Below are 113159 nucleotides of genomic sequence, written 5' to 3'. Positions count from 1 at the left end.
GGCTGAATATCCTCAGGACATGTATGACCTATTAAAAGAGTTGGGACTGTTCACATTGCCGTTCCCCGAAGAATATGGCGGAACAGAAGATAGCATTTCCTGCTGCCTGGCGATCGAGGAGCTTGGCCGGATTTGCTATAACACGGCTTATCTTTTGTTGGTTCAGTGGCTGCCTTTTGGTGCCATTCTTGCCGGCGGCAGTAAAGAGCAGAAAGAGAAGTATCTTCCTGGCCTGGCGTCGGGTGATTTGCGAGGCTGTTTCTCAACAACAGAGCCGCAAAGTGGGTCTGACGTTGCGGGCATTAAAACTCGTGCGGTTCCAAAAGATGGTGGCTATGTCATTAACGGCCAGAAAATCTGGTGTACGAATGCGGAAGTATCTGACTTTGTCGTTGTTGCGGCGAAGGTTGGTGACGCGCATGGGACTGGTAACATCAATATGTTTATCGTTGACCGGGGAACACCAGGTTTCGAGGTTGGCAAAAAAGAGGATAAAATGGGGGCACGGGGTGTGCCGTCAAATCCGCTCTTTTTTAATGATTGCTTTGTGCCCGAAAGTGCCCGATTGGGTCCAGAGGGTAAGGGTTTCAAAATCGTCATGGAGGCCTTCAACAAATCCCGCCCTTATATTGGGGCGCGAGCCGTTGGTCTTGCTCAAGGTGCGATTGATCATACAAAAGCTTTCATTCGGGAGCGCCGGGCCTTTGGTCAGGCCATTTCGGATTTTCAGGGCGTGCGCTGGATGATTGCGGATATGGAAACTCAAACCGAGGCTTCCCGCCTTATGGTCTATAAAGCCGCTGCAATGGTGAATGATGGTATTCGCGGCAATGACCTTGCTGGCATGGCGGCGATGTCCAAGTTGTTTGCAACGGATACAGCAATGACGGTTGCTGAAAATGCCGTTCAGCTTTTTGGTGCGGCGGGCATTTCATCCGAATATCCAATCGGTCGGTATTTCCGGGATGCCAAGGTATTGAAGATTGTTGAAGGCACAAACCAGATCCAGCGGAACATCATCGGCCGACTGGCTTTCGCAGATTAAGGGAGTTTTGACCATGGAAACTGTTGGATTAGGACTTTTCTTCGAGGATTTGCCACTCGGCCGTCAATTTCAAACCATTGGTCGCACTGTGACAGAAGCGGATATCGTCAATTTCATCAACGCAACCGGAATGCAGGAAGTGTTGTTTATGAACACAGAATACCTGGAGAAACATTCCGATATTCGGGGGCGTGTGGCTCCTGGTGCGCTTGTCTATTCTTTTGCAGAAGGGCTGCTTGTGCAATCAACCATGCAATATACCGGGCTCGCATTTCTGAATATGGAACTGGACGTTAAAGGTCCTGTTTTTGCCGGGGATACGATCCATGTTGAGTGTGAGGTGATTGAATCGCGAAAAAGCAATAGTCGCAAGGGGCGAGGGCTTGTCCGGACGCGGAACAAAATCACCAAGCAGGATGGCACCGTCGCAATCGAGTATACCCCACTTCGCATGGTGAAGTGTCGCGACGAAGACTAGATCAGCCCAAACAGTATGAAGATTGGCCAGTATCTTTATGAATAGATACTGGCTTTTTTATTGCAATAGAAGCTTGATCGAAAGCTCAGTCTTTATGGATCAGCTTTTCCACAGCTTTTGCAAATTCCTGCGGCGCTTCCTGAGGTATGTTGTGACCAACTCCGGCTAGAATATGCCGTTCATATGGGCCTGTGAAATGAGCCTTTGCTGTATCTATATCTGTGGGAGGGTCGACCGTATCGTCTGCGCCTTGTAGGATGATGGATGGAACAGTGATGAGCGGTTGGCGAGCGAGTTTTTCTTCTATATCAGCAAATTTTGGGTCTCCCGCTATATTCGCAAATCGATGGCGGTAGGAATGGACAACGACGTCAACAAAATCGCCATTTTCAAAAGACGCGGCTGTTTCCTCATATGTCTTGTCGTCAAATTCCCAACTAGGCGACCATAACTTCCATATGAATTTGCAGAGTTCTTTTCGATTGTCTCTGAGCGCATTGCGACCCCGATCCAAATGAAAATAATACTGATACCAATACCGAACTTCGTCTTCAGGGTTAATTGGCTTCGCGGAGTTTTTAATATCCTGGATATTATAGCCTGCACCGCCACTGACCAGACCGCTGACACGATCAGGCCATAGCGCTGATACTATACAGGCTGCGCGTCCGCCCCAGTCATAGCCAGCGACAACTGCATCTGAAAGTGAAAGTGCGTCCATCAGGGCGAGTAAGTCGGATCCAAGTGCCGCTTGCTCACCAGAGCGAGGAATGTCTGGTGACAGAAATTCAGTTGCGCCATAACCGCGAAGATAAGGTGTGATTGTCCGGATGCCGCGCCCGTTAAGGATCCTTGAGACTTCATTATAGCTACATATGTCATAGGGGAAGCCATGCAGCAGAATTGCGACAGGGGCTTCAGAAGGGCCTGAATCGCGATAAGCGACATTAAGGCAACCCGCCTTTATATGGTTAAGTTCCGTTGTCATAAAACTCCCCGGACAGAATGGTTGAGTGGGTTCTCAACATTATCTTTTAAGGGCAGGGGAGGTAAAGGCTGAGATCAAATCAATGGATCGGATCGAGACACAAAGTAACATAGTATTCGGAAGAAAGGTTGCTGGGCTTCTCGGTTTACCAGGGGAGGCTTTTTGTCTTGGAGACGTGTAATGATCTAAGCAGTAGTGATCCCATCAATAACAGCTTGGATCCTGAGAAAGCCCAGCAGAGTAATCAAGGAAGAAAACATAAGGTTGGGGGTTTTAGACGCACACCCTGCACTGACTAGTTCCCCCTTATTGTTCTTCTTGAAAATGAAACTAACATTCATGAATGAATGTATCAAGAGGAATTTTGACTTTTTGTCATTTTTTTTCAAAATTGATGGCTATTGAAATGGAATTGGAAATCTGTAGGATGATTTTGTTTATTAAATAACAAAAACAACGGTAAACAACGCTCGAGAGATAACGGGTGGAATGACAACTGAGGGATATCGAGTATGGGAGCGCAGGCACCTCAGCGCAGAACACAACAACAACGGCGCGAGGAAACTCGATCTAAACTGATTCTGGCTGCATTTGAGTTGATCAGGGACAAGGGCGCCTCCAAATTCACGACAGCAGAAGTTGCAGAAATGGCCGGGTTGACCCGTGGTGCCGTCCAATATCACTTTTCCAGTCCCTATGAGTTGTTGCGCGAAGTCGTGATCAAGGTCGTGGATGACATGACTGCCCAACTTGATCACAAGGGTTTACAGACTGTTGAACGCCTTGAGAGGCTGGAGCAAATTGTCGATATTTATTGGGACGGGTATAAAAGTGACACTTACGCCGTTTTCATGGAACTCGCCGTTAACGGCCGACTGAACCCCGAAATGTCAGACTCCATCCGCGAAGCGCTTTCAACGTTGGAGATCAAAAGGGATGCCCAGTGGTTGAAGCTTATTCACGATTTTGACGCTGAAGATGCTGAGAAAATCTCCTGGAGAGCGTCTCTTCTTGTCATTTTGAGGGGACTTGCGCTTCGCAAGATGTTTGCTGAGACCGAAGAAGACGTGGAGCGTCTCTTTAGGGTTGTGAAGGCAAACTACATTCAGAGCATTCTCATCCGTGTTGGCTTGATTGAGATTAAGCCGGTTTTAGATCAGGATTAAACTGAACTCGTTTCTAGGCCGTTTTTTGCAGAGCACTCTCGCATGAAGGCAGTGACAGAATACAGGTTGTACCGGTCTCACCATCGCTCTGAATTTCCAATAACCCATCCTGGATTTGCGCCATTTTTAAAGACAGGGCAAGACCAAGTCCGGTTCCCTCGTTTCCGCGGTGCTGCCACCGTTCGGCACGGTTAAAGATTTCAAAGACAGACTTGAGGTGTTCCTGAGGAATGCCGGGCCCCTGATCAGTTACAATGACTCTGATATAATCAGATTGTTCCTGGTCTATCTTGATTGTAATCGTTGTTTCTCTGGGAGAGAAGGTGATCGCATTGACGATTAATTTGCTTAGGATGTGATGCGTTGCGTTGGCATCGAAAAAGGCCATGATCTTTTCATCATTTTCCGGAATATGCCGGAACTGAATAGATTTTGCGTGCGCTTTTGGTAAATGCAGGCTGACACATTGATCAATGACTTCGCGCAGAACGCCGGGTTTTGAGTTGGCGATATATTCTCCGGACTTGATCCGTGCAATATCCAATAATGTATCAATGATCTTGAGGAGTTTGCGTCCTGAATCTGAGATCATGCGGGCAAATTCACGTTGCTCTTCGCGTGAGGAAACCTTTCCTTCCATCAACAGGTCAGATAGGCCAATAATTGCATTTAGGGGTGTCCGAAACTCATGGCTGGTGTTGCGCAGGAAATTGGTTTTCGATTTTTCAGCCTCAATCGTTGCGTCTTTCTGCTCCAGATAATCTATTGTTCGAATTTCAAGGTCGCGGGACTGAGAGGCTAGCAGGTCACTTTGCTTGGAGACACGATTTTCCAGCTCCTGCTTCTCTTTCACGAGCTGGTATTGTGTCAGCAGAGCTCTTGACCACATAATGATGCCATTGATGATAATTAAAACACCAATTGCGCGAATGACATCTGCGATGATATAGTAATTGGCAAGTTGTTCTAAGGTAAAGTGCCCATTAAACAGGGCTGGGGTAACACAAATAATTGCGACCACCGATCCGATTGTCAGCGCGGTAAATCCCATAATCAGAATTGGCATTCCGCGATCGGTTGACGGAAACCACTTTGATTTCCGGATGAAATAAAGGGTAATGCTTAAAAACAGAAGCGCCCAAACACTGTTGATTATAAATCTGACTTCATCCATGGCTGCAATCTTTGAAAAAATAACAAATTAGCGGCTTTTCTTCATATTTGACTAAAACCTGTCTTAAGTCAGATTAACTCGAGAATATTACTAAAACGTTGATGTAAAGGAGCTGAATGAGCGAAATAAGATTGAAAACTGCACTTATCTCCCAGGCAAAATCCTGTCGGATGTTGGGATCAGAGTTTAGTGCCACATTGTTCGAGGTCGTTGCGGCACATTTGCCGATGGAGGGGCGTGTCTGGCAAAGGATGATCCACTGGGATGGAGACTTAAGTTCTCAAAGCCATTCGGTGCCTTTGCGACTAGCTGGTGCATTGCACGCGTTGGTTCTTTTTGAAAAAGCACCAGGCCTAGCAGCCGTTTATCCGCCGCATCATCTTGACTTGCCGAAGGAAGCGTTATGGAAAGCCGTGGTGGAAGCCATTTCTCAAAATGAAGATTTTGTCGATCATTGGCTTGATAGTGCCCCCCAAACAAATGAAATACGGCGCTCTGCAATTTTGCTGCCTGGATTTATGGAGACATGCAAGCGAACCGGATTGCAACGCTTTAAAATCTCAGAGCTCGGGGCCAGTGCCGGTCTTAATCAGATTTGGGATCAGTTTCACTATGATTTTGCGGGCCGGAGCTGGGGCGATTCAAACAGCAAAGTCAGTCTTGAGCCAGAAGTTAAAGGCATATTGCCGCCTCTTTGTGACGTAGAGGTGGTAGATCGCGCAGCTGTAGATCTGAAGCCCGTCAATTTAGAATCCAAGGAGGAACGACTGCGCTTGATGTCTTACATTTGGCCAGATCAACAGGACCGGATGGAAAGAACTGCGGCGGGCATAGAGATGCTTTTATCTACAGAGGATCTTAAACCGGTTTATCAGGGAGACGCAATTGAGTGGTTGGAGGATCGTTTGAGAGACCCAGTCGATGGGACTGTGCATGTGATTTATAATACAATAGCCTGGCAATATTTCCCAAACGAGAGACAACAAGCCGGGCGAGCCCTGCTTGAAAGAGCCGGGAACCAAGCGAGTGAAACTGCACCTCTGGCCTGGTTGAGCTTCGAAGCTGATGGTGAGGAGCCAGGAGCTGCTTTGAGCTTAACCCTTTGGCCAGGCGGTGAAACAGTTAAGCTGGCAAGAGGCGATTACCATGGAAGGTGGATTAACTGGTTAATTTAGTTTTAAGTGGTTTGATATGAGATCTATTCGTTGGATTAGGGCTTTGTCTTCATAGGGGACCGCTTTTCCCTGTCCCCAGACGGGGCCTGGCCAGGCCGGGTCACTTTGGTTCCTGGCGATGATATGGATATGGAGTTGGGGAACCAGGTTGCCTAGCATACCCACATTGATTTTATCAGCCTGAAATAATGATTTCACCTTATCGCTTAAGGCCCGGATTGCGTCAGCAACATCGTCGTAATCTGAAGCAGTCAATTCATGTAATTCTGTAAGTCCCTGCCGCATCGGAACCAGAATGAGCCAAGGGTAACGCGCATCTTTCATTAAGAGAAGCTTGCTGATGCCATAAGTGCCGAGAGTAACCGTATCGTTGGCCAGTTGTGGATGGAGGTTAAACAACAGACTTTCCTTTCCCTGCATTCTTGGTCATCCTTGACCCCTTATATGGGTATAGGGTGGTAGCGGGTTCTGGCAAGTGAATTCAGGTGAGGATGAAATGACAAAATTAAAGTTGGGGCTGAAGAGAAGTAGAGCATTTATTGGGGTTTTGCTGATCCTGTTTATGGGCGTTGGCATTGGGCGGGCGGAGGAGGTTCGCCTGACATTTCTGCATACGAACGATATGGGAGAAATCTCCGGAAAAAGTGGGTTTGGTGGGTTTCCAGAACTATCGACACTGATCCAGATGGAACGGGAGCGCAGCCCAAACAGTTTGACCACATTTGGAGGAGATCTCATTTCGCCGTCACTCATGTCCGGGCTTTCTCATGGCGTTGAGATGATTGAGATGCTCAACCTCCTGAAGGTGGATGTCGCCGTTATCGGGAATCATGAGTTTGACTTTGGACCTGATGTTACACGGGATCGGTTGAAGGAAGCCAAATTTCCCTGGCTCGCCAGCAACGTTTCCGTCGCGGCGGGCGTTGAGGCACTTGGGAACCAGGAGATGATGATCCAGGATATGGGCGGGTTTAAGGTCGGTGTTTTCGGACTAACAACACCTGATACTGTTTACCTTTCATCACCTGGAAAGGCGGTCGCGTTTGAAGACATAATCCCTGCGGCTGAGCGGATGGTTGCCAAGCTGAAAGCAGAAGGGGCGGATATTGTCATTGCTTTAACGCATATGGCGCTATCGGATGACCTTCGTTTGGCTGAGGAAGTTGACGGGATTGATGTGCTTCTCGGTGGGCACGATCATAAGGCTTTTGCAACCAAAGAGAAGAACACGGTTATCCTGCAGGCAGGATCTGATCTCAGATATCTCGGGGTTGTGGATCTTCTGGTTGAGAGAAAAGAAAAACGCGGCAAACCATACCTGTCTATTGTCCCCAGTTGGAAGTTAATCGCAACAACTTCGATAAACCCAGATGCAGACGTAGGTTCTGTTGTGGCGAGCTATCAAAAAGAGTTGGATGCAAAATTGGAGATTCCGGTCGGTCCAACCGAGATTGATCTGGATACACGTCGGACGACAGTTCGGACCAAAAGTACCGATTTTGGCGTGCTGATTGCTCATGCCATGAAAGAAGAAGTGGATGCAGATATTGGCTTCACCAATGGCGGGGGTATTCGGGGTGATCGTGAATATGCGGCGGGGACCGTTCTGACCCGCAAGGATATTCTGACAGAACTGCCATTCGGTAATGTCACGGTGAAGTTGGAGATTTCCGGAAAAGCCCTCAAAGATCTGGTTGAGCATAGTGTTTCCAAGGTAGAGGAGGGAGCCGGCCGGTTCGGGCAATTCTCCGGTCTTGAATATAGCTATGATGTGTCCAAACCATCAGGGTCAAGAGTGACCTCCGTTCAGGTGGCAGGCAAGCAAATCGATCCAGCGGCAACCTATACAATTGCAACCAACGACTATGTTGCTGGCGGCGGCGATGGGTATGCCATGCTGAAAGCCTCAAAGGTCCTCATTGACAAAGCCGCAGGTGAGTTAATGGCAAGCACCGTTATGAATTTCATTGAGAAAAAAGGTGGTGTGAAACCTGGCTTTGCAAACTAGCCTTTGCAAAGCGTGACCTTGAGGGTATCCTCCGTTTCAAAAATAAAGATAACGGAGGATACCATGAGTTCAGCGTCCATTCAGAATGCGGAAAATTCCAGCCCTTATGATCTGGAAGCTGGTTTTGTCGCCTATCCACTCTTGTTTCAGCAATCCGCCACGGAAGCCCCTGAATTGGAGGTACTGCAGGTCGAAGGCGCAGGCGTTACTTGGGCCGAACTTATTCTGGATGTTAATAAAGTCGCGAACTTCTTGACGAGCCGGGGCCTTGGTCGTGGTGACAAGATTGCAATTCTTGCCAGAAGTAGCCGGGAATATGTCACTGTTTATCTGGGAGGATTGCAGGCAGGCGTTTGTATTGTGCCCCTCTCTGGGATGGCGTCTAGTGAACAGCTGGCGGGCATGATAGAGGACAGCGGCTCCAAACTTCTTTTTGCCTCGAGCTCAACTTTGGATCTGATCGAACCTTTCATGGGCAAACTGAATGGGTTGGCGAAAGATGCCTATATTGCTTTTGATTTTGATAAAGAGGGTTGGGCTAGTTTCAAAGATGTCATCGAGCCGATGCCTACAGATGTCCATGTTGCGGATATTCAGCCAGAGGACGCCTTTAACCTGATATACAGTTCCGGCACAACTGGCGTTCCCAAGGGGATCGAGCAGAGCCATTATATGCGCTATCAGCATGTGCTACGCTTCAGTCAGATGGGTCTGGAGAAGGGGGCGACGACTATGATCGCGACGGCTCTTTACTCAAATACCACGCTGGTTGCCATGCTGCCGACCTTGGCTCTTGGCGGGCGCGTTGTGTTGATGCCTAAGTTCAATGTGGAAGAATATTTGCGGTTGGCTGAACAAGAGAAAGCCACTCATACAATGCTGGTTCCAGTTCAATATCAACGGATCCTGGCGTATGAAAAGTTCGATGACTATGATCTCAGTCATTGCCAGCTAAAGCTTTCTACAAGTGCGCCGCTACGTGAGCACGTGAAGCGGGATGCGCTTGAGCGTTGGCCCGGTAAGCTGATTGAGGTTTATGGCCTGACAGAAGGGGGGATTGGGACTGTCCTCAACGCAACAGAAAATCCTGATAAGCTGGCCTCTGTTGGGCAGCCCGGGATGGGAGCGGAAGTCCTGATCATTAATGAAGAGGGTGAAGTTTTGCCCCAGGGTGAAATTGGAGAGATTGTCGGACGGTCTGATGCCATGATGACCGGTTACCATAATCGTCAGGATTTAACCGATGAAATGATCTGGAAACATCCTGATGGACGGATCTTCTTCCGAAGTGGAGATATGGGTCGGCTGGATGAGGATGGATTTCTATATCTGTTGGACCGAAAGAAAGACATGATCCTTTCAGGTGGTTTCAACATCTACGCCGCTGATATTGAAGCGGAATTAATCCGTCATCCTGAGGTGACCGATGTGGCTGTTATCGCGATTCCGAGTGAGGAATGGGGAGAAACACCTTTGGGGCTGGTCGTGCTTGCTCCAAATGCAAAATCAAGTGAGGATGATATCCAGGTTTGGGTCAATGAGCGGCTTGGTAAAACACAGCGGGTGTCCGGAATTGTGACCCGAGACGATTTACCCCGTAGTACAATTGGCAAGATCCTCAAACGAGAACTCAGAGATGAGTATATTAAACAATCAGTTAGCTAAATAGTGTTGGTTTTTTAATTTACACATGGTTAATAATTATCTGACATTATCCACAGGATATATTAAGAAAAGGATGGATCACAACGCGTGACACTTAAAAGGTGCGGAAGTAATGGGCGCTGATGCTGGCGAAGTAAAGGAACAACCAGCAGCCAAGGTTCCTTTGAAGGAACGGCTAAAGCTTTGGTGGGAAGGTTACGAGCTTCAGGAAAAACGGAAGCTTGTCGTAACCGAGGCTGAAGACTTGCCCATTGAAGATGATGGGCCACCAACCGTTCATGGCTGGTCCTTAAGTCGCCGCAAATCCGTTGTCACTTTATTTGGCGATGGGATGACCCGCTGTGTTCCAGATACAACCAAGCAAAAGCTGACAAACCCACTCGGCATCAACAAAACACTGAGTGTTGTGGAGCTTGGCTCTGGTCTCGGCGGCTTTGCCCATTGGGTGAATGAAAAGTTTGAAGCCTATGTGGATGGCTATGAAGAAGATCAGGACCTGGTCAATGCTTCAAATGAAATGACCAAGATGGCGGGGAATTCCCGTTTTCTGAGATTCCATAAATGTGATTTTGAAGAATTTGACCCGAAACCAAAATCTGCAAATGTAGCTTACGCATCTGAAGCGCTGTTCACAGTAAAGAATAAAGCCGCCTGTTTTGCCCGGATTCACTCAATGATGAAGAATGAAGGGCAATTCATGATGTCTGACTATATGGTGGAAGGGGTTTCTCTTGATCATCCAGCTCTTCTGGAATGGTATGAAATGGAGCCCAAAAAACCACATTTGTTAGAAGTCCAGGAAGCGCGGACACTGTTGACCAAAGCTGGGTTTGAGGTGAGCATCGCCGAAGATACCACAGATGAATACAGGGCGAATGTGTTGAAAGCATTTGCTGAATATGCCCAGAAAACAAGCGCTGGTGCCAAAAGTGGTCACTTGCATGATTGGGTGTTGAAAGAGGGTGAGCTGTGGACCGCCCGAGTGAAAGCTATGGAAAGTGGTGCGCTTAAAGTCTTTAGGATTTACGCGCGCGTACCACCGGAAATCGTCTAGAAATTTCAATAAAATTCGACTGATGTGAAAAATGGCAATGTTTCTGCCTTTTCCGCATTGACATATGAAGGATCGGTGAGTATGTTCCGGCCTTCAAATTCAGAACAGATTTTTGGGACCTGTGTCATGAAAGTAATTAACTCGCTGAAATCTGCGAAAAAGCGTCATCGCGATTGCCGCGTAGTTCGTCGTAAAGGACGTGTCTACGTGATTAACAAAACAAACCCACGTTTCAAGGCACGTCAGGGCTAAGCTCCGATTGACCTTGGAAAACAAGGAAGCCCGGTTTCCGGGTTTCTGGATGGTGAAAAAAGCCGCTCTGTACCGCAGTAGCGGTTTTTTTGTGCCTGAAAGGTCCCTATAATAGTGAGTCTGAGCAATAGGGAGGATTCTCCATGGTAATGATGCCGAAACCGGATGAAGATGTTCTAGCCAAGCGGGGATATCTGGTTGAGCAACTTCGTGAACTGGTTCGCAACCCAGAAGCAGTCATTGATGAGGAAGCAGGACTTAGGGCTTTTGAATGTGATGGGTTAAGTGCCTACCGTCAATTGCCAATGATTGCCGTGCTTCCTGAAACCAAAGAAGAGATTGCGGAGATCCTTAAATTTTGCGCTGCCGAAGGCGTCAATGTGGTGCCGCGCGGTGCTGGAACGTCCTTGTCTGGAGGTGCGCTACCACTGGCAGATGGTGTGCTGTTGGGCCTCGGCAAGTTTAATAAAATTCTTGAGCTCGATTATGATAACCGCTGTGCCGTCGTGCAGCCGGGTGTGACCAATCTGGCGATTACAGAAGCTGTGAAAAGCGATGGCTTTTATTATGCGCCTGATCCATCCAGTCAAATTGCCTGTACTATCGGGGGCAATATTGCAGAAAATTCCGGCGGTGTTCATTGCCTGAAATACGGCCTGACCACCAATAATGTGCTGGGTGTCGAGATGGTAACCATGGATGGTGAGATTATCCGTCTTGGGGGTAAGCATCTGGATGCGGAAGGCTATGATCTTCTGGGGATCGTGACCGGATCTGAAGGGCTTCTCGGTGTGATCACCGAAGTCACCGTTCGAATTTTGAAAAGTCCGGAATTTGTCACCGCGCAATTAATTGGTTTTCCCTCTAGCGAGCAGGCTGGTGAATGCGTGGGCCAGATCATCGGGGCCGGTATTATTCCTGCCGGTATGGAGATGATGGATCGCTATGCCATTCACGCTGCCGAAGAATTCTGTCACGCCGGGTATCCATTGGATGTGGAGGCGCTCCTTATCGTTGAGCTGGATGGTCCAGAAGTGGAAATTGAGTATAACAACGAGAAGATAGGTAAGATCGCAAAAGAATGCGGCGCTACGGTTATTAAGCAAAGTCAGAGTGAAGAAGAACGCATGACCTTCTGGGCGGGACGAAAAGCTGCGTTTCCCGCTGTAGGCCGAATTTCGCCAGATTACATGTGTATGGACGGTACAATTCCCCGCGGGCAGCTACCTTATGTCTTGAAGCGGATGAACGAGCTCTCCGCCCATTATGGGCTCCGGGTAGCGAACGTTTTTCACGCTGGGGACGGAAATTTGCATCCGCTGATCCTGTTTGATGCCAATGAGCCAGGCGAGTTGGAAAAATGCGAACAGTTCGGTGCTGATATTCTCAAGCTGTGTGTTGAGGTTGGTGGTGTGCTGACTGGCGAACATGGGGTTGGCATTGAGAAGCGCGACCTGATGGGAGAGATGTTCTCTGAGGATGATCTGAAGCAGCAGCAGCGATTGAAATGTGCTTTCGATCCAGATGGACGACTTAATCCCGGCAAAGTCTTTCCGGTTCTGCATCGTTGTGCTGAACTTGGCAAAATGCATGTGCATGAAGGCCAAATTCCTTTCCCAGATATTCCCAGGTTCTAAGACATGTCGTTATTTGAAGTTTCCTCAGATGCCCAGGTTCTGGAACTCCTGGAATGGGCGAGCGCCGAAAAGACCCCACTTAAAATCGAGGGGTCTGGCAGCAAGAATGAGCTTGGCCTGCCTGTTGAGGCAGAACATACCCTGTCCCTAAAAGGTCTCAAGGATATTAAAATGTATGAGCCAGGTGAACTGGTCATGCAGGCAGGCGCGGGAGCTGCCTTGTCGGATATTGAGGCTGAACTCCTGGCCAACAACCAGCGGCTGGCGTTTTCCCCACCGGACTTGGGGCCGCTTTATGGCAAGGAAGCGGGGCTATCCACACTTGGTGGCGTGTTTAATGCTAACCTGTCCGGATCTTCACGGAACCGTGCAGGCGCTGCGCGAGATCACTTGTTGGGCGTACAAGGCGTTACCGGTCGTGGTCAGGCCTTCCAAACCGGTAGCCGGGTCATGAAAAATGTGACCGGATATGATCTCTGTAAATTGGTTGCGGGATCTTACGGAACCGTAACCGTCTGCACAGATTTTACCTTCAAGGTTTTGCCAAACCCGGAAAAGGTACGAACGATCCTGATTTATGGGCAAGGGACAGGTGCTGCGGTGCTGACCATGCGAGATGCGATGTCCTCAGTACATGAAGTCGTTTCGACCGCTTATATTCCAGCCAACATGACGAAGGCTTATGATCTGGATTATGTGAGTGATCAGGATCAGCCAATTACGGCCTTGCTGATTGAAGGTGCGCCGCCCTCCGTCGCTCATCGCAATGATGCCTTGAAAGAAATGTTCAAGGAAGCCGGCGAGATTGAGGAACTGCATGGCATGCGATCCCGGAAATTCTGGTCGGCAACAGCCAGCGTAACACCATTTGCAGCTGATCAACAAAGATTAGTCTGGCGTGTCTCCTTGCCGCCGTCTGATACTGCGGAATATCTATTCCGATTAGGACAATCTATTCCTGATCTCATATATTATTTGGACTGGGCTGGGGGGCTTATCTGGCTTTCTGTTCCAGCTGACACACCGCTTGCCGGGGCAGAAGTCATTCGTGGTGAAATTCGAAATGGTGGTCATGCGACTTTGATGCGGGCACCAGAAGACTTAAGACTCAAAGCAGGTGTGTTCCAGCCGTTGGATCCCATAAAAATGCGAATTACCGAGAAAATCCGCGAAGGGTTTGATCCCTATCGGATCCTCAATCCAGGTCGCATGTATCCGGTGAGTGGGGGAGATGCCTGATGAAGACCGATTTTTCCCTTGCCCAACTGGCCGACCCAAAATTCCAGGAATCCAATGATATCCTGAGGAAGTGTGTGCATTGTGGGTTCTGCACGGCGACCTGCCCGACATATACCGAACTGGGAGACGAGCGGGATAGTCCCCGTGGGCGTATCTATCTCATTCAGCAAATGCTGCAAAATGAGGCGCCTGCACCTGAAGAAACGGTGACCCACCTGGATCGGTGCTTATCCTGTTTCTCCTGCATGACAACCTGTCCCTCAGGCGTGGACTATATGCATCTGCTGGATCATGCGAGAGCCTATGTAGATGAGACATATGATCGCCCACTCATTGACCGGCTGCTGCGAAAAATGCTGAGCGTCTTATTGGTGCGGCCAAATATGTTTCGCCTGTCTCTGTTTGCTGCGGGTTTTGCAAAGCCGTTCAAATCGGTTTTTTCAGGACGGCTTCGGGCTATGCTCGAAATGGCGCCAAGCCGGTTGCCTTCCAGATCCCTTCTCGATGAAACGCCTAAGCATAAAGCGATCGGTGGCTCATCAAATGGCCGGGTGATCTTGATGACGGGGTGTGCGCAGAAGGTTCTCTCCCCCGATATCAATGATGCGACGATCCGCTTGCTAACCCGTCATGGGATAGAAGTGGTTATTCCCGAAAGCGCAGGTTGCTGTGGGGCGTTGCCTTTGCATATGGGGCAAGAGGATCCCGCCAAGGCGCTGGCCCGAAAAAATGTCGAAGCTTGGTCAGCGGAAATAGAGGCTGGCAAGCTGGATGCAGTTATCATCAATACCTCTGGCTGCGGGACGACTGTGAAGGATTACGGACACCTTTTCCAACACGATGAGCCCGAAGTCGCCAAGAAGGCAGAGCAATTGTCAAAACTTGCAAAAGATGTGACTGAGTACTTGATGGATTTGGAGCTCGAAACATCGAATTTCAGCTCGGACTTGGTCGTTGCTTATCATTCCGCCTGTTCCCTTCAGCATGGCCAGAAGGTTATTCAACCCCCTAAAATGCTTCTGGAAAAAGCCGGTTTTACTGTAAAAACCCTACCCGAAGCACATATTTGCTGCGGATCCGCTGGCACTTACAACCTGTTGCAACCAGAACTTTCCAAGCGCTTGAAAGAACGGAAAGTCCGCAATATCCGATCCGTAAAACCGGACCTGGTTTCTGCCGGTAATATCGGCTGTATTGAGCAGATTGCCTCCGGCATGGATCTGCCAGTGGTTCATACTGTGCAGCTTCTGGATTGGGCAAGTGGTGGCCCAAAACCAGAAAAACTGGAGAATTAAAGCTTTATATTTTCATAAAACCCGAATTCGCGTCGTTAAACCCTATAGTTGAGTATTGGTGTAGGAGATTGCGATGCGCGTGGTTGTTTGTTTTATGGGTTTGGCTTTGGCGTACTTTTGGGTGGCTTCACAAAGTTATGCTGCGACGCTTCTTATTAAAGATAATACCTTAGTCAAGATTACGGGGCTTCAAGCCGGTGACAAATTCTATGATGTAGAGTTTGTTGATGGTTCCTGTGTTGAGTTGTTTGATGGCTGTGATGAGGAAAGTGATTTTCTTAGCTTGCCAAATGATCAGCTTGAAAATCTCACAACAGCCTTATCTGATCAAATTTCTAGTTTTTTGGAGTGGTGCGTTGATTTTGGGATTAATGGTGTCGATACAGGCGGGAATATAACCTTTATTATGCCGCAGGGGCCTTCAGATGATCCAGCGCAAGTAAATGCTCAAACTGCAACTTATTCATCTGCCACGGCTATTTGGTCATATATCGTTGGAACGCATTATAGCAATACATCCAGTACCAATGCGGATGGCAGTATTGTTTACATCATCACCTCAGAAAATGGCGATATCGACATGCCAGCGGTTCCACTTCCGCCAGCATTGTTGCTGTTTTTTGGGGCTGGAATGGTATTATTGCGATTTGTGAAAGTTAAAGCACGAAACGCTTAATTTAGTCCAGATTGAGGGTTTTTTCGCCGACCCAGGCAATGCGGAGGATGTTTGTGGAGCCAGGCGTACCGAAAGGAACGCCCGCCATGATGACGATCCGCTCCCCAGGTCTGGCGAAGCCTTCCTTGAAGCAGATGTTGCAGGCTTTTTCGACCATGTCGGCAAAGTTTGCAGCATCTTCCGTATGGACGCAATGCAAGCCCCAGACAATGGCCAGTCTACGCGCAGTTGGCAACGATGGCGTAAGTGCGAGTATTGGTGTCGTGCCCCGCTCCCGCGCGGCGCGAAGGGCAGTGGAGCCTGACGTTGTATAAGTAACGATGGAGGTCGCATTGATTGTTCGGGCAACTTGGGAGGCTGCCGCACTGATCGCATCGGCAGTCGTTGCTTCTAGTATGCCATGCTGGTTATCCATCCGTTTCTGGTAATTGACGTCAAGTTCGGTCTCTTCGGCAATGTTACTCATGGTCGAGACGGCTTCATAAGGATATTCACCCGCTGCACTTTCAGCAGACAGCATCACCGCATCAGCCCCGTCGTAGATCGCGTTGGCGACGTCGGTAACCTCCGCCCGGGTTGGCACGGGAGAGGTAATCATGCTTTCCAGCATTTGGGTCGCAACGACAACCGGTTTTCCGGCCTCCCTTGCGACACTGATGATGTTTTTTTGAATGGACGGGACCTTTTGTAGAGGGATTTCTACGCCCAGATCCCCGCGTGCAACCATGATTGCATCTGCCAGTTCGATAATGCCATCCAGTTCATCTACAGCTGCGGGTTTTTCGATTTTGGCCATAACCCCGGCCCGGCCTGAGACAATTTTTTTGATTTCGGCGACATCTTCAGGGCGCTGCACGAAACTGAGGGCAACCCAGTCAACACCAAGTTCTAGTGCAAAATCCAGATCCCGACGGTCCTTTTCCGTCAGCGCACTCATTTTCACAATGGCGTTTGGAATATTGACCCCTTTGCGATCCGATAATTTCCCGCCAACCATAACTTCACAATCAGCAGTTTCAGGAGAGGCTTTGAGGACTTTCAGCCGGAGTTTGCCGTCATCAAGAAGGAGTTCAGTACCAACCTCTAGTGACTCCATGACTTTGGGGTGAGGGAGGGAAACGCGGGTTTTGTCGCCGGGCTTATCTTGCAAATCGAGCGTGAACTTATCGCCATCTTCCAGCTTGATTGGGCCATCCGCAAAAGTGCCGATCCGGATTTTTGGGCCTTGCAGATCGGCAAGTATCCCGATGGGGCGACCTTGTTTTTCTTCTAGTGCCCGTATGGTGTCATACCTGGCTTTGTGATCTGCATGCTCACCGTGGCTGAAATTCAGGCGAAAGACGTCGACCCCAGCTAGGTGTAGTTTCTCCACCATCTCAGGGGAGGAGCTAGCAGGGCCTAGTGTGGCGAGAATTTTGGTTTTTCGTTGGCGGCGCATGGTTTGATCACAAGTCCTTTTGTTCCAGCGTATGGGTAGGGTAACCAGACTATCTGACTGTAATATTTAGTATATCTAGTGTTTTTCCTCAAAAAGTTTCTCAATTTTCGAGATTGTTAGGAAATAATTAATACTAAAAAGTCACAAACTTATTTCCATGAAAAGTGGATTTCCAGATAGACAGATTCGGTGGTACTTCCGTGTTGGACTGAAGCGGCAGCTTGTTCGGTTGCTCTATGCAGGTGCCGATGGCATTGGGTTTTGCGTCGCCCTCATCCGCTTTCAATTTATTCCTTGGATGAGACTAAGTCTGCATCGATGGAAGAAAAAGTCGAGCGAAGCTTTTCAGATCGACCGGGCCGAACCAAACGTTTCTGCAGGACCGTTCAAACGGGATCATAAACCTTCCATACCGGCCCGAAAGGCGGCTGAGTATCTGGAGGATCTGCGCCTTCGGAGTGAGCAAACTGGTAAAAAATACACCTACAGCTGGGCGGTGACCCGCTTGTCCGAGTTGGAAGCGTCCGGAATTGCTGATCCGGTTGCCTATTTCAATAATGAGATGACAGATTGGTGGCTTGCACCAGATGGCATGATGGAACAAGACGCAGATTTCCTCGGGATCGCGATGGCGATTGAAGAGCGCTGGCACCAGTAACATCAATTAGAATTCCAGATCGAAATTGCCTGCTTTTCAGGGGTAGTGATTATCGCCTATATTGAGTTCTTTGAACCGATCCCAGTAAGCCAGATCCGTAAACCTGAAATGCCTGACTCTTTTTATACGTTAAACGAACACAGCAAATCGCCAATCTTTCTGATTGCAGATCATGCCAGCCGTCACATCCCAGAGGACTACAAAAACCTTGGGATTGAGGACGTATCCTTGCTGCGCCGGCATGTGGCTTGGGATATCGGGATTGAGGATGTCACGAAGAGATTGGCTGAAAAACTGGATTGCCCAGCTATCTTTTCCTGTTTTTCTCGCCTTTTGATTGATGCCAATCGTTATCCCGATGATCCATCGTCTACGCCCTATGTAAGTGATGGTGTTGTGGTCCCTGCCAATAAGGATGTATCGGAGGTCGAGCGTTCGAGGCGGATAGAGACTTATTTTCAGCCTTACCATGACCAAATTACCAAAATGCTGGATGATCTGTTAAACCTGACAGAGACACCAATAGTTATCTCCATGCATAGTTTTACGCCGATCATGAATGATTTCGAACGACCTTGGCATATCGGGGTTCTGTGGGATCAGGATGGTCGGATCGCGCTTCCCATGCTCGAAATTTTGAAAAAAAATGCGGCTTTGGTTGTTGGTGATAATGAACCTTACTCAGCGCGTGAGCCTCTCGGTTACACGATGAACGAACATGGTACCAAGCGCGATATTCCGCATGTTGTCATTGAGATCAGGCAGGATCTTATCGATACACATCATGGGGCTGAGCAATGGGCCAATCTCATTGCGGACCTTCTTCGGCAAATTGAAAAAAGACTTCTCGGGGACGCTGCTTAAGATGTCGATCAAGGAACCTACATTTACGATCGGGATTGAGGAAGAATATCTTCTGGTGGATCCAGAGACACGGGATCTTGCAATTGATCCACCTTCAGCCATCCTGGAAGAATGTGAGAGGCGTCTCCCACATCATCAGGTGACGCCTGAATTCTTAAGATCCCAGATCGAAATTGGGACATGCGTTTGTCATAACGTGGGGGAGGCGCGCGAAGCCTTAAGTGAGCTTCGCTCTACGGTTTCTGATGTGGCGCAAAAGCATGGCCTTGGATTGATGGCTGCCTCCACTCATCCGTTTGCAGATTGGCACCTTCTCAAGCATACAGCCAAAGAGCGCTATGATGTGATTGCCCGGGATTTGCAGGCTGTTGTCAGGCGATTGATGATCTGCGGGATGCATGTTCATTGCGCGGTTGAGGAGCCGGAACTTAGGATTGATCTGATGAACCAGATCTCATACTTCCTGCCGCATCTCTTGGCGCTCAGTACATCTTCTCCTTTTTGGCGGGGTGAGGTGAGTGGCCTGAAATCCTATCGGTTAAGTGTGTTCGATAGTTTGCCCAGAACCGGGATCCCCGATCGGTTTGAAAGTTTTGGTGAATATGAGCGTCTGATCAATGTGATGGTTGAGGCCGGAGCCATCGAAGAGGGGTCAAAGATTTGGTGGGATTTGCGCCCCTCTGGCAAGTTTCCAACTTTGGAAATGCGGATGACCGACGTCTGCACGCTGATGGAGGATGCCCTTTGTATCGCAGCGATCTATTCCAGTTTGCTTCGCATGCTTTATCGGCTTCGCCGGAATAATCAGCGCTGGCGGATTTATCCTCGAACTCTGGTGGCAGAAAACCGATGGCTCGCGCAGCGATTTGGTGTTGAGGGGAAACTAATTGACCTTGGGATTATTGATCAGGTCCCAGTTTCAGACCTGATAGAAGAGATAATCGAACTTGTTCGAGAAGATGCGGAAGCGCTTGGGTGTCTTGATGAAGTCTTGCACGCTCGCACGATTATTTCCCGAGGAACATCGGCCGATCGGCAGCTGGCGACATTTAAGGCTTCACAGGATGCAGGTGAGGATCTGAAGACATCGCTTCAAAAAGTAGTTGATCAGGTCTTGCAGGAAACTATTTCCGGCTTAGGTTGAAAAGAACAAAATTAGGGAGAGTTGGAATGACAGATCAAACAGAATTAGAGCTTCAGGCTGCGGCGTTTCGGCGTTTGCGTGATCATCTTCAGGAACGAACCGACGTTCAGAATATCGATTTAATGAATTTGGCGGGGTTTTGCCGGAATTGTCTGTCCCGTTGGTATCAAGAGGCTGCGACCGATAAGGGCGTGGAATTGGATAAGGAAAGAGCCAGGGAGATCGTTTATGGTATGCCCTATTCGGAGTGGAAGGATAAATACCAGACTGAAGCCAGCGCCGGTCAATTGAAAGATTTTGAGCAAAACAGGCCTAAGGACTAAAAATATTCCAATCGGGGACTAGCGAAAGCATGCAAATATCGCTAAACCCTTCTGTACATAATTGAGCATCAAGTTAAAGAGGTGAGTAATGGCTGACGTTGGTGGCGTCGCAGCAGATCATTTGCGATCTTTTATCGAACGCATTGAGCGGCTCGAGGAAGATAAAAAGGCGATTGCAGATGATATCAAGGAAGTCTTTGCCGAAGCTAAAGGCACTGGTTTCGATGTAAAGGCCATGCGGGCTGTTCTGCGTCTTCGCAAGATGGACAAAGCCGATTATCAGGAGCAGGAGTATATGATCGATCTATACAAGCATGCGCTTGGAATGCTCGATGAGATGCCCTCTGAAGCGGATCAGGACTTGCCACCAGAAGGTGACTCTTTTTAAGAATTTATGGATTAACTGAATTGTTTCACCCGGACATTGCGCCGGGTGTTTCATTGAGAATGAGAGAGGATAAGAACCGTGTCCCTAGAACTTCCAGCAGGTGTAGTTTTTGGTGAAGAATACCAGAAACTGGTCAGTAACTGTAAGGCAGGCGGATTTGCGTTGCCAGCCGTAAATGTCGTGGGTACAGATAGTATCAATGCTGTGATGGAAGCGGCAGCCAAAAATGGCTCAGACGTAATCATTCAGCTGTCCAATGGTGGTGCAACCTTCTATGCGGGCAAGGGAATGCCTAATGGTGATGATGCCATGCTTTATGGCGCGGTTTCAGCTGCCCAGCACGTTCATTTGCTCGCCAAACATTACGGTATCTGCGCAGTCCTTCACACTGATCATGCCAACAGAAAGCTGATCCCATGGGTTGATCGTCTGTTTGATGCTGGTGCTGAATACAAAAAGAAAAATGGTATTCCGCTTTTCAGCTCTCACATGGTGGATCTGTCTGAAGAGTCTCTCGATGATAACTTGAACGAGTCTGCACGGCTTCTGAAGCGGGCTGTTGAGTTGGACATGAGCATTGAAATCGAGCTCGGTATTACAGGCGGTGAGGAAGATGGTGTCGGCAGCGATGTTGACAGCATGGACAACAGTAAACTCTACACTCAGCCAGAAGACGTTCTCGAAGCCTATGATCGTCTGAGCCCAATCGGACATTTCTCCATTGCGGCTTCCTTTGGTAACGTGCACGGCGTCTACAAGCCTGGTAACGTAAAGTTGCGCCCTGAAATCCTGAAAGCCTCTCAGGAACTGGTTTCCAAAACTCATAGTCTATCTGAGAAGCCTTTGGACCTCGTATTCCATGGTGGATCAGGCTCAGAGCCTCAAAAAATTACTGAGGCTATTGAATATGGTGTGTTCAAGATGAATATCGACACAGACACACAGTTTGCATTCGCTGAAGGTGTTGGTGCTTTCGCCAAGGAAAATATGGTTGCCTTCGAGCATCAGATCCACCCAGAGACGGAAGAGCCGCTTAAGAAACTTTACGATCCACGCAAATGGCTGCGGATGGGTGAAGAGAAGATGGTTGAGCGTTTGGGGCAAGCTTTCCGTGAGCTTGGTTCAACTGGGAAATCAGTCGCGAAATAAGACTAACTTTCAGAGTCGTTTCGATAAGCCGGGCGGATATTTCGCCCGGCTTTTTCTGTGCCCGAAATGGATCAAAATCTATCCAGATTTTTACATTTCGTTAATCTTTTATTTAAGCTTTTAGCCGTATTTTAAGGCATCAAATAGGGAACGTTCCGAGTAACGTTCCATCCTGTGCCCCCACAAATGCGGAGATATAGTCATGAGTCAGAAGACTGAAGGAATTGCAAAACGTCAGGCGATACTTGCTCGTGCCCAGTATGAAGATATGTTGTGTTTCTTCGACTATAAGCATCTACCGGAAGGACTGCAGGCCATTAGTAAGCCGTTCAACAAACTGGCCCATTCACTGGTCGAGCAGCTTCCAGATCATTCTCAGAAAATGGTCGCGCTTCAGAAATTATTGGAAGCAAAAGATGCAGCGGTTCGCATCGCGGTTGCTAAAACAAAGCCGCAACGGGAAAGGATCCAGAATCTGATTATCGAAAATCATCGAAACGGCCTCTCTGCATCGGAAATTCATGCGAAAGTCCAAGAAGCATTCCCGAATTCCAAAATCACGGAAGAAGTTATCAAGGAATTTGCACTGACATTGGAAGCTGAAGTCTAAACCAACAGAGTTATCTAAAGATTTGAAAGGCGGTCCAGTAATCTGGGCCGCTTTTTTGTATGTGGCTTGAGTTTTTCCGGTTTATCTGACGAGCTGCAAATGGTAACTCAGGTCATTCTGTAAATGAGGGACTAAAATGACCAGAGACGTTAAATCAGTTGCCGTGCTTGGCGGCGGTACTATGGGGCTTGGAATTGCTGCGGCGTCAGCAGATGCCGGAGCAGATGTTCTGCTTTTGGATGTCACGCTGGAGGCTGCAGAAGCTTCTCTGGATCGGATGATCAATATTCGTCCACCAGCCTTTGAAAACCCTGAATCCGCCAAACGGATCAAGCTTGGTAGTTTCAATGATGACCTTGAACGGATTGCTGACTATGACTGGATTTGTGAAGCGATTATCGAAGATCTAGCCACAAAACGGGAATTGTTTGCAAAGCTGGAGCCACTTCGCCGGGATGGGTCGGTTGTGTCCACCAATACTTCAGGTATTCCTCTCAAGGATATTGCGGCCGATATGCCAGAACGGTTGCAGAAGGATATTGTTGTAACCCATTTTTTCAACCCGGTAAAAATCATGCGCTTGATGGAGCTGATCCCGGGGGAGAAGACAACTCCGGATGTTACTGAGGCGCTGGCGCGTTTTTGTGGTGAGAAACTCGGCAAGGGTGTCGTTTATGCAAAGGACACCGTGAACTTCATCGGCAATCGGATAGGCTGCTTCTTTATGCTGTCAGGCTTGCACAAAGCTAAGGCTGCCCTTGAAGCCGGTATGCCAATGGAAAAGGTGGACGCGCTGTTGAGTAAGCCGGTTGGATTGCCGCCAACCGGCCTTTATGGTCTGATCGACCTTATTGGTTTGGACATCATGGATCTGGTGGGAAAGAACCTTAAAGTAAATCTTCCTCAGGGTGATGTGGGGCTTGCCTATACGAGTTTTCCGCCCGTGGAACAGGCTATGCTGGAGCGGGGACAGCTCGGTCGGAAAGCTAAGGGAGGCTTTTATCGCCTTAACATTGCTGAAGATGGAGCGAAGACCAAAGAGATCTTTGATCTGACAAGCGAAAGCTGGCGCCCACAAGAGACAGTTGAGCTTTCACCTATTCATCAGGCGCCTGAAACTGTTTTCTTCGCCGATGATGCGGAAGGACAGCTTGTTTGGGACATCATGGGCGGAACACTCCTCTATGCAGCAGATCTCATCCCGGAAATCGCGGACGATGTAGTCAATATTGATCGTGCCATGCGCTGGGGATTTGGTTGGGCGAAAGGTCCGTTTGAGCTGCTGGACCAATTAGGAACTGACAAGGTCATTGCCAAATTGGATGCAGAGGGCAAAGAGCTGCCAGTAATGCTGAAAGTTCTCAAAGACGCCGGAGCAACAAGCTTTTATTCTGAGGATGGCTCCAAATATATGTCCCGCGATGGAAAATGGGAGACAGTTCCTTCTGAGTAGGATTTGAAATATATTTTGCACTTATTAAGTGTAGGGGGCTGTGTGAGACATTGCGCAGCCCTTTTTTACTGGGAACCATGCGACAGATTTCAGCAGATAAAACAGGATTTGCATCCCTCACCATTGTGGAGCTTCTCTTGCAGGAGCTGATCCTTAAGGACATTCTGGATGATCGGGATGTGAAGCGACTTTTGAAAGCTGCGGCTAAGCGTCATGAAAAATCAGCGAACGGCAGCCCCGATAAGATTGAGCTTAATATGGAAACAGCTACTCTTATTCGTCTCCTGCTGGAAGGGCTTCAACCAGCACTTAAGAAAGCCAAGAAAAAACGGAAAAGCATGGAGAAAGTGGCGCTAAATCAGACGTCAGCTTGAGGATTTTTCTCAATTAGTTTTTCCGGCCTGGTAGGGCGGAGAACTAAATTGCCGCCGCAATTGGGGCAGATATGTTTGTGGGTATCTGTCGTGCAAGGTCTGCAAAAAGTGCATTCGAATGTGCAGATGTAGGCTTCTGCCTCCCCATTGATGAGAGGGGCGTCACAAGTTTCACAAGTCTTTTTGAGTTTTAGCATGATGGCGTTCTCCCAACTTAAGAGATGCCTATTTATGCCTTCAGAAACGAGAGCCAATTAATCCTGCGCTGCAGGACCAATTGGCATCTCATGAAGTAACTTGCTTATTCAGCTGCTTTTAGAACATCCGTTGGATTGTTGAACAACTGCATCAGATGCTCATGCTCAGCGTAATATTGCTCAAGCGCTTTTTCCTTCACATGACCATATCCCCGAACCTTCATGGGAAGTTCGAGCAGTTCAAGCGCAACGGCCCGGTTCTGGTCATTTAGATGTTCGGTCACGTAAGCCAATGTTCCCTTAAAGTGGGTGATCAGTTTACGTTCAGCTTTTCGTTCCTCGGTATAACCGAAGGGATCAAAAGCAGTGCCCCGCAAGAACTTCAGCTTTGCAAGCTTAGCAAAGGCTTTGCCGACCCAGGGACCATATTCTGCTTTTTTAAGGTGACCCGTTTCCGGATCTTTCTTGGCAAACAAAGGTGGAGCCAAATGATATTTGACAGTGTAGTCACCAGACATCATGCGACCAATCCGATCTTTGAAACCGGTTTCAGCGTGCAGGCGAGCAACTTCATACTCATCTTTGTAGGCCATAAGTTTGAAGAGTGATTTCACCGCAGCTTTGGTCAGGTCTTCATCCTTAGTCAGACGAACAGTGTCAATGACTTTGGTGTATGCATCCGCATAAGCGCTATTTTGGTAGTCTGTCAAAAACTCAGCCCTGCGGGAGATCATGGTTTCGAGATCTTCTGTAGGCTGCAGGATATCAACAGGCCCTTTGAGCTTATCAACTTCTGCCAGAACCTTATCTGGGTCATGTGCCATCAGGCGGCCCCAGGCAAAGGCAAGTTTATTAGCGTCAATTGCAACGCCATTTAATTCAATAGCTCGTTCCAGTGCCTCCCGGGTGAGGGGGACAAAGCCTTTTTGGAAGGCATAACCCAGCATAAAGAGATTGGTGGCAATTGCGTCACCCATGAGGGTCGTTGCGATTTCACTGGCTTCAACCAGGTGGCAGGCGTCCTTACCAACCGCATCCTCAATATGGGCGAGGGTGTCGGCAACCGGGAACGGAGCGTCCGGGTTTAGCGTGAAGTCCATTGTTGGCGCGGGATGAGAATTCACCACCGCCTTGGCGATACCCACATCCAATTTGGCAAGGGAATCGTACGAGGCGGCTACCACCATGTCGCACCCGATCAGCAGATCGGCACGGCCTGCTGGAATTCGAACGGCGCTGATATCTTCGGGCCTTGGCGCAATATGAATGTGACTTGTTACCGCGCCGCCTTTTTGGGCCAGGCCAGCCTGATCCAAGACTGTAACCCCTTTGCCTTCCAGATGCGCTGCCATGCTCATCAGGGCGCCAATGGTGACAACGCCAGTCCCGCCAATTCCGGTAACCAGAATACGGTAGGGATGAACGACTTCCTTGATTGTTGGCAGGGGAACATCAGATGCAGGATCTGCCTTGTCGCTTTTCTCTGGTTTCCGAAGTTCGCCGCCTTCAATCGTCACAAAACTTGGACAAAATCCTTTAATGCAAGAGAAGTCTTTGTTGCAGCTGGACTGGTTGATTGTCCGCTTGCGGCCAAATTCAGTTTCCAGCGGTTCCACCGAGATACAGTTTGATTTGACTGAGCAGTCACCGCAGCCTTCACAAACCAGATCATTGATCATGACCCGTTTGGCAGGATCAGGAAATTTGCCCCGTTTGCGACGGCGGCGTTTCTCAGATGCGCAGGTTTGATCATAAAGAAGAATAGTAACGCCAGGAAGTTCCCGCATTTCCTTCTGGATTTTGTCCAGGTCATCGCGGTGATCAAAGGTCGTTCCTTTTGGCCATTCAATGTTGGATGGGTATTTATCCGGCTCATCTGAAACAACCTTGATTGTTTTGACGCCTTCACCGGCAACCTGTTGCGCAATTTGCCAAGGAGTTAGCTGGTCATCCAAGGGCTGACCACCTGTCATAGCAACCGCATCGTTGTACAGGATTTTATAGGTGATGTTGGCTTTGGCGGCAATTGCCTGCCGAATAGCTAAAAGACCGGAATGGTGATAAGTCCCATCACCCAGATTAGCAAAAATATGCTTTTCATCCGTGAAATGTTGCTGTCCAACCCATGGAACACCTTCACCACCCATTTGGGTGAATTCATTGGTATTCCGATCCATCCAGGTCACCATGAAGTGACACCCGATACCGGCAACAGCACGGCTCCCTTCTGGAACAACGGTTGAGGTGTTGTGGGGGCAGCCTGAGCAGTAGAAAGGTGTCCGAGTGATCTTGGCTGGTGACTGATTGAGCTGTTGCTCTTTTCGGTCCAAAAAGGCCAAGCGGTTTTCGATATGCTCGGATGTGTAAAACCGGCGAATACGGGCAGCGATTACGCGGGCAACCATAGCCGGTGTCAATTCACCAGAGGAGGGGAAAACACTCTTTTTCTCATCGTCGAATTTACCGATGATCCTTGGGCGAACAGACGTTTGCCAGTTATAGAGCTGCTCTTTCATCTGGTTTTCGACAAGAGCACGTTTTTCTTCAATGACTAGAACTTCTTCAAGACCCTCAGCAAAGTTGCGAACCCCTTCAGGGTCCAATGGCCAAGGCATACCGACCTTGTAAACGCTCAGACCGATATCCGCAGCCATTTCATCGGTGATCCCAAGATCCCGAAGTGCCTGACGTACATCCAGATAGGCCTTGCCGGTCGTGACGATCCCGAAACGGCGCTTTGGGCTATCCATTGTAATTTTGTCGAGTTTGTTGATCCGCGCAAATTCACGGGCAGCATAGATTTTGTGCTGGTTGAGGCGCACTTCCTGATCGAAGCGGTTGTCATGGGAGCGGATATTGAGGCCACCGAGTGGCAATTCCAGATCTGGGATTTGGATATTAACCCGGTTTGGATCCACATAAACGGAAGCACCGCCTTCAATCGTTTCAGAAATACATTTGAAGCCAACCCAAAGACCCGAGTAGCGGGACATCGCGATACCGATTAGCCCGTAATCTAGAACTTCCTGAACATTGGCTGGATGCAGCACTGGCATCATCCAACCCATAAAGCCATGTTCACTTTGGTGGGCAACAGTTGATGATACGATGCCGTGATCATCGCCAGCGAGTGCTAGAACGCCACCGTATTTCGATGTTCCGTTGGAGTTTGCATGGCGAAAAACGTCGCCTGTTCTGTCAACGCCTGGGCCTTTGCCATACCAGAGGCTAAAGACACCGTCATATTTGGCACCTTTGTACATATTTAGCTGCTGACTGCCCCAAACGGCTGTCGCGGCTAGGTCTTCATTGATACCAGGTTCAAAATGGATATCGTTTTCTTTGAGTAGGGGGCGAACTTTCCAAAGGGCTTGGTCATATCCACCAAGAGGGGAGCCGCGATAACCCGAAATAAAGCCTGCTGTATTAAGTCCAGCCGCTCGATCACGCGCTTTTTGGACAAGGGGAAGACGGACCAGAGCTTGAATTCCGGTTAGAAATACACGCCCTTGTTCGAGTGTATATTTGTCGTCGAGCGTTACGTCAGCAAGCTTCATACTTATTACTCCCTAGCTCATGCAAATTTGCATTTATTAATATAAGAAATGTAGCAGCCTTTTCAATAAAGGTCAATAATGCTGACATATAGAAAGAATGTTTCGTGGAGTGTTTTTTAACTTTTTTCCTGTCTATTAAATTTTGAGTTGGTTTAGAGTGCCAAACAAATCAAAGGGATGAAGGGTATATGACATATCTGGTTACTGGGGCAGCCGGCTTTGTCGGCATGTATGTCGCCAAACAGCTTTTGGAAGCAGGTGAGACCGTCTTCGGGATTGACTGTCTGACCGATTATTATGATGTTTCTCTGAAAGAAGAACGCCTCAAAGAGCTTGATAAATTTGAGAAATTTTCCTTTGAAAAGATAGATATTGCGGATCAGGCAGAATTATCGGCATCTTTAGCGGATAAGAGAATCGAGTATGTCATTCATCTAGCTGCACAGGCTGGGGTTCGGTATAGCCTTCAAAATCCTCACTCCTATATTCAATCCAATCTGGTTGGATTTCTGAATATCCTGGAATATTGTCGTCACAACCCTGATCTTAAACACTTGCTCTATGCGAGTTCCAGCTCGGTTTATGGTGGGAATAAAGAGCTTCCATATTCTGTATCGCAATCAGTTGATAAGCCCGTTTCTCTCTATGCGGCGACAAAAAAGTCTAACGAATTGATGGCGCATAGTTACAGCCATCTCTACCGTTTTCCCTCGACTGGACTTCGCTTTTTTACGGTATATGGACCATGGGGCCGGCCGGATATGGCCTATTGGATGTTTACTGAATCCATGTTGGCTGGAAAGCCTATCAAAATCTTCAATAATGGAGATATGAAAAGGGACTTTACCTACATTGATGATATTGTCAGCGGTATCATGAAGCTGGTAAAAGCAATTCCAGAAGATGGCGGAGAGGGGCATCCCCCTTATGCGGTCTACAATATCGGAAATAACCGACCAGAACCTTTGATGGAATTGGTCGATATTCTAGAAAAATCCCTTGGCGTTAAGGCCGAATTGGAGCTTTTGCCAATGCAAAAAGGGGATGTGAAAGAAACATATGCCGATATTGAGCCTCTTCGCAAAGCTGTTGGTTATGAACCTGTTACCCGGCTCCAAACCGGGATCCCGAAATTCGTTGACTGGTATCGGGAGTATTTTGAAAGAACATAAAGAAAATGTCAGAAGCATTTGATATCACTCAGATACAAAATATCATCGATATCGCCATCCCCCATTGCAGCGATATCGGTGTGCAAGTGGAATCATTGAGCAATGATTCTGTTGTGATGAAGTTACCTTACGATGAGCGATTTGTTGGAAACCCTGTTACGGGGGTTCTTCATGGCGGAATAGTGACCACTTTGATTGATACGACCTCAGGGATGTGTATCTACGCCAAACTCCAGAAATATATCCCTATCGCAACATTGGATCTCAGGATCGACTATCTAAAATCCGCTGAACCAGGAAAAGATGTTCTTGCAGAAGCAACCTGCTATCGACTAACCCGGCAGATAGGATTTGTGCGGGCAGTTGCCTATCACGACAATCCTGATGATCCCATTGCGAATAGTGTGAGTACGTTCATGCTTCATAGCAGCGCCAGTATGCCTCTTGATCGGGTCTCTACAGAAGAAGGAGGCAATTCATGACCGAGTCATCAAGCGAAGAGTTTTTGCAAAAAATCTTGAAAGCCAAAGAAGAAAAAAATTGGTCGGCGATCGCTGATCTCATTCCTTATTTCAACTATTTAGGGATGGAAGTCCTGGACCGCGAAAACGAACTAATTTGCCGAATTCCCCAAAATAAGAAATTTACGGGCAATCCAACGCTTCCAGCCATTCATGGTGGCGTCGTCGGAGCGTTTCTGGAAAGTACGGCTCTTGTTCATCTGCTAGTAACTCAAGAAATTACCCAGCTCCCGAAAATCATCACTTTCACGATCGACTATCTTCGCTCGGCCAAGGTGGATGAGTGTTTTGCTGAAGCTGTGATTACCAAACCTGGCCGTCGTGTTGCGAATATGCGGGTTAGAGCCTGGCAAAAGGATCGAAGCAAACCGATTGCTACAGCCAACGCAAATTTCCTTGTCAGTTAGACATTGGAACTTATGTGTAAACTGCTGATCAATTCAAATTGGAGTAAATCAAAAATATGTCCGAAGCTGCTTTAAGCAATCTGCCTGAATGGGATCTTACAGACCTTTATCCGTCTCGGAATTCGCCTGAGTTGGAGAGTGATCTGACGTCGGCTGCTGAAGAGGCAAAGGCCTTTGCGGCTGATTATCAAGGTAAGCTCTCTAATTTGGATGCGGACGCTTTTCTTGAAGCCTTAAAAGCATACGAGGAGCTGGAGGAGAAGCTCGGACGCATCATGTCATTTGCGTATCTTGTCTATGCTGGAGACATGACAGACCCGGATATCGGTAAGTTTTTCCAGAATATGCAGGAGAAAATCAGTATGATTTCAACTGATCTTCTGTTCTTTACCTTGGAACTTAACCGCATAGAGGATTCTCAGATCTCGAATTTCTATAAAAATTCGGAATTGAAGCGTTATCAGCCATGGATTGATAACGTGCGATCGATGAAACCCTACCAGCTGGATGATGCGCTAGAAAAGCTGTTGCACGAGAAAAGCGTGTCTGGTCGCAGTGCCTGGGTACGTTTGTTCGATGAAACAATGGCAGGCCTTAAGTTTGAGCTTGATGGCAAAAGCATGGCATCGCAGGAGGTGCTACACCTTCTGTCTGCTAAAGATGGGGAAACCCGAAAGAAAGCAGCCAAATGCCTTGGTAAAGTGTTTGGCGAGAATGTACGTCTTTTCGCATTGATTACCAATACCCTGGCGAAAGACAAGGCTATAGAAGATGATTGGCGTAAAGCCGACAGTCCCATGACAATGCGTCACCTGTCTAATCAGGTGGAAGCAGAAGTCGTGGACGCTTTGGCCGAAGCTGTTCGCAAGTCCTATCCGAAGCTGTCTCATCGTTATTATGCCTTGAAAGCCAAATGGATGGGACAGGATAAGCTGGATTATTGGGACAGGAACGCGCCATTGCCCGAGGATGATGACCGCTTGATTACCTGGGATGAAGCTCGGGATACGGTGTTGGATGCCTACGGTAGATTCTCTCCTGAACTCGCCAAACTGGGACAGGAGTTTTTTGATAAACCCTGGATCGATGCCTCAGTTCGCCCTGGAAAATCCCCCGGGGCCTTTGCTCATCCAACTGTTCCAAGTGCGCATCCTTATCTGCTGGTTAATTATCAGGGCAAGGTGCGGGATGTGATGACCTTGGCCCACGAGTTAGGGCACGGGGTGCATCAGGTTCTGGCTGCCCCTCAGGGTGCGCTGCTAGCCGATACGCCGTTGACACTGGCCGAGACCGCAAGTGTGTTTGGGGAGCAACTAACCTTCCGAGCGCTTTTGGATAAAGAAACTGATCCTGCGAAAAAGCGGGTGATGCTGGCGAGCAAAGTTGAGGATATGATTAATACTGTAATCCGCCAGATCGCTTTCTATGAATTCGAAGTTCGGCTTCATACAGCCCGCAAAGAGGAGGAATTATCTCCCGATCAGATTGGGGAAATTTGGATGGAGGTCCAGCGGGAAAGTCTGGGCCCAGCTATTCGTTTGCATGATGAATACCAATATTTCTGGACCTATATTCCTCACTTCATTCATTCACCATTTTACGTATATGCCTATGCCTTTGGGGATTGTCTGGTGAACGCGCTTTACGCAGTTTACCAGAATGCAGAGAGTGGATTTCAGGAGAAGTATTTTGAGATGCTGAAAGCTGGCGGGACGTTACGCCATAAAGAGCTTCTCGCTCCGTTTGGGCTCGATGCCAGTGATCCGGCCTTCTGGCAAAAAGGACTTGGCGTTATTGAAGAGTTCATTGACGAGTTGGAAGCTTTGAGCTGATCTGAACTGATTTTCAAAGAAACCTTTCAACTTTTTCGGTGATTTGACCATCAGCCTGCTTGCAGAAATGCAGCAGGCTGTTTTCGTTAATTTCAATCCAGCTGGTACTTTCTTTATCTAAAGGCTCACTGACAACCAAAACCGAGGTTGGGTCGTTATTCCTGTAAAAAAGTGACGGGGCCTGCGCGTCACTTGCCCATTTTAGTGTCCAGAGTTGTTCTCCATTTGATATGGCAAATGTTGCCCGAAACGGTTCCTCGATTCCCTCAGAGCGGCGGATTTCCTCTACGATAGATACCGTGTCGCGCAGAGCTTCCTTTGGACATTTTTCAAGCCCTTTGGATGCCATGATCATGAACAGCATTTCGCTATCCGTGCTTCCTTGAAGGGCAGTGTAAGTAACATCGGTCAAATGTTCCTGCAGGCGGCGTTTGATTTGTGAAAAGCCCCCAATTTGACCGTTATGCATAAATAGCCATTTTCCATATCGAAAGGGATGGCAATTGACAAATATGTTAGGCGCGCCAGTAGAAGCCCTAACATGCGCAAAGAAAATGTGGCTAGTCACATGGCAGGAAAGTTCCCGTAAATTTGGATCTGACCAAGCAGGTCCGGGATTTCGATAGAGGCCTGGTTCGGGTAGGTGGCTATACCAGCCTAGACCGCCACCATCACCTTGAACACCTAACTTTGCTTTATGAGAGTGGAGCGCTTGGGCACTCAGGGAATGATCCCCTTCGTATACAAAGCTTTCGATGACACGGGGTGTTCCAAAATAAGCAAGCCAGCGACACATCGTTTTGTCCTAGAAAAGACGGTGAACTGTCCCCATTTTTAGCTGGAAATTATTTAAAAATTACCAAAAGCACACATTTTGTTGCCCGAAGTCCAAGTTTTGATATATTGCGATGCAGCGTAATACACCGATTAAAGTGGAGAGGAAACTATGTACGAACAGGGTAATATGAACGTTGAACAGCAGAAAGAGTCTTATAATGCTTTCGTTAAGCTGTTTACGTGGGGAACTATTATCTCTGCTGTGATTACAGCTTTCGTTGTTTATATCATCACTTGATATCGGGGAATTGTGCTGTCTGCGCTTTAGATAATTAAAGGGCAGACATTCGCAAATTGACGCAGCAGGGGGCGTCGATCACACCCACTTTAAATACAAATAAAAGAGGATCGATTATGAAAATCGCAATCCCCAAGGAGCGTCGGGCGCACGAGAAACGTGTGGCGGCATCTCCTGATACTGTAAAGAAGTATGTGGGTCTGGGAGTTGAAGTTGTTGTCGAGACAGGAGCCGGGTTACTGAGCTCTTTCTCTGATCAGGAATATACCGACGCCGGAGCCACCATTGCCGGGGATGCCGCAGCAGCCCTGAAAGATGCCGATGTTGTCCTGAAAGTTCAACGCCCCTTGACCGAGGCTGAGGGTGGACCGGATGAGCTCGCCTTGATGAAGAAAGGGGCCACATTGATTTCAATCTTGGCACCTATGCAGAACAAGGATCAGGTCGAAGCTTATGCCGCTGCCGGTATCGAGGCTCATGCCATGGAATTGGTTCCCCGCATCAGTAGGGCGCAATCCATGGACGTCTTGTCTTCCCAGTCCAACTTGGCCGGTTATAAAGCTGTTTTGGATGCGACTGCCGAATATGGCAAGGCTCTTCCAATGATGATGACAGCAGCGGGTACGATTGCCCCTGCGAAAGCTTTCATCATGGGCGTCGGTGTTGCCGGACTGCAGGCCATCGCGACCGCTCGCCGACTGGGTGCTGTTGTAACCGCGACTGATGTTCGTGCAGCTACGAAAGAACAGGTTGAAAGCCTTGGCGCCAAATTCATCATGGTCGAGTCTGAAGAGACCGGTGAAGGTGAAGGTGGCTATGCCAAGGAAATGTCCGACGAATACAAGAAAAAACAAGCTGAGCTTGTTTTTGAACATGTCAAGAAACAGGACATCGTTATTACAACGGCGTTGATCCCGGGGCGGGAAGCTCCCATTCTCATCACTGATGAGATGCTGGCCGTTATGAAGCCAGGCTCAGTGATTGTGGATCTTGCGGTTGAAGCCGGTGGTAATGTTACCCAGTCAAAGGCTGGTGAAGTTGTTGTGACTGACAAAGGTGTGAAGATTGTTGGCCATTACAATGTACCAAGCCGTTTGGCCAGTGATGCCTCCAGCCTCTATGCCAAGAACCTGCTTAATTATCTGACACCGATGATTAACAAGGAAACAGGCGCTTTAGAAATGAACTGGGAGGATGAAATTATCCTTGGAACCGGTTTGACACGGGACGGAAAAGTCGTTCATCCACTTTTGACAGAAGGAGGTAACTAATCATGGATATGGTCGATCCTACTGTTTTTCGGCTGGCGATCTTTGTTCTTGCAATTTTCGTTGGCTACTATGTGGTCTGGAGCGTAACACCAGCCCTGCATACCCCCTTGATGGCGGTTACGAATGCCATTTCATCTGTGATTATCGTCGGTGCGCTGATTGCTGCGGGCCCAGATGATCTGAACCTTGCCAAGATCTTCGGCTTTATTGCGATCGTTCTGGCGTCGGTAAATATCTTTGGTGGCTTTCTGGTAACCCAGCGAATGCTCGCCATGTATAAGAAAAAACAGAAATAGGGGGATAAGCCAGTGTCAGCTAACTTTACGGCGCTTGCCTATCTGGTATCCGCCATTCTTTTCATTCTTTCTTTGCGGGGCCTTTCCTCGCCGGAAAGTTCTCGCCGCGGTAATGTGATGGGCATGCTGGGCATGGCGATCGCGATCGTCGTGACTATCCTGAGCCCAAGCGTTCTGTCTTATGAGTGGATCATTGGCGGTATTGTAATTGGTGGCGCAATCGGTGCAGTAATTGCCCAACGCATTGCCATGACAGCCATGCCGCAGCTTGTTGCTGCTTTCCATTCCTTGGTCGGCCTGGCTGCAGTGCTTGTTGCAGCGGCAGCATTTTATAACCCAGAAGCCTACGGCATCATCGGGGAAAGTGGGCAGTTGACTGTCCTCTCCCGCGTTGAAATGGCTATTGGTATTGTTGTTGGTGCGATTACCTTCTCCGGCTCTGTGATCGCCTTTACCAAGCTACAGGGATTGGTTTCTGGAAATCCAGTTACTTTTCCGGGTCAGCATATGCTTAACCTTCTCATTGGTTTGGCAATTGTAGGCCTGATCATCTGGTTCTGCGTTGATCTAAATCCAGCTATCTTCTGGGGAATGACTGCGCTTGCCTTCATCATTGGTTTCCTGATCATCATTCCAATTGGTGGTGCAGATATGCCAGTGGTGGTGTCTATGCTGAACTCCTATTCAGGTTGGGCGGCTGCCGGTATCGGCTTCACTCTGGAAAATACGGCTCTGATCATTGTGGGTGCCCTGGTCGGCTCCTCCGGTGCGATCCTTTCCTACATCATGTGTAAGGCGATGAACCGCTCCTTCTTCAGCGTGATCCTGGGCGGCTTCGGCGGTGATGATGCCGCTGCCTCTTCTGGTCAGCAGGTCGACCGGCCATTCAAGGCAGGTTCTGCTGATGATGCGGCCTTTATCATGAAAAATGCTGGTAAGGTTATTATCGTTCCAGGATATGGTCTTGCAGTTGCTCAGGCTCAACATGCCCTTCGGGAAATGGTGGATGAGCTGAAGGCTGAAGGTGTTGATGTGAAATATGCTATTCACCCGGTTGCGGGTCGGATGCCTGGTCACATGAACGTCCTCTTGGCTGAAGCCCAGGTGCCTTATGATGAGGTCTTTGAGCTGGAGGAAATCAACTCTGACTTCTCAACAGCTGACGTAGCTCTTGTGGTGGGTGCGAACGACGTGACGAACCCAGCCGCGCGCGACGACCCATCCAGCCCGATTTACGGTATGCCGATCCTTGATGTGGATAAGGCCGGGACCGTTCTTTTCGTGAAGCGGTCCATGTCTTCCGGTTATGCCGGTATCGACAACGACTTGTTCTATAAGGACAACACAATGATGCTTCTGGCTGACGCCAAGAAGATGATCGAGGATATTATGAAAGCGATCTAATCGATCTCATAATCTAATCAGGAAAGCCGCGGCTCAAGATGTCGCGGCTTTTTTTGTGCCAGTGCCTTCTGGTTTATCTTTGCGCTGTGGGTTTCGCCCGCCTAGTACATAGCCTGCGATCCCGCTTAAGATGGCGACAACGCTTTCGCCGCTAACCAGCTGAAGGAGACCCAGAAAGGTAGCAGCCACGATGATCAGAATAATTGTGGCCAGTTTAGGGATCTCTGTCTGGGCAATGATGTTTGAGAGACTATCGCCACTGAGATTATGTCCCCGAAAGGTCACCCAACAAGCGATTGCGACTACGGCGCAGAAGATGCCAAAAGCGATCAGGCCATAATAGCAGATTTGAAGTATGAAATCCGGTGTAATGGTCATCAAAAAAAACTCCCCCATTAGTTTTATCTAATTTTATATAATAGGGAGGAGTGTAGGGATAACTAGCCTTTATTTGTTGGACAATAGCTTTCCTAGAAGCCCGCTTAGTTGTTCAGCTTCTTGATCAGTCAAGTATCCGCCCAGTTCAGCGTCCAGTGCTGTACCATATACAGACCACATTTGCCGACGGAGGTTTCTGCCTTCTTTCGTAATAAAGATTCTATAGCCGCGCCCATCTTCATCACTTTTTTGTCGACTGAGTAGGCCCGCATTTTCAAGTCGTTCGACAAGTCGTGAAACACCATACTGTTTTAGCAGTAGGCGTTGCTCCAGTTCAAATAAGCGAAGACCTTTGTCGTCAGCCTGTTCTGCTTCCCAGAGAACATCATACCAGTTCAAAGACGGAAACCCTTGCTCCTTCAGAGCGGTTTCGATCTTGGTCTGAAGTACCTGCGACGTTCGCATAAGGTGTGTCCAAGCCTGGACAATTTTAGGGTTCGTTGACGTCATAAATGAAATTTACATGCAAATGCATTGAAATTCAATTTGGAAATCTATATTTACATGCAAATGCATATAAATGGAGCAGCCAAATGACATATGAACTCATTAGCCATTCACTTTGCCCCTATGTTCAACGGGCAGCTATCGTACTTGAAGAGAAGAAAATACCTTTTGTCCGGCGATATGTGGACCTTTCAAACAAACCGCAATGGTTTTTGAAATTGTCTCCACTTGGAAAGGTTCCATTGCTTTTGGTGGATGATCAAGTGCTATTCGAAAGTCAGGTGATTGCCGATTATCTAGATGAGGTTACACCTGAAAGCTTGTACCCATCGGATCCACTTGAAAAGGCACGACATAAATCATGGATAGAATTTGGCTCAGCAACACTGAATGCCATAGGTGGCTTTTATTCAGCACCGGATCAACAAAGTTTTGAAGATAAAAGGACCGCCCTTCATAAACGGTTCTTACAGATCGATCAGCAGATCAAGGGGCCCTTTTTTGGTGGGGGGAGTTTTCAGCTTATTGACGGCGTCTGGGCGACTATTTTTAGGTATCTTGATGTGTTTGAAGAGATTGGTGATTTTCATCTTATGGAGGGTGCGAACAGGGTTTCCAACTGGCGAAATGTCGTCGCAAATCGCTCATCCGTGAAATCCGCCGTTTCACCAGAATATCCGCAGTTACTTCGAAAATTTCTGGAAAACAAAAACTCTTATATCAGTACTCTTATTCCTGCTTAAAAATACTACCCGCGGGTATATACGCTCGCGGGTAGCTTTATCTTCAAGCATGCTGGAAGCTGGATGTAGACAGCTTTTTCAGACCTACATATTTGCTGTAGGCAAATCCGGCGACAGCAATGGCCGCAAGGTCAATGAGGACTAGTCCCGCTGTGCTAAACAATTCAGCAAAGCCAATTGCAAGAATGGCTGATCCGATAATCCAGGCGATATCAGCTGCAAAATAGATTTTGGTGAAGATTGTTTTGGTTGTGAATTTTAGCGCCACAATCGCGATATCAAAGGAATACAGAACAAGCACAATTCCGAGTATGGTGAGGTAAAGCGGTTCCGTTAGCCCCATTAAAGTAGTTAGTGGGCTGCTTGCAAAGATGCAGATTAGTCCACTTGCGCAAGCAAAGCTCGCATCAGCGAGGAGTGCCTTTTTTAAAAAGTGAGTAGTGTTAGATGTCATTTCCGATTTCTCCTTCTCCTGGGTTATCAGAATGAGGAGATCATGGGCCTTTTAAGGTAAGGCACGCAATTACCCGGCAGGTAAGATTGATCGAAAGTCGTCTTTTCTAGTCACTTCAATTGGAGTGTGCTAATTTTTTTGTATGAAATTTTTGGCATATATATTGATCCTGTTGATGTCGGTGGTGGGGCTTTATCAGGAAAGTCGTGCCGATACCGCGAAGAAGCGGATTACTTGGTTTATATGGGATCTCCCGCCAGAGTTTGTCTCAAGTGGCCCGTATCAGGGGCAGGGTTATGCTGATAAATTTCTGCAATTTTTTATTCAACAGCTTCCTGAATATCAGCACAGTATTTTGGCTGTAAATGTACCAAGATGGAGCCTGCAGGCCCGTGTTCCTGGAACTTGCACAGCTCACCTTTGGGGCGGTTTTTATCCTGAACTGCTCGCTTATTCCAAAGCTTATACTTTTACGCCACCTCATATTTTAATTTTTAACAAGAAGTATGAGCAAAGGTTTGGCCCGCAAGGAACAGTGCTTTCTATTGAGGAGCTTCTCAAACAAAGGAACCTGAAATTATTACTGGTAAAAGTGGATTTTAATAAAGCAGCTAGCCAATCCAGATATCCTGTATTGTATCAATACCTTAAGCCACATTTAGGGGACCCTAATCTGGTTGAACATAGTATCCATCATAATTTCATAAATCTCGATATGCTTGAAAAGGGGCGTGGGGATTATACCATCGGTTACCCCTCTACAATAGCTTCCCAAAAACGAACGCTAGGAGTGGTCGGAGAGTTTATATCTTACCGGATCAAAGAGCATAATCTGTACAAGAAAGTCCACGTCGCCTGCTTCAATGATGCTTTTGGGCGGGAAGTGATTAAAAAGGTGGATCGCTCTCTGACAAAAGATGTGCTCTTAAAGTTTCTTGAGTATCACGAAGAATGGAACAACAAGGATCCCTATTTTCGACAGACGACGATCGATTATTTCATTAAAGGCCTCAATCTGCCAAATGTGATCGATTGGTGGGATAATTTGATGAGGTCATTGTCACAATTACCTCTGAAGTAATTTTTCTCCTCATAATTTGTGCTTATATTCGATTCAGCGCACAAACCGGAGACCCAGCATGGCAAATGTGGCCTACAAACAAAACTCATCAGATTTTGGAAGTCTGCTCAAGAAATGGCGAAAGGTAAAAGGCTTTAGTCAATTGGATTTGGCAATGGCCGCGGATAGTTCTGCCCGTCATATTAGTTTTATTGAGACCGGTAGGTCTCAGCCTAGCCGAGAGATGGTTCTTAGACTTGCTGTTGCCATGGAGGTGCCGTTGAGAGATCGTAATCGTCTGCTCAATGAGGCGGGCTATCGGTCGGCTTATACGGAACGGCCCTTGGAAGGAAAGGGGTTGGAGCAGATCAAGCGGGCACTTAGTTTCATTCTTGATAAGCAGGAGCCTTATCCCGCCCTAGTTATGAACCGGTGTTTCGATATTCTGATGATTAATCATACGGGTGCTAAGTTCGTGAGTGCCCTTGGATTGCAACTCGGTGGACAGAATGGCCCACCTAATATTTTGCGCATGAGTTTACATCCAGACGGTTTTCGAAATGTCGTCAAGGATTGGGAACAAAGTGCAGGTCACATGATCCACAGGGCATATCGACAATTAAGGGGGCAGGATGAAAATGATCGACTGGCGATCCTTCTGAAGGAAGTCTTGGCTTATCCTGGCGTGCCTGAGAGTTTTCAGGTTGAAGATCCGACTAAGGACGCGCTTCCCGTTCTTCCCATTGAGTTTATGTTGAATGGGTTGAACTTGTCCTGGATAACAACAGTGGCTAGTTTCGGGACACCTCAGGATGTGACAGCAGAGGAAGTTATGGTTGAATGTATGTTTCCCTCTGATGAACAGACCGACCGCTTCGCCAAAGCATTGTCAAACGGCAATGGCCAGGATCTCATTTAGTCGGTAAGGGGAATAGAAAAAAATAATTGTAAAACTGGGGGGAACAAAATGTCTAATCCATTGGAAAAGGCGGAGGTCGTCTCTATAGAGACCACAGATGGATGGGAGCTTAAAACGTATCATTTTGGTGCGAAGGGAGAGCTTCCCCCAAGATCAACGATTTTGGTATTACCGGCTATGGGCTCTCATGCCCGGCCCGCCCGTTATATGGCTGAATATCTTTCAAGTCAGGGACATGCCGTTTTGGCACTCGATCTCAGGGGGCATGGGCAAAGCTTGCCAAAGCCTACGCGGGGCGTTGATTACGGTTTTGATGATTTTCTGCAAAAAGATATTCCTGCTGCCCTTAGCTGGATGAAAGATCAATATCCGGATACACCCGTTTTTATTTTGGGGCATAGTTTAGGTGGAATACTGGGTGAAATATTTGGTGCTGAAAATGAGGGTGCGGTAAATGGGGTTATCACCCTAACCACATCAAATTTGAGCGCGCGGGTTCTTGGCCGAAAATCCCTTCTTCTCTTTGTTCCATTTCTCATGATTTCAAAGGTGCTGGGGTATCTTCCAGGGCAACATCTTGGCTGGGGAAATCCGATTTCCAAAACACAAGTAAAGGATTGGGCAGGTTGGGGTATCCGAAACCGGTTACATGGAACAGATGGCCGATTACTTGAACCTGTCTTGGCGAAGAGCCTGACCCCAATGCTCTGTATCGGATTTTCAGATGACCTGAAGCTGGCACCACCGCATACCACGGAAGCCTTCGCTGGATTATTTCCAGTTGGCCATACACAACATCGCACGATCACTCCAGAAGAAGCAGGTGCGCAAAAGCTTGGCCATATGGAGCATTTGAGAAATAGTCACTATGCATGGCAGCAGATATCTGACTGGATTAACGTCCAAAGCAAACCGTGACTGCAGAAAATTGGGCGCAAACACCAAAAGCCGCTTTCCGGCGAACCGGAGCGGCTTTGACATTTTTTACTGGAGGGCCGTAAGGCCTTAGCAGAAAAGCTTAGCTTAAGCTTCCCGCTGAGCGCGTTTACGAGCCAGCTTGCGAGCGCGACGAACGGCTTCAGCTTTCTGGCGGGCGCGTTTTTCAGATGGCTTCTCGTAAGCACCACGGAGTTTCAGCTCACGGAAGATGCCTTCCCGTTGCATTTTCTTTTTCAGGGCGCGAAGCGCTTGGTCGACATTGTTGTCGCGAACATGTACCTGCACAGCTAACAGTGCTCCTATCTAAGTCAAATGTGATTAATTCTGTTCACAAAGTGGCGCGTTAGTAACACGACCTCTTCCCCTTGTGAAGTGTTAACAGCTATATTTTATCAAACTATGCAAAGAAAATGCAAATTTGCACCTGTTAGAGAGTATGAAAACGTGGAAATTGTAGCAAAACCAATTCTGAAAATGGGAAATCCAAAGCTTCGTGGGCTTGCGAAGGAGGTGAAGATTCCTGTTCCTGATGAGATTCGCGATTTGGTTGAAGTGATGAAGCTGAGTATGGATGCAGCTGGAGGGGTTGGTTTGGCTGCGCCTCAAATTGGAGTTGACCAGAGAGTCGTGATCTTTGAAGTGCCGTCTGCCAGAATTGCTGAAGAGGATGGCCTTGAAGATGCCGGGGTTCCGCAAACAGTGTTGATTAATCCTGTGATCACGCCTCTGACTAAAGACATGGCGATCGGCTGGGAGGGTTGTCTTTCGGTTCCGGGGTTGCGTGGTCTGGTTCCCCGTTATACCCGTATAAATTATCGAGGCTACTCACTGGACGGAGAGCTGATCGATCGGGATGTGGAGGGATTTCATGCTCGCGTAGTTCAGCATGAAGTAGACCATTTGGATGGGATCCTATACCCTGAGCGGATGACGGATATGACTCAACTGGTTTATCAGTCAGAAATGCTCGAATATATGGAAAGCTTGGCTTAACACACGACGGGAGTAAGGCACGGAAATGACAGTCACACCTGACAAAGACACAATCCTGAATGCGGTTCTGGACCATGTGATGTTTGATGGCTGGTCAAGCAAAGCTATTTCCCATGCCGCTAAAGACCTAAATATTGATCCTTTCTTTATTGATGAGTTGTTTCCAAAAGGGCCGCTTGATCTAATCTGCTATTTTGTGGAGCGGGCTGATGATCAAATGGAAGAAGAGCTTGCCAGGCGTAATGTCCAGGACATGAAAATCAGGGAAAGAATAACGCTGGCAGTTCGTATTAGGCTTGAGCTTTATGCACCCTATAAAGAAGCAATTCGAAATGCACTGACGTTGCTTGCCTTGCCACAAAATGCCGCTCTGGCCCTTAAACTGACAAACGGTACAGTCAGCCGAATGTGGCATGCGACGGGAGATCGGTCTGCTGATTTTAGCTATTATACCAAGCGTCTCACCTTATCGGCTGTTTATGGTTCTACACTTTTATATTGGCTGGATGATCACTCAGAAGATCATCATAAAACCTGGGAATTTCTGGATCGGCGTATTGAAAATGTCATGCAGTTTGAAACCTGCAAGTTCAAGGCAAAATCGTTTTTTGCGAAAAAACCACAAGGCCCGGATTTTCCATCGCCAGCCCGGTTTTTCCGAAATTTGGGAGCGCGCTAGTTCTCGATAAAATCTCATAAAAAGCTCTAATGGCTGAATAATCAGGAAAGAATAATGCTGACAAATAAAATTATCCTGGTCACAGACGCAACACACTTTATTGGAAAACCGGGAATTTCAGCCTTGCTACGAGATGGGGCGACTGTTTATGCGCAGGACGCTTCATTTATTGAAAGTTCGGCTCGCACAGATTTTGAAAAACTTGTGCCGGGCGTTCACGCACTTGCTGCGCAAGAGCCATCGCAGGTTGTCGCCGAGGTTCTGGATAAAGCAGGGTGGTTGGATGTGCTCATCAACAATGATGCCTACCCGGCAGTGAAAGCCGCTGTCGAAGACGTTGATATGGACGAGTTTCGCAAAATGCTGGATGCCTTGCTTGTCAGGGGTATGGATTACGCGAAACAGGTCACTCCTCATATGAAATCTCAAGGAAGCGGTAAGATTATTTTTGTTTCGTCCGCTGCTCCTAAACACGGAATACCAAACTATTCGATGTATGTGGCCGCACGCGGTGGTGCGAACGCATTAGCGGTTACCTTGGCCAAGGAACTCGGCAAGTCTGGAATTCAGGTGAATGCACTGGCGCCCAATTTTATTGAAAGCCCGACCTATTTCCCAAAAGAGCTGATTGAAAACGAAGAGACCTTAAAGAAGATTACAAAGCCGATCCCTCTTGGGCGTCTTGGTAAGCCGGAAGAGGCTGGTGATTATCTAGCTTTTCTGGCGTCTGACCGGTCAAACTATATTACTGGTCAGGTCCTCTATCTTGCAGGGGGCTGGGCTTGAAGCCCAGGACTTTAAGCTTTCGGCTTAGTGTCTAGCGGAAACAGGCGTGTGACATGGCCCATTTTACGGCCCTCTCTCGCTTCAGCCTTACCATATAAATGCAGGCTCATTTCCGGATGATTCAGGATTTCCTGCCAGTGATCGATATCATGACCAATTAGGTTCCGCATAACGGCATTGGAGTGGCGTTCAGGTGAGGCAAGAGGGAGACCCGCTGCCGCCCGGATGCTTTGCTTGAACTGGCTCGTCACACAAGCTTCGATCGTCCAGTGGCCAGAATTATGCGGGCGAGGAGCAAGTTCATTGACCAGAACATCACCCTCATTGGTTACAAACATTTCAACAGCGATCAGACCCACAAGATCCAAGTTGTCAGCGATTTTGGCCGCAAGTTCAGTGGCATGCTTTGAAACAACCTTCATAATGTCTGCGGGCGCCAGCGTGATATCCAGTATGTGATTTTTGTGGCGGTTTTCGACAGGGACGTAGGTCTCAATATTGCCTTGAATATCACGAGCCACGATAACTGAAATTTCCAGGTCGAATGGGACAAAGCCTTCCAGGATTGATGGATGTCCATTGACGGCTTCCCATGCTTCATCAATCTGGGTGCCATTGGTGATTTTAAACTGCCCCTTGCCGTCATATCCAAATCGACGGGTTTTCAAGACAGCTGGAGTACCAATTCGCTCAATCGCTTTCCCGAGATCAGTCAGATTTTCTACATTGGCGAAAGGGGCCGTTGGAACGCCTAGACTATTGAGGAAGCTTTTCTCAATAAAGCGGTCCTGGCTGGTTTCCAGAACTTTACGCCCGGGACGGACAGGAACAATCTTTTCCAGAACCTTCAGAGTTTCGGAAGGGATGTTCTCAAACTCTAGGGTTACAACGTCTACGTCAGTTGCAAATTTCTTCAAGGCTTCAGTATCTGTGTACTCGGCAACTGTGGAATAAGTCGAGACTTGTGCGGCAGGTGCATCTGGGTCCTGTCCATATATATGGGTTTTATACCCAAGTTCTGCTGCCGCGAGCGCCATCATCCGGCCAAGCTGACCATCTCCCAGAATGCCAATGGTGTGTCCAGGTGCAATCGTTGTCATGAGCTTTCCTTATTCAGGCTGATCGACAGGTTCAATCGCAACGGCGTCTGTTTGCCTTTGGCGCCAGCTATCGATTGCAGTTGCTGTTTCAGGATTGGTCAGCGCTAAAATCTGTGCAGCAAAGAGGGCGGCGTTAATGGCACCTGCTTTGCCGATAGCAAGTGTCCCAACAGGAACGCCACCTGGCATCTGAACAATCGACAAAAGGCTATCCATCCCTTTTAGGGCCTTGCTTTCAATGGGAACACCAAGAACCGGGAGCGGGGTCATGGATGCAGCCATGCCCGGCAAATGCGCTGCGCCGCCTGCGCCCGCAATGATAACATTGATGCCACGACTTTTAGCCGATTTAGCATATTCGAAAAGGCGATCAGGTGTGCGATGGGCGGAGACTATTTTCTTCTCAAAAACAACGCCAAGTTCAGCCAGTGTATCTGCGGCATGTTTCATAATCGGCCAGTCGGATTGGCTGCCCATGATAATTCCGACTTGTGCCCCAGTTTCTGTCATCTTGTCCGTCCAATTATTTAACGAATTTACCCATTGCAGAATGAAGCCCGGATTATAGGCAGGGCGAAAATTTTGGCAAGGAAAGCCTCACAAAAGAGAATGTTCTGAATTTATTAACGATATATACAATTTTTGCATTTAGAAGAGAGGCAACTTACATAGAGTTTAGTTATTTTTATTGTAGCTGGATTAGTTAATGAAGATTGGGTCTACAGGGCGGCCAACAAGTAGCGCCCCGACAAGAAAAGCCACGGGTACTTCCTCTGCACAAGCAGCGGCGGCTTATGGTGGTGTTGCACCTGCACGAAATATTCAGGACACAACCGCCATTATGGGAATTCCGGAAGCTGAACTGACCCCCAAAGTCCGCGACGCGATTATGTCTTTGATGGCTGAAGTCGATCACCTTAGAAAATCGATTGAAGGTATTAATAAGCGGCTTGCAGAGGCCGAGAAGTTAGCGGACCAGGATCCATTGCTTCCCATCTACAATCGACGTGCTTTTGTTCGAGAAATGACCAGAACCCAGGCTCTGGTTGAACGTTATGGTGAAAAAGCCAGCTTGATTTACATCGATTTGAACGGCTTTAAAGGAATTAATGACAATTTTGGTCACCAGGCTGGGGATTATGTCCTAAGTGAGATGGCAGCGAGACTTGTCAAAAGTGTTCGGGAATCTGATGTTGTTGGTCGGCTTGGCGGTGACGAGTTTGGTTTGATCCTGTCTCAAGCCGGTCCAGAGCAGGCAATGGCGCTGGCCACGAGATTGCCGATAGAGCTGGAGAGAAATCCCATTTTTTGGGAAGGTCAAAAGATGGATGTAGGATTGGCCTACGGAATTGTGCCAGTGGAAGCTCATCTTCATCCTGAAGAAGTGCTGACCGATGCTGATAGCAAGATGTATAAGCAGAAGAGAGAAGCCAAATCAGGTGGCTGATTGGGTCGTTCTCTAGGCGATTATATCTGGCAGCAGCGCATTTTGCGTTACAAAGATCTGATCCTTTAAAATCAGCTTTCGTTTTTTCAGTCGTTGCAGTTGAAGACTATTGAAGTTGCCTGATTGCACAAGGGCATCAATGGCTGAATCCAAATCACGATGTTCATCTTGTAGTTCGACGAGACGTTGTCTCAGCACTTCCTGATCGTCTACCACTGTCATTCTGTTGCCAATCCGATATTCCGTATGGGGATGGACGTTATCCGTACATTCTTTCAGATTAAACGCCAAAGCAATTGTAACATTTTTTTGGAGGTCGGACTAGCTTTCTTCGCTGAAAACGATTTCTATAACTTCCAGAAGAAATCAGGAGAAGACACGGATATTGCATGAAAGAGCCATCTGAAATAGCCGGTTTTGACGAGTTTTGGCAATATTGCTTGCGCCTATATGACAGTGAAGGTGTCAAGGAGGCTGTACTTAAACTGCAAGATCAACTGGAGCTGGATGTTTGTGTCTTGTTGTTCGCATGCTGGTCAGCCAATCAATCTGCTGGTGGCTGGAATGTTGAGCAATTAAAAAGAATCAAATCGGTTATTCATAATTGGCAATATCCAGTCGTTTCTGAGATTAGGAAGGTTCGAACTTTTTTGAAGGAAAGTGAGCTGGCTTCTATCCCTCATTCAGTTTGCTCTGAGCTGAGAACTCAGCTTTTGCAGTTGGAGTTAGAAGCTGAGAAGGCGGAGCTGCATAGCCTCTTCTTGATTTTGGCTGAAACAGAAAGGGATGATACTGAAGTTGCGTCCTTGCAGTGTCAGGTCGTTGTGGCTGAAAAGAACATACTGGCTGCGCATGGTCTAGAACCGGATCATGGCTTGAAGCACATGCGGCCAGCATTCCAAGTCTTATTCGCCTCAGCGTTTGAGGTTTCCCAGGATGAGGTTGCGGGTATTTTCGAACGCCTCTGAATTTCTAGCCTTTTAGTCCCGACCAGCGAACTGAAAGCTCATTCTCAATCTGTAATAAATCGAGAACTCTACCAACAGAATGATTCACGATGTCGTCGATTGTTTTAGGGTTTGTATAAAACGCTGGAACAGGCGGCGCAATAACGGCACCTAAGTCAGACAAGGTCGCCAGGTTTCGCAGGTGCCCTGAATGAAGTGGTGTCTCCCGCAGCATTAAGATCAGCTTTCGCCGCTCTTTTAAAACGACATCTGCTGCTCTGGTTAACAGAGAGCTAGTCGTCCCCGTAGCGATTTCCGACATTGAACGAATGGAGCAGGGGGCAATGACCATGCCAGCGTTTTGAAAAGAGCCTGATGCAATCGCTGCACCAATATCTGCAGCCTTATACGATTCAGTTGCCAGTGCACGAAGCTCTGAAGAGCTCATACCTGTCTCGTGTGAAATTGTAATCTCTGCCGCTTTGCTAATAACGAGATGCGTTTCAATTTCCAGCATTTTACAGGCTTCTAAAAGCCTTATACCGTAGATTGCGCCAGAGGCTCCTGTAATGCCGATGATTAGTTTATTTTTTCCCATAGACCTTCTTTCGGCAGAAAAATGAATTAGAGGCAATCTTTCAAATGATTTTTGCTTCATAATTTTGTAATATAGAGTTTCATTCCTATATGAGGGAGTGAAGCTTTTTCTATTAAAGGAGAAAAAATATGAGCACAACTGAGTATGTCGCACAGCTAACGGAAAAGCATCACAGAATTGAGGAGGAAATCCAATCTGAAATGACACATCCATCAGCTGACCCCATGCATATTACTGAGCTCAAAAAAGAAAAACTCCGATTGAAAGAAAAAATACAGAGGTTGTCCTCATAGATAAAAATTAAATCCCTAATTGATTACGAGAATGCGCCGAGAGATTTCGGCGCATTTTTTATTGGCAGGATCGTTGCCGACTTCTTGATCAAATCAAAAGTGACTACTTAAATATGTGCTCTAACTTGATGAAAAACAGTGCAAATATAAGGCTCAATTTGTATGATTTTTTGCGTTGGTTTTGGAACGGGATTTTCCGCACTCGTCAAGTCATTTTTTTGTAATTTTTCCACTACAATTTGTTGACGGCCCCGTGATAGTCATACAATATGTAGTGGTTTTGTAGGGAAAAGCATATTTTCGAAAATCGTCTATATGTCGACGCTTTCGAACGTTTTTCGAGTTCATTTCACTACAGTTTCAAGTCAGGCAACCCAGGGGGATGACGCATGTTGGATACGGTCGATATGTTAACGGATGTTGTGCAGGTTAAAAACGGCGCAAGGGTTCATATTGACCATAGTCGGGATGAACTGCTGACAGACTTTGGAAAGGCCGTTTTGAAAGACCGCTACCTGCTGCCTGATGAAAGCTTTCAGGATCTGTTTGGCCGGGTTGCCAGTGCCTATGGTGAAGGCGATGAGCATGCACAGCGGATCTATGATTACATCAGCAATCTTTGGTTCATGCCTTCCACACCTGTCCTCAGTAATGGAGGAAGTACTCGTGGCTTGCCGATTTCCTGTTTCCTAAACGAGTCTGATGACAGTCTGCATAGTATTGTAGACCTTTGGACAGAAAACGTTTGGCTCGCTTCCAAAGGGGGTGGGATCGGAAGTTACTGGGGTAACTTGCGGTCAATCGGCGAGGGTGTTGGTGCAGTTGGCAAAACATCCGGTGTTGTACCGTTTATTCGGGTTATGGACAGTCTGACACTTGCGATTAGTCAGGGGTCCCTTCGTCGGGGATCGGCTGCTGTGTATCTGCCAATTAGCCACCCTGAGATTGAAGAGTTTATTGAGATCCGCCGCCCAACAGGTGGTGATCCGAACCGGAAAACACCAAATCTGCATCACGGTATTCTTGTTTCAGATGATTTTATGCGGGCTGTTGAACATGACGAAGAATGGGGGCTGACCAGCCCTAAAGATGGATCCGTTGTCCGTAAAGTAAGTGCCCGTAGCCTGTGGATCCGTTTGTTGACTGCCCGTGTTGAAACGGGTGAGCCATATATCATTTTCAATGACCGGGTAAACTCATTGGTGCCAGAGCATCACAAGTTGGCGGGCCTCAGCGTAAAAACCTCAAACCTTTGTGCAGAGATTACATTGCCCACTGGTAAGGATCATCTGGGTGTCGACCGGACCGCCGTTTGCTGCCTGTCGTCTCTTAATCTTGAAAATTACGACAAATGGGAGAAAGAGGAAGGCTTTATTGAGGATGTGATGTTGTTCCTTGATAACGTTCTTCAGGACTTCATTGATCGGGCGCCAGATGAAATGGAACGCGCGCGATATGCCGCCATGCGGGAGCGGAGCGTTGGTCTTGGCGTGATGGGTTTCCATTCCTTCCTGCAGGCCAAACGGGTTCCAATGGAAAGCGTAATGGCTAAAGTCTGGAATAACCGTATTTTCAGCCATATTAAAGAAAAGGCTGACGCGGCGTCTAAGTCCTTGGCGGATCTTCGGGGAGCGTGTCCTGATGCAGCCGATTATGGCTTCAACGAGCGGTTTTCGAATAAGACAGCTATTGCCCCGACAGCTTCCATTTCCATCATTTGCGGTGGCGCAAGCCCTGGAATTGAGCCTGCGGCTGCCAACAGCTATACACACAAAACCCTGTCCGGCTCATTCAATGTGCGAAACCCACATTTGAAGCGCTTGCTGGCGGAAAAAGACCAGGATAACGAAGATGTTTGGTCCTCCATCACTGTAAATGAAGGATCTGTACAGCACCTTGATTTCCTTGATGACCTGGAAAAAGATGTTTTCAAGACGGCTTTTGAACTTGACCAGCGGTGGATCATTGAGCTTGCAGCAGATCGCACGCCTATGATTGACCAGTCTCAATCTGTGAACGTGTTCTTGGCAGGTAATGTTCACAAGCGGGATCTGCATCAAATCCATTGGCAGGCATGGAAGCAAGGCATGAAGAGCCTTTATTATTGCCGTTCCAAGTCTGTTCAGCGGGCTGAAGTCGTTGCGACAAAGGAAAGCATTCCGGATAGCCTGAAAGATCTTGTAGATGGCAAAATGGCCAAGCCTAAACTGGATGTGGTCGGGGAGACGGCTGAAGCTGTTGACTACGAAGAATGCTTGGCCTGCCAGTAACCCAAATATCAATCTATAAAACTAGAAGTTAATACCGACATGTCTTTGCTGGATGCAAAACCGATCTATAAGCCGTTTTCCTATCCCTGGTGCTACGACGCCTGGTTGATGCAGCAACAGATCCATTGGTTGCCGGAAGAAGTTCCGCTCGCCGATGATGTGAAAGATTGGCATAAAACGCTATCAGATGATGAACGGCATCTGCTGACCCAGATCTTCCGGTTTTTCACCCAATCCGACATTGAGGTGAATAACTGCTACATGCGTCATTACACCCGGGTGTTCCAACCGACTGAGGTGCAAATGATGCTGGCCGCTTTTTCCAACATGGAAACGGTTCATATTGCGGCCTATTCCCATCTGCTTGATACCATCGGCATGCCAGAGACTGAGTACTCAGCCTTCCTCAAGTACAAGGAGATGAAGGACAAGTACGATTACATGCAGCAATTTAACGTGGATAATCTGCGTGAGGTTGCCAAGACTCTGGCTGTATTTGGTGCCTTTACAGAAGGCCTGCAACTTTTTGCCAGCTTTGCCATCTTGTTGAATTTTCCGCGGCATGGAAAAATGAAAGGGATGGGGCAGATTGTAACCTGGTCGGTTCGCGATGAAACCCTCCATTGCAATTCCATCATCAAGCTATTCAAGACTTTTGTGTCGGAAAATCCAGAAATCTGGACTGAGGATTTTGTTCAGGAGCTCTATAAAACATGCCGGGAAATTGTTTCCCACGAGGATGCGTTTATTGATCTGGCTTTCGGTCAGGGTGATATCGAGGGTCTGACAGCGGATGAAATCAAATCCTACATTCGCTATATTGCAGATCGTCGTCTAACCCAATTGTCGCTTGAGCCGATTTACCATATCGAGAAAAACCCGCTTCCTTGGCTGGATGCGATCCTGAACGCAGTAGAGCACACCAATTTCTTTGAAAACCGTGCGACCGAATATTCTAAAGCGGCAACGCAAGGATCCTGGGAAGAAGTTTGGTAGGATCTAAGCCTCTCTGTTCATAAAATTCTAAGGCCTGTAGGTGACCCTTCAGGCCTTTTTCTTTGTTCATTTCAACTATCATGCATGAATAAATGATTGACCTTACCCAAGGGTTCCTTTTTAGTATTGGGTAATGTTTCCCACCAAAATCAAAAACATAGGGAAGCATCCATAATAAAAATAAGAAAATAATAGGGAGCTAAATCTATGAATAACCCCATGGCTCTGGATGGGCATAATATTATCGTGACCGGTGCGGCCCAAGGTATTGGTGAGGCCGTTTCAAGACTAATTGTTGAGCTTGGCGGTAAGGCAATTCTTGTAGATATGCAGGCGGATAAGCTTGAGGCTTTGGCCAGTGATTTAGGTGCAGGGAATGCGGATATCCATGTGGGTTCGGTTGCAGAACCTGGATTTGTTCAGAAGATGGTTGATCAGTCTGTCGCGGCAAATGGGGCAGTTCATGGGTTGGTGAATAACGCTGGTATTGTGCGCGCTGCCATGGCGATTAAAATGCCGATCCAGACTTGGCAGGACGTGATTGATGTTAATCTTTCAGGTGTTTTTTACTGTCTGCAAGCCGTTGGCCGGCACATGTATGAGCGGGCAGAATCTGGTGACACAGCACCTTCTTCCATCGTCAATATTTCCTCAGACGCTGGTCGCCGCGGAACGATCGGCCAGATTAACTACGGTGCTGCAAAATCCGGTGTTCTGGGGCTGACGATGAGTGCGGCTCGCGAATGGGCGGCAAAGCAGGTGCGTGTGAACTCCATCTGTTTTGGCGTTGTGGAAACAGAAATGACGGAAACCATTCGGTCAGATAAATTCCGTGATGGAGTAATGGCGCAAATTCCGATGAAGCGTTTCTCCAATCCGGAAGAAGTATCCCAGCCGGTTTGCTTCCTGCTTTCTCAGGCATCCAGTTACATCACGGGTCAACATCTATCTGTCAATGGTGGGTATACCATCGGCGTCTAGACTTCCTGTGCCCCACATTGACCTTATCGATAGTCGTGCCAGGAGTAAGAGATGAGCATAGTTTTAAACGAGCAACAACAGCAAATTCGAGAGAGTATTCTCAGGATTTGTCAGCAGTTTGATGACGATTATTGGTTAGCCCGTGACACTGATGGCAAATTTCCGGAGGAATTTTGTCAGGCGATTGTTGATGAGGGCTATATGGGCATAGCCATGCCTGAAGAATATGGTGGCAGCGGCCTTGGGATTTCAGATGCCGCTGTTATGGCCCAAGCTATTACTGAGTCAGGAGCTGCGAACGCTGGTTTTGCAGCCCTGATTATCGGAATTTTCGGACTGAATCCCGTCGTTGTTTTCGGCACGGATGAGCAAAAGAAGAAATGGCTTCCCCCCGTGATTAAGCGGGAAGATGTAGCGTGTTTCGCAGTAACTGAGCCGAATACGGGATTGGATACAACACGGCTAAAAACGAAAGCAACACTTTCAGGTGACTATTATATTGTTAAGGGCCACAAGATCTGGACCTCAACAGCGCTTCGCGCCAACAAGATGCTATTGATTGCCCGCACCAAGCCAGAGGAAGAAACCAAACGGCCTATTGATGGCTTATCCCTTTTTTATACGGACCTAAATAGGGACTATGTGGATATTCGGCCAATCGAAAAGATGGGCCGAAAATGTGTTGATTCCAATGAAATGTTTATTGATGACTTGCCAATTCCCAAAGACCATTTAATCGGTGAGGAAGGCAAAGGGTTTCGATACCTGCTGCATGGACTGAATGCGGAAAGGATTCTGATTTCTGCCTCGATGGTGGGGCTTGGTCGTGCAGCGCTCGACAAGGCAGCGAAATATGCGCGCGAACGGGTTGTATTTGGGCGGCCTATTGGTCAGAACCAATCGATCCAACATCCTCTCGCAGAAAGTTGGGCAGAGCTGGAAGCGGCTAATCTGATGGCCTTCACTGCTGCGCGAATGTATGACGAAGGGCAGGAATGTGGACTGCAAGCCAATGCTGCTAAGTATCTGGCAGCGGAAGCGGCTTTCAAGGCATGTACAAATGCGGTCATGACCCATGGGGGAATGGGATATGCCAAGGAGTTCCACGTAGAGAGATATCTTCGGGAATGTCTGATCCACCGATTGGCGCCCATTAGCCCCCAATTATTGCTGAGCTATCTAGCGGAAAATGCGCTGGATCTGCCAAAGTCTTACTGAGAAGAATAATCCCCTCCCAATAACAAGAAAACAAGAGGAGTAAAATGACAAGATCTTGCAAAGCCTATATCGCGGGGGTGTATGAACATCCCACCCGCAAGGCGACAGATAAAACACTTACGCAGCTTCATGCTGAGGTGGCGATCGGCGCGTTGAAAGATGCCGGCCTGACCATGAAGGACGTGGACGGATATTTTTGTGACAGTACGGTGCCAGGTCTGGGCGGCCTTGTGATGGCGGAATATCTGGGATTGGATCTCAGCTATATTGATACGACAGAAACCGGTGGGTCTTCCTATCTGGTTCATGTTGGTCATGCCATGCGTGCCATTGCTGAAGGCAAATGTAACGTGGCACTGATTACCCTCGCAGGCCGGCCACGGGCGGAAGGGCTGACTTCCTTGCCCGCAAGGGATACAGGGAATGATGCACCTGAGCGGGGATTTGAACTTTCTTATGGGCCTGCTGTTACGAACCTCTACGCCATGGCGGCCATGCGCCACATGTATGAATTTGGCACGACCAGTGAACAGCTAGCCTGGATCAAGGTTGCAGCATCTCACCATGCACAGCATAACGAGCACGCGATGCTCCGTGATGTGGTAACCGTCGAGGATGTGGTGAATTCACCGCTGATTGCGGATCCCCTTCATCGATTGGATTGTTGTGTGATCAGTGATGGCGGCGGCGCCCTGGTGGTTGTTTCTCCTGAGATTGCAAAAACCCTGGGTGATCGGAACGTGAAGATCCTGGGACAAGGTGAAGCTGTTAAACATCTAAATGGTGGAAAAATTGATCTGACCTACACAGGGGCAGTGAAGTCTGGGCCGAGCGCTTTCTCAGAAGCCAACTTGAAGCCATCGGATATGGATTATGCCTCCATTTATGACAGCTTTACTATCACGGTTCTGGAAACCATTGAGGATCTTGGGTTCTGTGAAAAAGGGCAAGGCGGTAAATTTGTATCTGACGGGAACCTTATCTCTGGGGTCGGAAAACTTCCCTTCAATACGGACGGCGGCGGTCTTTGTAATAATCATCCAAGTAACCGCGGCGGTATGACAAAAGTGATTGAGGCTGTTCGTCAGCTTCGCGGGGAAGCTCACCCGGCTGTGCAAGTACCAAACTGTGAACTTGCTCTGGCCCATGGAACCGGCGGTCAGATTTCTCAACGCCACGGAAGTGCAACACTGATTTTGGGAAGGAATGACGCATGAGTAGAGAAGAAAGAGTTTATGCCGATCCCAGCATGAATATGGAAAATGAGGAATATTGGAAAGCGACTAAGCAAGGAAAACTGATCCTCAAAAAATGCGATGACTGCGGTGAAACCCATTTTTTCCCGCGCATCATTTGTCCACACTGTCAGAGCAGTAACACGAGCTGGTATGAAGCAAGCGGGAAGGGACGGATTTATTCCTATTCGGTCGTTCGGCGAGCACCTATTCCTTATGCCATTGCTTATGTCACTCTTGATGAAGGGGTGAGTATGCTAACCAACCTAGTGGACTGCGATTTTGATGATCTCGCTGTTGATAAAGAGGTTGAAGTGACATTTCGGGATACAGAAGGCGGCGAGAAACTACCGATGTTTCGCCCAGTATAACTCTGAATATCCGATCTAGGAATATGATGTAATTAAGATGCCGTCACTGGAGATCAGCTTCAGGGCGGCATAATGAATAGGAGACAAATAAGATGTCTGGACTTTATTTTGAGGAGTTTGAAGTCGGGATGGAGTTTCATCACGCCCTGACAAGAACTGTCACTGAGATGGACAATATCATGTTCAGTGCCATGACCCACAATCCTCAGCCGTTGCACTTGGATGAAGAATATTCAAAAGGCACCATGTATGGGCAGCGTATCGTCAATAGCCTTTTTACATTGGGATTGGTCATCGGCGTGACCGTTGCCGACACCACCCTTGGTACGACCCTTGGTAATCTTGGAATGACAGATATCCGGTTTAAGAACCCGGTTTTTCATGGTGATACAATTCGAACTATGACCCGCATCAAGGAAGTCAGGGAGAGCAAGTCGCGCCCGAATGAAGGGATCGTCACATTTGAACATATTGGCTATAATCAGCGGGATGAGGAGGTCTGCTACGTGGTCCGCACAGGTTTGATGAAGAAGAGGCCGGCATGATTATTCGCTCTTGGCTGTTCGTTCCCGGTGACAGTGAAAAGAAAATGGCGAAAGGACGCGAAAATGCTGCGGATGCCTTGATTTTGGACCTGGAAGACTCTGTCTCTGACGATCGGCAAGACATAGCCAGGGAACTGACGCTGGCATTCTTGAAGGCAAATCCCGATAGAAGTCGGCAACAGCTCTGGGTTCGGATCAATCCGTTGGACAGCGACCTATCGCTACCGGATCTCGCTGCGATTATGGGGGGAGCGCCCGATGGGATCGTCATTCCTAAGGTTAAAACGGCCGCCGATATCAACCGGTTAGCGGATTATATCCGGATCCTGGAAATTCGTGAAGGCGTGCCAGAAGGTCAAACCAAGATCCTCTCAGTGGCAACGGAAACCGCTGAGTCGCTCCTGACTTTTCCTACCTATTTGGAAAATGTCACGCCCAGGCTTTCTGCACTCACCTGGGGCGGGGAGGATTTGTCCGCAGCCCTTGGAGCCAGTTCCAACCGGAACCCGGCAACAGGTGGATATGATGATGTGTTTCTCTATGCAAAATCCATGTGCCTGGCGACGGCTCGTGCCGTTGATGCCCAACCTGTCGGCGTGGTCTATGTGGATTTTAGGGACCTGGAAGGACTGGAGGCTGAATGTCTTCGCGATCGCCAAAGCGGATTTATTGGCAAAGCCGCAATCCATCCTGCGCAGTCTGAAGTGATAAATCGGGCATTCACCCCATCCGATGAGGAAATCGAACATGCCCAGAAAGTGGTTCAGGTATTCGAGGATAACCCGGGGCTTGGAACTGTGGGGCTGGATGGGAAGATGCTGGATATGCCCCATCTTAAACAGGCTAGAAATACACTAGAACTTGCCAAGCAGATCGCAGATCGTGGCTAACGACTGAGGGTAAATTGAAGTGCTATATCAGGCGGGCCAAATTGGCTCGCCGTTTCTTTTGTTTGTCGAGTGCCTTGGAAAGAGTTGTTGTCTGGAAAATCCCGATCTGGTGAAATATACCGATGAGACAGGTCTTTCTTTTATTTTTTGCTGGTTTCCTGACCTTTTTGGCGCTGACCCCTTCGAGGGCGGAGGTGGATAAAGCTACTGAGGTGCTGGCCTTGTCGCTTGAGAAGGTTGGCAAGGTAGAGCCATTTCGCATCAATAATAGCGATCCGTCACACCAGTTGGACAAAGTGATACTCTCGGTCAAGAGTGACAGCATTAATCTTGAGTTGGAGGCGAAGGGCGGCTGCAATCCCGACCGCGTTGAAAGCAACATATCCATCAAGGGTTGGTATATCTCTTCGGTTCTGTTGGGGCTTGGTTCGTATAACGATAGTTATTGGAGCCAAAAGGTTTATCAAGGTGAGGACATTAGCAAGACAAGTTTTGAGGGAAAAACTCAGCTGAAAGTGGCTGGCAGCCTATTGGATGGAACCCCGCATCAACTGAAATTGCTGGAGAGGTTTAAGGATTTGCTGCTTCAAAAAGCGAAGAGTGAGAAGGCGCGCCTTAACTATCTCCAGAAAGATCAGGTGTTTCAATATCAACTGCCCTTTCGATTGGAAGTCATCTGCACAGAATTCGACCAAAATAAAACGACGAAACGCATTAAAACTCTCAGCCGTAGCAGCAAAGTTTTAATCAAGGAGTTGTCAGTTCCTGTTCGCTACCAAGCTGATCCAAATCTTAAAATTCGTAAAACGAAGCCACTGGCACTTCAAGGAAGTGAAACCGGTGCAATTTTTCCAAAATCATCGTTTTTAAAACTGGAAAAAGTTGAGATCCTTTCCGGCCCTCGTAATCTTCGGGGAGCCTGTCCAATGTCGGCCGATTTCAAGCTACAGATCATTGGCGAGGGTAGTGGATATATTCAACTCACAGCTAGAAGGAATAGAACCGTCCTTTATAAAGGCAAGGTCATGAAGATGGGGGCAGAACCTGTTGAGGTTAACTTGTCACTTCCAGTGAAGCGACCTCTAGATGCAAATGATTACGAGCAGTTCCTTCAAAAGGTTGAGTTTGAAGTATTAGCTAAGCCAGAAAGTCAGAAAAACTCTCAATTATTTCCGTTGCGAAAAAGACTGGATCCCTACCTCTGGCAGGCGAGCTGTATCGAGGTGATAAAGGTTGCACCGCAATCCTCAAAGTAAAATGTGATGTGTTCACAATTGGGGTAAGGAGTGTTTGCGAAGGGCTTGATTTTAAACTAGCCTGATAAAAAAAGGGCGCGTTCCGATAAAAAAGAAAAATGGGAGGTTACTTATGTCCACGCTGGAGTTTTTTTTCGATTGTTCAAGTCCCTGGACATATTTGGGATTTGAAGGCTTACAAGATCTGCTAACCCGGCACACGGATCTTGATGTTATTTACAAACCCATCCTGGTTGGCGGTGTGTTTAACGCAGTTAATCCATCTGTTTACGCAAGTCGGGAAAATCCTGTTCCAGCGAAACAGATATACTCTCGCAAAGATATGAAGGACTGGGCCGAATTAGTCGGTATCGAGATCGGTCAGCCACCCGTCTTCCCTGTAAATAGTGTTAAAGCCATGCGAGGTGCTTTCGTCGCGCTCGAAGAAGATTGTCTGGTCCCTTACGCGCGGGCAGTGTTTAAGCGCTATTGGACGGATCTTGCAGATATTTCTCAGGAAGAGATCCTCTCAGATATCGTGACGTCGGTTGGAATGGATAAAACAGCCTATTTTGAAAAGATCAACGACCAGACCTATAAAGACAAGTTGAAAGACACAACACAAGAGCTCATCGATCGTGGCGGGTTTGGGTCACCTACCCTTTATTTGGATCGCACGGATATGTATTTCGGGAATGATCGGTTGCAATTGATCGAGGCTAAATTGAACGGATCGCGCGGATGATAGATCTTTATTATTGGCCAACGCCAAACGGCTGGAAAATATCAATAGCGCTCGAAGAAATGGGCCTTGATTACAAGGTTATCCCAGTCAATATCGGTCGGGGTGACCAGTTCAAGGAAGAGTTCCTGAAGATTAGTCCCAACAATAGAATGCCTGCGATTGTTGATCATGATCCTGAGGACGGCGGTGAACCGATCTCAGTTTTTGAAACTGGCGCTATTCTTGTCTATCTGGCGGAAAAGACAGGCAAGTTTCTTCCTTCAGATATACGTGGCCGAAAAGAGGTCATGGAATGGTTGATGTGGCAGATGGGCGGGCTTGGGCCAATGTTGGGTCAAAACGGTCACTTCAAGTTTTATGCGCCGGAGACAATTCCTTACGCCCAGGAGCGCTATATGAACGAGGCCTTGCGTCTTTTTGGCGTACTTGATCGACGACTTGAGGGGCGAGACTTTGTGTGTGGGAGTTATTCGATCGCCGACATGGCCATCTGGCCTTGGGTCATAACTTACAAGCGCCAGGAAATAGATTTGAGTAAATTCCCAAACGTTCGTCGGTGGTACGACGCCTTGAAGGAGAGGCCTGCATTGAGGCGGGGCTATAAGGTAGGATCCGAGTTCGGAAAACCAACAGGAAAATGGGATGATGAAGCCCGCAAGTATCTTGCTGCACAGGCAACTGCGCCGAAATGATCTGATGTCTGGGGCTTGACAGATAAAATTTTATTAAAATTCAATTTTACTGTTGGAGTGACAGAAAATAAGGCCTAAGGTAAAGAGAAGCCGAATCGGTTCGAAGGGTTGAATTGGCTTCTCGTCGCGTTATTTGCGGTATTGTATTGTTGGTACAAGAAATGTCATCAGTAAGAAAATTTCCTTCATTAGAAGGAAAAATTATAGGGTCCGCCCCCAAGACAGAGAAGCTGTTACGGGCACTATCACAAATGCAGGCATGTCGTCATACCGGCAGTTATTATCAGACAGTTTTGTCTGAACTGTCAGCACTATATCCAGAGTTGGACTATTGCGCTTTCCTTGCCGTCTCGCCGGATACCGGAGGGATCACAGTTACCGCAAAGCAAGGCAAGGTGCCCAATGACCTGCCTAAATACCAGTACGCCCTTCTTAAACAGGCTTTGGAGGATAAATCCGTCATTTTTACGGATAATACTGCAGCTTTATGTCTTTCTAAGGGGGATAAAAAGCTCGGCGCGATTTTACTGAAATCTACCCGGAGCTGGGATGGAAAAGATTTCAAACTGCTCCGTCAGCTGGCTGTAAATATTACCAACGGCCTTGAAACCGTTTTGCTGCTGGAAGATGTCGATGAGAGTGCCTATCAGGATACCCTGACAATCTTGGGCAACCGAGGCAGCTTTAAAAAGCTTGTTCAAAAACAGATTGACCGGCGAGGCGCAGATCAGCAGTTTGCTGTCCTGCATTTTGTGCTGGATATGCTTGGAGAGTTAAATATTGCCCTCGGGTATTCCATTGGCGATGAAATGATTTGCCGTGCTGCCGAAGAATTGGTGAAACTTTTCCCCAACGCGATTGCTTTAGCACGGACGTCTGGTAACGGCTTTGGTGTTTGTGTGAAGATTGAAAATGAGGATGATTACCTCGCACTTCCACAGCTGATTTACAATATTTTCGATAAGAAACTCCCGGACGAGTTTGGCTTGCCTCACATGACGCCCGCTGTTGGATTGACCCGTTTTCCAATTGAGGGAATGACAGCTGACAAGCTTTGGAAGAACTCGGCCACTGCGCTCGCTAGTGCATTAAAGACAGGTGGTAAGAGTTATTGCTTCTATGATCGCCAGATTGAGGTGGAAATTCATGGGCGGATTACCCTCAACAAGGCGCTCCGCGAAGGAATGGCAAAGAAGCAGCTCTTTTTGAATTATCAGCCACAGATTTCATTAGAAACTGGCAAAATGGTTGGCGTTGAAGCTTTGCTCCGCTGGAAAACTGAAGCAGGCGAATATGTGCCGGCTGATACCTTCATTCCAATTGCTGAGGCATCTGGGTTACTGGGCCCAATTAGTGAGTGGGTTATCCGGGAAGCCTGCTTGCAGAGAATGCGCTGGACGGCTGAAGGGGTTCCCGAATTCCCAGTTGCTGTAAATATTTCGCTCAATGAATTTCAAAGCGAGGATTTCGTCAATCTGGTTCGCCGTATTTTGGAAGAGACCGGCTTGGAGCCGAGATTTCTGGATATCGAGCTGACAGAAAGCGTGATCATGGAAGATCGGGGTCAAACCAAGATCAACATGAACCTGTTGAAGGATATGGGTGTCAGCCTCTCTATTGATGATTTTGGAACCGGCTATTCTTCTCTGAGCTATCTCAGTCACTTGCCAGCCTCTGTTATCAAAATTGATAAAAGTTTCATCGACGGTATTCTAACCAATCAAAGCGATGCCGTGATTGCCAAGACCATCATTTCACTTGGCTATAACCTGGGGATGAAAATTCTGGCCGAAGGTGTTGAAAGCCAGGAGCAAATGGAATTCCTGAAAGAAGCCGGATGCCACGAGGCGCAGGGCTTTAATTTCTCCAAGGCTGTTACTCCCAGCTTGATACCAGGCCTTGCCGCAAAACAAGACTATCTCACGAGCCTGCATTGATCGATGATGGACTTATTGGTCAGGTAAGACTTTGCCAGGGTTCATGATGCCATCAGGGTCAAACACAGCTTTGATTTTTCGCATGATGTCGAGCTCTACAGCTGATTTGTAAAGCGGTAGGTCATTCTTTTTCAGGCGTCCAATTCCGTGTTCCGCGCTGATGCTACCGCGAAGCTCATTGGCGATGTCGTGAACGGCGCGGCTGATTTCTGACCACATTCCAAGATAGGCGTCTTTATCCATGCCCTCCGGTTGCAGGGGATTATAATGCAGGTTGCCGTCCCCCAGGTGTCCAAAGGTGACAGGCCGAAAGCCAGGTGCAATGGCAGCAACGGCTTTGTCCGCTTTTTCAATGAATTCTGGAATTTTTGCAATGGGCACAGAAATGTCATGCTTGATAGACCCGCCTTCCGGTTTCTGAGCAGCTGAGATTTCCTCCCGCAGCTGCCAAAGCTTATTCTGCTGCGTCAGGCTTTCAGGGACAATTGCATCCAGAATGATCCCATCCTCAAACCCTTTTTCCAAGATTTGTTCCATAAGTCCTTTAAGATCTTTGGTCGCGCTGGAGGAGAGTTCAATCAGTACTTGCCAGCCATAGCGGGCGGGCATGGGATCTGGAAAATCAGGGACATTCTTGACCACAAGATCAATGGCAATCCGCGGGATCAGCTCCAACGCAGTCACCTGATCGCCGCTCATGCCACGGGCAAGACCAAGCAACTTGATCGCAGCGGGGACATCTGTGACAGCCACCATGGCGATTTGCTGGTACTTGGGACGCGGATACATTTTCACGACAGCACCAGTGACAATGCCGAGGGTTCCTTCGCCGCCAATGAAAAGTTGCTTTAGGTCATAGCCTGTATTGTCTTTTCGTAAACTGGTCAGCCCATTCCAGATGTCCCCGTTCGGAAGAACGACCTCAAGGCCGAGTATCTGGTCCCGTGTATTCCCGTAATGAAGAACTTGAACACCACCTGCGTTTGTCGAGATGTTGCCACCGATCTGACAAGTGCCTTCTGAGCCGATCCGTAGGGGGAACATATGGTCTTCGTCTTCGGCAGCTTTTTGCAGGTCTGCCAGAATGCACCCTGCATCGACAGTTAAGGTGCTACCTGCGACATCAACTTCACGGATCTTGTTCATGCGTTTGAGAGATATGATGACCTCATCGCCGCCATCAAAGGGAATACCGCCGCCGACAAGGCTTGTGTTGCCGCCTTGCGGGACAATAGGAGTTTTGTGTTTTGCGCAGATTTTGACGATTTCAGCGACTTCTTCCGTTGTTTGCGGTAGGAGAATTGCAAGAGCTGTCCCTTCATACTTATCACGCCACTCGACAAGATAACCCTTCATATCCGCAGGGTCAGTCAGAACGGCTTTTTCGCCAACAACATCCTGAAATTCTTTTATGATTGTCATTTTCTATCCCCTTGGTGCTGCCGCGCGCTTTAGTCGATCATTGATTGCGACACCCAGTCCCGCGTTTGGAACTGATGCGACAGCAATTGTTTTAGCATTCGTTTTATCAAGTTGATGGAACATCGCAAAGAGGTTTGCGGTAGCTTCCTTCAAATCGCCCTTAGGGCTAAGGTTAAGGGTTTCAAAATCTTCGCTGCCGGGCCCAAATCCTAGAAAGGCTTCACCTTCATTTTTGGATTTGGCTTCAAGCCGAACCGGGCAGCTAGGCGCATAATGGCTGAGAAGCATACCGGGGCTTGTAATCTCACTATCTTTAGAGGCGACCGCAACTTCAGATCCGGTTGCCTTTTCCAGATCCTCACGCGTGATTCCACCTGGGCGGAGGAGGGTAATCTTTTCATCGGTTACCGCTATCACGGTACTCTCCACTCCAACCTCAGCAGGACCACCATCAAGGATCAGGCTCACTTTGTCACCTAAACCGTCGCGGACATGTTCTGCGGTTGTTGGGCTAATCTGGCCAGATGGATTTGCGCTTGGGGCGGCCACAGGACATTTGCACGCTGTCAGTAATTGGTGGGCAGTAGGATGGGCTGGAACCCGGATCGCCAAGGTTGGTAGGCCCGCGCTCGCCAATTTAGAAACCGGACAGGTGTCCCTTCTTGGCAACACCATGGTCAACGGGCCTGGCCAAAACATGTTGGCTATTTTTAAAGCCAGAGGGGAGAACTCAACCAGTTCCTTCGCTGCATCAATAGAGGGAACATGAACGATAAGCGGATTGAAGGACGGTCGGCCTTTTGCTTCAAAGATACTTGCAACCGCTACGTCATTTGTCGCATCTGCACCTAGCCCGTAAACCGTTTCAGTTGAGAAGGATACCAACTGCCCGGCGTTCAAGAGATCGGCAGCCTCCTGAATGGACTCAGGGGACGGTTTTTTGACGTTATCCGTTTCAGACATACATACCTTAGGAAAGCAAACTAGAAATCAGCCAAAAGCGGGCATAAATCACTTTTTTTTGGAAGCTGTAATATGGCATAACAGCTCCCATATCGATAAGCAAATTTTGAAAAGGAATTTGGAAATGGGCGAATATAGCGCACCACTCAAAGATATGAGCTTTGTTCTCAATCATGTCATCGGCGTAGATGAACTGGCAAAGATGGAAACATTTGCTCATGCAGAAAGTGATGTAGTGGCCGCCGTGTTGGAGGAAGCGTCAAAGCTGGCAGGGAATGTTCTCTCCCCACTGAATAAACCCGGTGATCTGGCAGGTACTTCTGTAAAGGACGGTGTCGTGACTTCACCGGACGGATGGGCAGATGCCTATGCTCAGTTTGCAGAAGGTGGCTGGAATGGTATCGCAGGTCCAGAAGCTTACGGTGGTGGCGGGATGCCACAGGCCGTTGCTTTGGCGACCGTTGAAATGTGGAATGCCTCCAATCTTGCATTTGCGCTCTGTCCTTTGTTGACACAAGGCGCGATCGAATCCTTGATCGCCCACGGAACGGATGAGCAGAAAGACAAGTATCTTGAGAAGCTCGTCACGGGTGAGTGGACCGCAACCATGAACCTGACAGAAAGTCATGCTGGTTCAGACGTTGGAGCGCTTCGCACGAAAGCAGAACCTGCGGAAGATGGTAGTTGGCGGATCAGTGGTCAGAAAATCTTCATCACTTATGGTGAGCATGAGATGACGGAAAACATTATCCATCTTGTGTTGGCCAGGACACCAGGATCACCTGCAGGCACCAAGGGGATCTCCCTCTTTATCGTGCCGAAGTTTCTCGTTAATGAGGACGGAAGTCTAGGTGAACGGAATGACCTGAAATGTGTATCCGTTGAAGAAAAAATTGGTATCCATGCCAGCCCGACTTGCGTCATGTCTTATGGGGATAACGGGAACTGTGTTGGGTATCTGATTGGCGGCGAAAATAATGGTATGGCATGCATGTTCACCATGATGAACAATGCCCGCCTCAACGTTGGGCTGCAAGGTCTTGCCATTGCAGAACGTGCTTATCAGCAATCTGTCGAATATGCGCTCGATCGCAAGCAGGGCCGGGCACAAGGCACACCAAAAGGCGAAAGCGCACCGATCGTAAAGCATGCAGACGTTCGTCGGATGCTGATGACCATGCGCTCTCAGATCGAAGCGATGCGGTGCCTGATTTATTTGAACGGTGCAGCCCTGGACAAAGGCCACAATCACCCAGATGAAGAAGTTCGAAAAGCCAGCATGGGGCTCGCAGAACTCCTGACACCGCTTTCAAAAGCTTGGTGTACTGATCTGGGCGTTGAGCTGTCTTCAACAGCTGTTCAAATTCACGGCGGTATGGGCTTCATCGAAGAAACCGGTGTTGGGCAGTATTACCGGGATTCCCGTATTCTGCCGATCTATGAAGGCACGAATGGAATTCAGGCGCTGGATCTTGTCGGCCGGAAACTCGGTATGCAAGGCGGTGAGCCTGTTCGGACTTTGCTTGCTGAAATGGATGAAATGGCCCATAGCCTCAACGGTGAAAATGACGATTTGAAAGTTATTTCACGCCAGTTAGGTGTCGCCGTAACAGCGTTGAAAGAGGCGACGGATTGGATGTATCGGAATGCACCAAATGATCCAAATGCTGCTCCTGCAGGCGCAACACCTTATCTTAGAATGTTTGCAACAACTGTTGGCGGTTATCTGCTGGCTAAATCGGCACTGAAAGCACAGGAATTACTAAACGCTGGTGACAGTGACACGAAATTCCTGAACGCTAAGATTACAACAGCCAAGTTTTTCGCAACGCAGATCCTGCCTCAAGTAGCAGCACTTTTGGGCCCTGTAACGGAAGGAGCGGATCTTCTGTTTGCAATTGATGAAGAAGATCTCGTTGCCTAATTGGGGCTATTGTTGACCTTTTTGGCCAACGGTTTAAAATGTCGAGACAGCGGTATGGCGGCTTTATTGCCGCCATATCCATTTGTGTCAGGAATAAAAATGAATAATAAACAAGAAATTACATATCCGCTCGGCACACGTCCCGGTGATGGTGAAGTTGTAGAAGTCTGTGACGGTGTTTACTGGGTCCGCATGCCGATCCCTTTTGAAGGACTTGATTTCATCAACCTCTATCTGATTGAGGATGATGATGGCTGGACCATGATTGATTCCGGCTATAACTCAAACAAAATTAAAGGTCTCTGGACTGAAGTGTTTGAGAAGCATTTGAAGGGTAAACCGATCACTCGCCTGATTTGCACCCATTTTCATCCAGATCATATGGGCCTTGCTGGTTGGGTTTGTGAGCGTTGGGATATTACGCTGACGATGACGCTTGGAGAGTTTTCTTTCGGGCGGATGTTATTTTTGGAATCCGGTGGAGACGTACCGGATCATCTCATCGAGTTCAATAAAACTGTTGGCTTTACAGAAACCATGCTGGAAGCTGTTCGCAAGGGTGGGCATAGTTTTTTTAAAAATGCCGTTTATGAATTACCTGCCAGTTTTGAGCGGATTGAAGATGACCAGATCCTAAACATTGGCGGCCATGATTGGCAGGTTATGGTGGGGCGTGGACATTCGCAGGAGCATGCCTGTCTCTATTGCAAAAGCAAGGGGGTCTTGATTTCAGGTGATCAGGTGCTACCACGAATTACGCCTCATGTGGGTGTTTATGTGGCAGAACCTCTCGCAAATCCGCTTCAGAAATTCCTCAAAAGTATCAACCGATTTTCAATTTTGCCTGAGGATACGTTGGTTCTTCCAGCTCACAATGACGTATTCATTGGCTTGCATAATCAACTGATATATTACCGAGAGCATCACGCCGAACGTTTGTCACGGCTTAAAAATGCCTGCGGCTCCCCAAAAACAGCTTTTGAGTTGCTCCCTGTTTTATTTGAGCGGGAGCTCAATGAAGATGATCAGCGGCTGGCTGTTGCAGAGGGGCTTGCCCACTGCCACTATCTCGTCGGAACAGGGGAGCTTGATCGCGTAGTTGGTAAAGATGGGGTTTGGCGTTTTCAGATTGCCCAGGATGTCAAAACTGCAGTAGCATAACCTGCAAATAATTGGTCAAAAATTAAGAATAAGGAGACCTCAATGTCCGACCATCTGCTTGTCGAGAAAAAGGGCGCTATTGCCTATATCACCATGAACCGCCCAAAAAGCCGCAATGCATTATCCATTGAAATGCGGGAAAAGTTATTCGAAGCGATGGTGGATATTGAAACTGATGATACGATCCGCTGTGTTGTTGTGACAGGCACCGGTGATCATTTTATGGCTGGTGGGGATGTCATTTCTTTTGGCGAGATCGCTAAACTTCCAGCTACAGAGCGGGCGAAAACATTTGAAAAACGTATTCATGGTCTTACCCCGACAATTATAACCATGCGGCGGATGAAAAAGCCGATTATTGCTAGTGTGAGAGGCGCTGCTGCAGGTTTCGGGCTCTCGCTTGCAATGGCTTGCGACATGGTGATTGCTGCTGACACATCCTTTTACACGCTTGCTTATATAGGAATTGGAACAACACCCGATGGGTCTGGTACCTATTCGCTACCGCGTATTGTCGGTCTGAAGAAAGCGATGGAAATAGCCATGCTGGGTGATCGTTTTGATGCTGCCGAAGCTCATCGGTTAGGGTTGGTAAATTTTGTTGTGCCAGAGCAGGATTTGGATGCAGAAACGGACAAGCTTGCTAACCGATTGGCCAATGCTCCAACTGTCGCCATAGGGCGAACCAAGCAAATGATGCATGAAAGCATGGTCAATGATCTGGAAAGGCAGTTGGCGTTGGAAGCAGAAAATTTCGCAGCCTGTGCGATGACGGATGATTGGGTTGAAGGCATCACTGCTTTTGGAGAAAAGCGAAAGCCGGTCTTCAAAGGTAAGTAGGATCAGATATGAAAAAAGCTGCAGGTTCTGCAGCTTTTTTTCTTTTAATTATGAGCCGTTTCAAGCGGCCTGTCTCAATCCCAGCCGGTTCCAGACATCTTTGAGTGCATGAACAAGTGCCGACATCATCTGGTCATCATGCAGTGGGGATGGCGTAATCCGTAAACGTTCCTCTCCGCGAGGGACAGTTGGAAAATTAATCGGTTGGATGTAAATGCCGTAATCATCGAGCAGCATATCACTTGCTTGTTTGCATAGTGCAGCATCATAAACCATCACAGGAACAATATGGGTTGGCGTCTGCATCACCGGCAATCCAGCTTCCATCAAGAGGCGTTTAAGTGTTGCTGCACGTTCCTGATGAGCCTCCCGCTCTGCCTGGCTTGTTTTCAAATGGCGAACACTGGCCAGTGCACCCGCTGCAATAACCGGGGGCAGGGAGGTGGTGAAAATAAAACCAGATGCGTAAGAACGGATCGCATCGACGATATTTTGGCTGGAAGTAATAAATCCGCCCACAATACCAAAGGCCTTGCCAAGGGTTCCTTCGATAATGGTGATACGGTCCATCAGGCCTTCACGTTCGGCGATGCCGCCACCGCAAGGACCATAGAGACCAACGGCGTGAACTTCGTCCAGATACGTCATGGCGTTATACTTATCGGCCAGATCGCAAATTTCCTTCATTGGGGAAATGTCCCCATCCATGGAATAAACAGATTCAAAGGCAATGACTTTTGGCCGGTCTGGCGCGATGGTTTTTAGTTTCGCTTCCAAATCTGCAAGGTCATTATGTTTGAAGATTACTTTCTCACATCCTGAATGCCGAACCCCATCGATCATTGAGGCATGGTTGAGGGCGTCGGAGAGAATGACTGCATTTGGCATTAATTTGCCAAGCGTGCTGATGGTCGCATCGTTGGAAACAAACCCAGAAGTGAAAACGAGTGCGCTTTCTTTATTGTGAAGGTCCGCCAACTCTTTTTCCAACTCACAGATCATATGCGTGTTGCCAGAGATATTGCGTGTGCCACCAGCGCCTGCGCCGTAGATATCGACCGCCTCTTTCATCGCAGCCATAACCTTTGGGTTTTGGCCCATGCCAAGATAATCATTTGAACACCAGATAATGACTTCAGACGTTCCATTTTCCGTATGGCGAGTTGCCCGAGGGAAATCACCGGCCTGACGGCCAAGTTCAGTGAATACGCGATAACGGTTTTCTGATTTCAGGTTCTGAATGGCCTGTTCGAACACACGCTCATAATTCACTGTCATGCCATTCCCATCCTTCTCTAGCAGCAGACTTCTTATTCATTAGTAATTAATGATAAATTATTACTAAATGTTGAATAGCCAATCAGACATGTTATTGGCAAGGGACAAAAAGTCGCATCGAAACTCAAATTTGCTAAGAAATAGACCCCTTTAGCCGAATAATCAATGCACCAATAAAATTGGCAGTTTGCAGTTCTCCAGCATTTCGCCAGTAACAGCACCAAAAAACAGCCGTCTCAGGCGACTCTTTGTATATGCACCCATCACGACAAAATCAGCACCAAACTTACCTGCAGCGTCCATCAGGGCTTCTGCTGTGCTTTTTCCTGTCGTTCCCCGAATGGCGCAGCTTTCAGCGTTGACGCCGTGCAATTTCAAGTATCGCATGGCTTCATCAGGCTTAATGTCTTCGCTCAAATCATCAATAGCTGTGATGAGGGAAACTTTCTCTGCTGCTTGTAAAAGAGAGAGAGATTGCGTGATGGCCAGACTAGATTCGACAGATCCGTTCCAGATCACGGCGATCTTTTTACCAAATTCCTCAGGGATAGGCTCATCAATAACCAGGACGGGCCGACCTGTCTCCAGTATCGCTGCGTTGATGACCAAATCATTTTCAGAATTATCAACGGTAGACTTTTTACAAACGACGATCAGGTCAAACATGCGGCCATAGGCAGGTAGGAAATCCTCCTGATTGCCAGTTTTCTCGACGAAGCGGGCTGAAGGGGCTGCATGAGGGGTTGTCTCACCTGGTGCTTCAACATCTATTCCCCGATCTGCACACATGGTATTAAACAAATTCCGAGCGGTTTCACATCGTTGGTCGATATCTTTCTCAGCCATTTCAATCACGCTTTCGATCATGGCTGTTGTCATTCCCTCACCAACGAACGCTGCTGCGGACTTGGGATCTCGCTTAACATGCAGAACATCGACATTGCAGTTCAAATGTTTTGCAATGTTCAATGCTGATGTCAGGGAATTCGTGTCGCAGGGTTTGTCGGAACCAGTTAAGGGAACCAATACAGATTTGATGGACATATGCACCTCTCAAATTGCGATACCTAACTCCATGATACTGCAAGTGAGGGCAGAACTCTATCAGTTTTCAGTATGTTAGAGCTTTGAAAGAATATCTTCGCAGATTTCCGGTGTTGATCCGTTCGCGTTTATTCGGATCCAGTCTGTTTTTATTTCTGGTTGTTGGTGGAGTTGTTTTTCAAGGATTTCCTCTGTCGCATCAGAAGCATCGCGCGTGCGCCCCCCGATCCGCTGCCGTATGATGGTCTGATCGACGTCCAGCCATATCCCCGTAAAGGGAAATCCAGCCTCCTTGATTGATGCCTGAAAGAGGGATCTGTCGACATCCCGGTCCAATACAGCGTCAAGAATAACAGGCTGACCAGCCTTAAGAACGTCTATCGCGAGCGTGATTAGTCGATCATAGACTGATTTGGACATATCGGGTGTATAGGCGGATTGGGGCATAGGGGAATAATCATCCCAACCAATCAGCAAGCGCCGGATTTCATCACTCCGAAGCCGGATAGCGCCAACTGTATTGCCAAGTTCTGGTGCCAGGCTCGCTGCAGTCGTTGATTTACCACTTCCTGAATAGCCGCCAATAGCAAGGGCGGCAGGATCTTCAGGTTGCAAATATGTCTTGCTTTGACCGAACAGGGTTTGGGCGTGGGCGCGATAGTTGGCTTTCAGGTCTGGATCTTCCGTTTGAATGGATCGGCTGGCAGCTACATGGGTGCGAATACCTGCCCGCATACTCATAAAGAAGGGTAGCATTTTGAGGCTTTCAAGTGCCGCTGCATTCTCAAAATAACCAGATTTCCGAAGATATCGGTTCAGAATATAGTTTGCTTCCTTGTCGAAACCTTTGTCCTTCAGATCCATCAGCAAGAAGCTGAAATCATATAACGGGTCTGAAATCGCAAAATCATCCTCATACTCGATGGCATCAAAAAGAGTGGGGTGCCCATTCAGTAAGCAAATATTTTGAAGATGTAGGTCGCCATGCCCAAATCTTACAAAGCCTGCTTTTAATCGCTTATTCTCAATTTCCATAAGAGAGGCATAGATCTCATGCAGGTTTTTCCGGTAACCCTGCACATCATTCATTTCAAAAAGATCAGGGCAAAACTGATCCAGCTGGTTGAAGTTTTGATCGATTACTTTGTGAAAATCAGGAAGTTCATCAGGATCAGAAATGACAGTTGCCCCTTGATGAAAGCTGACGATCTCATCAGTAAGAAGATCCAGCAGATCGGCTGATAAACCATGTTCTCGGGAATAATGATCGAGGCGATCGCTGGGGCCAAATCGGCTCATAACCAGGACATGATCTATTATTTCCCCGCGGCCATCCATTGAAAGCTCGCCCTTTGCACTTCTTGATAGAGGAGTAAGATGCGAATACAGGGATGGTGAAATTTTTTTGTTTAGGCGAAGTTCTTTTTCTAGCAGTTGAAATCGATTTGCTGGATCACTGTAATCCATATGGTCAAATTTCACCGGCTTCTTGAGCTTTAATGCCACATTGTTTCCAAGGATCACGGCAGCTCCATGGGTTTCTTCCACCTGGCAAAACTGAGGTGGGTGTAATCCTAAATCCCATTCTTTAGGTGATGACTTCAGAAATTCAAGGATGGCCTGAAACTGGGCCCATTCGTTTTCGGGGGGGCGAGAATTGGACATATATCATTTTGGTTGAACAGAAGTTGGGGCTGGATCTTGATGAATAAGGGTTTCCGCAGTCGGAAAAAGAGCCAGAATAGCCTCATCGACCTCTTCTGAAATGCGATGCGCATCAGCTAATGATTGGTTCGGATCCAAATCCAGATGCAATTGAATGAAAATCTGCTGGCCGGATCTACGTGTTCTCAGTTCATGAATGCCCCAGACTTCCGGGTGACGGGTAGCGGCCTGGGTAATCAGCGATCGGTCTTCATCTGAAAGTTCATGATCCATCAAATCCTTGAAAGATTCTCGAATGATCGACCAGGCATTGAAACAAATGTACAGGGCGATACCCATGGCAAAAACACCGTCTAGGATCAAGAGATCAAAGTAAGTTGCCAGGACCAAGGAAACAATGACACTAAAGTTCACCAAAACGTCGCCGAAATAGTGAAGACTATCGGCTGAAATGGCGACAGATTGGGTCCTCCGAACCACGGATTTTTGATAAGCAACCAAAGCAACGGTGACCAAAATTGAGATTACCATGACCACAATCCCTGCTGTGCTGGATCCGATCGGCTGAGGGTTGAAAATTCGATCGATCGCATGAAAGGCCAAAAAGATAGCAGAGCCAATAATAAACGCGGACTGGAAAAGTCCTGCGAGAGACTCTGCTTTTCCATGACCAAACCGGTGTTCTTTATCCGCGGGCTCAAGGGCGTGGCGAACTGCCAAAAGATTTATGGCAGAAGCACCTAGGTCGAGAATGGAATCCACCATTGTTGACAGGATCGAGACCGACCCTGTGAGAAAATACGCCCAGACCTTGATTAAGATAAGGAAGGAGGCTGCCGAGACGGCAAAATAGGTTGCTCGTCGCATAAGCTTTTCTGATTGAGCATTTTCTTCAGCCATGGTCACACCTGTCTTGCAAGACAACTTTTATGGGAAAAGGACTGCTTTCTGCCACCCGGCTTCCTTTTTGGTATATTCATTTCGCTCATGCAGGCGGAAAGGCTTGTCCTGCCAAAATTCAATCCGGTTTGGAATCACCCGAAAGCCAGACCAGTAGGGTGGGCGCGGGATATGGCCAACAGCATATTTTGCTGCATATTTGGCAACAGCAGCCTCTAGTGTAAAACGCCCTTCCATTGGGCGGGACTGCTGACTGGCCCAGGCACCAATTCGGCTATCTCTCGGACGACTGTTAAAATAGGCGTCAGCTTCTTCGTCGCTGACTTGTTCAACACTTCCGTTGATGCGCACAACGCGGCGCAGGCTTTTCCAGTGAAAACACAGGGCGGCGTTTGGATTCCCGAGAAGCTCTCTTCCTTTGCGGCTTTCAAAATTGGTGTAGAAGACAAATCCTCTCTCATCCACGTCTTTAAGCAGAACCATGCGCAGAGAAGGCTCACCAGCCTCATTGACCGTCGCAAGTGACATTGCATTAGCGTCGTTCGGTTCGCTCGCATGCGCTTCTTCTAGCCAGGATTTGAATTGATCAATCAGATCAGTAAGTTGTGTGAGGCTCATGGGGTCTGCCATTTTCCTGAATTTTGCTTCATATTGACCATAATCTAGTTAGCCGCCACCAATCTGTCGACCTTTTGTCTTATTCCGGCCTTAATCTTTTTCAAAATAGGGTCATATTAAAAGTTTCTGGGTTTGTGCCCGCAAGAGAAGGATGAAAATTATGAAGCTTACGAAGACTTTGCTCTCTGCATCCGTGGCTTTGATGTTGGTTCTTGGTGGGTGTGCAAACCAGGACCGGGGACCTAAGCAAACCGGTGGTGCTATCATCGGCGGTATTGGCGGCGCCTTGTTGGGCTCGGCTTTTGGTAAAGGCTCTGGTCGGCTTGCCGCAGTAGCGGTGGGTACGTTGATCGGTGCCATGATTGGTCAAGATGTTGGTAGAACTCTTGATGAGGCTGACCGGGCTGCAATCGACCGGGCTGAGCGCCGTGCAACGCAAGCGCCAATGGGCGAGACTATTCGCTGGGACAATCCTCAAAGCGGTAACAACGGCACTATCACGCCTGTTCGGGAAGGCCAGGATACAAAAGGGCGTTATTGCCGTGAATTCCGTCAAACCATTGAAATTGGTGGCCGCTTGGAAGAAGGATACGGAACTGCTTGCCGTCAGGAAGATGGTTCTTGGCAGATTATGTCCTGATAAATATGCCTTAGCTCTGTATTTTTGATTGGTTTTCCCATAAAAAGGGAGAAGGGAATTCCAAGATATCGACAGGATAAATGGCGAAACTCAAAAAAATAAACATAAGCGCTGCGGTTATTGCGGCGCTTATGCTGTCTACAGCATCATTTTCTCACGCGGGATTTGAAGAAGCCGTCAAAGCCTACGAGGCTGGCGACTATGACACGGCGCTGAATGAATGGATGGTTCTTGCTGAAAAAGATGATCCTGCCGCCATGCGCAATATTGGCCATATCTATCGCCTCGGGCTTGGTCGGGAAGTCAATTATGAGCGGGCGATGCACTGGTATAAGCGGGCATCCGCGCTAAACTTCCCAAATGCTCAGGCAAACGTCGCGTCCATGTATCTTCGTGGGCAAGGGGTGGCGCAGGACTATGTAGAAGCGTCCAAATGGTTCACGAAAGCCGCCCGGAATGGACATGTCATATCTCAATATAATCTGGGCTTAATGTATGAAAATGGCAAAGGCGTTGAGAAAAGTCTCAGTAAGGCCTTAGCCTGGTACAATCTGGCGGCTAAGGCCGGACATCCAAAGGCCTTAGATAAACTCTCTCTTCTTGTTGCCACCAAACCTGATGTGAAAGTTGCAAAAGAGGAAGAAAACCTAAAGGTCGTTACCACGACAGAAAAGCCTGCTGAGGTTAAATCCGCACCCGCACCGCAAAAAGTCGAGTCCGCACCCGCTCCTAAAGAAGAGCCTAAATCAACAAAGGTCGAGACCCAAAAAACTGAAACAGTTGGAGTCGAACCAAAAGCTGGAAAGCCTGCTGTGAGTACGCCAGCTGTGACAGCAACTGCTGCTCCTGCTTCAGCTCCTGTCACAAAGACGGCAGAAAAGCCCAAGTTTGACCCATTTGCAGGTAGCGCGAATAACAAGGCATTGAAGTCGGAGCAAACCGGCGCACCAACCGCCTTTAATCAAGAGCCAGCGCCTGCACCTGCACCGGAAAAATCTGTTGCAGCTGCTCCTCAAAAACAGGTTCAGACTGAAAGCCCTCCCGCGAAGGTCGTTTCAGAACCAAAGCGGATTGTGTCTGAAGCCTCCGCAGCTACGTCTGAAAAACCTGCTTTACCAGAGCCGAAAACCGTTGATACGACTGCTTTGCAAAACCCAGAGAAGGCAGAGCTGAAATCGCTGCCTCAGCCAGAATTGAAACCAGCACCAGCGACTGAGCAATCGACTGTAGCGGCCCCGGCTGAAACAACCTCCGCACCTGTTGCAACGGCCCCGATTACGCAGCCAACTGAGGACAGTCAAAGCACCGCAGAAAATACCGATGACGGTCAGTCAAAAGGCTTCTTTGGATCCTTGAAAGCGCTTGTTTTTGGGGAGGGTGAGGATAAATCACAAGAGGATACGCCAGAGCCATCAAGCACTGTTGCTGTTGCGCCGACCCCCGCAATTGAGCGGCCTAAAGCTGCCGCGCCTAAACCGGTTGAGGTGGTTGTTCCTGCAGATGGGTTGACCATTGATGAAAAGCTGGAAATGGCGCAGCTCTCGTTTGAGGTTGAGCAGTATCAGCAAGCTTTGAATATATGGGCGCCATTGGCTCAGCAAGGGAATGTGACGGCTCAGTATAATCTTGGCCGCATGTTCAATGAAGGCTATGCTGTTCCGGTAGATAGAGTAAAAGCGTATTACTGGTGGCAAAAAGCCAAGTCAAATGGCTCTGAATTGGCAGCGACTTCTCTTGAACAGTTGGAAACAACACTTACTTTTATTGAAAAAGAGCGATTGAAACAGTTAAATTGAGCAGTTGTTTCAATTGAATTCTACATTGTCTCTCGTTTTCTATTGGTATAACCGTAAATGAAAGATCTGTACAAAGCTTTGGGCGTGAAAAGAGACGCCTCTCAAAGTGATATCAAGTCAGCTTATCGAAAGCTGGCCAAGAAACTGCATCCAGATGCAAACCCAGGTAATGACAAGGTCGCAGACCAGTTTAAGGAGGTCTCAGCGGCATATAACATTCTTGGCGATGAAAAATTGCGCGGGCGTTATGATCGCGGTGAAATCGATGAGCATGGACAGGAACGTTATGCTCAGGGCTTCGGCGGCGGTGCGGGTGCCCAAGGAGCTGGCGGTGGTGGAAAATATTATCAGTCCTCTGGTGGGTTTGCCGGTGCAGATGATCTCTTTTCAGAAATCTTTGGGAATTTTCGCCGTGGTGGTCAGCGCAGTCGCGCCACCAAAGGACGGGACAGAACTTTTGCGATTGATGTAACGTTCAAGGAAGCCGCGATTGGTGGAAAGCGTCGCCTGACTTTGGGTGAAGGCGGAAAAACGCTCGATGTCAAAATTCCTGCAGGTATAACAGATGGCAAGCAGATTCGTTTGAAAGGGCAGGGAGAGCCGGGAATTTCTGGCGGTCCCGCAGGTGATATCCTGATCAACGTATCCGTTAAAAGCGATGCATTGTTTGAGCGAGATGGCAAAAACATTCTATTGGAACTCCCTATTAGCCTACCAGAAGCCGTGCTCGGCGCTAAGGTAGAGGTTCCAACGGTTGAAGGTGTTGTGAATTTGAAAATCCCAGCTGGTTCGAACACTGGATCTACCTTGCGGTTAAAAGGTAAGGGGATTGGTGCGAAAGACAGCAGCGATCGCGGGGACCAATTGGTCAAACTAAAGGTTGTCTTGCCAGAAAAACCGGATGAAGAGTTGGAAACCTTCATTTCCAACTGGTCTCGGGACCATCAATATGATGCGAGATCCAAATTCGGACGCAAATAGTCGATTATTTTTTGGGCATTTGTTTTTGACTGGCCTACGGGGGCGGGCTAAAACAAGGTAACCAACTGTAAAACAGCAAACGAGAGCTAAGGTATGACAGGACAAAGCGGTCTGATGAGTGGCAAAAAAGGGGTGATTATGGGGGTTGCCAATAATCATTCGCTGGCCTGGGGGATTGCAAAAGCTTTACATGCGCAAGGCGCGGAGATTGCTTTTACCTACCAGGGTGAGGCCCTGAAAAAACGGGTTGGTCCTCTGGCGGAGAGTTTAGGTTATGATACCGTTCTGGAATGTGATGTCAGTGATGATGCTTCCATGGATGCTGTCTTCGACGCTTTAGAAAAGAAATGGGGCAAAATCGATTTTCTGGTTCATGCGATTGGCTATTCTGACAAGAACCAGCTTCGTGGTAATTTCTCTGACACCACTCGCGATAATTTCCTGATGACCATGGATATTTCCTGCTTCTCCTTCATTGCGGTCGCCAAACGGGCTGCACCGTTGATGAAAGACGGGGGCAGCATGATCACGCTGACCTATTATGGCGCAGAACGCGTTGTTCCCCATTACAATGTGATGGGTGTTGCAAAAGCCGGTCTGGAAGCTTCCGTTCGCTATCTGGCGGATGAAATGGGGCCGCAGGGTATTCGGGTGAACAGCATCTCCGCAGGCCCGATCAAGACGCTAGCCGCGTCTGGTATTGGCGATTTCCGCTATATCCTGAAATGGAATGAACATAACGCGCCCCTCAAACGGAATGTGACAATCGACGATGTTGGTGGATCTGCGGTCTACTTGTTGAGCGATCTGGGAGCAGGTGTTTCTGGTGAAACCCATCATGTGGATGCAGGATATCATATTGTTGGCATGAAGCGGGTTGATGCACCTGATCTGACCACACCAAATAACGAATAATTCTGATCGGTAGCCATCATGTCTCATAACAGTTTTGGTCATTTATTCCGGGTTACCACCTGGGGTGAGAGTCACGGCCCTGCACTTGGCTGTGTGATTGATGGCTGTCCGTCCCTCGTTGAGATTACGGAAGAAGAGATCCAGTATTTCATGGATCGCCGTAAACCTGGTCAGAACAAATACACAACTCAGCGGCGGGAGCCGGATCAAGTGAAGATCCTTTCCGGCACGTTTGAGGGTAAAACTACTGGCACACCGATCAGCCTGATGATTGAAAATGTGGATCAGCGCTCCAAGGACTATGGGGATATCGCTGAGAAATATCGCCCGGGACATGCTGATTTCACCTATCAGACTAAATACGGAATTCGGGACTATCGCGGCGGTGGCCGCTCCAGCGCACGGGAGACGGCAGCACGTGTCGCGGCGGGTGCGATCGCCCGTAAAGTGCTCGGGCCTGATGTGAAAATTCAAGGCTATCTCACACAAATTGGGGCTCATAAAATTGATTGCAGCCGGTTTGATGCAGCTGAGATTGAGAATAACCCTTTCTGGTGCCCGGACCCGGTGACTGCTGATTTATGGGCAGATTATCTGGATGGGATCCGCAAAGACGGGTCGTCTGTTGGCGCCGTGATTGAGGTTGTAGCCTCTGGCGTTCAGGCGGGCCTTGGCGCTCCTATTTATGGAAAACTGGATTCTGATCTTGCGGGTGCCATGATGACCATCAATGCGGTTAAGGGTGTTGAAATTGGCGAAGGTTTCTCTGCTGCGGCCCTGACGGGGGAGACAAACGCTGATGAGATGCATGCCGGCAATGAAAAGGGACCCCGTTTTTCCAGCAATCACGCAGGCGGTATTCTTGGCGGTATTTCCACAGGGCAGGATATTGTGGTTCGCTTTGCCGTTAAACCAACCTCCTCCATTCTCAAACCCCGCTCGACAATCACCAAAAGTGGGGAGGAAACCGAGATCGTGACCAAGGGGCGGCATGACCCTTGCGTTGGGATCCGCGCCGTTCCAGTAGGGGAGGCCATGATGGCCTGCGTATTGGCGGATCATCTCCTGCGTCATCGCGGTCAACAGGGCTAAACAGGGCCCGTCTCAGCACATCAGAATTTTACGGTTCATTAACTCTCGGTTAAGAGCTCTACTGCTATCTTTCTCGCAGGCTTTAGAACGAAGCCTAATACCTCTTGAAAAGAGAAAGGTAACAGTGATGTCTGATTTGATTGCGGGGTTTTCTGCCTCGTCTTCCTATAGCTCGTACGCATCTGCAACGCGCTATAGCAATCCCTATCAAGGGATTTCCCATACATCTGCCTCCCTCGCCCAAGAAGCTTCCTTCAGTTTTGATGCAGTCCTGATTGAGGATCATTCAAATCCGATTGTTTCTCTGCCTTTTGCCGAAGGAGAGAAAAGCTCGGACGATATGATGTCTCAGCTTCAGGAAAAGCTTGAAGGTTTCTTCGAACCTTTTGGATATAAAGGAGAGGAACTGGCAGAGGTAGTGGGAACAGCACTTCAGTCTCTGGCTGACCTGGTGGAGGATACGTCTGTTGATGCAGCGTCTTTATCCATCGATATCCGTCTCGCCCGAGTTGAAGAGAGTTACAGTACAAGTGGTTACCAACGTGGTGCAGGAGTTTTCAGCGGTTTTGCGCTGGAAATCAACGTTTCCACAACAACTGTTGATTATGATCCCGGTCGGTCTGTCGTGATCAATACAACAGGCAGCAAAATAGAATTTTCCGAAACTCAGCTTATTGAAGGTCACAAGCGCGGCATTTTCCGCCGGGCAGCACCTGGTCTTCAAAACTTCCCTGGATTTAACCAGGAACTAGCTGATCAAACTCGGGAAATTCTGGAGTTCCTCAAAGATACACGCAAGCAATTGAAAGCCTTTTCAAGGGAAGAAGAACATGGGTATCGCCATCATCTTCATCATGCCTTGAAGGGGCATAACCATTTCAATATGCGAACCTGATCAATGATGGGGGGAAGTCGCATTTTCCGCGGCTTTCTCCCTGATCAGCTTGGCGAGTAATTGAACGCCAGGTCCTGCTGTTTCAGCCTTTGGCTCCACCAGATAGAGGGGGACAATCCGGGAAAGTTCCTCAGCAGTCGCAATCGGTTTCAAAAGGCCGTTGCTGACATCTGGCTCCAGAATATGTGCAGGCGCCCAGCAAAAACCTTCTCCTGTCTTCAGAATTTCCCGCGCATGATAAAAATCCGACACTGTCCATCTTTTCTCTGACTTTAACCAACCAAAGCGACTGTCTGTCTCCTGACTTGCCGTGTCCTTGATAACAATCTGTAAGGACGCTGCTAGCTCCTTTTGGGTTGCGGGGTTGTCTTGCGTGTTTAGAGGATGATCTTTGTGGGCAAAAGGAAAAAGCTCAATACTGAGAAGTGGGGTTCCCACATAGCCACTGGGTAGAATTGGGCTAATCACCAGATCCGCTGAGCGGTTTTGAATTGTCTCGGCAGCTCCCATCAGGACAACATCCAGAATGCGCAGGCGGGAAATCCGGTTATCCCCGCTAAAGGCTTTCAAGATCGGGTGGAGCCTTGATTTTGGAAAGATATTCTCCACAGCCAATGTAATTTCACTCTCCCAACCTTTATTCAGTTGGGCGGCGAGGGTTTCAATATCTTGGGCCTCTTGCACCAGCTGCTTGGTGCGTCTTAAGACAACTTCGCCAATTTCGGTAAGAACAGGCTGTTTGCCTTCGACCTTCAAAAGCTCGACCCCCAATTGGTCCTGCAGTTTTGCGACAGCATGATGAAGGGATGAATGACTGCGGTTAAGCTTTTTGGCCGCTTTTAGATATCCACCTTCTTCCATCACCGCGTTAAAAAGGGTCCATTGTGTCAGCGATATCTTGGGTGCTTTCGTCATATTGTCTATTTTATAGAACAAAAGTGTAAATTTATAGCAATTTTATTTCCAAAAATTGAATATATATTCAGAGCATCGAATTCAATTTGGATGGTGAATGACATGTTTGAAAAATTTGAACCTTTGATTGATCTGGCAGGTCGCGCGTTGCTTGCCATTCTTTTTATCCCAGCCGGCTACAGCAAGATTGGCGGCTATGAGGGAACGCAAGGCTACATGGAGGCTATGGGTGTTCCAGGCATGCTGCTGCCGCTGGTGATCCTTCTGGAACTTGGCGGCGGTCTTTTGTTGCTAGTCGGCTTTCAGACACGGCTGATCGCTCTTGCACTTGGCGGCTTCACGTTTATTGCTTCCTTCATTTTTCATCTGCAGCCAGATGATCAGATGCAGATGATCATGTTCATGAAGAATATTGCTGTGACTGGTGGTCTATTGCTGCTGGTTGGTAAAGGGGCTTCGGCTTACAGTGTGGATGCTGCCCTGAAAAGTCGCAAAGCTGTAACAGCATAATCCCATACCTTAAGACACTAGAAAGCCCGCGAGAGAAATCTCGCGGGTTTTTTGCTTCTTTAGCGAACCTTGGAGGCAGCTTCCGTCAACAAAGACGGTTCAGCCCCATCCAGATGGGCATTTTCGGAGATATGCCGCCGCCAGGCTCTCGCGCCGGGGCGCCCCTGAAACAGGCCCAGCATATGACGGCTGATGGATTTAAGCGGAACGCCTTTGGCCATTTCCTGCTCGATATAAGGAATGATCTGCTCGACAACTTCTTTGCGGTCTGGCGCTTCGTCTGAGACCCCATAGTAACGCTGGTCAATCGCCGCCAGAAAGTAGGGGTTCTGGTAGGCTTCCCGCCCGATCATGACACCATCCACATGGGTGAGATGTTCATCTATCTCTTCCAGCGTTTGGATGCCGCCGTTTATGATAATCTCAAGATCCGGGAAGTCTCTCTTCAGCTGATAGACCCGCGGATAGTCAAGTGGCGGAATGGTCCGGTTTTCCTTAGGGCTCAAGCCGGTGAGCCAGGCTTTGCGGGCATGAATGATAAAGGTCTCGCATCCCTTGGCGCGGATAATGTCCGTAAATTTTACGAGATGATCGTAACTATCCAGATCATCGATGCCGATGCGGTTTTTCACGGTGACGGGTAGGGGGGTCGCTTCCTTCATGGCGGCGACGCAATCGGCAACCAGTTCCGGTTCTGCCATCAGGCAGGCACCGAACTTGCCGTTCTGCACCCGGTCGGACGGGCAACCCACATTCAGGTTGATCTCCCGATAGCCGTAACCGGTAGCAATTTTCGCGCATTTGGCCAGGGCCTCAGGATCACTGCCACCCAGTTGCAAGGCTACCGGCTGCTCCGCTGGATCAAAATCCAGATGGCGCGCCTCATCCCCAAACAGGATTGCGCCGGTCGTCACCATTTCCGTATAGAGCAACGCCTTGGAGGAAATCAGCCGCAGGAAATACCTGTCATGCTTATCCGTCCAGTCCATCATGGGCGCCGTACAAATTTTTCGATCTAATTTAGTCACTAGAGCCTCAAAAAAATAACTATCAGCTAGATATTACTTTTTGAATAGAAAACCAAAAGGAAATTGAATTTAGATCAGTGCTCTATGTCAGGTGGGTAACAATACACAAATCGATTAAAAGCCAACCATTCTGCAGTGATGATCAATATGATCTCTCAAAGCCTTCCCTAATACCCATCACTTTGTTGATCAACTTCCTATGTTTATTTTAATTTCTACAATTAATAGAAATTGACTTTAAGATATATTATATAAAGCAGTAAATTCTATCACGAGTGATTTACTGTGATCTATCCTCAGTGCATGTAGATTGTTACTTGAGCGTGATGAGACTGATGGAGAGCAATGCGCTTGAATTCATTTGTGTGACGGATGCTTAGAAGCTTTATTTAGGATAAAGCGTAAAGATAAAAACCTGTACATACGAACAGTGCTCTTGGAGATGTTGAATGCGAGTATGTTTGAGTATTCGGAAATTGGCCAGCCTTGCAGAGTTGAAGGTTAAACAGATCAGTTTGTTTGGGTTTGTTTTGGTATCCCTTATGATTTCATCTGACATCTCACTAGCAGATTATGAGAAGGGGTATAAGGCGTATAAAAATTTCAATTTTCAATTGGCGTTTAAGGAATTCCTTGAGGCTGCTGAAAAGGGTGATGTTCGAGCCCAAAGTTATTTAGGCGGCTTATACGTTTCAGGTATGCATAGGGGCGGAAAGGCTGATTACAACGAAGGTATCAAGTGGTGGAAGTCTGCAGCTGAACAAGGAGACGTGACTTCGCAGTTAAATTTGGGAAACTTGTACCTCACTGGAGCTCCTGCGAATTGGTTTAATAATAACATTGGCCTTAAGCCTGATCTCAAAGAAGCAATCAAGTGGTACCGTTTGGCGGCGGATCAAGGACGGGCCGAGGCTCAGGTGAGACTGGGTCAGTTGTACGAGATTGGCGGGGTCGGTGTTCCCCAGAATTTTGAGGAGGCCCTGAAATGGTTTCATCTGGCCGCCGAGCAGAATAATATTGATGCCTTCAATCATCTTGGAGGGATGTATTCGGGGGGCAAAGGGGTCCCAGAAGACCTGTTGGAGGCTGGTAAATGGTTCAAGAAATCCGCAGTTAATGGTGATCCAAGCGGGCAGTATTATCTCGCGGTGTGGTATGCAGAAGGTCTCGGCTTTGAAAAAGATCCTGGTGAGGCGTTCAAGTGGCTGAAGCTGTCCGCAGAACAGGGCCTAGCGAAAGCGCAGTATAATCTGGGATTTATGTATCTTCTGGCAAAAGGAACTTCTCGCGATAATCTTCGGGCCTACATGTGGACGATCCTGGCTGTTCAGAAAGGACAGAAAGGAAAGGTTCTGAAAATTCTGGATCCGGTCATGACGGCCGATCAAAAAGCTCAGGCACGAGCTATGGCCGAACAGTGTCGAAAGAACAAATACAAGGGTTGCTAGCAAAGTGTATAAAAGGGAAAAGTCTCGAAAGGCCAAAAAGTTAAAATCCTCAAGCCAGCTCCTAATGGCATAGGGCATGGCGGTCGTGGAGTGGTGAGGTGAAGTGAAGTACGTACTAGTTTTCTTAATATTGGCGATGGCGTATTCCCTATACGTTAATAGATCAGATGAGTTGGTATACTTTTTATTTTTTTCGATTTGGTTCAATGTTTACTTATTAGGTAATGCGCAGCTTGGGGCTGAGTTTGAATTTGTTTACGTTCATTATCTCTTTTTCTTTATTGTGCCATCTGAAGTATTATTTAATTTACACAATTACATTTTCAGCGAGAGTTCACAGGTGAATGACTTGGCTGAAAACTCCATATTTAAGCTCGCCATTGTTTCTTATCTTTTTGTTGTGTTTTTCATATTTTTATATGTAATTTCTATGCTTTTTTTAAAAATTGGAGTGCATATTAAGGATAAATCTCTTTCCTATGTTCCAAATATTATTCCTTTTTTGCTTTTTTCTTTGTATTTAGTGCTTTTCGGTGCTGATGTTTGGGTTAGTGGTTTGATTTATAATTTTAAATATTTGTATTATTTTATTTTTTATTCTTTGTTTGTTGTGTCAAGTGTCGTACTGATCTGCTGTTTTCTTAGGTATGGTAAAGCGGACGGGGGGAATGAATAATATTTAGTTAGATTTTTAACTCAACGAAGATATTCTTTTTATAAGCCGTTACCTGCTGAGTACTTGCGTCCATTGATATCTGCAGCAGATTATGCTGTATCAGGCCCATTTTCCTCTGAATTCATACGGGTGGACAAATATGTTCGATAAAGTTGTGGGATCTGTCGCTAGCCATTTACCGAAAACTGCGCAGGAACTGAAAGAAAAAGTCTTCAAAGGAAAAAAGTCAAAACCCGCAGTCCGTCCCAACGGCAAGGGCATGGCCGTCGTGGAGTGGTGAGATGAACAAATTAGCTTTCAGGTTGAGCCTCTCTGTAATTGGGTTTTTTCTTTTTACAAATTTTTCTATTGCTGTTGATTGCGATTTAAAAGGGGATAAGCGTCGAAGTTATCTGGAAAATTTCTCTTCTTTGTACAGCGGTGAGGATAAACCGCTTCAGAGGTGTCCTGGATATGATGATGTCGATCCGGGTTTTCTAAATGCAAAAGTAAATGGAGTGATGTTCAGAATTAAACGGAGCTTTGTGGTGTTCCCAGGTCGCTATGAAGCGGACGGCCCATTGGGTGAGGTATGGATATCTCCTCTCGCGTTTGGAAGCCATGGGACAACTAAAAGTTTCACAAGCAAGGCTGTAGATGCTTCCCGAATTTTGAGTGATAAATTGCTTCTACTCAAAGTTGTTAGTTCGTCTATGCCAAGTTTTTGTTCTCGTGGAGTCTGTGTTGAGCGCTTTGAGGCAATGCTGATGAATATCTTACGGTATATGTTCTCCGAATTGAAGTCTCTGGAGATCAGGAACCCGGACCAGTCTGAAAGAGATTTCTATCAGAAGGTAATTCAAGATTCAGTGAACTACAGTATTGGTGAATTGGGAGATACTTCGTATCAGGTGAATAAAGCATACGCTAAAGATAGCGTTAAACTTTTTTTGTACTATGAAAACAGTAATTTAGTGCGGTGGGAGGTTTGTGATGACCTTAAAGAAGAATGCTTTTGGGGGTTAAAATCCTCTGCTTCCTTTTGGATGTTTTATAGGGCAAATAAAATTAAGTCGGAAGTCTTATTTAGAATGATCCCCGTTCTGGAAGAGCAAGTGTTATTATCGCTGATAGGAGATTAATTATGTCCAGTTCCGATCAAGGTGGAGGATTTTTTGATAGTTTAGTTGTAAAGAACTGGGAGCTGAGAGCTCGTCAGTACCAAAACTTCTGATGCAGAATCATATGGTACCAAATCAGTACCAGAAAATAAAAATAACAATTACTTCAATTTATTATACCTGAAATCCGTCCAGTCCATCATGGGCGCCGTACAAATTTTTCGATCGAGTTTGGTCACTTAAGCCTCGTATGAAAACAACATTTTAGATATAAGTTTTTGGGCAAAAAACAAAAGTAAAAATCTTCCTCATTTTTTAGAACTATTTAATTGAGATCTGACAACCGGGTTCTTTTTTGCGTTGTCTAACATTAAAAATCCATTAACTAAACATGCGTATACTTTGCTAACATAATACATGGTTTTCCAAACATGAATTCCACTTGGGAAATTGGTATCAAGTGAGTACTGCATACGTCGAAAAGTGTTGTCGGTGTTGAGGATACACGGTCTGAAGTTTCTATCTCTGAGCTCATTGACCTTGAACAGTTGTCGCAACTTCTCAAAAAATATTCTGATGCGACCGGCATGGTAACAGCACTTTTGGATCTTGATGGGACGGTCCTGATTGCAACCAATTGGTGGATGCATTTACTCAGTTTCATCGTAAAAATAACAAACATGTGCCAATTGCCTAGAAAGCGACACAGCCTTAGCGAATGCTGTTGAAGAGGGGCACAGCTACAACCTTTACGGATGTAAAAACCGGCTTCTTGATCGCAACGTCGGAACAGACAGTTTTCTGACCAATGGCCGCTTTTATAATATTCATTGCTATTCTAGCGGGAACGTGTACCCTGTCTCTTTGATCGTAGAAGGTAGAAATATCAATAACGACAAAGTTTCTGGCGATAAGTCATACTGATCTTGCCAGAAAGCCTGATTTGCCAATATGTGAAACGGCAGTAGATCTGTGCAGGTTTCCCAAAGAAGGCCATCCGGCAACTTTTGCAAAAAGTGTGTTCCGGTACTGGCCAACGAAAGAATATCATTTGGAAAATTTCGATGATCCTGTCATCACTCAGATTGGAGCGGACAAGACCGTGTCGGTTATGTTGCTGCTGTTGCATCGTTTCGCTCGACACGACGTGATCCCCAGACCTCAGATCAAGGCCCACGAAGCGGCGATAGATAACGTCTTCGAGACTCCGAACCGTTCGTTCAATCATCTTAGCACGGGCGCGGCAGGTCTCAAGTTGAACTCCCGTTTGATTGTGGATGAGACGGTCCAGTTGTCAGATTTTTGGCTCATGCTGGCCACAGGGATCTGTAAAGTTTGTGTCTTCACGTTGAAAGTAAAAGGAATTAAGGATGCTCATCCGTATTGGATTTGAAATGACCATTGAATGCCCGGTGCAGACACCGATGCTGTTGGCTCTATATCCGCACCCTTCCGTCAGGCCGCCGGTTTTCGGTACTGACCGTATACGGGTTGAGCCGGAATTGGTAATTGAAAACTATTCAGATGTTTTTGGAAACCGTTGTGCCCGCATTGAAGCGCCGGCGGGTTCGACAATCCTGTGGTCGGACTGTGTGATGGAAGATAGTGGAGAACCTGACCCTTTCAACTGGAATGCGCACCAACACGAGATAAGGGATCTGCCGAGCGAGTTACTGTATTACCTGACGGCCAGTAGATACTGTGAAAGCGATGAACTCATTGTGAAAGCGTGGGAACTATTTGGTAACACGCCACCAGGTTGGGAGCGAGCGCAGGCAATTTCAAACTGGGTACACAATAATGTTGTCTTTGGATATCGGTTCGGTCGTCCGACAAAAACGGCCGTGGATGTCTTTCGCGAAGGAACTGGCGTCTGCCGAGATTTTGCGCATTTGTTTATTGCGCTTTGCCGAGCGATGAATTTACCCGCCCGGTATGCCAGCGGGTATCTGAGTGATATCGGTGCCAAGGTGGAAGGTGCGGGAGATTTTTGTGCCTGGGCCGAAGTATTTTTGGACAACAAATGGTATGTTTTTGATCCGCGCCACAATATACCGCGGGTTGGCCGTATACTAATGGTACATGGTCGGGATGCGGCAGATGTGGCAATGATAACTGCCTTCGGCGATTACCGTTTAACCTCGATGAAGGTATGGACGGACGAGGTTGACAGCGCTCGAAGTGACGCCTGCATTGCCGAGGACTTGCTCACTCGACCTTGTGCAGACCCCTTGGTTCTCGGTGATTTCAAACAACATATTTTCTAGTTTCAATCGGAATATTTTTGCGAATTCGGTGTTATCCAAGAAACCCTCTTCGCCGCCGTCATGTAGGGAACTATCTTTGTTACTGTGATCTCCTGGTTAGACTTGTAGCAAATATTTACTGGTATCAAGAAGGGGCGTACAGTTTGCTTTGTAATGCCCAGAAAGCCGGTACGATTTAGTGAGAGTGAGCCGCAGACTGGTAGCGATCACCATTGCGTTCGTATTTTCTGAAGTTTAGTGTTGTCGATACCCAAGGAGCTTTTCGAAATATCATTTGCGGCGACTCTTGCCACCGCCCTGTTGATCATTAGGCAGAAACTGGATGTGGTTGGTGCTGTCAGAAATCAGCTAAACGAGAACGTTCGGGCGAATTTCCAGGTCGGACAGGGATATCGGTTGCCTTTTCCTTTCGCAGTGGTACCAAATTGCTTTAGAGTATTTTGTGCGGTACCAAATCAGTACCAAGAAAAATAAATGTTAATTAAAACAACTATTTAATTCTATAAGCCGTCCAGTCCATCATGGGTGCAATGCTTACGGTGCGGCCGGTTTTGGTCGCGAGGGTCTCACTAATTGTTCCGACCTATCCATGAGGTTTTGATCTGGAAATTAAGGGAGGCCAAGGTAAGGCTGCCCCCAAGGCATTTATCGGTTTGCCGTGACTTTTTCTCTTTCGTAGGTGCCAAGCAGTTTTGTTATGGCGGCTTTGAGTTGCTGGGCTCGAAAGGGTTTTCGAAGGCTGGTTATCTGGTCCAGTGTTCCGTATTTATCGTGAATGGTGGACAAGTCCTGCCCGGTAATGACGATAATTGGTAATTCGGGAGTGATCTCGCGAACCGCCAAACAGAGCTCATGTCCCTGCAACTGGGGCATACTTTGATCCGTGATCAAGAGGTCATAATTTTCCGGGTTGGATTTGAACGTGGTCAAAGCTTGCTGGCTATCACTGAACATGTCCGTATGGCAACCAAGGCGGCCAAGCATGTTTTCCCCAAGCTTCAGGTTTTCAATTTCATCGTCGACGAGTAGGACCCTCAAACCCTGAAAAAGGCCGGCGTCATTGGCAACGGGCAACCTTGCAGCGGCCGAAGTCTTGTCCAACCTGATGTCTTCTGCTGTTGTCGGATTTGCTGTGATAGAAGGGAGCCAAATATGAAATGTCGATCCAACACCGACTTGGGTGTCGACTTTAAGCTCACCTTCCAGTTTGTTGATGATCCCTATCGAAGTGGACAGGCCAAAGCCGTTGCCTTTGCCAGATCCTTTCGTTGTGAAATAAGGCTCGAATATTTTGTCCAGGACATCAGCAGGGATCCCATGGCCTGTATCGGAGACAGAAATGTGGACCATCTTTGCCGCCGAAGAGCCGGGACGCTTTGAGTCTAACAGCTCTGCCTTGATTGTAAGAACACCTCGCTCTTCCATGGCATGCATGGCGTTGGTATATAAATTAATCAGAACCTGCTCAATTTTCCCGGGATCCCCATAAACAAAAAGGTCTTGGTCCGACAATTCGGTTTCAATCTGGATGGAGGAGGGGAAGGTCGCCCGGATAAAGCCGATGGAGTCCAGGATCAGTTGTTTCAGGTCGACTTGATAGGGTTCAGAGCTTGTATTCATCCGTGAAAAGTTCATGATCTGGTCGATCATGCTTTTCGCGCGTTCTGTACCCTTCAGGATATGGGTCAAGCCGCGGTGGGTGGTCTCTTTATCAGATAGATCTTCGCTGAGCAGCTCTGCCCAACCCATTATCGGGGTAAGAACGTTATTAATATCATGGGCAATGCCGCCTGCCAGAGCCCCAACTGTCTCCATTCTTTGGGAATGTTGCAGTCTGTGTTCGTTCGTGTTGTCATGGATGACAACAACTCTATTCGCCACCTCACCACTTTCCTTTCGCACAGAGGTAAAGGACAGCTTTGCAGGGTAGTGGGAGCCATCTTTGCGCGTTGTTTCAACCTCTCCAGTCCAAACCCCTTTTAGCTCTACGATCTCCCAGATTTCTGAAAGTTCTGGCGTTTCTTCTGAGTTGCGCTCAAACATGAACAGCTTTTCATGAAGCACATCTTCAATGCCATACCCGGTTTGCTTGATGAAAGAGTTGTTGACTTCCAGGATCTGTCCATCGGGTGACAGAATGGCAACGCCATCTGACATACTGTCCACCGCCTGTTTTGCGGTTTGCAGGTCAACAAGAGGTTTGACCAGTGATTTCCTCAGGGCATAAAAGAGGAAGAGGACTGTTGCCAGGCCGATCGTAAATGTTTGCGCCAGATCGATCAGGAAGCTCTCCAGCAGTTTGCCTCGCAAGGGAGCTTCTGTGAAGAACAGCTCCACATTACCAATGGTCATCTGATCTAGTTTGATCGGATAGAGCTGGTGCCTGTCGATTGATGGTGAAATTTCCCGATAGAGTTCGTCACTGAAATCAACAGTACTTCCATCTGGCTTTTTAATCTTACCCATAAAGAGATGGCCGAAATTGCCGTAAACTTTGATACCTACCAGATGAGGGTCTTTCAATTCGGCATCCAGAATTGCGTGAGCAACTTCTCGGGAATATTTGCGGTCATGCGATTTTTGGTAGATCTCCCAGATTGTCGGGTTCACCGTATTGGCAATGCGCGAACTAACGGTTAGGAATTTGGCGTCGATCTCTTTATTGTACTCGTACCAGTTCATCCAAAGCCGAAGGCCGATAAAGACTGCCATCACCGTGATCGTGATGACGGTCAGTAACATAACAAGCTTAACGGTGAGATCATTCTTCATATGATTTCGAACATGCCCTCAACACGGTGACTGGAAATACGCTTACTCATAAGAGCCAAAAACTTCGTAGTATTTGTTGTATCTGGCTTTGAAGGCCTGTTTTTTCTCAATTAGTTGGCGAGAAAATTCGTCTCGCTCCTTATACCGGTCGAGGATGCGGTCTGACGCTTGCCTAAATCGTGCCAGATCGTCTTTTGACCATTGGGTAAATACGGTGTCGCTATTCCGAAAGCGCTGCAGGGCATCAATATCCTGGTCCTTGGCTTTCAGGGTGGTTGTCAACGTGTAGCTCTTAATTGCAGTCTCTAGAATTGCCTTTAGGTCTTCGGATAACTCAGCATAAGCCGTTTTGTTGATCAGAAAGTCAGCGAGCACCGACGGCTGCCAGATGGCTGGAACGATGGCGTGATTACTGACATCCTGTAACCCCAAATTCCAGGCTCCAGCTGTAGTGGTCCACTCAACAGCATCAAGGTTGCCAGCTTCCAAGGCGGGGCGGATTTCACTTGGAACCAAGGGAATGGTATAGGCGCCGGATGCTTCCGCCAGGACTTCGCTGGGAAGGCCAGGGCCGATCCGAACCCGCTTTTCTTGCAGATCTTGTAAATTCCGGATTGGGTCTTTGGACAGCAGTCCAAATTCCATCCCGGGCCACCATGCGGGTCGCCAGATAATGCCGGCGGGTTCTGAGAGTTGATTGGCAAGGGCCGTTCCTTCACCAGCCAAGAAGAACATCATGGACGCATCAAGGTTCATGAAATCAAAAGGACCGGCATTCATGACTGCCCAGGCAGGATGCTGTCCAGACCACCAGTTAGGCCACCCATTTCCCATTTCTATGGTTCGATCACCGACAGCGTTGAAGATGTTGGCGCCACCAATTATTTGACCAGAGGGGTATGGGGTAATATCCAGGCGTCCATTGCTCATTAGCCGGATATTATCGGCCATCTTCACAAGTTCCTGATAGTCAATGCTGTCAGCTGAAGCGTGGCTTTGCAGTTTCCAGGAATGAACCGTTTGTTCTTGCTGATCGCATGCAGTGAATAGAAGAGCCTGGCAAAGCAGAATTATAGGAAGCAATTTTCTAGGCAAGAACATGAAACTTAACCGATGCTAATCTTTATATGAATACTGCGTCCAAATTAGCGTGATCCAGTTAATAAAGAATAAAGCCATCTGTCAGTCTAAGTGTATGTTCCTTTATGGCGTTTTGGCTTGATCAGCGCGTCTAAAGGAACCCCGCGCAATATCGAGGTCACATTTGCCCTAATGGCTGCGCGGCAGGAACAGCATTTTGACGTAGGATCTAAGCAGCAGCACTTGTTTGGCGAGGACTTCCGGCTCCTGCAGGGCCTTGGACATCACAATGCCTCCCTCGACGATGGTGGAGACCATATCGGCCAGGTCATCCAGGTCCACAGGTTCATTGGGCGGGTAGATCTCGGCGATTTCGGTGAGGGTATCCTTGAAGCGGTTCCGCCAGCTTAGGACAGAGACCCGGTTCTTCTCCCGAATGTCATGATCATACAATCGTTCATTATAGCAGATGGTTGCAACCAGGCATCCCGGATGACCGTTCGGCAAATCTCCCATCATTTCGGAGAGCATCTTGAGCCCGATCAGAAAGGCATGGAGCGGATCATCATGCAGTTCTGCTGCCCGGTTGAAAAGATCATCAAGCAGCTCATCCTCCCGATCCACATAGCGATCCAGCAGGGCCCTTGCCAATTCGTTTTTATCCCTGAAGTGATAAAAGAAGCCACTTTTAGTGATTTCAGCTTCTGCGATGATCTCGTCAATTGACGTGGCCCCAAAGCCTTTCATGAGGATTGATGATTCCGCGATATCCATGATCCGCTCGCGGGTTTGTTGCCCTTTTCCCATTTGACGCTCCGCATTTACTGCACCACAGGTACAGTTTTCTGATCGCTAGATCGCCCCCCATCCTCGGCGCAAGCTTCAAGTCGTTGAAATGTATAGTAAAAAAATCCCTCACCTGACTATACCACAAAGCTTCTAGTTTTTGCATGCCTGTTTTTGAATATTTCGGGTCTCTTTTGAACACGGTACTAATACTTGGAGAACGAAATGAAACACAGTCAAATGAAGGCGGATTTACCGCAACTTGAGGGGAAGGTTTTTCTGACCGATGGGGGGTTGGAGACCACAATGATATTTCACGAAGGCATTGATTTGCCCCTGTTTGCGGCGTGCGAAATGCTGAAAACAGAAGCGGAGCGGGAAATCCTGAAAAACTACTTCCGCAGCTACACAGAAATTGCGGCTCAACTGAAAACCGGAATTGTTCTGGAAACAGCGACCTGGCGCGCAAGCCGAGACTGGATGGAGAAGCTTGGTCACAATGATCAGTCTATCCGTCGGATCAACTTGGATGCTGTCGCACTTCTAAAGGAAATTCGCGAAGAATATGAAACAATTGAGACGCCGGTTGTCATCAGTGGCAATCTCGGCCCGCGCGGTGATGGCTATGATCCGGGGGAGATCATGACTGAGGTTGTGGCTGAAGCCTACCATAGCGAACAGGTTGGTTTCTTTAAGGAAGCCGGGGTCGATCTGGTTTCTGCAATTACACTGACCAACGTGCCTGAGGCTGTTGGTTTCGTCCGGGCTGCTCAAAAGGCTGAGTTGCCTGTCGTGGTCGCCTTTACGGTTGAGACGGATGGCCGCCTGCCAACAGGTCAGTCGCTGGGGGATGCGATTTTGGAAGTTGATCGAGCCACAGGCAACGGGCCTGCTTACTACATGATCAACTGCGCCCACCCAACACATTTTGAGCAGATTTTCGGCGGTGAAAATGCTTGGGCAGGGCGTATCAAGGGGCTTCGGGCCAACGCATCTTGTATGAGCCATGAAGAGCTGGATAACGCTGAAGAGTTGGATGACGGGGATCCGGTGGCGCTTGCGGGGCAATACCGGGAATTGATGGATGTCCTTCCGGGGCTCAGCGTTCTTGGGGGATGCTGCGGTACCGATCATCGTCATGTGGCTGCTATTGGCGGGGCTTGCGTTCATTCCCACCATCATGAAGATCAGCTGGAAGGGAAGAGCGATGTCCGCGTTGCCTAAAGAGGAGCTTTCCTTTCGCAAAGCCTGTCCAGCGGATGCGTCAGACCTCGCCCGGTTTGTGCATTTGGCAAGTCATGGCCTTGCTTATTATTTTTGGCAAACTGTTGCGTCCGAAGGAGCCGATCCTTTTGCAATTGGATGCCAACGGACGGGTGGAGAAACTGGAAGCTCTTCCTATCGCAACGCCCATGTTGCTGAACTTGACGGACTGGTTGTCGCAGGAATGATCTGTTACGAAATTGGCGGGGAGCCAGAGGAAATTGATGAAACTATTCCGTCAGTTTTTGTCCCCCTTATTGAATTGGAAAATCAGGCGTTGAACAGCTATTACATCAATGTCCTCGCAACGGATGATGCATATCAGGGGCTCGGCATCGGATCAGAATTTCTTGATCTGGCGAGAGAACTTGCCGACGGAAAGCCGCTCAGCCTTATCTGTTCAGACGCCAATCCAAATGCTCAGCGGCTTTATGAGCGGGCCGGGTTTGAGGTGCGAGCCTCCCGTCCCATGATTAAAGGGGAGTGGAGCGGTGATGGTGAAGACTGGCTTCTCATGATTAAGTCATCAAAACTTAATTAAGCTAAGATGAAAATTTAAGAAAATTCTGTAATAAAATGAAAAGGCTGGCAATTTCTACTGCCAGCCTTTCTTGTTTCGTTAGCTTTCGCTTTAGTTAGGTTTCTTTGCGTGGACCAGATGTGTCATGCCAGGAATTGTCTGCTCATCCTGAACATCTACAAAACCGACCTTTTCCATTTCCGCTTTTAGCCAGCCTGCCGTTACTGAGTGAGCGTCCGGGGTGAAGGCCATGTGCTGTAATTGCCAGAGCGCCGCCATGACAGGGCCGGTCCGGTCATCCTCAACCATGAAGTCATGCACCATGATTTTTCCTCCGGGCGCCAAGCACTCAAATGCGTAGCGCACGAGCCGCGGAACCTCATGGCCTGGAATGCCGCTGAACAGATAGGACATTAAAATGGCGTCCTGTTCTGTCGGCCATTCCACCGTCAGCGCGTTGGAAGGGATATATCTAACGCGATTGGTCATTTCTGCATCGGTGATGAACTGCCAACCGATCTCACTGACGTTTGGAAAATCTATGATCGTTGAGGTGAGATCCGGATTGGCCTGCAACAAGCGAATGGTCATGGCGCCTGTCCCGCCACCCACATCCAGCAGCGTTTTTGCCCCTGATAGATCGACGGTGCGCGCGATGGTTAACCCCGGACCCAGAGAGCCTGCGTGCTGGGCGTTGCTGTAAAGGGCAGCCTGTTCCGGATCTGACATCCAGTGCTGATAGCTATCTACAGCGTCAGAGCTCAGCGACCCGTCCAAGACCTCATTCAGCTGTCCAAGGAACGGATACATTTGCTGATCAATTTGGTAGCGCAGATAGTCCCCAAAATCATATTTGGATGTACTCGATAAAAAGGCTTCCGCCCCAGGGGAGTTGCTGTATTTATCATCAGCCCAGTCAACCAATCCAATTCCGTTAAGGGCCGTCATTAGGGTGACAATCCGGTTGTTTGGAACACCAACAAGTGCGGATAATTCTTCTGTGGTTTTTGGGCCCGAGGCCAAATGGGTAAAGATATCCAGGTGCAGACCGGCGAACATGGCTTTCGAGGCCATGAAGCCAAAGGCGATACTTGAGACTTCTTCGGCGGATTCTATAATTTTTACAGACATTTATGCTACTTTCTTCTCCGATTTATCGTCATGGACATCTGTTGTAAAAGAAGCTCACCTGCCCAGTTATCCAGCAAGCTTCAGTCGACTGCTGGAAGGACAGGATGAACATAGTTGTCCACATGATTGAGCGGCAAAACGCCCGGGATTTGGATGTCATTAAAAATCCAATCATCCAGCAGCTTATGTCAGTTAACCGACAATGGGCGCGGGGATTGAAAACCTAGCAGAATGGCTGAGGACCGCCCTTTGAGGTGCCGATAAAGATATCGACAAGAATTCCAGGTGCTCTGAAATTCATCTCCATCCTAACGTTCCGCTCCTGATTGTCAAATGACAGGACTATTGCAGTGTTTATGTTGAGTTGAGGATCTGATAAATTAGAATGAAATAAAAAAGAACTAAATAAAAAGGAGAAAATAATGGAAACAATGGGAGAAACCCTGCATTCCGACACTGGTTTTAAGATAGAGCCCTTGGATAAAACCTTTGGGGCGATAATTCGGGATATCAATCTGAAAGAACTGGAAGAGAACAGATTTGAGGCCCTGTATTCCGCCTGGCTCGACTATGGCTTGCTCATCTTTCCAGGGCAGTTTCTCTCCAAATCTGAGCAGATGGCCTTCGCCAGGCGCTTTGGCGATCTGGTTGAGGAGTTGAAAGCCGTTCATATCAGTAATGTGAAGCCAGATGGCAGCCTTCGGGATGCTCCCGATGATGATATGATGAAGATCATTCGGGGTAATATGCATTGGCATCAGGACAGTACCTATATGCCGGTTCAGGCCAAGGGTGCGGTTTTCAGTGCCCAAGTGGTTCCAAGTCAGCAGGGGGATACCGCCTTTTCAGATATGCGCGATGCCTATGATGCGTTGGATGAGGAGGTGCGCACTGAAATTGAGGAACTGTCCGCCCATCATTCCCTTGAATATAGCCAGCGCCTGCTGGGGGAGGAGACAAAGGCCGAGAACAGCGAATATTTAGGCTATGGAATGAATGTGGAAAATGTTCCTTTGCGGCCTCTTGTCAAAGCGCATCCTGAGACGGGCCGGAAAGCCCTTGCAGTGGGTCGTCATGCCTTTGGTATTCCGGGACTGTCGGAGGAGCGATCCAAGGCCTTGATTGATAGCCTGAATAGTTTTGCGGTTGGTGATGATCGCCGCGTTTACCAGCACCGTTGGACGGCGGGGGATGTTTTGGTCTGGGATAATCGCTGCCTAATGCATCGGGCCTGCGAATGGGACTTCAGCGAGCCTCGTGTCATGCTCCATTCCCGCATCGCCGGCGACCCCATCGCTGAGGCCGCGATTAACGATCATCCATAGGTTTTTCCTATGGATAGAGTGCCCGGTCATTTTCGCCAGTCGGGAATTTTGACGTCGCTGATTTTCCCGGGGGAGTACATCTCGATCATTTCCAGATCTTCTGAGCAAGCCATCAATTCATGGTGGCAGCCTTCGGGCATATAGTGGCTATCACCCTTTTCAAGCCGGATCCGGCCCACATCCTTGAAATCAAACTCGACCCATCCTTCAGTGACGTAAACCCATTGAAATTGAACATCATGGGCATGATGACCGGTGCCTTCGGTTAAGGGGCCGGTTGCGCGGATGACTTGTGCGTAATACTCGCCGTTGGTGGCATCGCCCAGCTCCAGATCCCGATATTCGAAAAAGCTGCGGTGGCCAGATGTCCAGTCGGCGTCTTTTGCGGTGTGCTTGGTATACCCATTGGCATATTTGGTCATGTTTTCCTCCCGTTTTTTATTGGTTTTAGGTGAAACTGCCGTGATTGGATCCGTGGCCCCCATCAACGGTGATCACTGTTCCGCTGACATATGACGCCTTGGAGGATACGAGGAAGGCGACAACATCGGCAACTTCCGCGACCTCAGCCGCACGGGCGAGGGGCAGATTGGCCAGGAACCCCTGCCAGCGATCTTCCGTTCCAAATTGCGCCTGGGACCGGGTCTTCATCAGATTAACGAGCCGCTCGGTTGCGACTGCACCGGGGCTCACCGCTAGAACCCGAATGCCGTCTTTCAGGCTGCGACTACCCAGAGCGCGGGTAAAAGCATTGAGACCTGCATTTCCAGTTGTTCCGGCAATATAGTCAGCGTCCGTTCGATCTGCGGCAAGACCGGTCACGTTGAGGATAACCCCGGATTTCTTAGCCTGCATAGCCGCATAAAACGCTCGGCAAAGATTGATATAACCAAAGACTTTGAGATCCCATGCCTCCCGCCAGCGGTCTTCGGTGATCGCCTGAAGGTCCCCTGCTGGAATGGCTCCGGCGTTATTTACCAAAATGTCAGGCGTTCCCGCTTTTTGTAAGAGCTCTGCCGCAGCTCCTGATTTGGAGAGATCAAGCGCCATGGTCTTGACGGAGACCGCAAACTCAGCCGCTAATTCGGATGCCAATTGATCAAGATCGGTTACCGTTCGAGAGACGAGTAAAAGGTCACAGCCTTCTTGGGCCAGTGCCACAGCGACACCCTTGCCAATGCCCTTGGAGGCCCCGGTAATAATCGCAAATTTGCCTTTTAATTGAAGATCCATGAACCCTCCCAGCTCTATTCATTTTTTCTAAGAGTAACACAGCATCGACGAATGGCGGAGAGGTTGTTTGCAATGAACTCAAGGAGCCTTGAAATAGTCTCCCAGTTCAGTTTTCAAAAAGCTGAAGAGCAGATGTACCGGTTTGCTGGATCGGAGGGAGTGATGCATGGCAATCCAGACTTCCATGGGAAAATGAAACTGATCGCTCAGGATGTGGACAAGATTTGGATCTCGTTCAGCGATAGCCACCTGCATACCACCAATACCGGCCCCATTGCGAATAAGTTGATGCTGGGCAATTTCATCATCAGTTCGAATGCTGAAGAGATCTGTTTGAGACTTGAACGGGGTCTTGGCTAACAAAGCAGTGATATGGGGTGCCTTGTCCGGCCCAATCCCGATATGATCTTTGAAATCTTCAAACCCCTCGGGCGTTCCATGGGTTTCCACATAATCTTTAGAGGCAAAGAAACCGATGGGAGTGTCCGCAATTTTGTGGGCAATCAGATCCCCTTGCGTGGGTCTAGTCATGCGGATTGCCAAGTCAGATTCCCGCTTTAACAGATTTTCTGTCTTGTTTGTCAGGACCAACTCGATCTGAATCAAGGGGTATTCGTCTTGGAATTTCTTCAAGAGGGGCGGTAAGACCTCTACCCCAATTACTTTGCTGGCTGTTAGCCGAACGATGCCGGAAGGGGTTTCGGTCGTTGTTTCCGCGACAGATCGAACCAGAGATTTCACTGAGTTTTCAATGGTGTTGACATAATCCAACAGTTTATGGGCTTGTTCTGTGGGAAGTAGACCCGTTGAGGTGCGCGTGAAAAGGTTGGTGGCGAGGGCATCTTCCAGCAGTTCAATATGCCGTCCAATTGTTGGCTGGGTCTTTCCAAGGGCTCGTGCAGCAGCAGAAAGGCTCTTCTCCCGATAGACATGGAGGAAGGATTTTAATAGTTCCCAGTCTGGCTCTGTCATAAATTTTTCTATATCAGTTATTAAGCTAAGCGCAATTTTCAAAAATAAATTTATAGGTAATCTCATCCAAGAACAAGTGAAAGGAGTTTGAAATGAAACAAATACTGGTTCTTGGAATTTCGGGTGGTCTGGGCGGTGAAGTTGCCAAAGCGTTTTTGGAAGAGGGATGGCAGATCGTTGCCCTGCACCGAAATCCAGCTGAAGCAAGAAAGCGGTTTGATCCAGCGGCACCGATAAAATGGATCAAGGGCGATGCCTTGGTGGAAAAAGATGTGATCGAAGCTGCCAACGATTGCTCACATATTTTTCATGGGGTGAACCCACCCAGATACAGAAACTGGCGTGAGTTGGCGTTACCTATGTTGAAGAACAGTATTGCCGCTGCCCATGCCCATTCTGCGCGGCTTATCTTTCCAGGAAATGTCTATAACTATGATCCGAGAACAAACAGCCTCATTACAGAAGAGACCGCTCAAAACCCGATATCGAAAAAAGGGCAGGTGCGGTGTGAGATGGAAGAATTGGTGCAGCGGGCCGTTTGTCCCACGCTGATTGTGCGGGCTGGGGATTTCTTTGGCTCATTTGCGCCGGCGTCCTGGTTTCAGACGGTCATGATCCCATCTGGCTCCAAATCAAAAGCGGTAACTTCTCCTGAATTTGAAGGGGTAGGGCATGCTTGGGCTTACTTACCCGACCTGGCGAAAACCATTCTGGAATTGGTCAATAAAGAGAATGATCTGCAACGGCATGATGTGTTTAATTTCGGTGGCCATTATCTTGAGCCGGGTCAATCCATGGCAACTGAAATTCAGAAACAACTTGGCCGTGACTTTAAGATTAAAAAGGCCCCTTGGCGTTTAATCGGCTTGCTCTCATTCTTTGTGCCTTTGTTCCGAGAAATTAAGGAAATGAAATATCTCTGGGAGGTGCCATTGAAGCTGGATAACTCGAAGCTTGTTGCTTTTCTGGGGCAGGAGCCACATACCGATTTACCCTCGGCTGTGAGGCGAAGTTTGCCTGATTTTTAGTTCCAGGAAATAGGGATTTTTCCTGTCTGATTAATTTTATGGTTAACAGATTGAAAAAATTAATAAAATTTTAACTAAATGCTTTGCGCGAGCAAATCTTTATGTTAGGAACAACTGAATTTTAGCTTTCTGCCTTGTCGGTTTGCGGCGCGTAAATGGGTAGCGTAACAATTGGAGTTGAATATGAAAAAGTTGATTGCGGGTATTATTCTTTCTGTCACTGCAGCTTTTGCCCTTAGCGGCACAGCGAACAGCGCAACCTACTATCCAGTTGGTGATATTCTGACTGAGACAGCGCGCGGTGGACCTTCCGGAATTGAATTGGGCCAGCCTTCAGCAAATGATGTGATCGACAATGGTGGAGAGGGCTTTCAGGTTCTTGGCTTCCTTGGAAACGGCTATTCTGACTTCTTTACCTTCACAATGGATAAAGCGTTCAACTTGACGATTGACAACTTCGTTAAGGACAACACTGCAGACGCGATCTACACGTTCAAGATGACTGGGCAAGCAGATGTTGAGCTGTCTACACCGCAGTCTGACTACCTTCTGTATTCAAACCTGGCTGCCGGAACATACACATTCGGCATCGAGTCCCCGAACAGACGTCAGGCACTTTACGACGTCTCTATCTCAGCTGTTCCTCTTCCAGCAGCCTTGCCACTTTATGCAGCTGGCATGGCGCTTATCGGCTTCATGGGATGGCGGAAAAAACGGGCGGCTTAATTCCCCGATCAATACAAGATTTCTGAAAGACGGCCGTTTTCTTAAGCGGCCGTTTTTTCATGTTTGAAAGGGTTACAAAACTCAAGCCCACCAATAGATAAAACTTCCTTTTGCAGTGTCTGACCTATTCCTGTAAAAGGGCGGGACCTTAATTCTAGTCTTAATTTGCAGGAAAGTTTGATGACACGTCACCTCATTACATCAGCATTACCATATATCAATGGCGTCAAGCATTTGGGTAATCTGATCGGGTCCATGTTGCCATCAGACCTGTATGCGAGATATTTGCGGGCAAGAGGCGAGGAAGTTCTGTTCATTTGTGCGACTGATGAGCATGGAACTCCAGCTGAATTGGCAGCACGTGCTGCTAACCTGGATGTTGCTGAGTTTTGTAAAGAGCAACATGAAGTTCAGGCAAGACTGGGTGAGGCCTTTGGATTGTCGTTCGATTATTTCGGGCGCTCTTCCTCTCCGCAGAACCATGAGCTGACCCAGCATTTTGGGAACAAGCTTCTTGAAAACGGGTTTATTGAAGAGCGGGTCACCAAACAGGTTTACTCTATTGATGATGAGCGTTTCCTGCCGGATCGGTATGTGGAGGGAACTTGCCCTCATTGCGGATATGACAAGGCGCGTGGTGATCAGTGTGAAAGCTGTACGCGTCTGTTGGATCCAACGGACCTTGTGGATCCTCGCTCTGCGGTGTCCGGTAGTACAAATCTGGAAGTGCGTGAAAGTAAACATCTATTCCTGCTGCAATCCAAGCTGTCAGATGAAATCCGCACTTGGGTGAACAAGCACAGCGACTGGCCGGTTCTGGTCTCCTCTATTGCGATGAAATGGTTGGATGAAGGTCTGCATGACCGCGGGATTACACGGGACCTGAAATGGGGCGTTCCGGTTGGCCGGGAAGGCATGGAAGACAAGGTTTATTACGTCTGGTTTGATGCGCCAATTGAATATATCGCGGCCACCAAGGAATGGGCTGACGAAGATCCGGATAACCGGGACTGGAAGTCCTGGTGGTATGAAGCCGATGATGTGCGCTACACCGAATTTATGGCGAAAGACAATATCCCATTTCATACGGTGACTTTCCCAGGAACCCAGATCGGCAGTCGAGAGCCCTGGAAAATGGTGGATTACATCAAGGGCTTCAACTGGCTGACCTATTACGGCGGTAAGTTTTCTACCAGTCAGCAGCGCGGTATTTTCATGAGCGATGCGATTGAGATGCTGCCGGCTGATTATTGGCGCTATTATCTTCTGGCAAATGCCCCAGAAAATTCCGACAGCAGCTTTACCTGGGATGGGTTCTCCGGAACTGTAAACAAGGACCTTGCTGATACCCTTGGGAACTTTGTGAACCGTATCCTGAAATTCTGTAGCTCCAAATTTGGTACAGAGTTGCCCTCAGGCGGTGAAGCCGGAGAGCGAGAAGCAAAACTGGCGGCAGATCTTCAAGGCCGGGTTGATGCCTATAACACTTACATGGATGAATTGCAGATCCGCAAAGCCATGCAGGAGTTGAGAGCGATCTGGGTGATGGGCAATGAGTATCTGACAGAGGTTGCTCCGTGGACAGCGTTTAAAACTGATCCAGAAGCGGCAGCGGTTAGCCTGCGTTATGCCATTAACCTGATCCGTATCTTTGCGATCTTAAGCGCGCCAGTTATTCCGGATGCTAGCCGAAAACTTTCCGATGCACTTGGACTAGATCTTTCAGGCACTGAGTGGCTTGAAAAGCCAATGGCTGAAGAACTGGTGACATTGTCGGCAGGCCATGCTTTCAGCGTTCCTGATGTTCTTTTCCGCAAGATTTCAGATGATGAAGTCGCTGCATGGGAAGAAAAATTTGGCGGCTCCGACGCAGCTTAGGTCTCTAAAAATTTAGGTAAATTACACCCCTGGATTTAACTTCGGTTTAACAGGTTCTCGGTAAACTATCTGAAACTTGGGATAGCAGATACCGGACCTCTTGAACTGATGTTGAAGAAGATCATTCGCAAATTTATTCGTGATAAACAAGGAACGACTGCGCTTGAATTGGCACTGATCGCACCTGTTTTGACGATTATTCTGTTTGGTCTGATCGAATTGGGTGTTGCTATGTTCGTGAATACCGTGGTTGAAGGCGGGCTTCGCGATGCGTCCCGTGTCGGCTTGACCGGTATGCAAACCGATGGCGTCAGTCGGGACCAGCAGATCGCGAATATTGTTAATGAAGCGTCCCTCGGTCTCGTCAATCTGACATCAGGCGATATTTCAGCGCTTATTTATCCCAGCTTTGGGGATATCGGGATGCCTGAACCTTATGAAGACCTGGATGGTAATGGTCAATATACGGCGACTGCGATTACTGTAGGCGGCGTTGATTATCCCAATGGTGAGCCCTATCAGGATATTAACGGTAGTGGGTCTTGGGAAGATGATATGGGTGCTGCTGGTCTAGGTGGTCCCGGTGAAATTGTCCTTTATACAATTCGTTACAACTGGAATTTCCTTAGTGGTCAGATTGTCCCTTTTATGGGGGGGAGTATTCCTATGACAGCCTCCATGGTTGTTCGGAACGAGCCTTTTTAAGGAAAATGGCATGAAGAAGCTCATTCAGAAAATAGGTGCGACACAGGTTGGATCCTTTGCAAAAGGGTTCATTGCAAACTGCTCCGGCGTTGCCATGACGGAATTTGCCATGCTGTTGCCGCTCATTTTCCTAATTGCGGTTGGCAGTTTTGAGGTCAGCCGTTACGCCCTGATGACGCAAAAGATGGACAGGATTTCAGCAACTGTAGCCGATCTTGTCGCTCGCGATGAAGCTTTGACCGCGGCAGAAATGGACAACCTTCTTGATTCCATTGAGCATTTAGCCTCCCCGTTCGAGTTTGATGGCTTAGGAATGGTCGTGGTGACTTCAGTTGTGGGACGTGATGGCAAAGACCCCCTCATCATTGGTCAGAAAAGTAAAGGCAGCCTGGCAGATAAAAGCAGTTTGATTGGATCCAATGGTGGAACCGCGAAACTACCAGCTGTTTTTACTGACCAAGATGGTCAGACGCTTGAGAATGACGAAGGGCTAATCGTCACAGAAGTCTTTTACAAGTTTTCTCCGTTCTTTGCTGGCGCAGGGGGCAGCTATATCGCTGACGATTTCCTGTCAGGTATTGATATCTACCGACAGTCTTTTTTCCGTCCGCGTTTTTCTGAACGGACAACTTTCGAATAATTCACGTTCTTGATTGCCGAATTCTAAAATTTAGCCCTCAATCCTTAATCTAGAAACGAAACTGTTTGGTTGCGTTTTTTTGTGTGGACTATTTATGCAACCAGAAAATTGCAGATTAAGCGAGAGCTAAAATGACAAGTTTCCCTGATGAAATTGAGTAGACTGTTAAGTTTTCAGTGCCAGTATCACGGCATTGTAAAGCGCTGACGGATTATTGGATGAGAAGGGTCAGAATTATGGCATGCCTGGATTGATATCATTGAGCCAGAGCATCATTTTGCTTTTTCCTGGTATCCTCTGGATGTTGAGATCAACTCAAGCGAACCGGAAGGGCTGAGGACCAAGTGAGTTTTCACCATAAAAGAGATGGATCCGACTGTATTCTGACAGTTAGACAATCCGGGTTTTCGGCATTCAGTGATAAAGAGGCCCTGAAGATTCTGAAGCAGATCAAGGAAGGTTGGACGTATCAGCTTCGAAATATTGAGGTATATCTCAGTGCATAAGACGACTGTTAATCACCAAAGTCTGGTTCTTTTGTTTGCAGCGCTCGGAGATCCAGTTCGGATACACCTGGTTGATAAATTGTCAGATGGGCAAGGACATTCAATCACGGAGCTGGTGGAAGGATTTAAGATGTCCCGCCAGGCCGTTCGCAAACATCTTCAGGCACTGGAACTTGCGAAATTAGTGAAGTCATTAAAGTTGGGAAGAGAGCAGCATTTCCACTTAATGAGAGACAAATTCACTGAAGCCCAGGAGTATTTCATCGAGGTCTCTCGTCAGTGGGATGAGAATCTTGATCGGTTGAAACGCTATGTGGACGAATGATCGCTGAACTCAGCCGCTTCTATAGGAAGTTTTAGCAACAAAAAAGGCGCCGAATTAGCGCCTTTTTATTTTAGAGATTCTGAGAGATTTATTCAGAAATTCTCAAGTTACTCAGTTCCTGACCGATAGAGCGGAAAGCTTCACGCAACGTTTTCTCATTCGGTGAATGAAAATAGTGAGCCGGTGACGTCGCACAATTGCGATAGAGAGCATCGTTGCCGCTTTTGAATTTAATCGTGTAGACAATAATGCCTGCGGCTTTCATTGCATTGCAGGTCTCCGTAAACTTCGCGTCTATTCGATTGCGGTAGTAGGTTGGGTTGGTATAACGCAAGCGGCCATCCGGATCCGTATAGGTGTCAATCGATCCAGCTGAACTTGCGTGTCTGCTCCACGCGTTTTTCTGATGACGAGAGTATGCGTTGTAATCAAATGTCGGCTTGCCGCCATGACTAAAGACCAGGTTTTCACCATCAGTCATCATGATTACAGCCTTATCAATAAGCGGCTCATTATAATCAGTTGGCAGATCTGGAGGAGATCCTGCCCATAAACCGCGCCAACGGGGTGAAATTGCCCGCCAGCCCCAGACCATTCCGACGTTACCCATCGTTCCGCCGCTGTACCAGGGGCGCATTGCTTCAATGGCTGCCTTCACTGTCGTTTTCTCAGCAGTTAGGGGAAGGATTGGTGTTGGGCAGCCCGCGTTGGGACCGCGACCAACTGAATTGTCGAAACTATTCCAGAGTTTGACGTCTTCTTCGGCAATATGAACCACATCACCGGGTGAAGAATCGTTCCAATCGTTGTCGTTATCCCGCCAGCGATGGTCCAGATCTCTATGACCGTCAAAATAAACATAAGGCAAAAAATCCTCGTTAGGAGGATCATCCGTTGTATCAATCGTACCACCATCGAGGTGACCGCGCATTTCAACGCAGCCTTTCCAGCCATAGTTAGTGTCATTGCTGCCATCGCGATCGACATCATAACCAAGTGGAAGGTGAAAATCGGTGTCTTTGAAGAATTCGCTCTGATTAGGTCCTGAATTAGTCACAATATTAATTTGTTCACTTCTGTCGAGGAACCCAATGTTTTGGTACCCAACATTCACCTGAGTGACATAAGGAACGATACCGACCCATAGATTCTTTTGAATCTCTTTCTCACCATAAAGAATATCAACGAGGTCGTGAGCCGCTCTTCTAAGGGAGTTAATGCGACGGTTCTCATCAGTTCCGCTATATCCGTTGGTGTCAGAGTTTCGGGCCATTGAGCCCGTGTTATCCAGAACCATGATGAGTTCTAACCCCCGGTTCACACGATTAACAACAGTTCTGGCCCCCACACTCACTTCTTCTTTTCCAAGAATACTCATGAATGTTGTGTTCAAGTCCGCATTGACTTTCAGTTCGATATTTTCACGATTTGCATCCCATGAGATTTCCAATGCACTAACATCTGCACCCATATATCCAGAGGTAAAGTTTGCATCGAAGAACTTCTGAGCGTCCGCGAGAACAACTGCATCTTCTTTAAAAATCACCCGTCCTGCAGCCAGTCCCGCAGCATCAAGTGCTGTGGATAGCTTTGACTTCAAGACATAGGCACGGCCCAAGTCAACAGATAGGCCAATGGCGCCCATGATAGGGATTGCCAGAAATGCGAAAAGGACCGCACTGGCGCCATTATTGTCTCGCCCAAGTTGGGTGAGTGATTTTATAAATTTACTGACAATTGAGGTGATGCACATTGGGTGACCCCGCATTTATCGAGAAAAACTGAAGCGTGGAGCATCGCAGAGAAGTCTTAAACTAGATTAAAGATAAAGCGCCAATTTCGATTAATTATGCGTAAAAAACTCTCTATATGAGGGTGCTTAAGTAAAGAAACGTAACTTCTGAGCTAATACACATTATATATTATGCAGATCTTTAAGTTAATTGAATTTTAAGTAACTATTAAATAAAAATACAAATAATTAATTGCGAATACTTTATTTATTAAATTGAATAAAATTTTATACAATAAAAAATTGCGTTTTTCAGAAAAAATTACATCGTTTAACTATTGATTAATTATTTTGGGGCAAATTACATCCCAGGAGCAAGGCAAAAGGGTTCTGGAGCCAGGCTTCGAAACTAAAGGCTTCTAGGAGCTTTAAACAGTAAAGAGTTCTAGTAGTCAGTAGATTGAGAGGTCAGCTCTCAGGATTAAAGATTACCTTCGGGACAAAGTCCTGTAGCTTAATTAGGAGATGTTAAGATGATTAAAATGTTCCGCGCATTTGCAAAAGACGAATCTGGTGCAACAGCTATTGAATATGGTCTGATTGCCGCCTTGGTTGCCCTGGTAGGCGTTGTTGCTTTCACCGCCCTCGGTAACACAATCTTCGAATCTTTCGATGAACTTGCAGACACACTGTGTACAAGTGCTGGTGGTACTTACACAGATTCAGCAGACGGCACAGCTGGTTCCTGCACATTCTCATAATTCTAGGATTATGTAAGGAGCTGCTTCGGCAGCTCCTTTTTCATTTCAGCCCTTGAAGGAGAGTAGCATGTCAAGTTTATTAAAGTTTGTACAAAATGAATCTGGAGCTACTGCCATTGAATATGGGCTAATTGCCTCATTAGTTGCCGTTGCGGGTATCGTCGCTTTTACGACAACCGGCGGTACAATATCCTCAAGCTTTGCTGAGATCGCTAAAGATGTGTGCGAAGTTGTCGGTGGCGAATTCACACTGTCAGATACAGGTGAAGATAGCTGTAGTTTTAGCTAAAAAGAATAATCAAAAGCAGCAATGTTACTAGACGCCATCTACTTAATCTCAGTCTTCGCTGCTTTATCTGCTGCACTCTATGCAGCTTACTCTGACTGGAAAGCCTTCACCATTCCCAATGCCATTAGCATTGTTTTGGTAGTACTTTTTCCAATCGCGGTTTTAACAGCCCCACAAGAGATTGACTGGATTATATCACTTGCCACATTTGGCGTGGTTTTTATTGTCGGTTTTCTGCTTTTTGCCCTCGGCGTTTTTGGCGGTGGGGATGTCAAGTTGATTGCGGCACTTTCTCTTTGGAGTGGGCTCGCATATATCATCCCCTTTTTAATTGTCACTGTTTTGAGTGGGGGCCTCCTCGTTTTTGTTGTCATTATTCGTGAAGCTCTTCGAAAAACAAAAGCGGAAGATCTTTCCTTTAATGCTGGTGTCCGCTCGGCGCTTCGCTCCAAAACACCTGTACCCTACGGTGTTGCGATTGCAATTGGCAGTCTGCCTATTTTCTATTTTTATATAAAAAACAGCGGCTTTGCTGGTTAATTTTACGCGTTTTTTAACGTGAAGTTAAACTCTCCCCATTACAAAAGAGTAATATCGAATCTAGTGGAATTAGTCTCATGGCACGTAAACTAATCTTGGTTGTTTTTGCTCTTGTTATTGCAGGTGCAACCGTCATGTTCGTTCGGAACTGGGCGGGTAATCAAACGTCAACCCCTGTGGTTCAAACTGTTACAGAAACAGTTGTCGCACCAAAAGAACCGGAAAAGAAAATTTTGGTGGCGGCGAATGATCTTCCAGCAGGAACCTTGGTAAGAGAAGAACATCTTACCTGGCAGGAATGGCCAGATTCGGACGGTCTCGAAGAGAAATACATTGTTGAAAATGTGCGGACTGCCAATGAGTTTTTTGGCACAGTCGTTCGCAAAGGAATTGCTGTTGGAGAGCCAATTTCTGAAAGCCGTATGGTTCGGCCTGGTCAGCAAGGTTTCCTCGCTGCTGTTCTTGAACCTGGTATGCGTGCTGTCTCTATTAATGTAGATGCAACAGCAGGTATTGCAGGCTTTGTATTTCCTGGTGACAAAGTCGATGTTGTTCTGACCCTGACTGTAAATCGGGAAGGGGAGAGCCAAATTCCTCAACATGCCAGCGAAACAATTTTAACTGATGTTCGGGTGGTCGCCATGGACCAAACAACTGATGATCAGACCCAACAGGCAACGGTTCGAAGCATTGCAACTCTGGAAGTGACACCAAAACAGGTAGAGGTTGTTTCAGTTGCACGGGAACTGGGACGTTTGTCTCTGTCTCTACGCAGTATCGCCCGTGTCGAAGATACAGAAAATCCACTGGATAATGCGGTTGCGATGAAACCAGAGCGGGGCAAAGGGTTCACACTGGACAGTGAAGCGAGTGCCCTTATCCGTGCACCTAAAAATGCGGGCCGTGCACCTGAAACTGTCATCATAATTCGCGCCGGCGAAGCTAAACAAAAAGCCTTCGATTAAGGGGAATGATTGTGAAAAAATTCATTTATACATTGACCGCAATTGCATTCCTTGGATTGGCAGGAATTGTGACATCGGTTCAGGCCGCAAAGGTTATCAATGATATCGGTGATCCGATTGAACTGACTTTGAATTCAGGTAAATTGATCCAGCTGGATAACGGTGCCGCGTCTGTTTTCGTTGGCAACCCAGAGCTGGCTGATGTGCAGGTTCAATCGCCAAAAATCATTTATATTTTCGCCAAGAAGCCCGGCAAGACAAACCTGTTTGCGTTGAATAAGCAGGGTAAAGTTCTGCTGAACTCCCCAGTGCAGATCAGCCATGACCTGGCTTCATTGGAAACAGCGTTAAGAGAGGTTGATCCAAGAGGATTTATCAAGGCGGCTTCAGTACAGGATGGGCTCGTTCTCACAGGCCGTGCTCTGACAGATAACATAGCGCATGAAGCTCATCGGTTGGCCGCCCTTTACGCACCGGGTGGAAAGATCGTGAACAGAATTACGGTTGAAAGCGCCCAGCAAGTTAATATTCGCGTTCAGGTGGCGGAAGTTGCCAGATCTGTCAGCAAGCAACTTGGGATTAACTGGGAACAGTTCAGCAATATTGGCAAATTCGCCTTTGGAACTGGAATTGGCCGTGATGTGGTCAGCTCAAGTTCTTCTATTCTCAGAAATGGTAGCTTGAGCAGTGTTTATGCCGGTTTTAATGATGGAACGACGTCCATTCAGGGCTTGATTGACGCGTTGGAAGATGAAGGACTGGTCACGTTGTTGGCTGAGCCAAATCTGACAGCACTATCTGGTGAAAGCGCTGAATTCCTGGCAGGTGGTGAATTCCCAATACCAGTACCGCAGGAAGACGGTATCATTACGGTTGATTATAAGGACTTTGGTGTTTCCTTACGATTTACCCCAAATGTAGTTGGTGAAAATCGGATCAACTTGAAAGTTCGCCCGGAAGTCAGTCAGCTGTCTTCCCAGTCAGCGATCAATGTGAACAATATTTTCATTCAATCAATTATCACTCGGCGGGCGGAAACCACAGTTGAGCTCGGAAGTGGTCAGAGCTTTGTTCTGGGTGGGCTGCTGAATAGTGATACTAACAACAACGTTTCTAAAACCCCACTACTTGGGGAGCTGCCAATTATTGGAGCTTTGTTTAAATCTACTTCTTTCCAGAAGAATGAAACGGAACTGGTTATTATTGTGACCCCATACCTTGTTGAGCCAGCTAATTCACGGATTGCGCTGCCAACAGATGGTTACATTCCACCAAACAAAAAAGAGCTCTACAAAGACGGTTTGCTGTTCAAGCCAACCAGTGAAGGCGCTCAGAACAAGAAATCCGATGGCTCTGAAACAGCTTCTGAAAGCGTGAAGCTTGTTGGTCCTGCCGGCTTTATCATGGAGTAAACAAATGACGATTTTGAATATTTCCAAAAAAACTTCGCTATTTGCTGCTCTGGCAGGAATCAGTCTGGCCGCATGTGCCCCAATGGATCCAGAAACTGGACGTCCAGCAGCCATGCGAGCATCTCCTGAAACCGCATCTATGACGAAGCAAATTAATGTTCAGGAATTAAAACCAGTTCATATCGTGCGTTTCGGTGGATCGGGGCGGGATTTGACAGATCTTGAAAAAGGTCGCTTGATCGGGTTTTTGGAAGCCCAAAAAGTTAAATTTGGGGAAACCCTGCATCTTGAGTTGCCGCCGTTTAATGATGTGGACGGCATGAACGAGCGTCGTTTTGGTGCTGTTGGCAGTTTCCTGGAAGGCTTAGGCGCAACGGTAGTTCCAAAAATCTTGCCCGATACAAGCGCTGGAAATTTGCGTGTTTATTATTCCAAATACGTCGCAACGGTTGATCCGGTCTGTAACAAAGGTTGGCAGCGCCCACCTGGGACTGACTATGAAAACCTTAATCTGCCACATATGGGGTGCGCTACAGCTTCAGCATTGGCGCAAATGGTTTCCAATCCGAAAGATCTCGTCTCTCCAAGGGAAATTGGCGGGTATGACGGTGAGCGGGCAGCCCGGTCAATTGCAAAATACAAAGCAGGATCTGGCGGCAAAGCAGGGAGCTCCGAAGGTGGTGGTTCCGGTGGTGGCTCTGGCGGTGGTTCCGGCGATAGCTCCGGTGGCGATAAAAAGTGATTTTGTCCTGAATTAGCAGATTGGGTAATACAGATGGCAAGTACAGCAGCAAATTTGAGTACACTATTCGGCAATCAGGTAAATGAAGACTTGATGGTCTTTGTCGATGATGAGCATTCTCTGGGTGTTTGCCGTGCGGCAGCATCAGATCTTGGCGCGTCAACAGATGCAATACAGGATGGCGGAATTGTGGAAGCGCTCAATCGAATTGAGCCCGGTCACTCTCCCAAAAAGGTGGTAGCTGATATAAGCCGAAGCCTTGATCCGGAAGCTGACGTCACAAGACTAGTTCGGAAAATGGGGCCGACTAATCATTTGATCATTATCGGAACCTCCAACGATGTGAAGGTTTTCCGAAAAATGATAGCCCTCGGTGCTCAGGATTATCTTGTGAAACCACTAACGGCAGAAGATTTCGTGGATGCTGTTGATCATGTGGATAAAGCAGGAGCAGCAGCAAACACGGCGCAAAGTGGAAAACTCACCGTCATTATTGGCGTTCGGGGTGGAACTGGCGCTTCAACCATTGCGACCAATCTGGCATGGATTATGGCCAATGAAGAACGGATGACTACCGCACTTCTGGATCTGGATCTGCATTTTGGGACAAGCACACTTTCGCTGGATGTAGAATCCGGGGGCGGTTTTCGCGAAGCGCTCGAGAACCCACACCGTCTTGATAAACTCTTTCTGGATAGCGCCATTACCAAAGCCGGTGATCGCCTCGCAGTTCTAGGTACAGAAGAGCCAATTGAAGAATTTGTGGATGTAAACCCTGATAGCATTGATACGCTGATTGGCGAAATTAGTCAGGATTACAGCCAGGTAATAGTGGATCTTCCTCGTCACCTTCTGCCGACTCAGGGAGCGTTGCTGGCTTCTGCAGACACGGTTGTTCTGGTGTCTGACCAAACATTGGCCGGTATTCGTGATATGAACCGAATTACCCAAGCCATGACGTCATTATCGACCAAAGGCCGAATTGTTCGTGTGATCAGCCGTGTTGGATCTGAGCGGGTAGCACAGGTTGCGAAAGCTGACTTCCAGAAAGCGTTAGAGGAGCCTGCACAATATTTCGTTCCCGAGGATGGAAAAACTGTTTCGGTTTGTGCAAACGCGGGTAAAGCGGTTTCAGAAGTTAATATGAAGGCACCAATTACGAAGGTCCTGCGGGAAATGGCTGCGGATCTGTCTGATTATGAAGAGCCTAAGAAAAAAGGCCTCTTTGGTCTTGGATCTAAGAAACCAAAGAAATCAAAGAAAGCTAAAGGTTAAGTAGCGTGAGTTTGTGGCGGTCCTCTTCAGGGAACTCAAAGAAAGAAAGTCAGGCGGCAGCGTCTGGTTCTAAATCCGTAGGTGGTTTGGAATTGGTCGAGCGTTACTTTGCAGCTGCGTCCGAAGAGTTGATCCTGACTTTAGAGCCAACTATTAAACGGGCTGATTTTTCGGCTTCCGTTAAAAGTTATGTTCGCCAGAAACTCGAAGCAGATCGCATTGAGCTAAATGTTCTCGAGCAACGTAATCTCGTCGCCGCGCTTTCGGATCGCCTATGGACAGAGTTCGAGGCCAATTTCAAAGCGCCGGAGCCCTCAATAGTTACCAATCCAGATTTATCGTCACCATCAGGTGGCTTTGGAGAGGGTGAACTCCCAAAAGCAACCCAAATTTTGGAAGAGGGGATTACTGTTTTCGGAGTGGATTCTGATGCGCCTGTTGAAGTGAATGCTCAGTTTGACAGGCCAGTTCCAAGCGAAGCCACAGAGTCTTTTGCTGAACCAGAGTTTGAGCAAGAATATACAGAACCTAATGTTCCTCTGGCACAGTCTATTCCGGAAGCTACACCGGAACCATCTGAACCAACCATTCCAGAAGTCGAAGAACCAGCTGAAGCTGAGATCTTTAAGTTGGAAGCGGTCACAGAAGCTCAGGCTCCCAGGGCAGCCTCTCAAATAGAAATTATTAAGGAGAGGGTCCAGCCACTATTGCTGGAGCGGATTGACATCAGTGCTGCTGTCGCCATGGATCGCTTGGATCTGGCACGCGACATATCAGATATCGTTGCAGATATTTTGGTGGAAGAGCGAATTCAGCTGAACCAACGCGAGCAACGCGAACTAATTGAAAGGCTTATGCATGATATGCTGGGCCTTGGACCGTTAGAGCCTTTGCTTGCTGATGAAAGTATCACTGACATCATGGTCAATGGACCAAAACAGGTCTATGTGGAGCAAAAGGGCAAACTCGTTTTATCTGACTGTCAATTCAGGGATAATGCCCATGTCTTGAGCATTGCGGGCCGGATCGTGAGCCATGTTGGCCGGCGTGTTGATGAAACAAATCCGTTGGTGGATGCGCGTCTTGCTGATGGTAGCCGTGTGAATATTATTATTCCGCCGTTGGCCATTGATGGGCCCAGTATCTCTATCCGTAAATTTGCCAAGCAGAAAATCACCTTGGATACGATGGAGCGTCAGGGCAACCTTTCTCCATCAGCCGCAACCGTTTTGCGGGTTGCAGGTCGTTGCCGTCTCAATATCTTGATTTCAGGTGGTACGGGCTCTGGTAAAACCACCATGCTGAATGCGATTTCTCAGCTGATCGACCCGGGTGAGCGGATTGTCACAATTGAGGATGCGGCGGAACTGCAAATGCAACAGCCTCATGTTGTCCGCCTGGAAACCCGCTCTGCCAACCTTGAAGGGGCAGGGGAAATCTCCATGCGGGATTTGCTTAAAAACTCCCTGCGTATGCGACCTGATCGAATTATCCTGGGTGAGATCAGGGGCGGTGAAGCCATTGATATGCTT

Annotated in this window: 117 protein-coding genes and 1 pseudogene (2 of these 118 running past the window's edge); 86 read left to right on the top strand and 32 right to left on the bottom strand. The window is 47.9% G+C overall.

The window, feature by feature from the left end; genetic code table 11:
* Both HH301_RS15015 and HH301_RS15010 read left to right on the top strand, forming a co-directional pair.
* Positions 1–1045, top strand: partial view of an acyl-CoA dehydrogenase family protein gene (locus HH301_RS15015; protein ID WP_169569840.1) — the 3' portion only. The gene continues 101 nt to the left of window position 1, outside the view; the window shows 1045 of its 1146 coding nt (coding positions 102–1146); its start codon lies beyond the left edge, outside the window; it ends in the stop codon at positions 1043–1045.
* A gap of 13 nt (positions 1046–1058) precedes the next feature.
* The gene (locus tag HH301_RS15010; protein ID WP_169569839.1) at positions 1059–1523 is read left to right on the top strand and encodes a MaoC family dehydratase; all 465 of its coding nucleotides are present in this window, start codon (positions 1059–1061) and stop codon (positions 1521–1523) included.
* A gap of 85 nt (positions 1524–1608) precedes the next feature.
* Here HH301_RS15010 and HH301_RS15005 read toward each other — a convergent pair whose 3' ends face one another.
* The gene (locus HH301_RS15005; RefSeq protein WP_169569838.1) at positions 1609–2511 is read right to left on the bottom strand and encodes an alpha/beta fold hydrolase; all 903 of its coding nucleotides are present in this window, start codon (positions 2509–2511) and stop codon (positions 1609–1611) included.
* Between the two features lie 512 nt (positions 2512–3023).
* Between HH301_RS15005 and HH301_RS15000 the strand changes: the two genes are divergently transcribed.
* Positions 3024–3677 carry a TetR/AcrR family transcriptional regulator gene (locus HH301_RS15000; RefSeq protein WP_169569837.1) on the top strand — a complete coding sequence of 218 codons (654 nt, stop codon included), beginning with the start codon at positions 3024–3026 and terminating at the stop codon, positions 3675–3677.
* Positions 3678–3690: 13 nt separating this feature from the next.
* Here the strand turns inward: HH301_RS15000 and HH301_RS14995 are convergent, their stop codons facing one another.
* Positions 3691–4851 (bottom strand): sensor histidine kinase, encoded by a 1161-nt coding sequence (locus tag HH301_RS14995; RefSeq protein ID WP_169569836.1) that lies wholly within the window; start codon positions 4849–4851, stop codon positions 3691–3693.
* Positions 4852–4967: 116 nt separating this feature from the next.
* Between HH301_RS14995 and HH301_RS14990 the strand changes: the two genes are divergently transcribed.
* Positions 4968–6026 carry a DUF2332 domain-containing protein gene (locus HH301_RS14990; protein WP_169569835.1) on the top strand — a complete coding sequence of 353 codons (1059 nt, stop codon included), beginning with the start codon at positions 4968–4970 and terminating at the stop codon, positions 6024–6026.
* Here the strand turns inward: HH301_RS14990 and HH301_RS14985 are convergent.
* Complete coding sequence (locus HH301_RS14985) at positions 6018–6446, bottom strand: HIT family protein (protein WP_169569834.1); 429 nt, start codon at positions 6444–6446, stop codon at positions 6018–6020. The genes HH301_RS14990 and HH301_RS14985 overlap by 9 nt on opposite strands.
* 76 nt (positions 6447–6522) lie before the next feature.
* Between HH301_RS14985 and HH301_RS14980 the strand changes: the two genes are divergently transcribed.
* From HH301_RS14980 to HH301_RS14945, 8 genes are all read left to right on the top strand, one after another.
* Positions 6523–8034 carry a bifunctional metallophosphatase/5'-nucleotidase gene (locus HH301_RS14980; protein WP_169569833.1) on the top strand — a complete coding sequence of 504 codons (1512 nt, stop codon included), beginning with the start codon at positions 6523–6525 and terminating at the stop codon, positions 8032–8034.
* A gap of 63 nt (positions 8035–8097) precedes the next feature.
* Positions 8098–9699 carry a class I adenylate-forming enzyme family protein gene (locus tag HH301_RS14975; RefSeq protein ID WP_169569832.1) on the top strand — a complete coding sequence of 534 codons (1602 nt, stop codon included), beginning with the start codon at positions 8098–8100 and terminating at the stop codon, positions 9697–9699.
* Positions 9700–9811: 112 nt separating this feature from the next.
* The gene (locus HH301_RS14970; protein WP_169569831.1) at positions 9812–10753 is read left to right on the top strand and encodes a methyltransferase domain-containing protein; all 942 of its coding nucleotides are present in this window, start codon (positions 9812–9814) and stop codon (positions 10751–10753) included.
* A 126-nt stretch (positions 10754–10879) separates the two neighbouring features.
* Positions 10880–11005: a type B 50S ribosomal protein L36 gene (gene ykgO, locus HH301_RS14965; protein ID WP_169544712.1), complete on the top strand. Its 126-nt coding sequence runs from the start codon at positions 10880–10882 to the stop codon at positions 11003–11005.
* A gap of 152 nt (positions 11006–11157) precedes the next feature.
* Positions 11158–12642, top strand: coding sequence for an FAD-linked oxidase C-terminal domain-containing protein (locus HH301_RS14960; RefSeq protein ID WP_169569977.1), 1485 nt, complete (start codon positions 11158–11160; stop codon positions 12640–12642).
* 3 nt (positions 12643–12645) lie between these two features.
* Complete coding sequence (locus HH301_RS14955) at positions 12646–13881, top strand: FAD-binding protein (protein WP_169569830.1); 1236 nt, start codon at positions 12646–12648, stop codon at positions 13879–13881.
* Complete coding sequence (glcF, locus tag HH301_RS14950) at positions 13881–15176, top strand: glycolate oxidase subunit GlcF (RefSeq protein ID WP_169569829.1); 1296 nt, start codon at positions 13881–13883, stop codon at positions 15174–15176. Before HH301_RS14955 ends, glcF begins: the two co-directional genes overlap by 1 nt.
* A 73-nt stretch (positions 15177–15249) precedes the next feature.
* Positions 15250–15852 (top strand): hypothetical protein, encoded by a 603-nt coding sequence (locus HH301_RS14945; RefSeq protein WP_169569828.1) that lies wholly within the window; start codon positions 15250–15252, stop codon positions 15850–15852.
* A gap of 1 nt (position 15853) precedes the next feature.
* Here HH301_RS14945 and pyk read toward each other — a convergent pair whose 3' ends face one another.
* The gene (gene pyk / locus HH301_RS14940; protein ID WP_169569827.1) at positions 15854–17290 is read right to left on the bottom strand and encodes a pyruvate kinase; all 1437 of its coding nucleotides are present in this window, start codon (positions 17288–17290) and stop codon (positions 15854–15856) included.
* Positions 17291–17447: 157 nt separating this feature from the next.
* Between pyk and HH301_RS14935 the strand changes: the two genes are divergently transcribed.
* From HH301_RS14935 to HH301_RS14895, 9 genes are all read left to right on the top strand, one after another.
* Positions 17448–17948, top strand: a complete 501-nt coding sequence (locus HH301_RS14935) for a hypothetical protein (RefSeq protein WP_169569826.1) — start codon at positions 17448–17450, stop codon at positions 17946–17948.
* Positions 17949–17993: 45 nt separating this feature from the next.
* The gene (locus HH301_RS14930; RefSeq protein ID WP_169569825.1) at positions 17994–18812 is read left to right on the top strand and encodes an N-formylglutamate amidohydrolase; all 819 of its coding nucleotides are present in this window, start codon (positions 17994–17996) and stop codon (positions 18810–18812) included.
* A gap of 7 nt (positions 18813–18819) precedes the next feature.
* The gene (locus HH301_RS14925) at positions 18820–19956 is read left to right on the top strand and encodes a carboxylate-amine ligase (protein WP_169569976.1); all 1137 of its coding nucleotides are present in this window, start codon (positions 18820–18822) and stop codon (positions 19954–19956) included.
* Between the two features lie 26 nt (positions 19957–19982).
* Positions 19983–20279, top strand: coding sequence for a DUF1244 domain-containing protein (locus HH301_RS14920; RefSeq protein ID WP_169569824.1), 297 nt, complete (start codon positions 19983–19985; stop codon positions 20277–20279).
* Between the two features lie 88 nt (positions 20280–20367).
* Positions 20368–20667 carry a DUF2312 domain-containing protein gene (locus HH301_RS14915; RefSeq protein WP_169569823.1) on the top strand — a complete coding sequence of 100 codons (300 nt, stop codon included), beginning with the start codon at positions 20368–20370 and terminating at the stop codon, positions 20665–20667.
* Between the two features lie 78 nt (positions 20668–20745).
* On the top strand, positions 20746–21816 hold the full coding sequence (fbaA, locus tag HH301_RS14910; RefSeq protein WP_169569822.1) for a class II fructose-bisphosphate aldolase: 1071 nt from the start codon (positions 20746–20748) through the stop codon (positions 21814–21816).
* A 202-nt stretch (positions 21817–22018) separates the two neighbouring features.
* Positions 22019–22426, top strand: a complete 408-nt coding sequence (locus tag HH301_RS14905; protein ID WP_169569592.1) for a hypothetical protein — start codon at positions 22019–22021, stop codon at positions 22424–22426.
* A 136-nt stretch (positions 22427–22562) separates the two neighbouring features.
* Positions 22563–23879, top strand: coding sequence for a 3-hydroxyacyl-CoA dehydrogenase (locus HH301_RS14900; protein WP_169569821.1), 1317 nt, complete (start codon positions 22563–22565; stop codon positions 23877–23879).
* A gap of 77 nt (positions 23880–23956) precedes the next feature.
* On the top strand, positions 23957–24253 hold the full coding sequence (locus HH301_RS14895; RefSeq protein ID WP_169569820.1) for a hypothetical protein: 297 nt from the start codon (positions 23957–23959) through the stop codon (positions 24251–24253).
* Here HH301_RS14895 and HH301_RS17990 read toward each other — a convergent pair.
* Positions 24238–24450: a DUF1272 domain-containing protein gene (locus HH301_RS17990; RefSeq protein ID WP_169569819.1), complete on the bottom strand. Its 213-nt coding sequence runs from the start codon at positions 24448–24450 to the stop codon at positions 24238–24240. The genes HH301_RS14895 and HH301_RS17990 overlap by 16 nt on opposite strands.
* 104 nt (positions 24451–24554) lie before the next feature.
* Entirely contained in the window at positions 24555–28007 is a 3453-nt protein-coding gene (locus HH301_RS14885) for an indolepyruvate ferredoxin oxidoreductase family protein (protein WP_169569818.1), read from the bottom strand.
* Between the two features lie 188 nt (positions 28008–28195).
* Between HH301_RS14885 and HH301_RS14880 the strand changes: the two genes are divergently transcribed.
* From HH301_RS14880 to HH301_RS14865, 4 genes are read left to right on the top strand one after another with little or no spacing between them, the layout of a single operon-like run.
* Positions 28196–29179: an NAD-dependent epimerase/dehydratase family protein gene (locus HH301_RS14880; protein WP_169569817.1), complete on the top strand. Its 984-nt coding sequence runs from the start codon at positions 28196–28198 to the stop codon at positions 29177–29179.
* A 5-nt stretch (positions 29180–29184) separates the two neighbouring features.
* On the top strand, positions 29185–29661 hold the full coding sequence (locus tag HH301_RS14875) for a PaaI family thioesterase (RefSeq protein WP_169569816.1): 477 nt from the start codon (positions 29185–29187) through the stop codon (positions 29659–29661).
* On the top strand, positions 29658–30107 hold the full coding sequence (locus tag HH301_RS14870; RefSeq protein ID WP_169569815.1) for a PaaI family thioesterase: 450 nt from the start codon (positions 29658–29660) through the stop codon (positions 30105–30107). The genes HH301_RS14875 and HH301_RS14870 overlap by 4 nt, the downstream gene beginning before the upstream one ends.
* 56 nt (positions 30108–30163) lie before the next feature.
* On the top strand, positions 30164–31939 hold the full coding sequence (locus HH301_RS14865) for a M3 family oligoendopeptidase (RefSeq protein ID WP_169569814.1): 1776 nt from the start codon (positions 30164–30166) through the stop codon (positions 31937–31939).
* A gap of 13 nt (positions 31940–31952) precedes the next feature.
* Here HH301_RS14865 and HH301_RS14860 read toward each other — a convergent pair whose 3' ends face one another.
* Positions 31953–32735, bottom strand: a complete 783-nt coding sequence (locus HH301_RS14860) for a class II glutamine amidotransferase (RefSeq protein WP_169569813.1) — start codon at positions 32733–32735, stop codon at positions 31953–31955.
* Positions 32736–32885: 150 nt separating this feature from the next.
* On the opposite strand from HH301_RS14860, the gene HH301_RS14855 reads away from it, so the two are divergent.
* From HH301_RS14855 to HH301_RS14840, 4 genes and pseudogenes are all read left to right on the top strand, one after another.
* Positions 32886–33014, top strand: coding sequence for an aa3-type cytochrome c oxidase subunit IV (locus HH301_RS14855; RefSeq protein ID WP_169569812.1), 129 nt, complete (start codon positions 32886–32888; stop codon positions 33012–33014).
* Positions 33015–33130: 116 nt separating this feature from the next.
* Complete coding sequence (locus HH301_RS14850; RefSeq protein WP_169569811.1) at positions 33131–34285, top strand: Re/Si-specific NAD(P)(+) transhydrogenase subunit alpha; 1155 nt, start codon at positions 33131–33133, stop codon at positions 34283–34285.
* A gap of 11 nt (positions 34286–34296) precedes the next feature.
* Positions 34297–34581, top strand: a pseudogene (locus tag HH301_RS14845) (NAD(P) transhydrogenase subunit alpha part 2); the annotation flags it as partial.
* Positions 34582–34593: 12 nt separating this feature from the next.
* Entirely contained in the window at positions 34594–35985 is a 1392-nt protein-coding gene (locus HH301_RS14840) for an NAD(P)(+) transhydrogenase (Re/Si-specific) subunit beta (RefSeq protein ID WP_169569809.1), read from the top strand.
* 33 nt (positions 35986–36018) lie between these two features.
* Here the strand turns inward: HH301_RS14840 and HH301_RS14835 are convergent, their stop codons facing one another.
* A complete protein-coding gene (locus HH301_RS14835) occupies positions 36019–36363 on the bottom strand; it encodes a hypothetical protein (protein ID WP_169569808.1) in 345 nt (114 codons plus the stop codon).
* 69 nt (positions 36364–36432) lie between these two features.
* Complete coding sequence (locus HH301_RS14830; protein WP_169569807.1) at positions 36433–36828, bottom strand: MarR family winged helix-turn-helix transcriptional regulator; 396 nt, start codon at positions 36826–36828, stop codon at positions 36433–36435.
* Between the two features lie 128 nt (positions 36829–36956).
* Here HH301_RS14830 and HH301_RS14825 point away from each other — a divergent pair, with 128 nt between their 5' ends.
* Positions 36957–37613, top strand: a complete 657-nt coding sequence (locus tag HH301_RS14825; protein ID WP_169569806.1) for a glutathione S-transferase family protein — start codon at positions 36957–36959, stop codon at positions 37611–37613.
* A 43-nt stretch (positions 37614–37656) separates the two neighbouring features.
* Here the strand turns inward: HH301_RS14825 and HH301_RS14820 are convergent, their stop codons facing one another.
* A complete protein-coding gene (locus HH301_RS14820) occupies positions 37657–38067 on the bottom strand; it encodes a hypothetical protein (protein ID WP_169569805.1) in 411 nt (136 codons plus the stop codon).
* Between the two features lie 142 nt (positions 38068–38209).
* Between HH301_RS14820 and HH301_RS14815 the strand changes: the two genes are divergently transcribed.
* The 3 genes from HH301_RS14815 to HH301_RS14805 are packed head-to-tail and all read left to right on the top strand — an operon-like array spanning position 38210 to position 40964.
* Positions 38210–39148 (top strand): hypothetical protein, encoded by a 939-nt coding sequence (locus tag HH301_RS14815; protein ID WP_169569804.1) that lies wholly within the window; start codon positions 38210–38212, stop codon positions 39146–39148.
* A gap of 58 nt (positions 39149–39206) precedes the next feature.
* Positions 39207–40046 carry a helix-turn-helix domain-containing protein gene (locus HH301_RS14810; protein ID WP_169569803.1) on the top strand — a complete coding sequence of 280 codons (840 nt, stop codon included), beginning with the start codon at positions 39207–39209 and terminating at the stop codon, positions 40044–40046.
* Between the two features lie 48 nt (positions 40047–40094).
* A complete protein-coding gene (locus HH301_RS14805; protein WP_169569802.1) occupies positions 40095–40964 on the top strand; it encodes an alpha/beta hydrolase family protein in 870 nt (289 codons plus the stop codon).
* Positions 40965–41069: 105 nt separating this feature from the next.
* Here the strand turns inward: HH301_RS14805 and rpsU are convergent, their stop codons facing one another.
* Positions 41070–41270, bottom strand: a complete 201-nt coding sequence (gene rpsU / locus HH301_RS14800) for a 30S ribosomal protein S21 (RefSeq protein ID WP_169569801.1) — start codon at positions 41268–41270, stop codon at positions 41070–41072.
* 114 nt (positions 41271–41384) lie between these two features.
* Between rpsU and def the strand changes: the two genes are divergently transcribed.
* From def to HH301_RS14785, 3 genes are read left to right on the top strand one after another with little or no spacing between them, the layout of a single operon-like run.
* Positions 41385–41978, top strand: coding sequence for a peptide deformylase (gene def, locus HH301_RS14795; RefSeq protein WP_169569800.1), 594 nt, complete (start codon positions 41385–41387; stop codon positions 41976–41978).
* Positions 41979–42003: 25 nt separating this feature from the next.
* Positions 42004–42657 (top strand): COQ9 family protein, encoded by a 654-nt coding sequence (locus HH301_RS14790; RefSeq protein WP_169569799.1) that lies wholly within the window; start codon positions 42004–42006, stop codon positions 42655–42657.
* A 54-nt stretch (positions 42658–42711) separates the two neighbouring features.
* Positions 42712–43443, top strand: a complete 732-nt coding sequence (locus HH301_RS14785) for an SDR family oxidoreductase (protein ID WP_169569798.1) — start codon at positions 42712–42714, stop codon at positions 43441–43443.
* 11 nt (positions 43444–43454) lie between these two features.
* On the opposite strand, the gene HH301_RS14780 is transcribed toward HH301_RS14785, so the two are convergent.
* Both HH301_RS14780 and purE read right to left on the bottom strand, forming a co-directional pair.
* Entirely contained in the window at positions 43455–44543 is a 1089-nt protein-coding gene (locus tag HH301_RS14780) for a 5-(carboxyamino)imidazole ribonucleotide synthase (protein WP_169569797.1), read from the bottom strand.
* 9 nt (positions 44544–44552) lie between these two features.
* Positions 44553–45053: a 5-(carboxyamino)imidazole ribonucleotide mutase gene (gene purE / locus HH301_RS14775; RefSeq protein ID WP_169569796.1), complete on the bottom strand. Its 501-nt coding sequence runs from the start codon at positions 45051–45053 to the stop codon at positions 44553–44555.
* Between the two features lie 196 nt (positions 45054–45249).
* On the opposite strand from purE, the gene HH301_RS14770 reads away from it, so the two are divergent.
* Entirely contained in the window at positions 45250–45990 is a 741-nt protein-coding gene (locus HH301_RS14770) for a GGDEF domain-containing protein (RefSeq protein WP_169569795.1), read from the top strand.
* Positions 45991–46002: 12 nt separating this feature from the next.
* Here the strand turns inward: HH301_RS14770 and HH301_RS14765 are convergent, their stop codons facing one another.
* A complete protein-coding gene (locus HH301_RS14765; RefSeq protein ID WP_169569794.1) occupies positions 46003–46212 on the bottom strand; it encodes a YdcH family protein in 210 nt (69 codons plus the stop codon).
* Between the two features lie 167 nt (positions 46213–46379).
* On the opposite strand from HH301_RS14765, the gene HH301_RS14760 reads away from it, so the two are divergent.
* Entirely contained in the window at positions 46380–46958 is a 579-nt protein-coding gene (locus tag HH301_RS14760) for a TIGR02444 family protein (protein ID WP_169569793.1), read from the top strand.
* 4 nt (positions 46959–46962) lie between these two features.
* On the opposite strand, the gene HH301_RS14755 is transcribed toward HH301_RS14760, so the two are convergent.
* Positions 46963–47535, bottom strand: coding sequence for a UbiX family flavin prenyltransferase (locus HH301_RS14755; protein WP_169569792.1), 573 nt, complete (start codon positions 47533–47535; stop codon positions 46963–46965).
* A 128-nt stretch (positions 47536–47663) separates the two neighbouring features.
* Here HH301_RS14755 and HH301_RS14750 point away from each other — a divergent pair, with 128 nt between their 5' ends.
* The 13 genes from HH301_RS14750 (at position 47664) to HH301_RS14690 (ending at position 60943) form a co-directional block, all read left to right on the top strand.
* Positions 47664–47828 carry a DUF465 domain-containing protein gene (locus HH301_RS14750; protein ID WP_169569791.1) on the top strand — a complete coding sequence of 55 codons (165 nt, stop codon included), beginning with the start codon at positions 47664–47666 and terminating at the stop codon, positions 47826–47828.
* Between the two features lie 389 nt (positions 47829–48217).
* Positions 48218–50098 carry a ribonucleoside-diphosphate reductase subunit alpha gene (locus HH301_RS14745; protein ID WP_169569790.1) on the top strand — a complete coding sequence of 627 codons (1881 nt, stop codon included), beginning with the start codon at positions 48218–48220 and terminating at the stop codon, positions 50096–50098.
* 39 nt (positions 50099–50137) lie between these two features.
* The gene (locus HH301_RS14740) at positions 50138–51094 is read left to right on the top strand and encodes a ribonucleotide-diphosphate reductase subunit beta (protein WP_169569789.1); all 957 of its coding nucleotides are present in this window, start codon (positions 50138–50140) and stop codon (positions 51092–51094) included.
* A gap of 207 nt (positions 51095–51301) precedes the next feature.
* The gene (locus tag HH301_RS14735) at positions 51302–52075 is read left to right on the top strand and encodes an SDR family NAD(P)-dependent oxidoreductase (protein ID WP_169569788.1); all 774 of its coding nucleotides are present in this window, start codon (positions 51302–51304) and stop codon (positions 52073–52075) included.
* Between the two features lie 51 nt (positions 52076–52126).
* A complete protein-coding gene (locus HH301_RS14730) occupies positions 52127–53293 on the top strand; it encodes an acyl-CoA dehydrogenase family protein (protein ID WP_169569787.1) in 1167 nt (388 codons plus the stop codon).
* Between the two features lie 44 nt (positions 53294–53337).
* A complete protein-coding gene (locus HH301_RS14725) occupies positions 53338–54510 on the top strand; it encodes a thiolase domain-containing protein (protein WP_169569786.1) in 1173 nt (390 codons plus the stop codon).
* Entirely contained in the window at positions 54507–54899 is a 393-nt protein-coding gene (locus tag HH301_RS14720; RefSeq protein ID WP_169569785.1) for a Zn-ribbon domain-containing OB-fold protein, read from the top strand. The genes HH301_RS14725 and HH301_RS14720 overlap by 4 nt, the downstream gene beginning before the upstream one ends.
* 92 nt (positions 54900–54991) lie before the next feature.
* Positions 54992–55444, top strand: a complete 453-nt coding sequence (locus HH301_RS14715) for a MaoC family dehydratase (RefSeq protein ID WP_169569784.1) — start codon at positions 54992–54994, stop codon at positions 55442–55444.
* Complete coding sequence (locus HH301_RS14710; RefSeq protein ID WP_169569783.1) at positions 55441–56334, top strand: HpcH/HpaI aldolase/citrate lyase family protein; 894 nt, start codon at positions 55441–55443, stop codon at positions 56332–56334. The genes HH301_RS14715 and HH301_RS14710 overlap by 4 nt, the downstream gene beginning before the upstream one ends.
* 194 nt (positions 56335–56528) lie before the next feature.
* Positions 56529–57590: a hypothetical protein gene (locus tag HH301_RS14705; RefSeq protein ID WP_169569782.1), complete on the top strand. Its 1062-nt coding sequence runs from the start codon at positions 56529–56531 to the stop codon at positions 57588–57590.
* A gap of 112 nt (positions 57591–57702) precedes the next feature.
* Positions 57703–58314: a 2-hydroxychromene-2-carboxylate isomerase gene (locus HH301_RS14700; protein ID WP_169569781.1), complete on the top strand. Its 612-nt coding sequence runs from the start codon at positions 57703–57705 to the stop codon at positions 58312–58314.
* Positions 58311–59006 (top strand): glutathione S-transferase N-terminal domain-containing protein, encoded by a 696-nt coding sequence (locus HH301_RS14695; RefSeq protein WP_169569780.1) that lies wholly within the window; start codon positions 58311–58313, stop codon positions 59004–59006. Before HH301_RS14700 ends, HH301_RS14695 begins: the two co-directional genes overlap by 4 nt.
* Positions 59007–59167: 161 nt before the next feature.
* A complete protein-coding gene (locus HH301_RS14690; RefSeq protein ID WP_277348922.1) occupies positions 59168–60943 on the top strand; it encodes a bifunctional diguanylate cyclase/phosphodiesterase in 1776 nt (591 codons plus the stop codon).
* 12 nt (positions 60944–60955) lie between these two features.
* Here HH301_RS14690 and HH301_RS14685 read toward each other — a convergent pair whose 3' ends face one another.
* Both HH301_RS14685 and HH301_RS14680 read right to left on the bottom strand, forming a co-directional pair.
* Positions 60956–62365 (bottom strand): FAD-binding oxidoreductase, encoded by a 1410-nt coding sequence (locus tag HH301_RS14685; protein WP_169569778.1) that lies wholly within the window; start codon positions 62363–62365, stop codon positions 60956–60958.
* 3 nt (positions 62366–62368) lie between these two features.
* Positions 62369–63328, bottom strand: a complete 960-nt coding sequence (locus HH301_RS14680; protein ID WP_169569777.1) for an L-threonylcarbamoyladenylate synthase — start codon at positions 63326–63328, stop codon at positions 62369–62371.
* A gap of 124 nt (positions 63329–63452) precedes the next feature.
* On the opposite strand from HH301_RS14680, the gene HH301_RS14675 reads away from it, so the two are divergent.
* The 3 genes from HH301_RS14675 to HH301_RS14665 all read left to right on the top strand — a co-directional run bounded on the left by HH301_RS14675 (position 63453) and on the right by HH301_RS14665 (position 67253).
* Positions 63453–65252: an acyl-CoA dehydrogenase gene (locus HH301_RS14675; protein ID WP_169569776.1), complete on the top strand. Its 1800-nt coding sequence runs from the start codon at positions 63453–63455 to the stop codon at positions 65250–65252.
* Between the two features lie 99 nt (positions 65253–65351).
* Complete coding sequence (locus HH301_RS14670; protein ID WP_169569775.1) at positions 65352–66413, top strand: MBL fold metallo-hydrolase; 1062 nt, start codon at positions 65352–65354, stop codon at positions 66411–66413.
* Between the two features lie 42 nt (positions 66414–66455).
* Positions 66456–67253, top strand: a complete 798-nt coding sequence (locus HH301_RS14665) for an enoyl-CoA hydratase/isomerase family protein (protein WP_169569774.1) — start codon at positions 66456–66458, stop codon at positions 67251–67253.
* 60 nt (positions 67254–67313) lie between these two features.
* On the opposite strand, the gene hemA is transcribed toward HH301_RS14665, so the two are convergent.
* From hemA to pdxH, 5 genes are all read right to left on the bottom strand, one after another.
* A complete protein-coding gene (gene hemA, locus HH301_RS14660) occupies positions 67314–68525 on the bottom strand; it encodes a 5-aminolevulinate synthase (protein ID WP_169569975.1) in 1212 nt (403 codons plus the stop codon).
* Positions 68526–68693: 168 nt separating this feature from the next.
* On the bottom strand, positions 68694–69575 hold the full coding sequence (locus HH301_RS14655; RefSeq protein ID WP_169569773.1) for a universal stress protein: 882 nt from the start codon (positions 69573–69575) through the stop codon (positions 68694–68696).
* A gap of 75 nt (positions 69576–69650) precedes the next feature.
* Positions 69651–71240, bottom strand: coding sequence for a bifunctional aminoglycoside phosphotransferase/ATP-binding protein (locus HH301_RS14650; protein WP_169569772.1), 1590 nt, complete (start codon positions 71238–71240; stop codon positions 69651–69653).
* Between the two features lie 3 nt (positions 71241–71243).
* Positions 71244–72140: a cation diffusion facilitator family transporter gene (locus HH301_RS14645; protein ID WP_169569771.1), complete on the bottom strand. Its 897-nt coding sequence runs from the start codon at positions 72138–72140 to the stop codon at positions 71244–71246.
* Between the two features lie 27 nt (positions 72141–72167).
* A complete protein-coding gene (gene pdxH, locus HH301_RS14640) occupies positions 72168–72758 on the bottom strand; it encodes a pyridoxamine 5'-phosphate oxidase (protein WP_169569770.1) in 591 nt (196 codons plus the stop codon).
* A gap of 160 nt (positions 72759–72918) precedes the next feature.
* On the opposite strand from pdxH, the gene HH301_RS14635 reads away from it, so the two are divergent.
* The 6 genes from HH301_RS14635 (at position 72919) to HH301_RS14610 (ending at position 79077) form a co-directional block, all read left to right on the top strand.
* On the top strand, positions 72919–73398 hold the full coding sequence (locus HH301_RS14635) for an RT0821/Lpp0805 family surface protein (protein WP_206378351.1): 480 nt from the start codon (positions 72919–72921) through the stop codon (positions 73396–73398).
* Positions 73399–73478: 80 nt separating this feature from the next.
* Positions 73479–75194, top strand: coding sequence for an SEL1-like repeat protein (locus HH301_RS14630; RefSeq protein ID WP_169569768.1), 1716 nt, complete (start codon positions 73479–73481; stop codon positions 75192–75194).
* A gap of 57 nt (positions 75195–75251) precedes the next feature.
* Positions 75252–76175 carry a DnaJ C-terminal domain-containing protein gene (locus tag HH301_RS14625; RefSeq protein WP_169569767.1) on the top strand — a complete coding sequence of 308 codons (924 nt, stop codon included), beginning with the start codon at positions 75252–75254 and terminating at the stop codon, positions 76173–76175.
* A 93-nt stretch (positions 76176–76268) separates the two neighbouring features.
* Positions 76269–77090 carry an enoyl-ACP reductase FabI gene (gene fabI / locus HH301_RS14620; RefSeq protein WP_169569766.1) on the top strand — a complete coding sequence of 274 codons (822 nt, stop codon included), beginning with the start codon at positions 76269–76271 and terminating at the stop codon, positions 77088–77090.
* Positions 77091–77108: 18 nt separating this feature from the next.
* Positions 77109–78182 carry a chorismate synthase gene (gene aroC, locus HH301_RS14615; RefSeq protein WP_169569765.1) on the top strand — a complete coding sequence of 358 codons (1074 nt, stop codon included), beginning with the start codon at positions 77109–77111 and terminating at the stop codon, positions 78180–78182.
* A gap of 127 nt (positions 78183–78309) precedes the next feature.
* Entirely contained in the window at positions 78310–79077 is a 768-nt protein-coding gene (locus HH301_RS14610) for a hypothetical protein (protein WP_169569764.1), read from the top strand.
* Here HH301_RS14610 and HH301_RS14605 read toward each other — a convergent pair whose 3' ends face one another.
* Positions 79078–79992 carry a LysR family transcriptional regulator gene (locus tag HH301_RS14605; protein WP_169569763.1) on the bottom strand — a complete coding sequence of 305 codons (915 nt, stop codon included), beginning with the start codon at positions 79990–79992 and terminating at the stop codon, positions 79078–79080.
* 102 nt (positions 79993–80094) lie between these two features.
* Between HH301_RS14605 and HH301_RS14600 the strand changes: the two genes are divergently transcribed.
* Positions 80095–80502 (top strand): DoxX family protein, encoded by a 408-nt coding sequence (locus tag HH301_RS14600; protein WP_206378350.1) that lies wholly within the window; start codon positions 80095–80097, stop codon positions 80500–80502.
* Between the two features lie 59 nt (positions 80503–80561).
* On the opposite strand, the gene dusA is transcribed toward HH301_RS14600, so the two are convergent.
* The gene (gene dusA, locus HH301_RS14595) at positions 80562–81530 is read right to left on the bottom strand and encodes a tRNA dihydrouridine(20/20a) synthase DusA (protein ID WP_169569761.1); all 969 of its coding nucleotides are present in this window, start codon (positions 81528–81530) and stop codon (positions 80562–80564) included.
* A gap of 449 nt (positions 81531–81979) precedes the next feature.
* On the opposite strand from dusA, the gene HH301_RS14590 reads away from it, so the two are divergent.
* From HH301_RS14590 to HH301_RS14560, 7 genes are all read left to right on the top strand, one after another.
* Entirely contained in the window at positions 81980–82978 is a 999-nt protein-coding gene (locus tag HH301_RS14590; protein ID WP_169569760.1) for a tetratricopeptide repeat protein, read from the top strand.
* 103 nt (positions 82979–83081) lie between these two features.
* A complete protein-coding gene (locus HH301_RS14585) occupies positions 83082–83654 on the top strand; it encodes a hypothetical protein (protein ID WP_169569759.1) in 573 nt (190 codons plus the stop codon).
* Between the two features lie 139 nt (positions 83655–83793).
* The gene (locus tag HH301_RS14580; protein WP_169569758.1) at positions 83794–83934 is read left to right on the top strand and encodes a hypothetical protein; all 141 of its coding nucleotides are present in this window, start codon (positions 83794–83796) and stop codon (positions 83932–83934) included.
* 1 nt (position 83935) lies between these two features.
* Complete coding sequence (locus HH301_RS14575; RefSeq protein WP_169569757.1) at positions 83936–84775, top strand: hypothetical protein; 840 nt, start codon at positions 83936–83938, stop codon at positions 84773–84775.
* Between the two features lie 566 nt (positions 84776–85341).
* The gene (locus tag HH301_RS17985; RefSeq protein ID WP_420821189.1) at positions 85342–85482 is read left to right on the top strand and encodes a hypothetical protein; all 141 of its coding nucleotides are present in this window, start codon (positions 85342–85344) and stop codon (positions 85480–85482) included.
* A 323-nt stretch (positions 85483–85805) separates the two neighbouring features.
* Complete coding sequence (locus HH301_RS14565) at positions 85806–86147, top strand: hypothetical protein (RefSeq protein WP_169569755.1); 342 nt, start codon at positions 85806–85808, stop codon at positions 86145–86147.
* On the top strand, positions 86125–87021 hold the full coding sequence (locus tag HH301_RS14560) for a transglutaminase-like domain-containing protein (RefSeq protein ID WP_169569754.1): 897 nt from the start codon (positions 86125–86127) through the stop codon (positions 87019–87021). Before HH301_RS14565 ends, HH301_RS14560 begins: the two co-directional genes overlap by 23 nt.
* 645 nt (positions 87022–87666) lie before the next feature.
* On the opposite strand, the gene HH301_RS14555 is transcribed toward HH301_RS14560, so the two are convergent.
* From HH301_RS14555 to HH301_RS14545, 3 genes are all read right to left on the bottom strand, one after another.
* The gene (locus HH301_RS14555) at positions 87667–89793 is read right to left on the bottom strand and encodes a hybrid sensor histidine kinase/response regulator (RefSeq protein ID WP_169569753.1); all 2127 of its coding nucleotides are present in this window, start codon (positions 89791–89793) and stop codon (positions 87667–87669) included.
* Between the two features lie 42 nt (positions 89794–89835).
* Entirely contained in the window at positions 89836–90894 is a 1059-nt protein-coding gene (gene dctP / locus HH301_RS14550) for a TRAP transporter substrate-binding protein DctP (RefSeq protein WP_277348921.1), read from the bottom strand.
* A gap of 168 nt (positions 90895–91062) precedes the next feature.
* Positions 91063–91680, bottom strand: coding sequence for a TetR/AcrR family transcriptional regulator (locus tag HH301_RS14545; protein ID WP_169569751.1), 618 nt, complete (start codon positions 91678–91680; stop codon positions 91063–91065).
* A 204-nt stretch (positions 91681–91884) separates the two neighbouring features.
* On the opposite strand from HH301_RS14545, the gene HH301_RS14540 reads away from it, so the two are divergent.
* Both HH301_RS14540 and HH301_RS14535 read left to right on the top strand, forming a co-directional pair.
* Positions 91885–92883: a homocysteine S-methyltransferase family protein gene (locus HH301_RS14540; RefSeq protein WP_169569750.1), complete on the top strand. Its 999-nt coding sequence runs from the start codon at positions 91885–91887 to the stop codon at positions 92881–92883.
* Positions 92867–93463, top strand: a complete 597-nt coding sequence (locus HH301_RS14535; protein ID WP_169569749.1) for a GNAT family N-acetyltransferase — start codon at positions 92867–92869, stop codon at positions 93461–93463. Before HH301_RS14540 ends, HH301_RS14535 begins: the two co-directional genes overlap by 17 nt.
* Before the next feature lie 90 nt (positions 93464–93553).
* Here HH301_RS14535 and HH301_RS14530 read toward each other — a convergent pair whose 3' ends face one another.
* Complete coding sequence (locus tag HH301_RS14530) at positions 93554–94573, bottom strand: methyltransferase (RefSeq protein ID WP_169569748.1); 1020 nt, start codon at positions 94571–94573, stop codon at positions 93554–93556.
* Positions 94574–94677: 104 nt separating this feature from the next.
* On the opposite strand from HH301_RS14530, the gene HH301_RS17805 reads away from it, so the two are divergent.
* Complete coding sequence (locus tag HH301_RS17805) at positions 94678–94800, top strand: hypothetical protein (RefSeq protein WP_277348920.1); 123 nt, start codon at positions 94678–94680, stop codon at positions 94798–94800.
* A gap of 195 nt (positions 94801–94995) precedes the next feature.
* Positions 94996–95898 (top strand): TauD/TfdA dioxygenase family protein, encoded by a 903-nt coding sequence (locus tag HH301_RS14525; protein WP_240969615.1) that lies wholly within the window; start codon positions 94996–94998, stop codon positions 95896–95898.
* 26 nt (positions 95899–95924) lie between these two features.
* Here HH301_RS14525 and HH301_RS14520 read toward each other — a convergent pair whose 3' ends face one another.
* The 3 genes from HH301_RS14520 to HH301_RS14510 form a co-directional block, all read right to left on the bottom strand.
* Entirely contained in the window at positions 95925–96320 is a 396-nt protein-coding gene (locus HH301_RS14520) for a cupin domain-containing protein (protein ID WP_169569747.1), read from the bottom strand.
* A 25-nt stretch (positions 96321–96345) separates the two neighbouring features.
* Entirely contained in the window at positions 96346–97131 is a 786-nt protein-coding gene (locus tag HH301_RS14515) for a short-chain dehydrogenase/reductase (RefSeq protein ID WP_169569746.1), read from the bottom strand.
* 78 nt (positions 97132–97209) lie between these two features.
* Positions 97210–98103, bottom strand: coding sequence for a LysR family transcriptional regulator (locus HH301_RS14510; RefSeq protein ID WP_169569745.1), 894 nt, complete (start codon positions 98101–98103; stop codon positions 97210–97212).
* A gap of 92 nt (positions 98104–98195) precedes the next feature.
* Here HH301_RS14510 and HH301_RS14505 point away from each other — a divergent pair, with 92 nt between their 5' ends.
* The 6 genes from HH301_RS14505 (at position 98196) to HH301_RS14480 (ending at position 103911) form a co-directional block, all read left to right on the top strand.
* On the top strand, positions 98196–99131 hold the full coding sequence (locus HH301_RS14505; RefSeq protein WP_169569744.1) for a sugar nucleotide-binding protein: 936 nt from the start codon (positions 98196–98198) through the stop codon (positions 99129–99131).
* 183 nt (positions 99132–99314) lie between these two features.
* Positions 99315–99857: a hypothetical protein gene (locus tag HH301_RS14500; protein WP_169569743.1), complete on the top strand. Its 543-nt coding sequence runs from the start codon at positions 99315–99317 to the stop codon at positions 99855–99857.
* 180 nt (positions 99858–100037) lie between these two features.
* Positions 100038–101735: a methionine--tRNA ligase gene (gene metG, locus HH301_RS14495; protein ID WP_169569742.1), complete on the top strand. Its 1698-nt coding sequence runs from the start codon at positions 100038–100040 to the stop codon at positions 101733–101735.
* 108 nt (positions 101736–101843) lie between these two features.
* Positions 101844–102440: a TadE/TadG family type IV pilus assembly protein gene (locus HH301_RS14490; RefSeq protein ID WP_169569741.1), complete on the top strand. Its 597-nt coding sequence runs from the start codon at positions 101844–101846 to the stop codon at positions 102438–102440.
* Positions 102441–102450: 10 nt separating this feature from the next.
* The gene (locus tag HH301_RS14485; RefSeq protein ID WP_169569740.1) at positions 102451–103080 is read left to right on the top strand and encodes a TadE/TadG family type IV pilus assembly protein; all 630 of its coding nucleotides are present in this window, start codon (positions 102451–102453) and stop codon (positions 103078–103080) included.
* A 498-nt stretch (positions 103081–103578) separates the two neighbouring features.
* Entirely contained in the window at positions 103579–103911 is a 333-nt protein-coding gene (locus HH301_RS14480) for a helix-turn-helix domain-containing protein (protein ID WP_206378349.1), read from the top strand.
* Between the two features lie 88 nt (positions 103912–103999).
* On the opposite strand, the gene HH301_RS14475 is transcribed toward HH301_RS14480, so the two are convergent.
* Complete coding sequence (locus HH301_RS14475; protein ID WP_169569739.1) at positions 104000–105664, bottom strand: TadE/TadG family type IV pilus assembly protein; 1665 nt, start codon at positions 105662–105664, stop codon at positions 104000–104002.
* Between the two features lie 512 nt (positions 105665–106176).
* Between HH301_RS14475 and HH301_RS14470 the strand changes: the two genes are divergently transcribed.
* From HH301_RS14470 to HH301_RS17505, 8 genes are all read left to right on the top strand, one after another.
* Complete coding sequence (locus HH301_RS14470) at positions 106177–106404, top strand: Flp family type IVb pilin (protein ID WP_169569738.1); 228 nt, start codon at positions 106177–106179, stop codon at positions 106402–106404.
* A gap of 67 nt (positions 106405–106471) precedes the next feature.
* Positions 106472–106693, top strand: a complete 222-nt coding sequence (locus HH301_RS14465) for a Flp family type IVb pilin (RefSeq protein WP_169569737.1) — start codon at positions 106472–106474, stop codon at positions 106691–106693.
* A gap of 21 nt (positions 106694–106714) precedes the next feature.
* Positions 106715–107233 carry an A24 family peptidase gene (locus tag HH301_RS14460; protein ID WP_169569736.1) on the top strand — a complete coding sequence of 173 codons (519 nt, stop codon included), beginning with the start codon at positions 106715–106717 and terminating at the stop codon, positions 107231–107233.
* Between the two features lie 77 nt (positions 107234–107310).
* A complete protein-coding gene (gene cpaB, locus HH301_RS14455) occupies positions 107311–108198 on the top strand; it encodes a Flp pilus assembly protein CpaB (RefSeq protein WP_169569735.1) in 888 nt (295 codons plus the stop codon).
* Between the two features lie 11 nt (positions 108199–108209).
* Positions 108210–109610: a pilus assembly protein N-terminal domain-containing protein gene (locus tag HH301_RS14450; protein WP_169569734.1), complete on the top strand. Its 1401-nt coding sequence runs from the start codon at positions 108210–108212 to the stop codon at positions 109608–109610.
* Positions 109611–109614: 4 nt separating this feature from the next.
* Complete coding sequence (locus HH301_RS14445) at positions 109615–110352, top strand: CpaD family pilus assembly lipoprotein (protein ID WP_169569733.1); 738 nt, start codon at positions 109615–109617, stop codon at positions 110350–110352.
* A 33-nt stretch (positions 110353–110385) separates the two neighbouring features.
* Positions 110386–111627 (top strand): CpaE/TadZ family protein, encoded by a 1242-nt coding sequence (locus HH301_RS14440; RefSeq protein WP_169569732.1) that lies wholly within the window; start codon positions 110386–110388, stop codon positions 111625–111627.
* Between the two features lie 5 nt (positions 111628–111632).
* Positions 111633–113159 carry the 5' portion of an ATPase, T2SS/T4P/T4SS family gene (locus HH301_RS17505; RefSeq protein WP_206378348.1) on the top strand. The gene runs 390 nt beyond the window's last position, so the window shows 1527 of its 1917 coding nt (coding positions 1–1527); the start codon lies at positions 111633–111635; its stop codon lies off the right edge, out of view.

The organism is Sneathiella limimaris (genome assembly GCF_012932565.1).
Classification (GTDB): domain Bacteria; phylum Pseudomonadota; class Alphaproteobacteria; order Sneathiellales; family Sneathiellaceae; genus Sneathiella; species Sneathiella limimaris.
The sequence above is the reverse complement of the archived record's forward strand: the minus strand, read 5'-3'. Positions and strand labels throughout refer to the sequence as shown.

Excerpts from the sequence above, each read along its gene's own strand:
- HH301_RS14440 (WP_169569732.1), top strand. The coding sequence starts at position 110,386 with ATGGCAAGTACAGCAGCAAATTTGAGTACACTATTCGGCAATCAGGTA.
- HH301_RS15010 (WP_169569839.1), top strand. The coding sequence starts at position 1,059 with ATGGAAACTGTTGGATTAGGACTTTTCTTCGAGGATTTGCCACTCGGC.
- HH301_RS14810 (WP_169569803.1), top strand. The coding sequence starts at position 39,207 with ATGGCAAATGTGGCCTACAAACAAAACTCATCAGATTTTGGAAGTCTG.
- HH301_RS14785 (WP_169569798.1), top strand. The coding sequence starts at position 42,712 with ATGCTGACAAATAAAATTATCCTGGTCACAGACGCAACACACTTTATT.
- HH301_RS14830 (WP_169569807.1), bottom strand. The coding sequence starts at position 36,828 with ATGCGAACGTCGCAGGTACTTCAGACCAAGATCGAAACCGCTCTGAAG.
- HH301_RS14900 (WP_169569821.1), top strand. The coding sequence starts at position 22,563 with ATGACCAGAGACGTTAAATCAGTTGCCGTGCTTGGCGGCGGTACTATG.
- HH301_RS14755 (WP_169569792.1), bottom strand. The coding sequence starts at position 47,535 with ATGGGAAAAAATAAACTAATCATCGGCATTACAGGAGCCTCTGGCGCA.
- fabI (WP_169569766.1), top strand. The coding sequence starts at position 76,269 with ATGACAGGACAAAGCGGTCTGATGAGTGGCAAAAAAGGGGTGATTATG.
- HH301_RS14780 (WP_169569797.1), bottom strand. The coding sequence starts at position 44,543 with ATGACAACGATTGCACCTGGACACACCATTGGCATTCTGGGAGATGGT.
- HH301_RS14805 (WP_169569802.1), top strand. The coding sequence starts at position 40,095 with ATGTCTAATCCATTGGAAAAGGCGGAGGTCGTCTCTATAGAGACCACA.
- dctP (WP_277348921.1), bottom strand. The coding sequence starts at position 90,894 with ATGTTCTTGCCTAGAAAATTGCTTCCTATAATTCTGCTTTGCCAGGCT.
- HH301_RS14975 (WP_169569832.1), top strand. The coding sequence starts at position 8,098 with ATGAGTTCAGCGTCCATTCAGAATGCGGAAAATTCCAGCCCTTATGAT.
- HH301_RS14745 (WP_169569790.1), top strand. The coding sequence starts at position 48,218 with ATGTTGGATACGGTCGATATGTTAACGGATGTTGTGCAGGTTAAAAAC.
- HH301_RS14860 (WP_169569813.1), bottom strand. The coding sequence starts at position 32,735 with ATGTGTCGCTGGCTTGCTTATTTTGGAACACCCCGTGTCATCGAAAGC.
- HH301_RS14790 (WP_169569799.1), top strand. The coding sequence starts at position 42,004 with ATGACAGTCACACCTGACAAAGACACAATCCTGAATGCGGTTCTGGAC.
- HH301_RS14540 (WP_169569750.1), top strand. The coding sequence starts at position 91,885 with ATGAAACACAGTCAAATGAAGGCGGATTTACCGCAACTTGAGGGGAAG.
- HH301_RS14850 (WP_169569811.1), top strand. The coding sequence starts at position 33,131 with ATGAAAATCGCAATCCCCAAGGAGCGTCGGGCGCACGAGAAACGTGTG.
- purE (WP_169569796.1), bottom strand. The coding sequence starts at position 45,053 with ATGACAGAAACTGGGGCACAAGTCGGAATTATCATGGGCAGCCAATCC.
- HH301_RS17985 (WP_420821189.1), top strand. The coding sequence starts at position 85,342 with ATGGTAACAGCACTTTTGGATCTTGATGGGACGGTCCTGATTGCAACC.
- metG (WP_169569742.1), top strand. The coding sequence starts at position 100,038 with ATGACACGTCACCTCATTACATCAGCATTACCATATATCAATGGCGTC.
- HH301_RS14955 (WP_169569830.1), top strand. The coding sequence starts at position 12,646 with ATGTCGTTATTTGAAGTTTCCTCAGATGCCCAGGTTCTGGAACTCCTG.
- def (WP_169569800.1), top strand. The coding sequence starts at position 41,385 with ATGCAAAGAAAATGCAAATTTGCACCTGTTAGAGAGTATGAAAACGTG.
- HH301_RS14600 (WP_206378350.1), top strand. The coding sequence starts at position 80,095 with ATGTTTGAAAAATTTGAACCTTTGATTGATCTGGCAGGTCGCGCGTTG.
- HH301_RS14465 (WP_169569737.1), top strand. The coding sequence starts at position 106,472 with ATGTCAAGTTTATTAAAGTTTGTACAAAATGAATCTGGAGCTACTGCC.
- HH301_RS14530 (WP_169569748.1), bottom strand. The coding sequence starts at position 94,573 with ATGTCTGTAAAAATTATAGAATCCGCCGAAGAAGTCTCAAGTATCGCC.
- HH301_RS14905 (WP_169569592.1), top strand. The coding sequence starts at position 22,019 with ATGAGTCAGAAGACTGAAGGAATTGCAAAACGTCAGGCGATACTTGCT.
- HH301_RS14645 (WP_169569771.1), bottom strand. The coding sequence starts at position 72,140 with ATGGCTGAAGAAAATGCTCAATCAGAAAAGCTTATGCGACGAGCAACC.
- HH301_RS14555 (WP_169569753.1), bottom strand. The coding sequence starts at position 89,793 with ATGAAGAATGATCTCACCGTTAAGCTTGTTATGTTACTGACCGTCATC.
- HH301_RS14710 (WP_169569783.1), top strand. The coding sequence starts at position 55,441 with ATGATTATTCGCTCTTGGCTGTTCGTTCCCGGTGACAGTGAAAAGAAA.
- HH301_RS14670 (WP_169569775.1), top strand. The coding sequence starts at position 65,352 with ATGAATAATAAACAAGAAATTACATATCCGCTCGGCACACGTCCCGGT.
- HH301_RS14960 (WP_169569977.1), top strand. The coding sequence starts at position 11,158 with ATGCCGAAACCGGATGAAGATGTTCTAGCCAAGCGGGGATATCTGGTT.
- HH301_RS14445 (WP_169569733.1), top strand. The coding sequence starts at position 109,615 with ATGACGATTTTGAATATTTCCAAAAAAACTTCGCTATTTGCTGCTCTG.
- HH301_RS14605 (WP_169569763.1), bottom strand. The coding sequence starts at position 79,992 with ATGACGAAAGCACCCAAGATATCGCTGACACAATGGACCCTTTTTAAC.
- HH301_RS14695 (WP_169569780.1), top strand. The coding sequence starts at position 58,311 with ATGATAGATCTTTATTATTGGCCAACGCCAAACGGCTGGAAAATATCA.
- HH301_RS14945 (WP_169569828.1), top strand. The coding sequence starts at position 15,250 with ATGCGCGTGGTTGTTTGTTTTATGGGTTTGGCTTTGGCGTACTTTTGG.
- HH301_RS14835 (WP_169569808.1), bottom strand. The coding sequence starts at position 36,363 with ATGACCATTACACCGGATTTCATACTTCAAATCTGCTATTATGGCCTG.
- HH301_RS17990 (WP_169569819.1), bottom strand. The coding sequence starts at position 24,450 with ATGCTAAAACTCAAAAAGACTTGTGAAACTTGTGACGCCCCTCTCATC.
- HH301_RS14920 (WP_169569824.1), top strand. The coding sequence starts at position 19,983 with ATGACAGATCAAACAGAATTAGAGCTTCAGGCTGCGGCGTTTCGGCGT.
- HH301_RS15005 (WP_169569838.1), bottom strand. The coding sequence starts at position 2,511 with ATGACAACGGAACTTAACCATATAAAGGCGGGTTGCCTTAATGTCGCT.
- HH301_RS14560 (WP_169569754.1), top strand. The coding sequence starts at position 86,125 with ATGCTCATCCGTATTGGATTTGAAATGACCATTGAATGCCCGGTGCAG.
- HH301_RS14510 (WP_169569745.1), bottom strand. The coding sequence starts at position 98,103 with ATGACAGAGCCAGACTGGGAACTATTAAAATCCTTCCTCCATGTCTAT.
- HH301_RS14470 (WP_169569738.1), top strand. The coding sequence starts at position 106,177 with ATGATTAAAATGTTCCGCGCATTTGCAAAAGACGAATCTGGTGCAACA.
- HH301_RS14685 (WP_169569778.1), bottom strand. The coding sequence starts at position 62,365 with ATGACAATCATAAAAGAATTTCAGGATGTTGTTGGCGAAAAAGCCGTT.
- HH301_RS14515 (WP_169569746.1), bottom strand. The coding sequence starts at position 97,131 with ATGGATCTTCAATTAAAAGGCAAATTTGCGATTATTACCGGGGCCTCC.
- HH301_RS14970 (WP_169569831.1), top strand. The coding sequence starts at position 9,812 with ATGGGCGCTGATGCTGGCGAAGTAAAGGAACAACCAGCAGCCAAGGTT.
- HH301_RS14675 (WP_169569776.1), top strand. The coding sequence starts at position 63,453 with ATGGGCGAATATAGCGCACCACTCAAAGATATGAGCTTTGTTCTCAAT.
- HH301_RS14740 (WP_169569789.1), top strand. The coding sequence starts at position 50,138 with ATGTCTTTGCTGGATGCAAAACCGATCTATAAGCCGTTTTCCTATCCC.
- HH301_RS14475 (WP_169569739.1), bottom strand. The coding sequence starts at position 105,664 with ATGTGCATCACCTCAATTGTCAGTAAATTTATAAAATCACTCACCCAA.
- HH301_RS14700 (WP_169569781.1), top strand. The coding sequence starts at position 57,703 with ATGTCCACGCTGGAGTTTTTTTTCGATTGTTCAAGTCCCTGGACATAT.
- HH301_RS14630 (WP_169569768.1), top strand. The coding sequence starts at position 73,479 with ATGGCGAAACTCAAAAAAATAAACATAAGCGCTGCGGTTATTGCGGCG.
- HH301_RS14980 (WP_169569833.1), top strand. The coding sequence starts at position 6,523 with ATGACAAAATTAAAGTTGGGGCTGAAGAGAAGTAGAGCATTTATTGGG.
- HH301_RS14880 (WP_169569817.1), top strand. The coding sequence starts at position 28,196 with ATGACATATCTGGTTACTGGGGCAGCCGGCTTTGTCGGCATGTATGTC.
- HH301_RS14750 (WP_169569791.1), top strand. The coding sequence starts at position 47,664 with ATGAGCACAACTGAGTATGTCGCACAGCTAACGGAAAAGCATCACAGA.
- HH301_RS14505 (WP_169569744.1), top strand. The coding sequence starts at position 98,196 with ATGAAACAAATACTGGTTCTTGGAATTTCGGGTGGTCTGGGCGGTGAA.
- pdxH (WP_169569770.1), bottom strand. The coding sequence starts at position 72,758 with ATGAGCCTCACACAACTTACTGATCTGATTGATCAATTCAAATCCTGG.
- glcF (WP_169569829.1), top strand. The coding sequence starts at position 13,881 with ATGAAGACCGATTTTTCCCTTGCCCAACTGGCCGACCCAAAATTCCAG.
- HH301_RS14590 (WP_169569760.1), top strand. The coding sequence starts at position 81,980 with ATGCGAGTATGTTTGAGTATTCGGAAATTGGCCAGCCTTGCAGAGTTG.
- HH301_RS14580 (WP_169569758.1), top strand. The coding sequence starts at position 83,794 with ATGTTCGATAAAGTTGTGGGATCTGTCGCTAGCCATTTACCGAAAACT.
- HH301_RS14665 (WP_169569774.1), top strand. The coding sequence starts at position 66,456 with ATGTCCGACCATCTGCTTGTCGAGAAAAAGGGCGCTATTGCCTATATC.
- HH301_RS14885 (WP_169569818.1), bottom strand. The coding sequence starts at position 28,007 with ATGAAGCTTGCTGACGTAACGCTCGACGACAAATATACACTCGAACAA.
- HH301_RS14525 (WP_240969615.1), top strand. The coding sequence starts at position 94,996 with ATGGAAACAATGGGAGAAACCCTGCATTCCGACACTGGTTTTAAGATA.
- HH301_RS15000 (WP_169569837.1), top strand. The coding sequence starts at position 3,024 with ATGGGAGCGCAGGCACCTCAGCGCAGAACACAACAACAACGGCGCGAG.
- HH301_RS14990 (WP_169569835.1), top strand. The coding sequence starts at position 4,968 with ATGAGCGAAATAAGATTGAAAACTGCACTTATCTCCCAGGCAAAATCC.
- HH301_RS14650 (WP_169569772.1), bottom strand. The coding sequence starts at position 71,240 with ATGTCCAATTCTCGCCCCCCCGAAAACGAATGGGCCCAGTTTCAGGCC.
- HH301_RS14625 (WP_169569767.1), top strand. The coding sequence starts at position 75,252 with ATGAAAGATCTGTACAAAGCTTTGGGCGTGAAAAGAGACGCCTCTCAA.
- HH301_RS14635 (WP_206378351.1), top strand. The coding sequence starts at position 72,919 with ATGAAGCTTACGAAGACTTTGCTCTCTGCATCCGTGGCTTTGATGTTG.
- HH301_RS14535 (WP_169569749.1), top strand. The coding sequence starts at position 92,867 with ATGTCCGCGTTGCCTAAAGAGGAGCTTTCCTTTCGCAAAGCCTGTCCA.
- HH301_RS14825 (WP_169569806.1), top strand. The coding sequence starts at position 36,957 with ATGACATATGAACTCATTAGCCATTCACTTTGCCCCTATGTTCAACGG.
- HH301_RS14655 (WP_169569773.1), bottom strand. The coding sequence starts at position 69,575 with ATGTCCATCAAATCTGTATTGGTTCCCTTAACTGGTTCCGACAAACCC.
- HH301_RS14500 (WP_169569743.1), top strand. The coding sequence starts at position 99,315 with ATGAAAAAGTTGATTGCGGGTATTATTCTTTCTGTCACTGCAGCTTTT.
- HH301_RS14460 (WP_169569736.1), top strand. The coding sequence starts at position 106,715 with ATGTTACTAGACGCCATCTACTTAATCTCAGTCTTCGCTGCTTTATCT.
- HH301_RS14855 (WP_169569812.1), top strand. The coding sequence starts at position 32,886 with ATGTACGAACAGGGTAATATGAACGTTGAACAGCAGAAAGAGTCTTAT.
- HH301_RS14735 (WP_169569788.1), top strand. The coding sequence starts at position 51,302 with ATGAATAACCCCATGGCTCTGGATGGGCATAATATTATCGTGACCGGT.
- HH301_RS14815 (WP_169569804.1), top strand. The coding sequence starts at position 38,210 with ATGAAATTTTTGGCATATATATTGATCCTGTTGATGTCGGTGGTGGGG.
- HH301_RS14490 (WP_169569741.1), top strand. The coding sequence starts at position 101,844 with ATGTTGAAGAAGATCATTCGCAAATTTATTCGTGATAAACAAGGAACG.
- HH301_RS14770 (WP_169569795.1), top strand. The coding sequence starts at position 45,250 with ATGAAGATTGGGTCTACAGGGCGGCCAACAAGTAGCGCCCCGACAAGA.
- ykgO (WP_169544712.1), top strand. The coding sequence starts at position 10,880 with ATGAAAGTAATTAACTCGCTGAAATCTGCGAAAAAGCGTCATCGCGAT.
- aroC (WP_169569765.1), top strand. The coding sequence starts at position 77,109 with ATGTCTCATAACAGTTTTGGTCATTTATTCCGGGTTACCACCTGGGGT.
- HH301_RS14935 (WP_169569826.1), top strand. The coding sequence starts at position 17,448 with ATGAAAAGTGGATTTCCAGATAGACAGATTCGGTGGTACTTCCGTGTT.
- HH301_RS14715 (WP_169569784.1), top strand. The coding sequence starts at position 54,992 with ATGTCTGGACTTTATTTTGAGGAGTTTGAAGTCGGGATGGAGTTTCAT.
- HH301_RS14895 (WP_169569820.1), top strand. The coding sequence starts at position 23,957 with ATGCGACAGATTTCAGCAGATAAAACAGGATTTGCATCCCTCACCATT.
- HH301_RS14915 (WP_169569823.1), top strand. The coding sequence starts at position 20,368 with ATGGCTGACGTTGGTGGCGTCGCAGCAGATCATTTGCGATCTTTTATC.
- HH301_RS14610 (WP_169569764.1), top strand. The coding sequence starts at position 78,310 with ATGTCTGATTTGATTGCGGGGTTTTCTGCCTCGTCTTCCTATAGCTCG.
- HH301_RS14995 (WP_169569836.1), bottom strand. The coding sequence starts at position 4,851 with ATGGATGAAGTCAGATTTATAATCAACAGTGTTTGGGCGCTTCTGTTT.
- HH301_RS14690 (WP_277348922.1), top strand. The coding sequence starts at position 59,168 with ATGTCATCAGTAAGAAAATTTCCTTCATTAGAAGGAAAAATTATAGGG.
- HH301_RS14575 (WP_169569757.1), top strand. The coding sequence starts at position 83,936 with ATGAACAAATTAGCTTTCAGGTTGAGCCTCTCTGTAATTGGGTTTTTT.
- HH301_RS14725 (WP_169569786.1), top strand. The coding sequence starts at position 53,338 with ATGACAAGATCTTGCAAAGCCTATATCGCGGGGGTGTATGAACATCCC.
- HH301_RS17805 (WP_277348920.1), top strand. The coding sequence starts at position 94,678 with ATGAACATAGTTGTCCACATGATTGAGCGGCAAAACGCCCGGGATTTG.
- HH301_RS14720 (WP_169569785.1), top strand. The coding sequence starts at position 54,507 with ATGAGTAGAGAAGAAAGAGTTTATGCCGATCCCAGCATGAATATGGAA.
- HH301_RS14865 (WP_169569814.1), top strand. The coding sequence starts at position 30,164 with ATGTCCGAAGCTGCTTTAAGCAATCTGCCTGAATGGGATCTTACAGAC.
- HH301_RS14760 (WP_169569793.1), top strand. The coding sequence starts at position 46,380 with ATGAAAGAGCCATCTGAAATAGCCGGTTTTGACGAGTTTTGGCAATAT.
- cpaB (WP_169569735.1), top strand. The coding sequence starts at position 107,311 with ATGGCACGTAAACTAATCTTGGTTGTTTTTGCTCTTGTTATTGCAGGT.
- HH301_RS14520 (WP_169569747.1), bottom strand. The coding sequence starts at position 96,320 with ATGACCAAATATGCCAATGGGTATACCAAGCACACCGCAAAAGACGCC.
- HH301_RS14730 (WP_169569787.1), top strand. The coding sequence starts at position 52,127 with ATGAGCATAGTTTTAAACGAGCAACAACAGCAAATTCGAGAGAGTATT.
- HH301_RS14545 (WP_169569751.1), bottom strand. The coding sequence starts at position 91,680 with ATGGGAAAAGGGCAACAAACCCGCGAGCGGATCATGGATATCGCGGAA.
- HH301_RS14870 (WP_169569815.1), top strand. The coding sequence starts at position 29,658 with ATGACCGAGTCATCAAGCGAAGAGTTTTTGCAAAAAATCTTGAAAGCC.
- HH301_RS14765 (WP_169569794.1), bottom strand. The coding sequence starts at position 46,212 with ATGACAGTGGTAGACGATCAGGAAGTGCTGAGACAACGTCTCGTCGAA.
- HH301_RS14875 (WP_169569816.1), top strand. The coding sequence starts at position 29,185 with ATGTCAGAAGCATTTGATATCACTCAGATACAAAATATCATCGATATC.
- HH301_RS14680 (WP_169569777.1), bottom strand. The coding sequence starts at position 63,328 with ATGTCTGAAACGGATAACGTCAAAAAACCGTCCCCTGAGTCCATTCAG.
- HH301_RS14820 (WP_169569805.1), bottom strand. The coding sequence starts at position 38,067 with ATGACATCTAACACTACTCACTTTTTAAAAAAGGCACTCCTCGCTGAT.
- pyk (WP_169569827.1), bottom strand. The coding sequence starts at position 17,290 with ATGCGCCGCCAACGAAAAACCAAAATTCTCGCCACACTAGGCCCTGCT.
- HH301_RS14985 (WP_169569834.1), bottom strand. The coding sequence starts at position 6,446 with ATGCAGGGAAAGGAAAGTCTGTTGTTTAACCTCCATCCACAACTGGCC.
- HH301_RS14485 (WP_169569740.1), top strand. The coding sequence starts at position 102,451 with ATGAAGAAGCTCATTCAGAAAATAGGTGCGACACAGGTTGGATCCTTT.